This is a genomic window from Collinsella aerofaciens, from assembly GCF_039758815.1.
GTDB lineage: Bacteria > Actinomycetota > Coriobacteriia > Coriobacteriales > Coriobacteriaceae > Collinsella > Collinsella aerofaciens_BP.
Map to the genome: position 1 here is coordinate 1 of NZ_JBDMSK010000006.1, position 95,560 is coordinate 95,560.

The 95,560-nt window shown below is 60.6% G+C and carries 84 protein-coding genes, 5 tRNA genes and 1 pseudogene; 21 read left to right on the forward strand and 69 right to left on the reverse strand.

The features are described 5' to 3' along the window. Positions 1–871: 871 nt before the first annotated feature. Positions 872–1,870 (forward strand): hypothetical protein, encoded by a 999-nt coding sequence (locus ABHT90_RS04490; protein ID WP_346981761.1) that lies wholly within the window; start codon positions 872–874, stop codon positions 1,868–1,870. Positions 1,871–2,222: 352 nt separating this feature from the next. Here ABHT90_RS04490 and xdh read toward each other — a convergent pair whose 3' ends face one another. The 5 genes from xdh to ABHT90_RS04515 all read right to left on the reverse strand — a co-directional run bounded on the left by xdh (position 2,223) and on the right by ABHT90_RS04515 (position 11,598). After that, positions 2,223–5,000, reverse strand: a complete 2,778-nt coding sequence (gene xdh / locus ABHT90_RS04495) for a selenium-dependent xanthine dehydrogenase (protein WP_346981762.1) — start codon at positions 4,998–5,000, stop codon at positions 2,223–2,225. A 12-nt stretch (positions 5,001–5,012) separates the two neighbouring features. Continuing rightward, on the reverse strand, positions 5,013–5,492 hold the full coding sequence (locus tag ABHT90_RS04500) for a 4Fe-4S binding protein (RefSeq protein WP_117655021.1): 480 nt from the start codon (positions 5,490–5,492) through the stop codon (positions 5,013–5,015). Positions 5,493–5,503: 11 nt separating this feature from the next. Continuing rightward, positions 5,504–8,503 (reverse strand): putative selenate reductase subunit YgfK, encoded by a 3,000-nt coding sequence (gene ygfK / locus ABHT90_RS04505; protein WP_346981763.1) that lies wholly within the window; start codon positions 8,501–8,503, stop codon positions 5,504–5,506. 149 nt (positions 8,504–8,652) lie between these two features. Beyond that, positions 8,653–10,008 (reverse strand): putative aminohydrolase SsnA, encoded by a 1,356-nt coding sequence (gene ssnA / locus ABHT90_RS04510; protein ID WP_346981764.1) that lies wholly within the window; start codon positions 10,006–10,008, stop codon positions 8,653–8,655. 195 nt (positions 10,009–10,203) lie between these two features. Continuing rightward, a complete protein-coding gene (locus tag ABHT90_RS04515) occupies positions 10,204–11,598 on the reverse strand; it encodes a uracil-xanthine permease family protein (RefSeq protein WP_006235052.1) in 1,395 nt (464 codons plus the stop codon). A gap of 352 nt (positions 11,599–11,950) precedes the next feature. On the opposite strand from ABHT90_RS04515, the gene ABHT90_RS04520 reads away from it, so the two are divergent. Then, complete coding sequence (locus ABHT90_RS04520; RefSeq protein WP_346981765.1) at positions 11,951–12,607, forward strand: helix-turn-helix transcriptional regulator; 657 nt, start codon at positions 11,951–11,953, stop codon at positions 12,605–12,607. Positions 12,608–12,719: 112 nt separating this feature from the next. On the opposite strand, the gene ABHT90_RS04525 is transcribed toward ABHT90_RS04520, so the two are convergent. After that, positions 12,720–13,097 carry a RidA family protein gene (locus tag ABHT90_RS04525; RefSeq protein WP_035137477.1) on the reverse strand — a complete coding sequence of 126 codons (378 nt, stop codon included), beginning with the start codon at positions 13,095–13,097 and terminating at the stop codon, positions 12,720–12,722. Positions 13,098–13,397: 300 nt separating this feature from the next. Between ABHT90_RS04525 and ABHT90_RS04530 the strand changes: the two genes are divergently transcribed. After that, complete coding sequence (locus ABHT90_RS04530; protein ID WP_346981766.1) at positions 13,398–15,890, forward strand: U32 family peptidase; 2,493 nt, start codon at positions 13,398–13,400, stop codon at positions 15,888–15,890. A gap of 15 nt (positions 15,891–15,905) precedes the next feature. Then, positions 15,906–16,565: an RluA family pseudouridine synthase gene (locus ABHT90_RS04535; RefSeq protein WP_346981767.1), complete on the forward strand. Its 660-nt coding sequence runs from the start codon at positions 15,906–15,908 to the stop codon at positions 16,563–16,565. Positions 16,566–16,625: 60 nt separating this feature from the next. On the opposite strand, the gene ABHT90_RS04540 is transcribed toward ABHT90_RS04535, so the two are convergent. The 27 genes and pseudogenes from ABHT90_RS04540 to ABHT90_RS04670 all read right to left on the reverse strand — a co-directional run bounded on the left by ABHT90_RS04540 (position 16,626) and on the right by ABHT90_RS04670 (position 37,646). Next, entirely contained in the window at positions 16,626–17,372 is a 747-nt protein-coding gene (locus ABHT90_RS04540; RefSeq protein WP_196022160.1) for a DeoR/GlpR family DNA-binding transcription regulator, read from the reverse strand. Positions 17,373–17,375: 3 nt separating this feature from the next. Continuing rightward, positions 17,376–18,455: a Gfo/Idh/MocA family protein gene (locus tag ABHT90_RS04545; RefSeq protein ID WP_346981768.1), complete on the reverse strand. Its 1,080-nt coding sequence runs from the start codon at positions 18,453–18,455 to the stop codon at positions 17,376–17,378. 539 nt (positions 18,456–18,994) lie between these two features. After that, positions 18,995–19,300 (reverse strand): 50S ribosomal protein L24, encoded by a 306-nt coding sequence (rplX, locus tag ABHT90_RS04550; protein WP_006235043.1) that lies wholly within the window; start codon positions 19,298–19,300, stop codon positions 18,995–18,997. A gap of 13 nt (positions 19,301–19,313) precedes the next feature. Continuing rightward, complete coding sequence (rplN, locus tag ABHT90_RS04555; protein ID WP_006235041.1) at positions 19,314–19,682, reverse strand: 50S ribosomal protein L14; 369 nt, start codon at positions 19,680–19,682, stop codon at positions 19,314–19,316. 118 nt (positions 19,683–19,800) lie between these two features. Then, positions 19,801–20,061, reverse strand: a complete 261-nt coding sequence (gene rpsQ, locus ABHT90_RS04560; protein ID WP_006235040.1) for a 30S ribosomal protein S17 — start codon at positions 20,059–20,061, stop codon at positions 19,801–19,803. Positions 20,062–20,077: 16 nt separating this feature from the next. Then, complete coding sequence (gene rpmC, locus ABHT90_RS04565; protein ID WP_006235039.1) at positions 20,078–20,293, reverse strand: 50S ribosomal protein L29; 216 nt, start codon at positions 20,291–20,293, stop codon at positions 20,078–20,080. Between the two features lie 86 nt (positions 20,294–20,379). Next, positions 20,380–20,796 (reverse strand): annotated as a pseudogene (gene rplP / locus ABHT90_RS04570) (50S ribosomal protein L16); the annotation flags it as partial. Further along, positions 20,796–21,506 (reverse strand): 30S ribosomal protein S3, encoded by a 711-nt coding sequence (gene rpsC / locus ABHT90_RS04575; protein WP_006235037.1) that lies wholly within the window; start codon positions 21,504–21,506, stop codon positions 20,796–20,798. The gene rpsC and the pseudogene rplP, both read right to left, overlap by 1 nt. 6 nt (positions 21,507–21,512) lie before the next feature. Next, complete coding sequence (gene rplV, locus ABHT90_RS04580; protein ID WP_006235036.1) at positions 21,513–21,884, reverse strand: 50S ribosomal protein L22; 372 nt, start codon at positions 21,882–21,884, stop codon at positions 21,513–21,515. 14 nt (positions 21,885–21,898) lie between these two features. Further along, a complete protein-coding gene (rpsS, locus tag ABHT90_RS04585) occupies positions 21,899–22,159 on the reverse strand; it encodes a 30S ribosomal protein S19 (protein ID WP_006235035.1) in 261 nt (86 codons plus the stop codon). Positions 22,160–22,191: 32 nt separating this feature from the next. After that, positions 22,192–23,022, reverse strand: a complete 831-nt coding sequence (gene rplB / locus ABHT90_RS04590) for a 50S ribosomal protein L2 (RefSeq protein WP_022094198.1) — start codon at positions 23,020–23,022, stop codon at positions 22,192–22,194. 179 nt (positions 23,023–23,201) lie between these two features. Beyond that, positions 23,202–23,489, reverse strand: coding sequence for a 50S ribosomal protein L23 (gene rplW / locus ABHT90_RS04595; protein ID WP_022094197.1), 288 nt, complete (start codon positions 23,487–23,489; stop codon positions 23,202–23,204). Next, entirely contained in the window at positions 23,490–24,116 is a 627-nt protein-coding gene (gene rplD / locus ABHT90_RS04600; RefSeq protein ID WP_006235032.1) for a 50S ribosomal protein L4, read from the reverse strand. It abuts the gene before it with no gap. A gap of 46 nt (positions 24,117–24,162) precedes the next feature. Further along, the gene (gene rplC, locus ABHT90_RS04605) at positions 24,163–24,783 is read right to left on the reverse strand and encodes a 50S ribosomal protein L3 (protein WP_035137484.1); all 621 of its coding nucleotides are present in this window, start codon (positions 24,781–24,783) and stop codon (positions 24,163–24,165) included. A gap of 459 nt (positions 24,784–25,242) precedes the next feature. After that, positions 25,243–25,869 (reverse strand): histidine phosphatase family protein, encoded by a 627-nt coding sequence (locus ABHT90_RS04610; protein ID WP_346981769.1) that lies wholly within the window; start codon positions 25,867–25,869, stop codon positions 25,243–25,245. A 39-nt stretch (positions 25,870–25,908) separates the two neighbouring features. Beyond that, positions 25,909–27,063: a cation diffusion facilitator family transporter gene (locus tag ABHT90_RS04615; RefSeq protein ID WP_346981770.1), complete on the reverse strand. Its 1,155-nt coding sequence runs from the start codon at positions 27,061–27,063 to the stop codon at positions 25,909–25,911. A gap of 150 nt (positions 27,064–27,213) precedes the next feature. Further along, the gene (locus tag ABHT90_RS04620) at positions 27,214–28,428 is read right to left on the reverse strand and encodes a PTS sugar transporter subunit IIC (RefSeq protein ID WP_346981771.1); all 1,215 of its coding nucleotides are present in this window, start codon (positions 28,426–28,428) and stop codon (positions 27,214–27,216) included. 40 nt (positions 28,429–28,468) lie between these two features. After that, positions 28,469–30,193 (reverse strand): acetyl-CoA carboxylase, carboxyltransferase subunit beta, encoded by a 1,725-nt coding sequence (gene accD, locus ABHT90_RS04625; protein WP_346981772.1) that lies wholly within the window; start codon positions 30,191–30,193, stop codon positions 28,469–28,471. Beyond that, positions 30,180–31,523 (reverse strand): acetyl-CoA carboxylase biotin carboxylase subunit, encoded by a 1,344-nt coding sequence (locus ABHT90_RS04630; RefSeq protein WP_346981773.1) that lies wholly within the window; start codon positions 31,521–31,523, stop codon positions 30,180–30,182. The genes accD and ABHT90_RS04630 overlap by 14 nt, the downstream gene beginning before the upstream one ends. A 10-nt stretch (positions 31,524–31,533) precedes the next feature. Next, positions 31,534–31,956: a 3-hydroxyacyl-ACP dehydratase FabZ gene (gene fabZ, locus ABHT90_RS04635; RefSeq protein ID WP_346981774.1), complete on the reverse strand. Its 423-nt coding sequence runs from the start codon at positions 31,954–31,956 to the stop codon at positions 31,534–31,536. Positions 31,957–31,965: 9 nt separating this feature from the next. Beyond that, positions 31,966–32,442: an acetyl-CoA carboxylase biotin carboxyl carrier protein gene (gene accB, locus ABHT90_RS04640; protein ID WP_346981775.1), complete on the reverse strand. Its 477-nt coding sequence runs from the start codon at positions 32,440–32,442 to the stop codon at positions 31,966–31,968. Between the two features lie 3 nt (positions 32,443–32,445). Next, a complete protein-coding gene (gene fabF / locus ABHT90_RS04645; protein WP_195245970.1) occupies positions 32,446–33,693 on the reverse strand; it encodes a beta-ketoacyl-ACP synthase II in 1,248 nt (415 codons plus the stop codon). A gap of 39 nt (positions 33,694–33,732) precedes the next feature. Beyond that, positions 33,733–34,506, reverse strand: coding sequence for a 3-oxoacyl-[acyl-carrier-protein] reductase (gene fabG / locus ABHT90_RS04650; RefSeq protein WP_346981776.1), 774 nt, complete (start codon positions 34,504–34,506; stop codon positions 33,733–33,735). Positions 34,507–34,536: 30 nt separating this feature from the next. Then, a complete protein-coding gene (locus ABHT90_RS04655; RefSeq protein WP_195245968.1) occupies positions 34,537–35,463 on the reverse strand; it encodes an ACP S-malonyltransferase in 927 nt (308 codons plus the stop codon). After that, positions 35,451–36,395 (reverse strand): enoyl-[acyl-carrier-protein] reductase FabK, encoded by a 945-nt coding sequence (gene fabK / locus ABHT90_RS04660; protein WP_346981777.1) that lies wholly within the window; start codon positions 36,393–36,395, stop codon positions 35,451–35,453. The genes ABHT90_RS04655 and fabK overlap by 13 nt, the downstream gene beginning before the upstream one ends. A 2-nt stretch (positions 36,396–36,397) precedes the next feature. Further along, a complete protein-coding gene (locus ABHT90_RS04665) occupies positions 36,398–36,634 on the reverse strand; it encodes an acyl carrier protein (RefSeq protein WP_117639573.1) in 237 nt (78 codons plus the stop codon). A 52-nt stretch (positions 36,635–36,686) separates the two neighbouring features. Beyond that, positions 36,687–37,646 carry a 3-oxoacyl-ACP synthase III family protein gene (locus ABHT90_RS04670; protein ID WP_346981778.1) on the reverse strand — a complete coding sequence of 320 codons (960 nt, stop codon included), beginning with the start codon at positions 37,644–37,646 and terminating at the stop codon, positions 36,687–36,689. 176 nt (positions 37,647–37,822) lie between these two features. On the opposite strand from ABHT90_RS04670, the gene ABHT90_RS04675 reads away from it, so the two are divergent. Further along, positions 37,823–38,599 carry a biotin--[acetyl-CoA-carboxylase] ligase gene (locus tag ABHT90_RS04675; RefSeq protein ID WP_346981779.1) on the forward strand — a complete coding sequence of 259 codons (777 nt, stop codon included), beginning with the start codon at positions 37,823–37,825 and terminating at the stop codon, positions 38,597–38,599. A gap of 115 nt (positions 38,600–38,714) precedes the next feature. Here ABHT90_RS04675 and rpsJ read toward each other — a convergent pair whose 3' ends face one another. The 12 genes from rpsJ to ABHT90_RS04735 all read right to left on the reverse strand — a co-directional run bounded on the left by rpsJ (position 38,715) and on the right by ABHT90_RS04735 (position 56,338). After that, positions 38,715–39,023 carry a 30S ribosomal protein S10 gene (gene rpsJ, locus ABHT90_RS04680; protein WP_022094184.1) on the reverse strand — a complete coding sequence of 103 codons (309 nt, stop codon included), beginning with the start codon at positions 39,021–39,023 and terminating at the stop codon, positions 38,715–38,717. Between the two features lie 60 nt (positions 39,024–39,083). After that, on the reverse strand, positions 39,084–41,183 hold the full coding sequence (fusA, locus tag ABHT90_RS04685) for an elongation factor G (protein ID WP_316367013.1): 2,100 nt from the start codon (positions 41,181–41,183) through the stop codon (positions 39,084–39,086). A gap of 20 nt (positions 41,184–41,203) precedes the next feature. Then, positions 41,204–41,677 (reverse strand): 30S ribosomal protein S7, encoded by a 474-nt coding sequence (gene rpsG / locus ABHT90_RS04690; RefSeq protein WP_006235013.1) that lies wholly within the window; start codon positions 41,675–41,677, stop codon positions 41,204–41,206. Positions 41,678–41,750: 73 nt separating this feature from the next. Next, on the reverse strand, positions 41,751–42,128 hold the full coding sequence (gene rpsL, locus ABHT90_RS04695; protein ID WP_006235012.1) for a 30S ribosomal protein S12: 378 nt from the start codon (positions 42,126–42,128) through the stop codon (positions 41,751–41,753). A 336-nt stretch (positions 42,129–42,464) separates the two neighbouring features. After that, a complete protein-coding gene (locus ABHT90_RS04700) occupies positions 42,465–43,541 on the reverse strand; it encodes a DUF4179 domain-containing protein (RefSeq protein WP_346981780.1) in 1,077 nt (358 codons plus the stop codon). Next, positions 43,492–44,010, reverse strand: a complete 519-nt coding sequence (locus ABHT90_RS04705; RefSeq protein ID WP_192924365.1) for an RNA polymerase sigma factor — start codon at positions 44,008–44,010, stop codon at positions 43,492–43,494. Before ABHT90_RS04705 ends, ABHT90_RS04700 begins: the two co-directional genes overlap by 50 nt. 199 nt (positions 44,011–44,209) lie before the next feature. Then, entirely contained in the window at positions 44,210–48,688 is a 4,479-nt protein-coding gene (locus tag ABHT90_RS04710) for a DNA-directed RNA polymerase subunit beta' (protein WP_346981781.1), read from the reverse strand. A gap of 6 nt (positions 48,689–48,694) precedes the next feature. Then, positions 48,695–52,186 (reverse strand): DNA-directed RNA polymerase subunit beta, encoded by a 3,492-nt coding sequence (gene rpoB, locus ABHT90_RS04715; RefSeq protein ID WP_199410622.1) that lies wholly within the window; start codon positions 52,184–52,186, stop codon positions 48,695–48,697. A gap of 287 nt (positions 52,187–52,473) precedes the next feature. After that, positions 52,474–53,382: a UTP--glucose-1-phosphate uridylyltransferase gene (locus ABHT90_RS04720; protein WP_117637621.1), complete on the reverse strand. Its 909-nt coding sequence runs from the start codon at positions 53,380–53,382 to the stop codon at positions 52,474–52,476. A gap of 314 nt (positions 53,383–53,696) precedes the next feature. Continuing rightward, positions 53,697–54,074 carry a 50S ribosomal protein L7/L12 gene (gene rplL / locus ABHT90_RS04725; RefSeq protein ID WP_006235005.1) on the reverse strand — a complete coding sequence of 126 codons (378 nt, stop codon included), beginning with the start codon at positions 54,072–54,074 and terminating at the stop codon, positions 53,697–53,699. Positions 54,075–54,176: 102 nt separating this feature from the next. Then, positions 54,177–54,698 carry a 50S ribosomal protein L10 gene (rplJ, locus tag ABHT90_RS04730; protein WP_006235004.1) on the reverse strand — a complete coding sequence of 174 codons (522 nt, stop codon included), beginning with the start codon at positions 54,696–54,698 and terminating at the stop codon, positions 54,177–54,179. Positions 54,699–55,201: 503 nt separating this feature from the next. Continuing rightward, entirely contained in the window at positions 55,202–56,338 is a 1,137-nt protein-coding gene (locus tag ABHT90_RS04735; RefSeq protein ID WP_346981782.1) for a pyridoxal phosphate-dependent aminotransferase, read from the reverse strand. A 93-nt stretch (positions 56,339–56,431) separates the two neighbouring features. Between ABHT90_RS04735 and ABHT90_RS04740 the strand changes: the two genes are divergently transcribed. After that, positions 56,432–57,088 carry a hypothetical protein gene (locus ABHT90_RS04740; RefSeq protein ID WP_346981783.1) on the forward strand — a complete coding sequence of 219 codons (657 nt, stop codon included), beginning with the start codon at positions 56,432–56,434 and terminating at the stop codon, positions 57,086–57,088. 1 nt (position 57,089) lies between these two features. Here ABHT90_RS04740 and ABHT90_RS04745 read toward each other — a convergent pair whose 3' ends face one another. The 6 genes from ABHT90_RS04745 to ABHT90_RS04770 all read right to left on the reverse strand — a co-directional run bounded on the left by ABHT90_RS04745 (position 57,090) and on the right by ABHT90_RS04770 (position 65,852). Further along, on the reverse strand, positions 57,090–57,653 hold the full coding sequence (locus tag ABHT90_RS04745; RefSeq protein WP_346981784.1) for a uracil-DNA glycosylase family protein: 564 nt from the start codon (positions 57,651–57,653) through the stop codon (positions 57,090–57,092). A 3-nt stretch (positions 57,654–57,656) separates the two neighbouring features. Next, positions 57,657–59,033: an alpha-amylase family glycosyl hydrolase gene (locus ABHT90_RS04750; RefSeq protein ID WP_117745803.1), complete on the reverse strand. Its 1,377-nt coding sequence runs from the start codon at positions 59,031–59,033 to the stop codon at positions 57,657–57,659. 153 nt (positions 59,034–59,186) lie between these two features. After that, positions 59,187–60,383: an MFS transporter gene (locus ABHT90_RS04755; protein ID WP_346981785.1), complete on the reverse strand. Its 1,197-nt coding sequence runs from the start codon at positions 60,381–60,383 to the stop codon at positions 59,187–59,189. A gap of 120 nt (positions 60,384–60,503) precedes the next feature. Beyond that, positions 60,504–62,915: a ferrous iron transport protein B gene (gene feoB, locus ABHT90_RS04760; RefSeq protein WP_346981786.1), complete on the reverse strand. Its 2,412-nt coding sequence runs from the start codon at positions 62,913–62,915 to the stop codon at positions 60,504–60,506. Positions 62,916–63,502: 587 nt separating this feature from the next. After that, positions 63,503–64,966 (reverse strand): basic amino acid/polyamine antiporter, encoded by a 1,464-nt coding sequence (locus ABHT90_RS04765; protein WP_346981787.1) that lies wholly within the window; start codon positions 64,964–64,966, stop codon positions 63,503–63,505. Between the two features lie 109 nt (positions 64,967–65,075). Next, complete coding sequence (locus tag ABHT90_RS04770) at positions 65,076–65,852, reverse strand: dimethylarginine dimethylaminohydrolase family protein (protein WP_117583089.1); 777 nt, start codon at positions 65,850–65,852, stop codon at positions 65,076–65,078. A gap of 255 nt (positions 65,853–66,107) precedes the next feature. Between ABHT90_RS04770 and ABHT90_RS04775 the strand changes: the two genes are divergently transcribed. Beyond that, positions 66,108–66,758: a GntR family transcriptional regulator gene (locus ABHT90_RS04775; RefSeq protein ID WP_117775869.1), complete on the forward strand. Its 651-nt coding sequence runs from the start codon at positions 66,108–66,110 to the stop codon at positions 66,756–66,758. Between the two features lie 299 nt (positions 66,759–67,057). Here ABHT90_RS04775 and ABHT90_RS04780 read toward each other — a convergent pair whose 3' ends face one another. Continuing rightward, a complete protein-coding gene (locus ABHT90_RS04780; protein ID WP_346981788.1) occupies positions 67,058–67,957 on the reverse strand; it encodes an alpha/beta hydrolase in 900 nt (299 codons plus the stop codon). A 243-nt stretch (positions 67,958–68,200) separates the two neighbouring features. Between ABHT90_RS04780 and ABHT90_RS04785 the strand changes: the two genes are divergently transcribed. From ABHT90_RS04785 to ABHT90_RS04830, 10 genes are all read left to right on the forward strand, one after another. Continuing rightward, positions 68,201–68,764: a PTS sugar transporter subunit IIA gene (locus tag ABHT90_RS04785; protein ID WP_040359007.1), complete on the forward strand. Its 564-nt coding sequence runs from the start codon at positions 68,201–68,203 to the stop codon at positions 68,762–68,764. A gap of 181 nt (positions 68,765–68,945) precedes the next feature. Further along, positions 68,946–70,349 carry an asparagine--tRNA ligase gene (gene asnS, locus ABHT90_RS04790; RefSeq protein ID WP_346981789.1) on the forward strand — a complete coding sequence of 468 codons (1,404 nt, stop codon included), beginning with the start codon at positions 68,946–68,948 and terminating at the stop codon, positions 70,347–70,349. A 258-nt stretch (positions 70,350–70,607) separates the two neighbouring features. Then, positions 70,608–71,393: a hypothetical protein gene (locus ABHT90_RS04795; protein WP_196032551.1), complete on the forward strand. Its 786-nt coding sequence runs from the start codon at positions 70,608–70,610 to the stop codon at positions 71,391–71,393. Positions 71,394–71,553: 160 nt separating this feature from the next. After that, positions 71,554–72,534: an ABC transporter substrate-binding protein gene (locus ABHT90_RS04800; RefSeq protein WP_346981790.1), complete on the forward strand. Its 981-nt coding sequence runs from the start codon at positions 71,554–71,556 to the stop codon at positions 72,532–72,534. A 204-nt stretch (positions 72,535–72,738) separates the two neighbouring features. Then, positions 72,739–73,662, forward strand: coding sequence for an ABC transporter permease (locus ABHT90_RS04805; protein ID WP_346981791.1), 924 nt, complete (start codon positions 72,739–72,741; stop codon positions 73,660–73,662). Continuing rightward, entirely contained in the window at positions 73,655–74,449 is a 795-nt protein-coding gene (locus tag ABHT90_RS04810) for an ABC transporter ATP-binding protein (RefSeq protein ID WP_346981792.1), read from the forward strand. Before ABHT90_RS04805 ends, ABHT90_RS04810 begins: the two co-directional genes overlap by 8 nt. 157 nt (positions 74,450–74,606) lie before the next feature. Further along, a complete protein-coding gene (locus tag ABHT90_RS04815) occupies positions 74,607–76,634 on the forward strand; it encodes a bifunctional metallophosphatase/5'-nucleotidase (protein ID WP_346981793.1) in 2,028 nt (675 codons plus the stop codon). Between the two features lie 129 nt (positions 76,635–76,763). Next, positions 76,764–77,531 carry a mechanosensitive ion channel family protein gene (locus ABHT90_RS04820; RefSeq protein WP_195544454.1) on the forward strand — a complete coding sequence of 256 codons (768 nt, stop codon included), beginning with the start codon at positions 76,764–76,766 and terminating at the stop codon, positions 77,529–77,531. 94 nt (positions 77,532–77,625) lie between these two features. Continuing rightward, on the forward strand, positions 77,626–79,545 hold the full coding sequence (locus ABHT90_RS04825; RefSeq protein ID WP_346981794.1) for a BMP family ABC transporter substrate-binding protein: 1,920 nt from the start codon (positions 77,626–77,628) through the stop codon (positions 79,543–79,545). Continuing rightward, entirely contained in the window at positions 79,542–80,252 is a 711-nt protein-coding gene (locus ABHT90_RS04830) for a metallophosphoesterase family protein (protein WP_346981795.1), read from the forward strand. Before ABHT90_RS04825 ends, ABHT90_RS04830 begins: the two co-directional genes overlap by 4 nt. A 125-nt stretch (positions 80,253–80,377) precedes the next feature. Here the strand turns inward: ABHT90_RS04830 and rplA are convergent, their stop codons facing one another. From rplA to ABHT90_RS04885, 11 genes are all read right to left on the reverse strand, one after another. Next, positions 80,378–81,085, reverse strand: coding sequence for a 50S ribosomal protein L1 (rplA, locus tag ABHT90_RS04835; protein ID WP_022093892.1), 708 nt, complete (start codon positions 81,083–81,085; stop codon positions 80,378–80,380). Positions 81,086–81,202: 117 nt separating this feature from the next. Beyond that, positions 81,203–81,631: a 50S ribosomal protein L11 gene (rplK, locus tag ABHT90_RS04840; RefSeq protein WP_022093893.1), complete on the reverse strand. Its 429-nt coding sequence runs from the start codon at positions 81,629–81,631 to the stop codon at positions 81,203–81,205. 120 nt (positions 81,632–81,751) lie between these two features. Further along, positions 81,752–82,288: a transcription termination/antitermination protein NusG gene (nusG, locus tag ABHT90_RS04845; protein WP_006234984.1), complete on the reverse strand. Its 537-nt coding sequence runs from the start codon at positions 82,286–82,288 to the stop codon at positions 81,752–81,754. Positions 82,289–82,291: 3 nt separating this feature from the next. After that, positions 82,292–82,630 (reverse strand): preprotein translocase subunit SecE, encoded by a 339-nt coding sequence (secE, locus tag ABHT90_RS04850; protein ID WP_117635375.1) that lies wholly within the window; start codon positions 82,628–82,630, stop codon positions 82,292–82,294. 76 nt (positions 82,631–82,706) lie between these two features. Continuing rightward, positions 82,707–82,782: transfer RNA gene (locus tag ABHT90_RS04855), tRNA-Trp, on the reverse strand. 13 nt (positions 82,783–82,795) lie between these two features. Then, positions 82,796–82,945, reverse strand: coding sequence for a 50S ribosomal protein L33 (rpmG, locus tag ABHT90_RS04860; RefSeq protein WP_022093895.1), 150 nt, complete (start codon positions 82,943–82,945; stop codon positions 82,796–82,798). A gap of 279 nt (positions 82,946–83,224) precedes the next feature. Continuing rightward, on the reverse strand, positions 83,225–84,415 hold the full coding sequence (gene tuf, locus ABHT90_RS04865) for an elongation factor Tu (RefSeq protein ID WP_035137538.1): 1,191 nt from the start codon (positions 84,413–84,415) through the stop codon (positions 83,225–83,227). Between the two features lie 96 nt (positions 84,416–84,511). Continuing rightward, a tRNA-Met gene (locus ABHT90_RS04870) sits at positions 84,512–84,588 on the reverse strand. A gap of 3 nt (positions 84,589–84,591) precedes the next feature. Beyond that, a tRNA-Thr gene (locus tag ABHT90_RS04875) sits at positions 84,592–84,667 on the reverse strand. Between the two features lie 10 nt (positions 84,668–84,677). Beyond that, positions 84,678–84,759: transfer RNA gene (locus ABHT90_RS04880), tRNA-Tyr, on the reverse strand. Between the two features lie 733 nt (positions 84,760–85,492). Further along, positions 85,493–85,567: transfer RNA gene (locus tag ABHT90_RS04885), tRNA-Thr, on the reverse strand. 162 nt (positions 85,568–85,729) lie between these two features. On the opposite strand from ABHT90_RS04885, the gene ABHT90_RS04890 reads away from it, so the two are divergent. Next, the gene (locus ABHT90_RS04890) at positions 85,730–87,070 is read left to right on the forward strand and encodes a DNA-binding protein (protein ID WP_346981796.1); all 1,341 of its coding nucleotides are present in this window, start codon (positions 85,730–85,732) and stop codon (positions 87,068–87,070) included. A 27-nt stretch (positions 87,071–87,097) separates the two neighbouring features. Here the strand turns inward: ABHT90_RS04890 and ABHT90_RS04895 are convergent, their stop codons facing one another. The 6 genes from ABHT90_RS04895 to disA form a co-directional block, all read right to left on the reverse strand. Continuing rightward, positions 87,098–87,775 carry an NYN domain-containing protein gene (locus ABHT90_RS04895; RefSeq protein ID WP_006234978.1) on the reverse strand — a complete coding sequence of 226 codons (678 nt, stop codon included), beginning with the start codon at positions 87,773–87,775 and terminating at the stop codon, positions 87,098–87,100. 3 nt (positions 87,776–87,778) lie between these two features. After that, positions 87,779–88,693, reverse strand: a complete 915-nt coding sequence (gene rlmB / locus ABHT90_RS04900) for a 23S rRNA (guanosine(2251)-2'-O)-methyltransferase RlmB (protein ID WP_346981797.1) — start codon at positions 88,691–88,693, stop codon at positions 87,779–87,781. A gap of 186 nt (positions 88,694–88,879) precedes the next feature. After that, positions 88,880–90,346, reverse strand: a complete 1,467-nt coding sequence (cysS, locus tag ABHT90_RS04905; protein ID WP_117647641.1) for a cysteine--tRNA ligase — start codon at positions 90,344–90,346, stop codon at positions 88,880–88,882. Between the two features lie 3 nt (positions 90,347–90,349). After that, the gene (ispF, locus tag ABHT90_RS04910; RefSeq protein ID WP_161115121.1) at positions 90,350–90,844 is read right to left on the reverse strand and encodes a 2-C-methyl-D-erythritol 2,4-cyclodiphosphate synthase; all 495 of its coding nucleotides are present in this window, start codon (positions 90,842–90,844) and stop codon (positions 90,350–90,352) included. Beyond that, the gene (gene ispD, locus ABHT90_RS04915; RefSeq protein WP_138113141.1) at positions 90,834–91,562 is read right to left on the reverse strand and encodes a 2-C-methyl-D-erythritol 4-phosphate cytidylyltransferase; all 729 of its coding nucleotides are present in this window, start codon (positions 91,560–91,562) and stop codon (positions 90,834–90,836) included. Before ispD ends, ispF begins: the two co-directional genes overlap by 11 nt. Further along, positions 91,562–92,602: a DNA integrity scanning diadenylate cyclase DisA gene (gene disA / locus ABHT90_RS04920; protein ID WP_006234973.1), complete on the reverse strand. Its 1,041-nt coding sequence runs from the start codon at positions 92,600–92,602 to the stop codon at positions 91,562–91,564. Before disA ends, ispD begins: the two co-directional genes overlap by 1 nt. 374 nt (positions 92,603–92,976) lie before the next feature. Here disA and ABHT90_RS04925 point away from each other — a divergent pair, with 374 nt between their 5' ends. The 3 genes from ABHT90_RS04925 to ABHT90_RS04935 all read left to right on the forward strand — a co-directional run bounded on the left by ABHT90_RS04925 (position 92,977) and on the right by ABHT90_RS04935 (position 95,450). Next, positions 92,977–93,555, forward strand: coding sequence for a manganese efflux pump MntP (locus ABHT90_RS04925; protein ID WP_195503410.1), 579 nt, complete (start codon positions 92,977–92,979; stop codon positions 93,553–93,555). Positions 93,556–93,674: 119 nt separating this feature from the next. Continuing rightward, complete coding sequence (locus tag ABHT90_RS04930; protein WP_227790776.1) at positions 93,675–94,142, forward strand: helix-turn-helix domain-containing protein; 468 nt, start codon at positions 93,675–93,677, stop codon at positions 94,140–94,142. Positions 94,143–94,145: 3 nt separating this feature from the next. After that, positions 94,146–95,450, forward strand: a complete 1,305-nt coding sequence (locus ABHT90_RS04935) for a type II toxin-antitoxin system HipA family toxin (RefSeq protein WP_346981798.1) — start codon at positions 94,146–94,148, stop codon at positions 95,448–95,450. The last annotated feature ends 110 nt before the right edge of the window (positions 95,451–95,560 follow it).

A 95,560-nucleotide genomic window follows, 5' to 3' on the forward strand; every position in this document is an offset into this window, starting at 1 on the left:
CCGACGGGAAACGAAAAAGCCCGGTTTAAAACCGGGCTCGAACAAACACGCCTATTGACAATGGCTTTCTCATATTAGAGGGGTCGACGCCGTTAAGGCATTGACCCCTTAAACTGAGTAACGGCGCTGCCCAGCTCTTCACTACTTGGGCTGCCGTCGACTTTATTCTACCCACGGGTGCCAGGTTTAACAAATGGATTTTCGGTAACGAGGCCTCGGCAACCGCCGCCTTGATTGGCGACCCATGCTCTGCCACAGGCCGAGGGTTGTCGAAAAGTCGAACATTATAGCTACCCATAATATAGCCAGCTATAACGTCATTCGACGACCGGCGCAAACGCCCGCGCGGACACGAAATGCGCTGCGGTGCCATTGGGGATTATGGGATGCGCTTTCCGCTCGAGGCCTCAACCGGAAACGGCATCCCGGTCTGAAGGTCAAATCCGGGGAGCAGCTTCCGCCTGAAGACCGATTCGGAAAGGGTATCCCGTTCTGGAGCCAAAAACTGGGTCGTAGTTTCCGCCAAGCATGCCATCCGGAAAGCGTGTCCCGTTCTGAGCCTGAATTCTGGGATGAACTTTCCACTGAAGCATCTACTGGAAAATGCATCCCGTTCCGAGGCTTAATTCTGGGATGCACTTTCCGCGGAGAGACTACCGTTTTTCGAAAAAGTACACGTCCCTAAACTTACCAGGTCTTCATAACTTGTTGCCGTTCACGGTCGCCGATTATCGCCCACCGATTCAAACAAGAAATATGTCGCCAAAAGCAGGTCATCTACCTGCATGGTTAGATTTTGGTCAGCTTTTGGTCAGCTGAGCGGCAAGTTCCAGCTGATACGTTTTTGCTACCCAAAAGGAGGCGGTAGCTCATGACCCATTGCAATGACCAGCTCATCGACCAACTGCTCACTCAAGCCGAACAAGAGGGGCGCTGTCTGATTCCCCCGAGCACGGCGATCCGAAAAGCGCTCCTTCGGCGCACCGGCGGCACGGTTGTCTCGCCCATGCCGGGGTTGTTTGCGCGAAAAACGCGCTGGGATGAACTCAACCGAACGCAACGCCATTGCGAGATTATCCGCGCCCTTGCGATCATCCATCCCGATTGGACGTTCTGCTCGTTTTCGGCAGCTTGCCTGCTGGGGCTCGAGGTCTCGTGGCGACACCTGAACGTCGTGCATGTTTGCAGCTCGACAAAGCCGTCGGCTCGTCCGGGCGCACATATTCAGCGACACCAGATTGAGCCGGCCGGAGCAATACGCAGAGCCGGCGTATCGGTAACGCCGCCCATCCAAACGGCTACAGATTGCCTGCTGCAAACTGGCTTTGCAGACGGCATGCCCATTGCCGATTCGACGATCTCAAAGCTCGGCCTTGCGCCGGAACAGCTGATGGAGGCCGTTGAGCAACGAGCGACTGCCCGCAATGGTCGCGCGATTCGCACCGCCCTCACAACGCTTCGATATGCCGACGCCCGCGCCGAGAGCGGCGGGGAATCGGTCGCCCGAGCCGTCATGATCGAGACGGGCTTTGCGCCCGACTGGCTTCAATACGAGCTGACGGACCCCTTCGATTCGGCCAAGCCCATACGAACGGACTTTGCCTGGGAGCGCCAGGCGCGGGAACTCACGCTGGGCGAGCTCGACGGGCTCATCAAATATACCGACCAGACCATGCTGGCCGGACGCACCACCGCCGAGGCGCTCGTTGCCGAACGACAGCGCGAGGCGCACTTGTCGCTCTACGGTCACCCTCTGCTGCGCTTTACCATGAACGAGGTCCGCTCGGCAGGAATGCTCGCGAAAAAGCTGCAGACGGCAGGCATCCGGCAGACCGCGCTGCCGACATGGCTCAACGAGGTAGACCTGTAGGCGCTGCTGAGCTTATGCCCGTCTGCCTGCCAAACCGGGACACACTTTCCGGTTGGCAGCACCCGCGGAAACCATGTCCCAGATTGAATGCTCAAAATGGGATGCGCTTTCCCGACGAAGCTCCTTGCGGAAAGCGTGTCCCAGAATGAAGACTCAGAATGGGATGCAATTTCCGCTTGAAGGCCGATCCGGAAACTGCATCCCATTCTGGAGCCGAAATCTGGGACGCAGTTTCCGTATGCGGAGGTGCTTCAAACAAAAGGCCCCGGCTCGCGATGGAGCCGGGGCCAAAGGTGCAGCATATACAGTTGGTGTTGTGCGCGAACAGCCCATCAGCAATGCCGTCTGCGCCCTACCCACGGTGACGGGCGCGGCTGTACGGCGTATCCACCATGGGCAGATCCGGACGCAGCTTGCCGTCGAATGCGCGATAGGCGTTCTGCACGGCGGGCGCCGTGGGGATCGTTGCGATCTCGCCGATGCCCTTGCCGCCGTATGCCACGGGCAGCAGTTCGTCCTTCTCCACGTAGATGGCGTGGATATCCGGAATCTCGGGCGCGCGGAACAACCCGAGCGTGCCGTACCTTGCCTGGGGCACGCAGTCCTTGAGCGGCCAGTCCTCGGTAAGCGCATAGCCCATACCCATGAGCACGCCGCCTTCGATCTGACCCTGGATGGAGATGGGGTTGACCACCTTGCCGGAATCGTGCGCGGCATAGACCTCGCTCACGCGACCGTCATCATCCAGAATGACCACATGCGTGGCAAAGCCGTAGCAGATGTGGCTCTTGGGATTGGGAACGTCGGCGCCCAGTTTGTCGGTCGGCTCCAGGTACACATAGCTAAACTCACAGCCCTCGAGCGCCTTGATGGCGGCCGCGGGATCCTGAGGATGCATACCCTGGCCGGCGACGAGCTCCTGCGTGCGTAGCTGGTAGGCGCGACCGTCGTCGTACTCGATCTTGACGCCGTCGCCATGCGCGCTCACGGGAGTATCGGGTGCGGGCTTGCCGGCCTCGATGTCAAGCATGGCGTCGCGCAGCAGGAAGGCGGCGCCGCGCACGGCCTCGCCGGTCACGACCGTCTGACGTGAGCCAGACGTGGTACCGGAGTCGGGAGCGTTCTCGGTGGAGCACTCGCCGTTGGCAATGCAGCTCAGCGGCAGACCGCAGGCCTCGGCAACGTCCTGCAAAAAGACGGTGTTGCAGCCCTGGCCGATGTCGGACGTGGCGGCATAGACCACGGCCACGCCGTTCTCGACGCGAATCTTGCAGCGGCCGGCGTCGGGCAGGCCAACGCCCACGCCAGCGTTCTTCATAGCGCAGGCAATGCCGGCGTGGCCGGGATGCGCGTAGTAGGCATCCTTGACCTCGAGCAGTGTCTCCTTAAGCGCCGTGGAGCAGTCGGCAATCTGGCCGTTGGGCAAAACCTCGCCCGGCTCGATGGCGTTACGGTAGCGGATCTCCCACGGATCCAGGCCGACCTTCTCTGCCAGCAAGTCGATCAGACTCTCGAGCGCAAACTCGGACTGGCAAACGCCAAAGCCGCGGTACGCGCCGGCGGGCGGGTTGTTGGTGTAGTAGCCAAAACCGCGAATGTCGGTGTTCTGGTACTTGTAGGGGCCGACGGCATGCGTGCAGGCGCGCTCGAGCACCGGGCCGCACAGCGACGCGTAGGCGCCGGTATCAAAGTTGATCTCGCAATCCAGACCGGTAAAGTTGCCCTCGGCGTCGCAACCCAGTGTAAAGGTACCGTCCATGGCATGGCGCTTGGGATGGAACGCGAGTGACTCGGCACGCGTGAGCTTGCACTTCACAGGACGCTGGAACTTATAGGCGGCGAGCGCGGCCAGATGCTGAATGGACACGTCCTCCTTGCCGCCAAAGCCGCCACCCACGAGCATGGTCTCTACAACCACACGCTCGGGCTCGTTGTCCCAGCCAAACATGTGGGCGCACTCTTTGCGCGTATCGTAGGCACCCTGGTCGGTCGACTGCACCTTGACGCCGTTCTTGTACGGGAAGGCGACGGCGCACTCGGGCTCCAAGAAGGCATGCTCGGTAAAGGGCGTGGTAAAGCGCTGCGTCACGGTGAATGCGCTTTCGGCCAGCGCCTTGGCGGCGTCGCCGCGCGTCACATGACGGCTCTGGCACACGTTGTCCTTGAGCTCCACCGTGTTGCCAAAGGCAAAGAAGCTGTCGTGCAGACGCGGGGCGTCGGCGGCCCTGGCCTCGACAATGTTGCGCACGGGCTCCAGCGGCTCGTAGTCAATCTTTACGAGCTTCTTGGCCTTCTCGAGCGTCGCCTCGTCCTCGGCGACCACCAGCACGATGGCATCGCCCACGCAACGGGTGATATCGCCCTGGGCGATCATGACATCCCAGTCCTGGATAAGGTGGCCGACCTGGTTGACCGGCACGTCCTCGGCGCGCAGGATGCCCACCACGCCGGGCAGGGCCTCGGCCTTGGAGGTGTCGATGGAGAGCACGCGGGCGCGCGGATACTTGGAGCGCACGGCGCTGGCATAGGTCAGGCCCGGCTGATCAAGCTCGTCGATGTCGTCGGGATACTTGCCCTCACCGAGCACCTTCTTGCGCACGTCAATACGGAAGGCGCGCTTGCCCACGCCGTAGTCGTCGCCGCGCTCCAAGTCCTCGTCAATCTGCTTTTCGCCGCGGAGCACCGCAGCTGCCAGCGAAATGCCCTCGATAATCTTCTTGTAGCCGGTGCAGCGGCAGACGTTACCGCGAATGGCGTACTTGATCTGTTCCTCGGTGGGCTCGGGGTCCTCGGCGATGAGCGCTGCGCCCGCCATGACCATGCCGGGGATGCAAAAGCCGCACTGCACGGCGCCCACGGCGCCAAAGGCGTACACAAAGGCCTCGCGCACGTCCTGGGGCAGGCCCTCGACGGTCACGATGTTGCGGCCGGCGGCAAGCGCGGTGGTCAGTACGCACGCCTTGACGGCCGCACCGTCCACGTGGATGGTGCAGGTACCGCACGCGCCCTCGGAGCAGCCGTCCTTGGCGGAGTGAATGTGCAGGTCGTCGCGTAGGTAGCGCAGCAACGGCTTGTTCTGCGTCGTCGTGCGCTCCACGCCGTTAACGGTAAAAGTGAATTCCTGTGCCATGGTGATTCCCTTCTACACGCCGGCGGCGATGCCGGTGCGGTCGTGGATGGCGCCATGCGGGCAGACGACGGCGCACATGCCGCACGACAGGCAGTCCGCGCCGTCGATATGGGCGCAGTTGTCCTCGATGCGGATAGCGCCGGCAGGGCACTTTTTAGCGCACATGCCGCAACCGATGCAGCTCGTGTCGCAGATCTTGCGAGCAATGGCGCCCTTATCGGTGTTGTTGCAGCGCACTAGGATGTTCTGGTAGCCGGGAACGAAGGCAATCACGCGCTGCGGGCACGCCATGCCGCACAGGCCACAGCCCGTGCACTTTGAGCGGTCCACGCGGGCGATGCCATCGACCAGCGCAATGGCGCCGTGGGGGCAGGCCGTGACGCAGGCGCCACAGCCAATGCAGCCTTCGCTGCAGTGGGCGTCGCCGCCTGCGGAGGCGCAACCGCTTCCGCAGGCAACGTAGGCCACGTTATGTTGAATGGATTTGGCCATAAGAGACTCGCCTATTTCTTAAGAAGGTACGAATAGTTGTCGCGCACAGCCCTGATGGTCAGGCGGACGGCCTCGGGAAGACCGGTGTTGACGGCATCGACCGAGACGGTGCGGACCGTGCCGGCGACGCGAACCTTAAAGTGGTCCTCGTCCACGGCCAGGAAGCCCTCGTTCTCGGAGTTCTCCATGTCCTCCTCGCTCCAGAACAGGGTGAGCTTGTCCTTGTAGGGACGACCCTCCTGGTAGGGGCAGAACACGGCGCAGTTGCCGCACTCGTTGCACATGCCGTCGACATGGACGACCTGATGCTTGGCCAGGCCCGGCACTTTAATTGCCACGTTGGCGCGGTTGGGGCACACGTCGCAGCAGACCTCGCACACCGAGCCGCAGCCCAGGCAGCGAGTCTTGGTGCAGTTGCGCTTGTCGCGGCACAGCGACCCCTTGCGCTCGTAGCAGGTGTCCTCGCGGCCGGCCTGAGCATTCTGGTCGGCGTACTTGTTAAAGTCGACACCGGCAATGGCACGGGCGACCTCGGCGGCATCGGCGATAGCCTCGACCACGGTGGCCGGACCGCGACGGCAGTCACCTGCAGCCCAGACGCCCTCGACGCCGGTGGAGGTGGCGGCGAGGCGGCCGCGACGGTCGTGCTCGACGCCCGCGGCGTCGTACAGGCTGGCATCGATGCCCTCGCCCACGGCGCAGATCACCGTGGTGGCGGAAAGCTCGACGGTCTCGCCCGTGGCAACAGGGCTGCGACGGCCGCTTGCATCCGGCTCGCCGAGCTCCATGACGTCGCAGGTCAGCACGGCGCCGTTGAGTGCCTTGGGCGCCAGCAGCTCGCAGAACTCAACGCCGTCGGCAAGAGCAAGATCGAGCTCTTCCTCGTCGGCGGGCATCTGCTTCTTGGTGCGACGATACACCAGGCGCACGTTCTTCACGCCAGCCAGGCGCTTGGCCACGCGAGCCGCGTCCATGGCGGTGTTGCCGGCGCCAATGACCACGACGTCCTCGCCCAGCTCGAGCTTCTCGCCCTTCTTGGCGGCCTCGAGGAACTCAAGCACGTCGAGCTCGGCGCCCTCGCGCAAACCTGCAGAGCCGGGCATCCAGGCACCGGTAGCCACGACCACGTCAGTAAAGCCCTGGGCCTTGAGCTCGTCGATGGACTCCACGCGGGCGTTGAGCTGCACCTTGGCGCCAAAGGCCAGGCAGAGCTCGGCATCGTGGGAGATATCGTCGCTGGCGATACGGAACTCGGGGATCACGTGACGGACCACGCCGCCGAGCGAGTCGCGGGCCTCGAAGATGGTGACGGGCACGCCGGCGCGCGTCAGGAAGAATGCCGTCGCCAGGCCGGCCGGGCCGCCGCCGATAACGGCAACGTTGCGCTCGCCGTCGTTGGCGATGGCCTGGGCGCGCAGCTTGGGCAGCACGGCGGTCATGGCCTCGCGGGCGGCCTTGAGCTTGCTGGCGCGAATCTGGGCGCCCTCGGGCTCGTAAAATGCACGCTCGCAGGCACGGCCGCAGGGATGCGGGCAGATGGTGCCGGTAATGAACGGCAGGGCGTTGCGCTCGATGATAATGTTGAGCGCGTCCTCGTAGCGGCCCTCGTCAACAGCCGCCAGGTAGGCAGGAATGTCCTGCTGGATTGGGCAGCTCGTGCGGCACGGCGTGGTAAAGCAGTCGGAAAGCGGACTCTTGCCGGCAACCTTGCGGTCGGGCAGCGGACGCAGCGGCTTCTTGTAGAGCGGGTTGGTGAGCGAGTCGGCCTGGATCGCAGTCACGGCCTCGAGAGAGACGCCCGCGAACGGCTTGCCATCCAGGTCGGTAAACTCGCCGGCCATCTGGCTAAAGCGCTCGTAGCCACCGGGCTTGAGCACGTCGGTCGCCAGGGTAACGGGCCAAATGCCGGCGTCATACAAGGCGCGAATGTTGTAGACTGTGGCGCCGCCGGAGTAGCTGATGCGCAGCTTGCCATCGAACTGCTCGGTAATGCGACGGGCGGCCTCGATGGTCAGCGAGAACAGCGAACGGCCGGACATGTACATCTCGGTGGAAGGCAGCTCGTTCCTCGTCACGTCGACGGGGAAGGTGTTGGTCAGCTTGACGCCAAACTCCAGGCCGCGCTCGGCGCACAGGGCAATCAGGCGCTCGAACATGGGCACGGCATCGGCCCACTGCAGGTCCTCGCGGAAGTGCGTATCGTCGAAGACGATGTAGTCAAAGCCCAGCTCGTTGAGGCGCTGACGTGCAAACTCATAGCCCAGCAGCGTGGGGTTGCACTTGATGTAGGTATTGAGGCCCTTCTCGGTGATCAGATAGGTCGCGATGCGCTCGATCTCGGCCGGCGGGCAGCCGTGCAGGGTGGACTCCGTGATGGAGTTGGACACGCGCGCCGGGATGGATTCGACAAATGCGGCGTCGACATGCTCAAACTTGTCCAGGTTAGCGAGCGCCCACGTACGGCACTCGTTCCAAACCTCGGAGCCGCTGGCGTCTTTCATGCCCTCGATGTAGGCGTCGACCTTGGGGCTCTTGATGCCTTCCAGGTCATAACCCACGGACATGTTGAAGACAAAGCCGTCCGGGCTGCCCAGACCGTACTCGCGGGCAATCAGGTGGCAGGCGAACCATGCCTTCACGTACTCGGCAAAGGCCTGCGGAACCTCGAGCTCGGTCGACCACTCGCAGTTGTAGCACTCGTCCTGCGCCACAATGCAGGGTTTGTTCACACACTTGGAGAGCTCCTCGCCATCCATAACCTGAACGGTCTTGAGCTCAAAGAAGCGGGAGCCGGCCACGTAGGATGCCACGATGTTCTGGGCCAGCTGCGTATTGGGACCGGCGGCCGGGCCAAACGGAGTCTCGATGCGCTCGTCAAAAATGGGAAGCGCGCCCTCCTGGTTGGTCGCGACCATCTTGCGCACGCCAAAGACGGCGCCCTGGGTCTTGTGCTCCTCGATGATCCAGTTCATCAGCTGCGAAAACGGGATCGGCCTCATGATGTCGCTCATAGTGAGCTCCTCTCTGTAACGCCCGGCGAGACCGCGCGGCGGGCGCAAATACGGTGTAGCGCTAGCACAGCGCCGGCGACCCCGCGGAGGTCGCCTATACGCGCGCCGGATGCGGCGAAACATCCGACGCGCGTGAATCTACTTGTGAATTAGTAGGTGCGATCGTTGAGCGTGCTCCAGAGCTTCTTGGACTCAGCCATGGTCCACGCGTTGATCTTGTCCTCATCAATGCCAACGAACTCGCGATCCTTGTACAGGACGCGGCCGTTGATGATGGTGGTGCGGCAGTTTTTACCCATCATGCCAAAGAGCATGTGGCCGTCGATGTTCTCCTCGCTCAGCGGCGTAAAGGGCTTGTAGTCCATGACGATGACGTCGGCGGCAGCGCCGGCCTCGAGCACGCCGAGCTTGCGATCGAAGTACTTGCTCGCCATCTTGGCGTTGTTCTCGAACAGCATGGTCATGGCCTCGCACCAGCCCACGTTGGGCATGGCGGCGTTGTGGCGCTGAATGATCAGGAAGACCTTAAGGCTCTCGAGCATATCGTGGGTGTAGGCATCGGTGCCCATGCACACGGGAATACCGCGGCGGAAGAACTCGAGCACGGGGGCGCAGCCCACGGCGTTGCCCATATTGGATTCGGGGTTGTTGACGAGCCAGGTGCCGGACTCCTTGACGATATCCATCTCGGCAGGCGTCACGTGGATGCAGTGGCCCAGCATGGTGTCGGGACCCAGCAGGTTGTGCTGCAGCAGGCGCTCGACGGGGCTGATGCCGCCGCGGTTGAGGCGGGAATCCCACACGTCGTTCATGCCCTCGCACACATGGATGTGGAAGCCGGTCAGGCCGTTGTTGGCCTCGGCCATCTTATCCATGGTCTCGTCCGAAAGCGTAAAGGTGGCATGTCCGCCAAACATGGCGGCGATCATATGGTTGTCGTTATCGCGACGCTCCTTGGCGGCCCACTGGGCAAATTCGGCGTTCTCGGCAATGGCCTGGTTGCATTTTTCCTGGCCGCGGCGATCGGAGACCTCGTAGCACAGGCACGAACGCATGCCCAGCTCCTGAGCTGCATCCTTAATGGTAAAGAGGCTTCCCGGGATCTCGCAGAAGCTCGCGTGGTGGTCGAAGATCGTGGTGACACCATCGCGAATGGAGTCCAGAATCGTGGCATAGGCGCTTGCCTTGGTGCCGTCGAGCGTCAGATTGTCGTCGATCTTCCACCACTGCTGCTCAAGATTCTCCAGGAAGTTGGTGGGGTTGCAGCCCTTAATGGCAAGGCCGCGGGCCAGACCCGAGTAGATGTGGGTGTGGCAGTTGATGAGTCCGGGCATGATGAGGTTGCCCTGGGCATCGACGTACTCGGCATCCGGGTACTTGGCCTTGAGCTCGCACTCGGGACCTACTTCGACGATCGTATCTCCGTCAATGGCGACCGCACCGTTTGGAATGAACGGGGCCTGAGCATTGCGGGTAAAGACGGAACCGTTAGCGACCAGAAGCATAAATGCTCCCTTCAACATCAGGGGCGGGGTTTGACACCTCTGACATGGCGGAGTGCGAAGCGCCGGCCTACACCGGAAACGGGCCCTCTCCCGTCAACGCTTCACCAAAGGGACAAACCCTTTGAAGTGCGGCTTGGCGCCGCATGACGTCGGCGGACGAGGCGATGCGCCCGCCGACGAATAGCACCGAATTGGTTACTTCTTGCTCTCGGGCAAGACCAGATCCACGGCAGCGTCCTTGGCAGCATCGATGTGCTGAGCCACGACCGGCGTCTGCGGAAGAATCAGGTTAAGGACAATGGCCATGATGGCGGTGGGGGTTACGGCATTGGAGCCGATGACGGTGGGCACCCAGGTGGGCATACCCTCGCCGGCAAGGCAACCGCTGGCCATCCAGATACCCAGGCCAAAGACGACGGAGGTACCGACGATGGTGGTAGTGCGCTGCGTGAGGCCCTCGCGGGTGAACATGCGCACGCCGTTCATGGTGATGGTGCCAAAGACGCCGACGGTCGCGCCGCCGATGACGGGCTGCGGGATAGCGGAAAGGACGGCAGAGAGCTGCGGGAACAGGCCGGCGATGGCAAAGACGGCCGCGATGATCACAAAGACCCACTTGTTGACGACCTTGTTGGAGCAGATGATGCCCACGTTCTGGCCAAGGGCGCTGGTGGGAAGACCGCCCAGCAGGCCGCCGACCATAGAGGTGAGGCCCTGGGACACGATAGCGCCGGAGAGCTCGCGCTCGGTGGGCATACGGTCGATGGAGCCCAGGCAGGCGGCAGAGACGTCGCCGATAACCTGGATGGCAACCATGGGGAACACGACGGCGAGGGTAATGCAGACCTCGGGATCAAACTCGAGCGCATAGGGCATGAGCTTGGGAAGGGCGAAGACCTGGGCGGTGGCGACGCTGGAGAAGTCGATCATGCCAAAGGGAATGGAGACGATCATACCAACGATCATGCCAAAGAACACTGATCCCAGCTTGAGCGTGCCCTTGCCAAAGTTGGCGAGCGCAAAGACCACGGCGAAGGTGATTAGAGCGACGCACCACGCCTGCGGGGTGCCCCACAGCGGCGTACCCATACCGCCGGCCATGTACTTGACGGCCGTGGGATAGAGAGAGACGCCAATGGAGAAGATGACCGTACCGGTCACGACGGGCGGGAACAGCCACTTGATCTTGCTGTAGGCCAGACCAAAGAGGACCGCGACGGCACCGCCGACAATCTCGCCGCCCAGCAGCGCGCCAAAGCTAAAACCCGAGGCACCCATGGCCTGCAGGGCCGGCAGGAACGCGAACGAAACGCCCATGACGATGGGCAGGCCGCCGCCGATACGACGGAAGGGAGCGAAGGCCTGAAGGGCCGTATCGATCGCCGAAAGAATGAGCGCGACCTGGATGATGTCGGTGCTCTGCTGGCTATTAAAGCCGTAGACGCCGGCCATGATGACCGCCGGGGTAATGATGCCGGCAAACGATGCCAGTACGTGCTGAAGGGCACACGGGATCATTTCCTTAACGGGAGGCATGCCTTCGCGAGTGAACAGGGCTTCAGTGCCGTTCGTAACCGTCTCCTGGGTCATTTGACCACCAATCCTCGAAGTAGTTGTTTTCGCATCTAACGCTCTATTGTGACGCAGTGCGGGGTTGAGGTTGTGCCTTCATTGCATATCGTATTAAAGATGATTCTCATTCTCAATAATAATTTTTTGTTATCAGACTATTCTTCAGCTGAAATAACGCATTTCCGCAGGTCAGGAAAGTGTCTGGTCAAAATACCATCTAACTTTTCTTTTGGTCAACCGTTTACCGCTAAATTCCTACCGTTCGTCTGCATTACGCAATGTACCTGCGGATATACGAGATGATGGGCAGCGTGTTACCATGAGAAAAAATTGTTATGAACATTTCCGATTTCACCCAAAGGAGTTGCCCGTGAACGAGACCGTACGTCGCTTTTTACCGATGGTCGATTTTCTGGAGCAGATACTCGGCAAAAACAGCGAAATCGTGCTGCACGATTTCTCGGATCCCGACCACGCCATCGTTGATATTCGCAACGGCATCGTGAGCGGCCGCAAGGTCGGCGGTCCCGCCACCGATCTGGCACTCAAGATCATGCACGACGCCAAGTATCGCGACCTGCCGTTTATTACGGGCTACGAGGGGCGCGGTGCCGGCGGCAAGACGTTGGAGTCAGCGACGTACTTTATCCGCGAGAATGACGAGATCGTCGGTATGCTCTGCGTCAACACCGACCTCTCGACCGTGCGCTCCATCAACGCCATGGCGCAGCAGCTCATGGCGTGCTTCGACGCGGCGCCGACGCGCACGGAGCCCGCCCCTATCGAGGTCGAAAGCCTTTCGGAGTCCACACAGGAGCTCATCGACCGCAGCATTGCCGAGTTGCTGAGCACGCGCGGGCTGGATGTGGCGTCGCTTGGTCAGAGCGACCGCGTGGACGTCATTCGCCACCTCAACGGCAACGGGGTGTTCATGCTCAAGGGCGCCGTGGCCTGCGCCGCCACCGCGCTGGGTATCTCGGAGCCCAGCGTCTACCGCTACCTGCAAAAAGTTCGCAAGGAGGGCTAACGGGCAACATGAAGCGCGGCTCCACAAGCGATCCGTCACTTGACAAAAGACCCTGCAGCTCGCACGCGCTGCAGGGTCTTTTTGCATGTCATGTTTAGTTGTGGCCAACGCCTTAGAGAGCGGCAACGACCTCGATCTCGACCAGACCGCCAGCCGGAAGGGCGGCAACCTGGAAGGCGCTGCGCGCGGGGAACGGGGCCTCGAACTTGGAGGCGTAGATCTCGTTCACGGCGGCGAAGTCGGCGATATCGGCCAGGTAGACCGTGGTCTTGACGACATCGGCAAAGGTAGCGCCGGCAGCGGTCAGCAGGGCCTCGACGTTGGCGAGGGACTGCTTAGCCTGGGCCTCGACGCCCTCGGGCATCTTGCCGGTTGCGGGGTCGATGCCCAGCTGGCCGGACAGGAACACCATGTTGCCGGTCTGGATACCAGGGGAATACGGGCCGATGGCTGCGGGTGCGTTATCGGAAGACACGACGGTCTTGCTCATGTTTATCTCCTTACGATCAGTTGAGAAAGCGTGAGCGCGGCGTTCACACCGGGAGGCACAGTTCGGTCTGAACACCGCGCTTGATTGGGATGGTACTCAAGGTTTCTGTTTGATGCAAGAATATTATCAGCTTGCGAGAATATTTTATCGCCCAACGGTCTCCCCGAACCGCTGAACGGTTCTCATGTGGAGCAGCCAGTCCAAGCTGCTGAAGACTTTATCCCGCTTGGAGCACGGGCATCGCCTGCCGCAACGGCGCCACTATACTTTTGATTATCTGAGCATTTTGAAAGGCAGGATATGACCGCAACCGCCAGTCGAACCACCAACCGCAGACCCGAGCTTTTGGCGCCCGCCGGAGGGCCCGAGCCCTTTGCCGCCGCACTCGCCGCCGGGGCAGACGCCATCTACTGCGGCATGGGCAGCTTCAACGCCCGCCGCAAGGCCACCAACTTTACCGACGAGGCCTTTGAGCAAGCCTGCCGCGCCGCGCATCTAGCCGGGTCGCGCGTCTACGTCACGGTAAACATCGTCATCAAACAGTCCGAGATGGGCGATGCGCTGCAACTCATCCATCGCTGCTCCACGCTGGGCGCCGACGCCTTCATTATCCAGGACTGGGGCCTGTTCTTTGAGGTCAAGCGCACCATGCCCGGCATCGAGACACATATCTCGACCCAGGCGAACATCCACGACGACCGCGGAACCCTTTGGTGCCGTGAGCAGGGCGCCGACCGCGTGACTCTCTCGCGCGAGCTCTCCATCGACGAGATCGCCGCCATTCACAACGCCGCGCCCGATGTGGACCTCGAGGTCTTTAGCCACGGTGCCATCTGCTTTTGCTACTCGGGCCTGTGCCTGCTTTCGAGCTTTGCCATGGCGGGCCGCTCGGCCAACCGCGGCATGTGCGCCCAGCCCTGCCGCCTGCCCTACGAGCTGATCGACGAGAACGGCCGCTCGCTCTCCCCTGCCGGTCGCGAGCGCGCGCTGTGCCCGCGCGACACCAACACGTCGCAGCTTGTTCGCCGTCTGTATGACGCCGGCGCCGCATCGCTCAAGCTCGAGGGCCGCATGAAGGCCCCCGATTACGTGTATTCCATCGTCGATGTGTATCGTCACCAGATTGATGACATGCTGGCCGGGGTCGCCGTAGATAAGGACGAGGTAGCCGCCCGCCAGCGCCAGCTCAAGCGCTGCTTCAACCGCGACTTTACGCACGCCTATCAGGACGGCACCTCGGGCGACGAGATGATGAGCTATGAGCGTTCCAACAACCGCGGCCAGATCGTAGGCACGGTACTGGGCAGCCGTCTGGCCAACCGCGATGTGCGCGGCCTCAAGCCCGACGACCGCCGTCGGCGCGCCGCCATCGCCCGCATTGAGTTGTTTGAGCCCGTGGGCAAGGGCGACCTGCTGGAGCTTCGCCACGATAACGAGTTTGACCAGTTCCTGACCACCATTGCCGCCGATGATGCCGCCGCCGGTGACATCATTGAGTGCCGCGTGCCCCGCAGCATGCCCGAGGGCTGCCGCGTCCGCGTGATTCGCAGTCAGCGCGCCATCGACGCCGCTGGCGCCGCGCTCAAGCGCGATGTGCTGCGCCGCCGAGCTGTTGACGTGTCCGTCGTGGCGCGCCTGGGCGAGCCGTTTACTGTCACACTCACCTGCTGTGACAACCCCGCGCTCACCGCCACCGCCACGGGCTTCACCGTCGAGGCCGCCAAGACCCGCGCCGTCGAGGCATCCGATCTGGTTGAGCACGTCGGGCGCATGGGCTCCTCTCCCTTTGAGGCCGCAAGCTTTGACGTTTCGCTCGACGCCGGCTGCGGTATGGGCTTTTCCGTCGTGCACAAGGTGCGCGCCGCCGCTTGTAAGGCGCTGGAAGAGGCCATTCTGGCACCGTACGAGGAGCGCGAGAAAACGCTCGAGTTGCCGGTGCTCGACAAATGTACGCGACCCATGCCCGAGCACTACCGCGACGAGCCGCAGATCTGCGCCACCGTCAACACGCTCGAAGCCGCCGAGGCAGCTCGTGCCGAGGGCGCCACGCGCATCTATATGACCACCGATGCGCTCGAGGCCGCCGGTGTCTCCCCCGCCGATGCATTTGAGCAGGGCATCGTACCCGTACTCGACGAGGTCTGCCGCGCCGTTGACCACGTACGCGTCGATCCCTGGATCAATGCCGGAGCCACCGTCGCCGTCGGCAATATCTCCGAGCTCGCCGTAGCCGCGCATGCCGGCGCCACGGCCGAGATTCGCTCTTGCCTGCCGGTGCACAACACGCCCTGCATGGAGGCGCTTGCCGGGCGCGGAGCCGGTGCGTTTTGGCTCTCGCCCGAGATCACACTCGACGAGATTGTCTCGCTCGGAGCCGCCGCGCCCGCGGCTCTGGGCATCACCGTCTTTGGCCGCCCGCGCGTCATGACAAGCGAGCATTGCATTCTGCAGGTTGCCAACGGCTGCATCCACGATTGTGCCAACTGCCGCCTGCGTGCCCGCAAGCTCTCGCTCAAGAATATCGACGGAAAGGTCATGCCCGTCCGCACCGACATCCACGGCCGCTCTCGCTTGTACGACGCCTACCCCATCGACCTCACACCGCAGGTTCCTCAGCTGCTCAATGCCGGCGTGCGTCGTCTCATGGTTGACGGAACCCTGCTCGAGGCCGATGAGATTGGCCGTGCCGTCGCTCGCGTCCGTCGCGCCGTCGAGGCGGCTCAAGCCGGCCGCAAGCCCGCCGCCCGCCTACGCGGGGCGACCTCGGGCTGCATGTTTGTGGGAATCAGCTAACCGAAAGGCTTACACGTGAACGAAGAACCTCAAGTCCTCTACTGCGACGCTTGGCTCATGGCCATCGACAAGCCCGCCGGCATGATCGTCCACGGCGACGGCACCGGCGAGCGCACGCTTACCGACTACGCCAGCGACCTGCTGCTGGCCATGGGCGACGGCTTTGCCGCGACTGACATGCAGCCGCTCAACCGTCTGGACCGCAACACCACCGGCGTGGTGCTGTTTTCGCTCGACAAACAGACGCAGCCCGCTTTTGACCAGATGGTGATCGACCACGCCTTCGAAAAGCACTACCTGGCGCTCGCCGAGGGCAAGATCGACTGGAACGAGAAGCTCATCGACATGCCCATCGCCCGCGATCGCCACGATAGCCGCAAGATGCGTGTCGGCGCCAGCGGAAAGCCCTCTCAGACGCGCGTCAAGGTACTCAAGCGTCTTAAGAGTCGCCGTGGCCTGCCCACGCGCTCGTATATCGATGTCGAGTTGCTCACCGGCCGCAAGCACCAAATCCGCGTGCATCTGGCGAGCGAGCGTCATCCCCTGGTTGGCGACGACCTGTACGGAACGCCGCGCCCCTGTGGCCTGATGCTCCACGCCCACAGCGTGTCCTTTACGCATCCCGTAACCGGCGAGCACATCCACATCGAAGCCCCCTGCCCCTGGGAGCCCTAAACCACCAAAATGGGGACAGGCACCTTCGCGGTGGTTTTGGCCTTAGCCCGTCCCCTGCTGCTAGACCGTGATGACGTTGTCCATTGCCCGGTACTTGGCGGGGACCTCGCCTGCGGTAATAATCGTTGCGTCGCGGAAGTCCGCGAACTTGACGGGCGCCACCATGCCAAATTTACTGGCGTCCGAGATTACGAAGCGTTTGGCGGTATGGCGCATCGAGATACGCTTGACCTGTGCTTCCTCGATATCCGGTGTGGTGAGACCTTGCTCGGCCGCGATGCCGTTGGATCCCCAAAAGCCGCAGTTGAAGTTATAGCGGTCCAGGGTTGCCAAGGCATCGGGGCCAACGAGCGCCTCGGTCTCGGGTTTGAGCTCGCCGCCCAGCACCACGGTACGCATGCCGCGCAAAGCAAGGTGCTGAGCATGGAGCACGGAATCGGTCACATAGGTGACGCCGTCGAGACGCGGAAGATGCTCGATGAGCTTGAGGGTCGTTGAGCCCGAATCGATATACACAAAGCTATCGGGCTCCACCAGGGCCGCGGCACGAGCACAGATGCGCTCCTTGTCATCGTTATGGAGATCACTGCGTTCGCTGATCGTCAAGTCGCGCGTCACGTGCGCGCGCTCCAGACTCGTCGCACCTCCGTGCACCTTGGCGATACGGTGCGCGCGGTCGAGCGTTTGCAAGTCACGGCGAATGGTGGACGGTGTCACGCCCAGGGCCTCGGCAAGTTCCGGCACGGTAACCGAGCCGGCCTGCTGCACCATCGACACGATCGCATTGAGCCTATCTTCCGCAAGCATCGCTTACTCCTCCTCGGGGTAGACGACTCCCCAATCGGCGCGGAGCTTGGTCATGAGCTCCATCACATCAGAAGCATAATCCAGAAGCTCACGCTTGGAATCGTCGCCGGCGACAGCCTGCTCCAGGTCGGCCATCTCGTAGCACAGAGCGTATGCCTCGGTGCCAGCGTGGACCTCCTCACGGTGACCGTCTGCAGTCCACACGATGGTCGCGTGATCGGCACGCGGATAATCGTTGACCTCGATATAGCACTTGTCGAAGCTAATGACCGAACGCTTGGGCTGCTTGGAGTGGAGCGTAAGGCTCACCACGCCCAGCTGCTGTTCGGCATTACGGCAGACGATGCCGCCCGCAACGTCAACACCGGTCTCGCAGGTGTTGCCCAGCGAAACGACCTCAGCGGGCTGGCTTGCCATAAAGAGACGCATGACGGACAGGGCATACACGCCAATATCGAGCATGGCACCGCCAGCAAGGTTGCGGTTGTAGAAGCGATTGGTCAGATCGCCGTACTCCTTATAGCTACCAAAGTTGAGCTGAGCAAGGTTCATACGGCCAAAGTCGCCCGCATCCATGCGACGGCGCAGCTCCTGATACAGCGGCATGTGGAGCACCGTGGTGGCATCCATAAGAACCACGTTGTGCTCGTCGGCGATGGCACGGGCCTCGTCAAGCTCGGCGGAATTGAGGGTAATGGCCTTCTCGCAGAGCACGTGCTTGCCGGCGGCCAGCGCAGCACGCAGATAGGTGATATGCGTGTTGTGCGGCGTGGTGATATAGACGGCGTCGATGTCCGGATCGGCGTAGAGGTCCTCGACCGTCTCGTACACCTTCTCGACGCCATACTGCTCGGCAAAAGCCTGAGCCTTGGTGAGCGTGCGGTTGGCAACGCCCGTAAGCTTGCGGCCGGCCAGGGCAAGGGACTGAGCCATCTGGTTCGCGATAACACCGCACCCGATCACTGCCCAACGAAGCTCGGGAGCCGTAAAGATGTCGTTTGGGAACGGCTGATTCTGGACCGAGGCAAACGCCGCCTTTGCGGCTGCCTCGGCGTCGAGCGGAGCCTGTTTGGAATCTGCCATGATGTGCCTCCTGAGTCATCGGAAGTCCTTCATTTCTAACAACCCTATAGTCGCACAATTGCGCGCGTATCTGCTCGTGTTTGCGTATTTATTTGCTTATCGGTCATTATTTAGCCATAGTTGGCAGATGCTTGCGCAGTTATGCGCATTGTCGCGCAAAACTATGCGCATGAATGCGCATGCGACGATCCTTGTGAAGCATAAAGAGGCGGAACACCAAAGCCCTAAAGAACAGAGTAGGCCGTGATACTCCACCCCTCTGAGGGCATCAGACATCAAAGGACCGTCCCAAACTGCCGGCAAAAAGGGAACGTCCCTATGTGCCGGCACCTAGAGACAGTCCCTATGTGCCGCTTTCGTTGAAGCCTATCCCAGATGACCAGATAAACAAATCTAAAGACAGTCCCCATCGACTGGTCGTTTAAGAACGTCCCCAACGACTACTCATTTAAGTCTGTCCCCAATGAGTAGGGATAGAAAAAGGCCCGGGTGCCGTGGGGCATCCGGGCCTTTGCTAGCAACTTGATGTTGCGGGCAGCTTAGAACTTGTGGCCGCACTTCTTGCAGACGCGCAGCTTGTTCTTGCCGTCCTTCTCGTGACCGACGCGGGTAACCTTACCGCACTCGGGGCAAACGAGATTGACGTTGGAGGCGTCGATGGGAGCCTCCTGCGAAACGATGCCGCCCTGTTGGTTGGCAGCGTTGGGCTTGACGGCCTTCTTGACGACCGAAACGCCCTCGACAACGACCTTGTTCTCGGCGGGGAGAGCACGCAGGACAACGCCCTGCTTGCCGCGATCCTTACCAGAGAGAACCTGGACCTTATCGCCCTTCTTGATATACATATATCTCCCCTAACTACAGGGTCTCGGGAGCGAGCGAGACGATCTTCATGTACTTCTTGTCACGAAGCTCGCGAGCGACGGGCCCGAAGATACGGGTGCCGACGGGCGAACCATCGTTGTTGATGACAACGCAGGCGTTCTCATCAAAGCGAATGTAGGAGCCATCCTTGCGGCGGATCTCCTTAACGGTGCGAACGACGACGCAACGGACAACGTCCTTCTTCTTGACGTTGGCGCCAGGGGTAGCCTCCTGGACAGCACCGATGAACACATCGCCGATGCCTGCATAACGACGCTTGGAACCGCCAAGCACCTTGATGCAGCGAATCTTGCGAGCGCCGGAGTTGTCGGCGACGTTCAGCATGGTTTGCATCTGAATCATGGTAGATGTTCCTCCGAACTAAGAACCGAAGAGAGGTGCGCAGCCTTTATACGGCCCGTGGTATGCAAGCCAGGCATACGCACATCTTCGGAAACGTACAAGTCGTAAGAGCGACTGCTTATTTAGCGCGCTCGACGACCTCGATGAGGCGCCAACGCTTCATCTTGGACATAGGACGGGTCTCCATAACGCGGACGGTATCGCCCACGCCAGCCGTGCACTCCTCGTCGTGAGCGTGCAGCTTCTTGGAGCTGGTCATCATCTTGCCGTACTTGGGGTGACGCTTGCGCTCGGTGATGGTGACAACAATGGTCTTGGCACCGGAGACGGAGGTAACGACACCCGTACGGACCTTACGCGAGTTACGCGAATCAGTCATGTTCTCTCCTTAGGTCCTACTCGGCGACAGCGGACTTCTCCGCTGCGATCTCGCGGGCGCGCTGCTCCGTGAGGACGCGAGCGATGTCCTTCTTCACGGTGTTGACGCGAGCGGTGTTGTCCAGCTGGCTGGTGGCCATCTGGAAACGAAGGTTAAAGAGCTCGGCGCGCATTTCCTTCAGCTTCTCAACGAGCTGAGCGTCCGAGAGCTCACGAATCTCTGCGGGCTTCATTAGTTCTCCTCCTTGGCGGCGGCGGCGTCCTCAGCAGCCCACTTGGCCTCGAGAGCGGCCTCCTCAGCCATCTCCTTCTCGATGCGCTGCTCAGCGTTCTTGGCAGCAACAATCTTGGTCTTGATGGGAAGCTTGTGCTGTGCAAGACGCAGAGCCTCGCGAGCGACCTCCTCGGGCACGCCCTTGACCTCGAACATGATGCGGCCGGGCTTGACGACGGCCACCCACTCCTCGGGGTTACCCTTACCAGAACCCATGCGAGTCTCGGCAGGCTTCTTGGTGATGGGCTTATCGGGGAAGATCGTGATGTAGACACGACCGCCACGCTTCATGTAGCGGGTCATGGCAATACGAGCGGCCTCGATCTGACGGTTGGTGATCCAATGGGCCTCGAGAGCCTGGATACCAAACTCGCCGAAATGCAGCTCGGTATTACCCTTGGCCTGGCCCTTCATGGAGCCACGCTGCACCTTGCGGTGAAGAATACGCTTAGGGGCAAGCACTACTGACCCCTCCTCTCGGAGTTACGACGACGAGGACGGGAAGAGCCCTCGAGTGCAGGGTTGGGAACAGGCTGGCCCGGGAGCTTCTCGCCCAGGTAGATCCAGACCTTCACGCCGCAAGCGCCCATGGTGGTGCTGGCGACAGCCGTGCCGTAGTCGATCTTGGCACGGAGGGTGTGCAGAGGCACGCGACCCTCGCGGTACCACTCACGACGGCCCATCTCGGCGCCGCCGAGACGACCGGAGCACTGGATACGGATGCCCTTAGCGCCGGCCTTGCGGGCGGACTGGACAGCCTTGCGCATAGCGCGACGGAAGGCAACGCGGCCCTCGAGCTGCTCGGCGATAGACTGAGCAACGAGGTTGGCGTCGAGCTCGGGGCGCTTGATCTCGACAACGTCGACGGAGAGCTGGCCCTTGGAGACGCCAGCGACCTTCTCGAGCTCGGTGCGGAGGGTATCGATCTCGGCACCCTTCTTACCGATGACAACGCCGGGGCGAGCGGTGAGGATGATGACCTTCACCTTGTCGCCAGCGCGCTCGATCTCGACGCGGGAGACAGCTGCGCGGGAAAGACGCTTCTCGAGGTACTTGCGGATCTCGAGATCGTTACCGAGGGTCTTAGCGTAATCCTTCTCTGCGAACCAGCGGGAGCGCCAGTTCTCGGTAATGCCAAGACGGAAGCCGGTGGGGTAGACTTTCTGACCCATACAGCTTTACGCCTCCTTTCGAGGAGCAACGACGACGGTGATGTGGGAAGTACGCTTCAGAATGCGAGAAGCGGAACCCTTGGCGCGGGGACGGATGCGCTTAAGCGTCGGACCCTCGTCAACATAGGCAGCGGCGACAACCAGGTTGTCGGCACGCAGACCGTTGTTGTTCTCGGCGTTCGCAACGGCGGAACGGAGAACCTTCTCGACATCCACGGCGACGGCGCGGTCGCAGAAGTGGAGGATGTCGAAGGCCTGAGCGACAGGCTTGCGGCGGATCAGATCGACCACCAGGCGGGCCTTGCTGGGGGAAACACGCACGTACTTAGCGACGGCGCGAACCTCGGTGGCCTCAGTTTCAATAGACTTAGTTGCCATTTACGGTTAACCCCCTATTTGGCCTTGTGGCCACGGAACGTACGAGTCGGCGCGAACTCGCCGAGCTTGTGACCAACCATGGACTCGGTAACATACACGGGCACATGCTTGCGGCCGTCGTGGACGGCGATGGTGTGACCAACCATCTCGGGGAAGATGGTGGACGCGCGGGACCAGGTCTTCACGACGTCCTTCTTGCCAGCCTCGTTCATCGCGGTGATACGCGAGAGAAGGCGAGTCTCCACGAACGGGCCCTTTTTGAGACTTCTGCTCATAAGTGCTTTCTCCTAAAACTCGGTATCCGAAATTACTTCTTACGGCGACGAATGATGTGCTGGTTCGAGACCTTCTTCTTCTTGCGCGTACGAAGGCCCTTCGTCGGCTTACCCCAGGGGGTAACGGAGGGACGACCAGAGGTGTGGTTCTTGCCCTCGCCACCGCCGTGCGGGTGGTCGACAGGGTTCATGACGGTACCGCGGACGGTCGGGCGCACGTTCATGTGACGCTTACGGCCGGCCTTGCCGATGACGATGTTGGAGTGATCGGCGTTGCCGACCTCACCGACGGTGGCGCGGCAGGTAACGAGGATGCGGCGCATCTCGGAGGAAGGCATACGGACGATAGCGTACTTGCCCTCCTTACCCATCAGCTGGCAGGAGTTACCGGCGGAACGGGCGATAGCAGCGCCCTTGCCCGGCTGGAACTCGACGGCGTGGATGAGCGTACCGACGGGGATGTCGGCGAGGGGCAGAGCGTTGCCCGGCTTGATGTCGGCGTCAGAACCGGACATGATGGTCTGACCGACCTCGAGGCCCTTGGGGGCCAGGATGTAGCGCTTCTCACCGTCAGCGTAGTGCAGCAGAGCGATGCGAGCGGAACGGTTCGGATCGTACTCGATCGTGGCAACCTTGGCGGGCACGCCGTCCTTGTTGCGCTTGAAGTCGATCACGCGGTAACGACGCTTCACGCCGCCGCCCTGGTGGCGGGTGGTGATGCGGCCGTTGTTGTTACGACCGGCCTTCTTGGGCAGGGGCTCGAGAAGAGACTTCTCGGGCTTGGTGCAGGTGATCTCGGAGAAGTCGGAGATCGTCTGCCAACGCCTACCAGCGGAGGTCGGCTTAAGGTGCTTTACAGCCATTACAATCCCTTTCAATAGGAATCCGTTAGCCATCGCAGACAGGGATTCGAGGTTCTGCCTCGGGTGCGATGACACCGGACGTATACACGGTTCCGGGCGTGTCCATTTTATACGCCCAAAACCTTGAGCTCTCGCCTCCCCTTTTTGGGAGGCATGAGCTCACTCAACAGCAGCGAGTCTTAGGCCTGGTTGCCAAAGACCTCGATGGTGTCGCCCTCGGCCAGCGTGACGATGGCCTTCTTCCAAGAACGGGTCTTGCCGGCGACATAGCGCACACGCTTGGTCTTGGGCTTGACCGTCAGGGTGTTCACGCGAACGACCTTGACGCCGAAGATCTCCTCGACAGCGTCCTTGATCTGATACTTGTTAGCATCCTTGGCGACCTCGAACGTGTACTTGTTCAGCTCCATGCCGGAGAAGGAACGCTCGGACACGATCGGACGGATGATGATCTCGTGGGCGGTCATTTATGCAAGCACCTCCCCGAAGTGAGCGGCGATGTCGGCGGGCATCAGCACGGCGTTGTTGTTGACGAGATCGTAGGTGTTGGCCTCGTCAGCGGTGATGATGAACGTCTTGGGAATGTTGCGGAACGACAGGTAGGCGTTGACGTCCTCATCGCGAACGATGATGGTCAGACGCTTGCCCTCAAGGCCGAGAGCCTTGAGCATGGCGACGGCAGCCTTGGTGGAAGGCTTCTCGAAGCCGTAGTCGTCGACGAGCACGAGCTCGCCATCGGCCAGCTTGGCGGACAGCGCGGAGCGCATAGCCAGCTTGACCTCCTTGTTGTTCATACGCTTAGCGTAGGAACGGGGCTTGGGGGCGAAGACAACGCCACCGTGACGCCACTGGGCAGCACGAATGGAACCCTGACGGGCACGGCCGGTGCCCTTCTGACGCCAAGGCTTCTTGCCGCCACCGGAAACCTCAGAGCGGCCCTTAGCGGACTGGGTGCCCTGACGCCAAGAGGCCATCTGGCACTTGACGATGTGGTGCATAACGTGGATGTTCGGCTCGATGCCGTACACCTCAGCGGCGAGCTCGGCCTCGGCGACCTTCTTGCCCTCGCTGTTCTTTACTTCAAACTTTGCCATTTAAGTGTTCTCCTTGGTATGACGCTGGGCTAAATGGGCTGGGCCCTTAGGCCATACGGATGGCGACGAGACCATTCTTGGCACCCGGGACAGCGCCCTTGACCAAGATGAGGTTCTGCTCGGCATCGATGCGGACAACGGAAAGGTTCTTGACGGTAACGCGCTCGTTACCCATGTGACCGGCCATCTTGACGCCCTTGAGGACGCGCGCAGGATAGGCGCACTGACCGATAGAACCGGGGTGACGCTGGAAGTGAGAACCATGCGTCATAGGACCGCGGCGCTGACCCCAGCGCTTGATGCGACCCTGGAAGCCCTTACCCTTGGAGGTACCGATGACGTCGACCTTCTCGACATCAGCGAAATCAGCGACGGTGACGACCTCGCCGACCTTGTGCTCCTCGCCGTTCTCGACGCGGACCTCACGAAGGAAGCGGACAGGCTCGACGCCAGCCTTGGCGAAGTGACCAGCCATGGGCTTGTTCACGTTCTTGGCCTTGATGTCGCCGAAACCGATCTGGACGGCGTCATAGCCGTCGGTTGCCTGAGTTTTAACCTGCGAGACAGCGCAGGGGCCAGCCTGGATGACCGTGACGGGAACGACGTTGTCGTCCTCGTCCCAAACCTGGGTCATGCCAATCTTGCGGCCGAGAATCATGCTGATCAAGATATGATCCCAACTCTCGCGTGGTCTTGGGACAATGCGTACACCACCGAGCGTACGCCCCTAGAGGACCACTACTTACACGACGTGCTCCCCAGCCTTGTATTTCGCCCGGACTACCTGACAACCCTATTAAGCAGGCATTTTGTCCAGCCAGAATACTCCCCTGGTTTCACACAGCTGTTTAGTATACACGGCTGCGGGCGTATCCATCGAGATTCATATTTCACTCACATTGTTTACGCAGGTAAAGTGCGTGGCACGTTCCCAGTGTGCGGCGGAGGGGGCGGGCCTGAGACATATTAAGGTTGCTGCTCTACAGTCCTGCTCACGACGGAGAGCACATTAAGTGCTCTCCTGTTCGTGCGGAACTCGCGACAACCTTAATATGTCTCAGGCCCGCCCCCTCCGCCGCACACTGGGAACGCCACGTTGATGTCTGCTTAACTCTGCTCGCTCAGACTAATGACTTTGTTGGGGGTCCACTATTTGCTGGAGGGTGAACTTACATTGATGAGGCTCGCCTTCTGCTTGTGGCTTTGCCTCATCGAAATCGAAAATCATGATGGCGCAGTTGGGGAGTTTTGCTGGGAGCTCGAAGCCCTCTGGGGCTGCAGCCTTGATGAATTGGCGGCTGGCGCTGCCGTGGCTTACTGCTAGGAGGGTTTCGATATCCTCGGCGCCCATGATATTGGTGAAGGTGTCTACCATGCGCTCCTGCAGGGCATGGCTTCCTTCTCCGCCAAATGGAATCAGGTCCTCGACGGGGTCCCAGACGTCGGTGGGCAGGGCGTCGTGGGGGCCTTCTTCGAAGGTGCCGTAGCTGCGCTCGATGATGCCTTCGCAGGGCTCGACTGCTGCATCCGGACCGAGGAGTTCGCATGCGACGAGACTTGCCGTGTCCATGGCTCGGCCTAAGGGTGATGAGACCACTTTGTCGGGGACGACGCCGTGGGCTTTGAGCCATGCGGCTGCCATCCCGGCTTGCTGACGGCCTAAGTCGGTGAGCGGTGAATCGCAGCGGCCCTGGACCAGCTTTTTGACGTTGAACTCCGTCTGACCGTGGCGGAGTAGATACAGCTTCTTCATGCTCTCCCCTTCTGCATAACCTGCTTTGCCGGCATAGCCTTACTCGTGGGTATGCCCTACGTAGTCTTCGTCGATCGTAATCTTGGCAATCGACTTGGGATATTCCGATTCGACCCGTTGTGTCAGCGCGTGCTTTACGTCTTCGGCACTCATCTGCAGATCCGAGGGACGCACGCAGTCAAAGATCACGTTGGTGTGCGTAGGACCCGGCACGCAGCGCAGGTCATGAATCGAGAGGCGGCTATCGATCTGTTGGGCCATGGCGTTAATGCGTAAACGCATGCTCGCCACCTTGGGATCGTCGGTCACGATGGGGTCGTAATGGAGCGTGACAATCATGCCGTCTTCGTCCCTAAACGCCTGCTCGATGTTATCGAGCGTGTCGTGACTTTCCAGCGGGCTGGCCTCGGCTGCCATCTCGGCGTGAGCGCTTGCGAACTTCCTGCCCGGGCCGTAGTCGTGAACCATCAGATCGTGAACGCCCAAAACGCCGGGGTAGCTCATGATCTTGCTGCGGATATGCTCGACGAGCTTAGGATCGGGCGTCTGGCCCAAAAGCGGGCTCACCGTATCTTGGATAAGCTCAAAGCCGCTCCAGCCAATATAGGCGCCAACGGCAAGGCCGACCCACGCGTCAAGATTGATGTGCGTCACCTGCGAAACAATTGCGCACGCCAGCACGGCGCCCGTGGCAAGGACATCGTTCTTGGAATCTTGCGCGGTCGCATGCAGCGTCTCGGACTCAATGCGATCGCCGAGCTTTTGGTTGAGGGCCGCCATCCAGAGCTTTACGACCATCGAAAGCACTAGAACTGCCACCAGGGCAAGCGAGAACTCGACAGGTTCGGGGTGGATGACGCGCTCAACCGAGGACTTCACCAGCTCAACGCCAATCAGCAGCACGAGCGCCGCCACGACCAATCCCGAGAGATACTCGTAGCGACCGTGGCCGTAAGGATGCTCGGGGTCGGCCGGCTTGCTCGCCAGCTTAAAGCCCAGCACGCTCACGATATTCGAACTGGCATCGGACAGGTTGTTCATGGCATCCGCCACAATCGAAACCGATCCCGAAACCACACCGATTGCGCCCTTCGCAGCACAAAGTGCCACATTGGCGACAATACACACCATGCCCGCTAACGTGCCCACACGCGCACGATCGCCCTGTGCGCGCTTAACAATCCACTCGACCATCTGCATCCGCCCCCACGGTACTACTTATATATCTATTGCTCAAACGGATTGTAGTGTAGCCACTTTATCCCCCAGATACAAAAAGGCCGCAGCCCACACGGGCCACGGCCTTGGAATGTAGCAAAGGAATAGTGCTTGTGTCGCACAGGTTTAAGCGCTTACTTCAGCAGCGCTCGCCACTGTTTCGGGCGAATCGGCTCCGTCCCCCGTCGCCTGCCCCTTCGCCGGAACCACGCCAAAGCAGTAGCTCAGCACCGCAGACGCCGCAAATGCTGTGCCGCCGGCAACGCAGCACCACAGCAGGTTCGAGATGCCGCCCGTGGCAAAGCCAATGACCATGAGGACATTCGTCATGCCGATGGTATAGGCCGTAACGTGGCCCACGGCCGCAACAAGGCCTCCGACGGCACCGCCAATGGCCATGCACGTCAGGCACCTGCCATATTTAAAGCCGCAACCGTACAGCGCCGGCTCGCTTACGCCGCCAAGAACACCCGAGATTGAATAGCCCAGCATGAGCGCCTTCTCGTCCTTATCCGCAACGCGAAGCGACGCGCCAAAAGGCATGCCCCAAACGGCAAACGTTGCCATCGTCGCGGCGATCAGGATGCACGAATCCGTTCCCACGCTCATAAACTGCGCGTAGGCGAGCGATAGGACGACGTTGCTGACGCCCGCGATCTTAAGGAACTCCCAGCCCGCGGCAAGCCCCATGAGCGTGAGCAACGACACGATGCCACCGGAATTGCCAAGCATAAACATAAGCTGGCCCAACAGCATGCCCAGATAGCTGCCCGCCGGTGCCGTAACACACAGCGAAACCGGAACCATGACAAGCATGGTCGCAAACGGAACGAACGAAAACGCCACGGCCTTAGGGATAACGCGCCGAAAGAAACACTCCACTCGCCATAGCACGGGCACCGAGATGAGAACCGGAATATCAGTCGTCGTGTAATCGTTGACCGGCGCGGGAAGCAGACCATACACGGAAGTCATCGATGCCCCCGTCGTCGATGCGGCATCGACGAGCTTAAGCAGATCGGGCGCAATCAATACGCCGCCCAGCATCATGCCCAGCTGCTCCGAGCAACCGAGCTGGCGGGCGGCCGCCCAACCAAGATAAATGGGCAAAAAGTAGTAACCGGCGTTATAGAGCCAACTGTAGAACAGGCGATAGATTTCGGAATCGGCAGACCATAGGCCCAGCATGCCTTCGCCCATAATGACGGCGACGGTGCGGAACAACGCCGCGCAGACAATAAACGGCAACGCCGACATCATGCTTTTGGACAGATAGTCCACCACGGCCATGGCGTTTGATGAGACCGTCGTTGTAAACGAGGTGTTAGAAACTTGTGACACAGGAACCCTTTCCCAATGTGACATGCGGACTGTCCCTTTGTCACATCGTGCGATACTGACCGATTGCGCGGTACTTTTCGTAGCGGAGGTTTGTGAGGGTCGCGTCGTCGAGCCGCCCAAGCGTATCGAAGGCATCAAATGCCGAGGACATGACGGCACCGGCGATCTCCCCATGCGACAGGCCCTTATCGTCAACAATGCCGTCGATGATGCCGAGCGCCAGCAGATCGGGGGCCGCGAGCTTAAGCGCCTCGGCGGCCTCATTCGCGCGCTCGGTATCCTTCCACAGGATCGACGCACAGGCCTCGGGGCTCACGACCGAATAGGCCGAGCTCGAGAGCATCAGGATGCGGTCGGCCACGGATAGCGCCAGCGCGCCACCAGAGCCGCCCTCGCCTGTCACCACCGAGACAATCGGCGTCTTAAGGCCGCTCATCTCCATGAGATTCTGGGCAATCGCCTCGCCCTGGCCGCGCTCCTCGGCACCGATGCCGCAAAACGCGCCCGAAGTATCGACCAGGCACAGAACCGGTCGACCAAACTTTTCGGCCTGGTGCATAAGGCGACGCGCTTTGCGGTAGCCCTCGGGATGTGCCATACCAAAGTTGCGACGCATGCGCTCTTTGGTCGTGGTGCCGCGCTCGATGGCGATGACCGTTACGGGGCGTCCGTCCTTCCAGCCGATGCCGCCCACCACGGCAGCATCGTCGCCAAAGTAACGGTCGCCGTGCAGCTCCACAAATCCATCCAAGCCCAGTGAGATCATCTCACCCGCCGTGGCGCGATCTGCCGAGCGGGTCTGCTTGACAATCTCGAGTGCGGTTTTTGGCGCCGCTGAGCGCTTAAACAGGTGTCCCAGCTTTTTGCCGCGGCGACCCGTATGCACGATCTCATGCGGTGCCCCCAGGCCGGGCGCATGCCCTTCGTGCAGTGCCAGCAGCTCGCCTACCGTGAGCGCAATCTCGCCACGAGGAACAACGGCATCGCAAAAGCCGTGCTCCAGCAAAAACTCGGAGCGCTGGAATCCCTTGGGCAGACGCTTGTGCATGTTCTGCTCGATCACGCGCGGGCCGGCAAATGCCGTCAGGGCATCGGGCTCGGCCAGGATAATGTCGCCCTCCATGGCGAAGCTCGCGGTTACACCTCCGGTCGTAGGGTCGGTGAGCACCGTGATATACAGACCGCCCGTCTCGCTGTGGCGCCTAACCGCCGCAGAAATCTTGGCCATCTGCATAAGCGAGGTCACGCCCTCTTGCATGCGCGCACCGCCCGAAACGGTAAAGCCGACAACTGGCAATCCCAGCTCGGTCGCACGCTCAAATGCGCGACAGATCTTCTCGCCCACCACTGAGCCCATCGAGCCCATCATAAAGTTGGCGTCCATAAAGAAGAGCGCCGTATCGCAACCGCAGATTTTGCCCCTGCCGCACACAACGGCATCGCGCTCGCCCGAACGCTCGCTCACGCTCTTGAGCTTGTCGGCATAGCCGGGAAACGAGAGGAAGTCCTCCGACGCCAGATTGGCATCCCATTCCTCAAACGTGCCCTCGTCGACCGTCATGCGCATGCGCGCGCGACCGCTCACGCGAAAGTGTTTGCCGCAACGAGGACAGACCTCGAGGTTGTCGTGTAGGCGCGCCTCATCGATCACACGGCGGCACTCCGGGCATTTGATAAACACGTGGCGCGCGGGAAACTCGGCGCACGACTCGGTCATCGGCCCCTCGAGGACGTTGACCGTCTTCGCTTTTCTATTCACCAGCATAGAGATGCCCCATCAGATCGGTGTGATACATGCCCGACAAGAACTCATCGTTTGCCAGCACGTCGAGCTGAAGCTCGCTGTTCTCGCTCACGCCCTCAATCACGAGCTCGCCCAGGGCCGAGCGCATCTTGCGAATGGCGCCGTCGCGCGTGGGCGCACACACGATGAGCTTGCCGAGCATGGAGTCGTAGTACGGAGGAACGTTCGCACCGGTAAACATGGCGGAATCCCAGCGCACGCGCGGACCACCCGGCACACGCAACGCGGTGACCGTTCCGCATGACGGCAGAAAGTCCGGCGTTTCGGCATTGATGCGGCACTCCATGGCGTGGTTGCGGACCGGAACGTCCTCCTGCTCAAAGGGCAGAGACTGGCCGGCTGCCACGCGCAGCTGCCACTTGACCAAGTCGGTATCGGTCACAAACTCCGTAACCGGATGCTCCACCTGCAAGCGCGTGTTCATTTCCATAAAGTAGAAATCGCCGTCGTCCGAATACAGGAACTCGATGGTACCGGCTCCTTCGTAGCCGACGGCACGAGCCAGGTCACGCGCTGCCTTGTGCATGCGAGCACGAATGTCGTCGTGTCCGTCGAGGCACGGCGCGGGGCTCTCCTCGATCAGCTTTTGGTTGCGGCGCTGCACCGAGCACTCGCGCTCGCCGAGCGAAAACACATGGCCCTGCTTATCGGCCATAATCTGCACCTCGACGTGGTGCGCCGGCGCGACGAACTTCTCCATGTAGCACTCGCCGTCGCCAAAAACGGCCTCGCCCTCGGCACGCGCCTCGATGAACGCCTTTGCCGCATCTTCCACGCGCTCGACCTTACGAATGCCGCGACCGCCACCGCCTGCACGCGCCTTAATAAGCACGGGGCAGCCGATGCGCTCGGCCTCGGCCGTTGCCTCCTCGGGGCTTTTGAGCAAATCGCAGCCCGGTACGATGGGCACGCCCGCCGCGGCAGCCGTTCGACGTGCGGCGTCCTTGTCGCCCATGTTGTCGATCACCTCGGCCGAAGGACCGACAAACGCCAGGCCATACTTGTCGCAGTCGCGCACAAAGCTCGCCTTCTCGGAGAAAAAGCCATAGCCGGGATGAATTGCCTTAGCTCCCGACTTTACGGCACAGGTGAGCACGGCATCGTCGTTGAGGTAGCTCTCGGCAAGACGCGGGCCGCCGATGCAATACGCCTCGTCGGCAAGCTGCACGTGCAGTGCGTCCGCATCGGCCGTGGAATAAACGGCGACGGTCTTGATGCCCATATCGCGGCACGCGCGGATAACACGGACCGCGACTTCGCCGCGGTTGGCGATGAGCACTTTGTCGAACATGAAGCCTTCCTTAACTTTCGTGCATGAGTGCAAAAGACATATCGGCGCGGCAGCAAACCTCACCGTTGACGCTCGCAGTACCCGTCGCAAAGCGGAACGGCCCGCGCGCACGCGTGATGGAGCACACCAGATCCACCGTGTCTCCCGGGCGCACCGGACGCTTAAAGCGCACCTTGTCCAGACTCGTGTAGAACGGCGTCGCTCCGCGCGCCTCCTCATCGCCCATCAGCAGCACGCAGCAGTTCTGGGCGAGCATCTCGCATTGGATCACGCCGGGGACCACCGGGTTTCCCGGAAAATGCCCCTGCAAAAAGTACTCGTCGCCCGTAATCGTGATCTTGCCGTGGGCATCGTCGCCCACCAGCTCGGCTTTGTCGAGCAAAAGCATCGGCTCTCGATGCGGCAACAGCTTCTTGAGCTCTTCTTTGTTCATGGATATCACCTATCCGATCCTCATGAGGCAGCTGCCAAACTCTACGAGGTCGCCGTCGGCCACGCAGATCTCGAACACCTCGCCATCCGCCTCTGCCGTCACCTCGTTGAGAACCTTCATGGCCTCGATGATGCAGAGCGTCTCCCCGGCCTTGACCTTGGAGCCCACGTGCACAAACGGCTCGTCGCCCGGCGCCGGGGCAGCATAGAAAACGCCGACCATGGGAGCGGTCACCTCGGTGCCCTTGGGCTCCGGTGCGGCGGCAGGCGCCTGCGCGGCGGGCTCCGGTGCGGCGGCAGGCATGGCGACAGGAGCCACCGCCGGAGCAGTCACGGCACCCGGCATAGGCATGGGCACGGCAACCGGCTGCGCGGCGCTCGCGCGCTCGAGTTCGACCGCGGTGCCATCGGGCTCCTCAACGCGTACGCGCGTGAGGCCGCGGTCCTCCATCACATCGGCTATCTCGGCAAGTCTTTTGGAATCCATGCTCTAGCTCCTCGTATATCTACGCAGCGCGATGGCGGCGTTGTGCCCGCCAAAGCCCAGGTTGGTCGAAAGCGCCCAGGTAAGGTCGGCGCGAACCGCGCGATTGGGCGTGTAGTCAAGATCGCAGGCGGGATCGGGCGTGTGGTAGTTAATGGTCGGGGGCACCACGCCCTGCTCGAGCGCCATGGCACAGGCCATGACCTCGATGGCACCCGTGGCGCCGATCATATGGCCGGTCATCGACTTGGTCGACGAGACGTGCGCGGCGCGCGCTGCATCCTCGCCGAGCGCTCGCTTGATGCCCGCCGTCTCGGACGAATCGTTGAGCTTGGTCGAGGTGCCGTGGGCGTTGATGTAGAGGCCCTCGGAAGGCTTAACGTCGCCCTCGGCCACTGCCAGCGATATCGCACGGGCGATACCTGCCGCATCCGGGTCGGGACTCGTGATGTGGTAGGCGTCATCGGTGTTGCCGTAGCCCACGACCTCGGCGTAAATGTGCGCACCGCGGGCCCGTGCATGTTCCATGCTCTCGAGTACCAGCACGCAGGCGCCCTCGCCCATCACAAAGCCGTCGCGGTCTGCATCGAACGGGCGGCAGGCCGTCGCGGGATCGGGGTTGGTGGTCAATGCACGGCAGGACGTAAAGCCCGCAACGGCATCGGGGATAATGGCGGCCTCGGCGCCGCCCGCGAGGATCGCGTCGGCATAGCCGTGCTTGATGGCGCGGAACGCCTCGCCCACCGCATGGGCAGAAGTCGCGCAAGCGGTCACCACGGGCAGGGTCGGGCCCTTTGCCTTATGGCGAATCGCAATGTTGCCCGAAGCCATGTTGGGAATCATCATCGCAATCATGTAGGGCGATGCGCGACGAGGCCCGCGATCGGCAATCGTGTGGACGTTGTCGACAAGCGTCTGCATGCCGCCCACGCCCGAGCCAACATAGACACCCAGGCGATCGCGATCGACCGCGCCCTCAACATCGAGGCCCGCATCGTGCATGGCCTCATCCGACGCCGCCATCGCAAACTGTACACAGGGGTCGAGATGCTTGGCGTCGTGCTTGCCAAAGTACTCGTTGCCGTCAAAGCCCTTGACCTCGGCCGCCACTTTAACGGCGAACGCATCGGTATCGAAGTGCGTGATCGGGCCGATACCGCACGTGCCGGCGCACATGGCCGCCCAGGTGGCAAGCGCGGTATTGCCGAGCGGCGATACGGCACCGATGCCGGTGATTGCAACTCTCTGTTCCATCATGGTCTCCTCATCCAAGCCGTTGTTCGGCCCTGGTTTCTACATCGCCATTCCGCCGTCGACGCGCACGACCTCGCCCGTAATGCAAGCGGCCGCATCGCTCGCCAAAAAGCGCACCACGCCGGCCACTTCCTCGGGGCGCGCCATGCGCTTAAGGGGAATCTGCTCCTCGGTTGCCGCACGCACCTTCTCCGAGAGCTTTGCCGTCATATCTGTCTCGACAAACCCGGGGGCGACCGCGTTCACTCGTACGCCGCGGGGCGCAAGCTCGCGCGCTACCGCCTTGGTCAGGCCGATAACGCCCGCCTTGGAGGCAGCATAGTTGGCCTGCCCGGCATTGCCCATCAGGCCCACAACCGAGCTCATGTTGACGACGCAACCGCCGCGCTGGCGCATAAAGGTCTTGGTGAGCGCGCGCGTCGTATTGAACGTGCCCTTGAGATTGACATCGAGCACGCGGTCGAAGGCATCGTCGCCCATACGCATGAGCAGGCCGTCGCGCGTGATGCCGGCGTTGTTGACGAGCACCCAAATGGAGCCAAAGTCATTGAGAACCGTCTCCACGCATGTGTTGACGGCATCGGGGTCGGCCACGTCACATTGATATGCGCGCGCCGTGGCGCCTGACGCCTCGCAGGCTTCACACGTCTCGCGCGCCGCGTCGACGCTACCGGCATAAACGACGGCGATATCGTAGCCATCCTTCGCCAGGCCCACGGCACAAGCGCGACCGATGCCGCGCGAGCCGCCCGTGATCAGCGCCACACGACGTGAATCGTCGCGCTCGAGCGCGCCGTTGTTCAAATTGCCCATGTCGTTCCTTTCGGGTTACAGCCCTGTGGGCTATGCGAGCTCGTCGGCAATAGCTGCGACCTGTTCGGCCGTTTCGCACGAATACACGTGAACGTCGCTCAGCGTACGCTTGACCAGGCCCGACAGCGTTTTGCCAGGGCCGACCTCAATAAACGTGTCGATGCCCTGATCCTGCAGAGTGTGCAGCGTGTCGACCCAGCGCACGGCATGGCTCACCTGGTTGGCCAGCACGTCCGATACTGCTCGCGGGTCCGCCGGATAGGGCGCCGCCGTCATGTTTGCCATGACCGGAATCAGCAGCGGAGACGGCGCGTGGCCGGCTTGGATATACGTTGCCAGCCCCTCAGTCGCCTCGGCCATATAGGGGCTATGGAATGCACCCGACACCGCGACCTTCATGGCGCGGCCGCCAGCCTCTTTTACCAGGACGTCGAGGGTCTGCAACTCATCGGGCGCTCCGGCCACAACCGTCTGCTGCGGGCTGTTGTAGTTGACCGGCCAGCAGTCCTCGCCGGCCTGTTTTGCCAGGTCCTCGACTTGCGCCGCATCGAGCTTGATGACGGCGCGCATGCCGCCCGGATGGCGCTCGGCAGCCGCGGCCATCAATGCCGCGCGCTCACACACGAGCTCAAAACCCGCTCGCGTATCGAATGCCCCCGCAAAGGTGAGCGCGGCGACCTCGCCCAGCGAAAATCCCGCACAGGCGGCAGGCGCCACGCCGCGCTCACGCAGGGCGACAGCCGCTGCCAGGTCATGAACGAACACGCACGGCTGCGTGTTCTCGGTCTGCGAGAGCTCCTCCTTGGAGGCGTTCCGGCACTGCTCGCTGGTTCCCGGACGCACCTCGTCGGCAATGGCGAACACCTCGGCAGCCGCCGGCGATGCCTCGATCAGGTCGACGCCCATCGCGGGGTGTTGGGCACCCTGGCCGGCGAACAAAAACGCTACGCTACCCATGTGGACGCACCCTTCAGAACGCGCTCGGCACCATCGACCAGGTCGTCAACGATTTCACGTGCGCTCTGGCGTTCGTTGACCATGCCGGCAATCTGTCCACACAAATACGAACCCTCTTCGTAATTACCGTCCTTTGCGGCTTTACGAAGCGCGCCTGTGCCCATGGCCCCAAGCTCCTCGGCACTTGCGCCCGCCGCCTCGCTTTTGGCGTAGGCATTGGTGAAGGGGCTCTTGAGCGCACGCACCGGATGCCCCGTCGAACGGCCAGTCGCGCGCGTCGAGGTGTCTCCTGCCTTGAGCACCAGCTCTTTGTACTGTTCGGATACGGTGCACTCGTTTGCGACCAGAAAGCGCGTTCCCACCTGGACGCCAGCGGCGCCAAGCATAAAGGCCGCTGCCACGCCGCGACCATCGGCGATACCGCCAGCTGCCACAACGGGGACATCGACCGCGTCGACAACCTGCGGAACGAGCGCCATCGTCGATGTCTCGCCAATATGTCCACCCGATTCGGTGCCTTCGGCAACCACGGCGGTGGCCCCACGACGCGCCACGAGACGCGCCAGCGCCACCGAGGCAACGACCGGGATGACCTTGATGCCGGCGTCGTTCCACGCCTTCATGTACTTGGTGGGATTGCCGGCACCCGTCACGACGACCGGCACCTGCTCGTCAATCACAACCTGCGCGACCTGGTCGGCAAACGGGCTCATAAGCATGACGTTCACACCAAAGGGCTTATCCGTCTTGGTGCGCAGCTCGTGAATCTGATCGCGCAGCCAGTTGGAGTCGGCATTCATGGCCGCGATGATTCCCAACCCGCCGGCCTCGGACACGGCCGATGCCAGCGAGGCATCGGCAATCCAGGCCATGCCGCCCTGGAACACGGGCTTTTCGATGCCGAGCAGCTCGCAGAGAGGAGTCTTGAGCATCTCTACTTCTCCAATGCCGCCTCGACCGTATCGGCGAACTCGCCGACCGTCTTGGGGTTCTCCTCGGTATCGAGCTCGATGCCAAACTCGTCCTCGACGGCGACGAGGATCTCGACGGTGCCCAGGCTGTCGAGGCCAATCTCCTCGAGCGTGGACTCGGGCTTCATCTCGACGTCGTCAAGGCCAGCGGTCTCGCGGATAACGTCGCAAACGCGCTCGAAGGTCTTCTGATCTGCCATGGTAGTTCTCCTTTGTTTGTGCCCTAGGGGCGTTTTTATTTCCTATGTGCGACTACTTCCAGCGAAGTAAATAGCCACCTATATCCAAACCGGCGCCAAATCCAACGAGGGCGATGGTGTCGCCCGCAGTCAGTGCGTCGGTACGTGCCAGCCGGTCAAGCGCAAAGGGAATGCAGGCGCTCGAAATGTTGCCGGTCTCGCGCAGCGTTCGAACCACGCGCTCGTCTGGCACGCCGAGGCGCTTGACCGCCTGACTCAGGATTCGTTCGTTAGCCTGATGGAATACAAAATGATCGATGTCTTCGACCGAAATGCCCGCATCGATCGCAAGCTTATGGACCGTGTCGCAGATGGCGCTGACGCCGAACTTGAACACGCGGCGGCCTTTCATGGACAGCACGCTCTCACTATCTGCGGAGTCCTTAAACGGCGAGGTGCCGATCAGACCGGGAACGCGCAACGTCTCGACGTCGGGCGCCGTCGAAAGCTCGACGGCAAGGGGGCTGTCTCCCCCAGCTTCTATCACTGCAGCACCCGCGCCGTCACCAAAGAGCACGCACGTGGCGCGATCTGTCCAGTCAAGCGCGCGCGTCATCTGCTCGGCAGCAACGACAAGCACATGCTTGGCTCGTCCTCGGGCGATATAGCCCTCGGCGACATCGAGCGCAAATACGAAGCCGGCGCAGGCCGCCGAGACATCGAAGGCAGGGCACGTCGCGCCCAGACGCTCGGCAACGGCACATGCCTCGGCGGGAACGAGATGGTCACCCGTTGTCGTCGAGCAGACGATCAGATCCAGCTGGCTCGCGTCGATTCCGGACACCTGGAGTGCCCGCTCGCTCGCCGCTACGGCAAGGTCGTCAAGTGACTCGGTGGAGCAGACGTGGCGGCCCTTGATACCTGTGCGGGTAAAAATCCACTCATCCGAGGTATCGAGGAACTCAGACAGCTCGTCATTGGAAACACTGCGCTTAGGAAGCGCCGAGCCTGTTCCAAGAATCGTGAAACCCATCACTAACCTCCTTTGAGTTGTTGACGTGTTTACATCGACCAAGAGAGGATAACGCATTTCAGTCGTTGTTGACGTGTTAACATTAAATTGTTCAAATGCGACAAAGGCTTCACATTGTGTCTATCTCTCGACACCATTACGCGATTGCCTTATTACCTTAGGAGGTAGCAGCTGTTATGGATTCTCGTTTAACGGTGGTCAACGTAACCGGATCGACCAACGATGACCTGCTCGAAGCAGGAAAACAGGGAGCGCCGCACGGCACAGGACTTGCCGCCCGGGCTCAGACAGCAGGACGCGGCCGGCGCGGCCACAAGTGGGATTCAACCGCCGGCAACCTATTGCTTTCGATTGTTCTGCGCCCATGCGTTAATCCTGCAAAGTACTCTGGTCTTGCCGCCGTCAGCGGCCTAGCGGTGCTCGAGGCGCTCGAAATGCAGGGCCTTGCAAACGAGATTGACCTCAAATGGCCCAACGATCTGGTCGCGCGAGGGCGCAAGCTCGGCGGCATTCTGGTCGAGGCCGCACGCGATAACGACGGCAAACCTTTCGCCGTCTGCGGCATTGGCGTCAATGTGAACTATGTGCCCTCGGAGGTTCCCGATGGCGGCCTGCCGGCAATCGGTCTCTCGGATCTCAACGAGAACGTTCCCGCCGTCGATGTGTTACTCAAGGAGGTCTATCACACCGTCGTAAACGCTGTGAACGCGTGGGCAGAGCGTCTCCACGCCATGGAAGATAACGCCGGACCACTCGCGCCCGTCCACGGCGAATATGTCGTTCACCTCAATTGGATTGGGGAGCACATTATCGCCCGTTCCCCTGCCGGTGACGAGCTGGCACGCGGCATCTTTAAAACCGTCGATGCCTTTGGTCGCGCGTGTATCGAAACGGAAGGCGGCGTGCGATCCTTCCATTTTGAGGAGGCATCGCTGCGCCCCTTGAGCGAATAGGGCGCCGCAGCCACCTACTCGGCAGCAATACCCGGCAGTCCAAACCATCATTCAAAACAAAAGAGCCCCGCTACCGTAATGGTAGCGGGGCTCTGTAAGCTATGAGCGATATCGCTTAGAGCTTGATGTCGATGTCGACGCCAGCGGGAAGGTCGAGACGCATGAGCGAATCAACGGTGCCCGAGGTGGGGTCGAGGATGTCGATGAGGCGCTTGTGGGTGCGCATCTCGAACTGCTCACGGGAGTCCTTGTTCACGTGCGGCGAGCGGATAACCGTGTACAGGTTGCGCTCGGTGGGCAGGGGGACAGGACCGGAAACGCGAGCGCCGGTCTTCTGAGCGGTCTCAACGATGAGCTTCGCGGACTGATCGACGACCTCGTGATCATAGCCCTTGAGGCGAATGCGGATCTTCTGGGTAGCCAACTTAAACCTCCAAAGAGTGCGAGAGATGTTCTCGCGGATTACGTAACAGGGAGCTCGAACTTAGGCGTTCTTGCTCATGACCTCGTCCACGATGGACTTGGGCGCCGGCTCATAAGAGTCGAACTGCATCGTGTAGGATGCACGGCCCTGGGTCTGGGAGCGAAGGTCGGTAGCGTAACCGAACATCTCGCCCAGCGGCACCTTGGCACGGATGAGCTTGCTGTTCTTGCGATCCTCCATGCCCTCGATCTTGCCGCGGCGACCGGAGAGGTTGCCCATAACGTCGCCCATGTACTGCTCGGGGGTCTCGACCTCGACAGCCATGATCGGCTCGAGCAGCTGCGGATCGGACTTCTTGAGGGCGTCCTTGATAGCCATGGAACCGGCGATCTTGAAGGCGGCCTCGGAGGAGTCGACCTCGTGGTAAGAACCGTCGAACAGGGTGACCTTAACGTCGAGGACCGGGAAGCCGGCGATAACACCGGTGTTCAGGGCCTCCTGGATGCCCTTGTCGATGGACGGGATGTACTCCTTGGGCACGACGCCGCCGACGATAGCGTTGACGAACTCGTAGCCGAAGCCCTCCTCCATCTTCTCGAGCTTGATGACGGCGTGGCCGTACTGACCGCGACCGCCGGACTGACGGACGAACTTGCCCTCAGCCTTCTCGACGTCGTGACCAGCGGTCTCGCGGTAGGCAACCTGGGGCTTACCAACGTTAGCGTCAACCTTGAACTCGCGGAGCAGACGGTCGACGATGATCTCGAGGTGCAGCTCGCCCATGCCGGCGATGATGGTCTGGCCGGTCTCGTGGTTGGTGGACACCTGGAAGGTCGGGTCCTCCTCGGCGAGCTTGGTCAGAGCCAGGGACATCTTGTCCTGCTCGGCCTTGGTCTTGGGCTCGATGGCAACGTCGATAACGGGCTTGGCGAACTCGATCTTCTCGAGGACGATCTCCTTGCCCTCGGCGCACAGGGTGTCACCGGTGGTGGAGTTCTTGAAGCCGACGCAAGCGACGATGTCGCCGGCAGCGGCGTCGTCACGGTCGATACGCTCGGCGGCGTTCATCTCGAGGATGCGGCCGAGGCGCTCACGCTGACCGTTGGAAGCGTTGACCACGTAGGAGCCGGACTCGGCGCGACCGGAGTAAACGCGGACGTAGGTGAGCTTACCGACGAACGGGTCGGTCATGATCTTGAAGACCAGGCCGGAGAAGGGCTCGTCGAAGGAAGGATGACGCTGGATCTCCTCGCCGGTGTCCGGATCGGTACCGGTGACGGCCTCGACGTCGAGCGGGCTGGGCAGGTAGTCGACGACAGCGTCGAGCAGCTCCTGAACGCCCTTGTTCTTGTAGGCGGAGCCCACGAAGACGAGGTTGAGCTCGTTGGCCAGAACGCCCTTGCGCAGAGCAGCCTTGAGCTCCTCGACGGTGAAGTCCTCCTCCATGAGGATCTTCTCCATGAGCTCGTCGTCAAAGCTGGCAGCAGCGTCAAGGAGCTCCTCGCGCTTGGTGGCAGCGATGTCAGCAAACTCAGCCGGGATCTCGTCCATCGGCTCGGGGTAGGTCATGCCCTTGTCGTCGGCCTTGAAGTCCCATGCAGTCATGGTGACCAGGTCGATGACGCCCCAGAAGTTGTCCTCGGCACCCATCGGGACCTGAGCGGCCACGGCGTTAGCGTCGAGACGATCCTTCATGGTCTCGATAGCGTTGAAGAAGTCAGCGCCCACGCGGTCATACTTGTTGATGAAGGCGATGCGGGGGACGTTGAAGGTAGAAGCCTGACGCCAAACGGTCTCAGACTGGGGCTGAACGCCGGCAACGGCGTCGAAGACGGCGACAGCGCCATCGAGGACGCGCAGGCAGCGCTCGACCTCGGCGGTGAAGTCAACGTGGCCCGGGGTGTCGATGATCTGGATGCGGTAGTCGGTACCGTCCTTCTTCCAGAAGCACGTGGTAGCAGCGGAGGTAATGGTTACGCCGCGCTCCTGCTCCTGAACCATCCAGTCCATGGTGGCAGCGCCCTCATGGACCTCACCGATCTTGTGGGTCTTACCGGTGTAGTAAAGAATACGCTCGGTCGTGGTGGTCTTACCGGCATCGATGTGGGCCATGATGCCGATGTTACGGGTATCGGAAAGCTTGTACTTAGGCTTAGCCATGTTAGTTCCTTACCTTAAACTTACCAACGATAGTGAGAGAACGCGCGGTTGGCCTCGGCCATCTTGAAGACGTCCTCACGCTTCTTGACGGAAGCGCCCAGGCCGTTGGAAGCGTCGAGGATCTCGTTGGCGAGACGCTCGGCCATGGTCTTCTCCTTGCGAGCGCGGGAGAAGTTGACGATCCAGCGGATACCCAGAGCGGTGGAACGACGGGAGTTGACCTCCATCGGGACCTGATAGGTAGCGCCACCGACACGCTTGGGCTTAACCTCGAGCGTGGGCTTGACGTTGTCCATAGCCTTCTTGAAGGTAGCGAGAGCGTCGCCACCCTCGGACTTCTCGGCAACGATCTCGAAAGCGGTGTAAACGATGCGCTCAGCGGTGGCCTTCTTGCCGTCAAGAAGGACCTTGTTGATGAGCTGAGTCACCAGGCGGTTGTTGTAAACGGCGTCAGGCTGAACCTCACGACGATTAGCTGCTGCACGACGCGGCATGTGAAATCTCCTTAAGTGTCTACCGTGCGGCGCTTAGGCGGCACACGGCGAAAGTATCAAAACGTTATCTGGCTTATTTAGCCTTAGGGCGCTTAGCACCGTACTTGGAACGGGCCTGCATACGGTTCTGGACCGGAGCAGCGTCGTAGGCGCCACGGATGACGTGATAACGGACACCAGGGAGGTCACGGACACGACCGCCGCGGACGAGCACGATAGAGTGCTCCTGCAGGTTGTGGCCCTCACCCGGGATGTAAGCAGTAACTTCGATGCCGTTGACGAGGCGAACACGGGCAACCTTACGAAGAGCCGAGTTCGGCTTCTTGGGGCTCGTGGTGAAGACGCGGGTGCACACGCCGCGCTTCTGGGAGTTGTGCTGCAGAGCAGCGTTCTTGGACTTCTTGGGCACGGAACGACGGCCCTGGCGAACCAGCTGGTTAATAGTAGGCAAAGCGTACTCCTTCTCGAATGATTCCAGCTTTCTGTAAAGTGCAACGGCTTGAATCGAGGGGTCAGCATCCCCCTACGAAACACGCAGTTCGATAGGATACGTGGCGTTAGCTGTGCCGTCAACAGACCACGCCGCCGGGCGTATCCTAAAATAAGCATATTTCCGCAAAGCCTACACAAATGGAATCCCCTCCTGTGCGCGGTGGTGGATCCCCGGCCCGGGCGGCCTATCAAGATTTTGCCGCATACTTCCGAAATTCAGACGAATACCGCTCGCTTTAACCGCCCATTTACCGCAAAAGAGGCCGCTTCCCCTAGTAGGAAGCGGCCCCAAATCTTACGAATAGACGATGGCAAAGGGTACTTCTGTTTCGGTCTCTCCTGCTGATGTGTATCTCGTGCCCTCAAGGGTTACTGAGACCACTTGGTCGACATCAATCAACTTCGTTGGCACCCAGATGTTCTCTCCGCTATTGCGCGTATAAGAAAAATATAAGTTGAACGCCCCTGCGTCGTCATCTTCGATAATCTGCTCCGATCCATCCTTGTAGGTAACCGTTAACTTCTTCGTGACTGCGTCAATGCCCAAATCATCGATGTGTGTCTGGATAGAAAACGGGCTGATCTCGAGAGGCGAGTCATCGGAGCGGAGTTCCTTTGTATCGACGTACGCTCCAACGCTAAACTCGGGCGTCGATGCCTCGAACGGCTTCGCATCCTCGCCTTCGCCCTCGGTCCACGAGATATTCCAGGTGACCGCATGCTGAAAACCTCGCTCGCGATCCATAGAGGCAAAGTACATCGTGCCATTAATGACAGTATCGCTTGATGTGTCCTTATCAATGGTGCAGCGTGTGTCAGCCCATTCCTCGCCGAAGTTCATGTCGGGCGTGCCGATGCCTCGTTCTTCTTCACCATAGAGAACAAGTTCGCCAGTCTCTGCTGCCGGCTTGTAGTAGTTAACACCATTTGGATTGGATAGCGTAAACGTCACAGCACCGCAGCCGTTTTGGTCGATTGCCATCTCATGGATATCGAGCGTATAGCCGTTGCCCTCGACGGACAGATTAACCTCCTGGACTGCACCCTCCAGGCTTTGGGGCGCGATGCCATCACCAAACTCTCTGGTGTAGGTATATTTAGTCCCCGATGAGCCGCCGTTTGTCCAGGTAATGGAATCCCCGTTGCCGTGGTTTCCCCAGGCTGAGGCAAAATAGCTGGAATTGATAACGGCGTAGGCGACCCCTCCGGTCGCCAACACTCCGACAAGACACCCGATAACCGCAACATAGAGGGGCTTAGCATGACCCCTTTTGCGAAGCGGCTCGCCTTCAGCTGCATTAAGAACGCGATCGGCAAGATCGCTATCGGCTTGGATGGACTCGAAGGCCTGCTTGATTTGATTGGATTTCACGGTCGCCCTCCTCTAGGATGAATTTGAGCTTCGATCGACCGCGAGCTAAACGCGTTCGAACGGTCGCGGCTGGCACATGCAGTAACTCGGCAATCTCTGAGGTCGAAAAGCCCAGATAGTAATAGAGCACGATGGGGACGCGGAATCGCTCCGGAAGTCGCATAACGTCTGACAGGACCGCCTTGGTCTCATCCTGCGCCGCCGAAAGCGAATCGGCCAAGTTCTCAATATCCTCCACGCGCCTCCATGGCTTTCGAAAGAGCGATTTACATTCATTGATCGTGACCCGGATAAGCCAGCGGCGAAGATGCTCCCAACTCTCAAAATGTCCATCGCTTTTAAGCAGCTTAAGAAAGACATCCTGGGCAACATCGTCGGCGTCGGCACAATCGCGCAGGTACGTCAATGCGATCCGAAACACGACATCCCGGTGATCTTCGACCGCCTGTCTAAATGCCTGTTCTTCCATAATCACCTCCCGGTGACGTTAATGATTCTTGATGAGGCCCTCACCATAGATACGCTTTGACCGAACGGAATGTTTCAAATTCAAGCAGGAAAAACCTACCAAAAAAACCTGTCCCTTATTGGCAGGTTTTTTCAACAAAAAAGACCCGCTCCCCTGTTGAGAAGCGGGTCTTTGGAAGGACGGTTAACGTTCTAGGAAATTACTCCTCGTCGTTGTCCTTGGCCTCTTCGGCGTCGTCGGTGTCCACGAGCTGGTTGAGCAGCTCGTCGAGGGAAGCCATGTCCTCGTTGATCGCGCCGTTGGCGGGAGCCTTCTTGTCGTCGATCGGGGCGCCCAGGAGCTCCTCGTCGGCGTCGGCGTGATGCGTCGGCGCAGCGGAGGTGCCCAGCAGGATGTCGTCCGGACCGTCGGGGCTAAAGACCATCTGCAGCAGCTGCGAGAGGTCTTCCTCGTCGGCAACGTCGTCGTTGTTCTCGAGGATGTAGAGCAGGTCGTGGGCCTCCAGACCGTCACGGAGCTCCTCGATCGCCTTGGCACCGATGCCATCGATGCGCAGCAGATCCTCCTCGGACTTGCCGACCAGGTCGCCGACCGTCTCGATGCCGACCTCGCTGAACTTGTTGGTCCAGCGCTGCGACACGCCCAGGTCGTCGAACAGGTACAGGCGAGCCTTCTCGGCGGAGATGGTGTGGCCGTTGCGGGTGAACGAACCGTCAGCACCACCGAACTCGTCGTAGCCGGCCCAGTCGAGCTGCTGCGGGAGCTGCTCGTCCAGGTCCTTGAGCTCCACAGGAGCCCACTCGGGCAGCGACTTGGCGTTGGGCGAAGCCGGGCCGTCGATGTCCACGTAGCCGTCGGCCGTACGATACGTCAGCTTGGCGTTAGCGTACGGCTTGAGGCCGGTACCAGCCGGGATCTTCTTACCGACGATGACGTTGGACTTAAGGTCGAGCAGGTGGTCGACCTTGCCCTCAATGGCAGCCTCGGTAAGGACGCCGGCAGTACGGATGAACGAAGCGCTCGACAGCCAGGAGTCGATGTTGGACGCGACCTTGAGCGTACCCAGGATGACGGGCTCGGCCACGGGAGCCTGACCGCCCAGACGGGCAACGCGCTCGACCTCGTCGGCGAACTCGTAGCGGTCGACGTACTGACCAAGCAGGTACTTGGAGTCGCCGGGGTTGGTGATCTGAACGCGACGCAGCATCTGACGTGCGAGCACCTCGATGTGCTTGTCGTTCAGGTCGACGCCCTGGCTGGTGTAGACGTCCTTGACGCTCTCGACGAAGGTGTGCATCGTCGACTCGATGTCGGTCAGCTTGCGCAGGTTGCGGAAGTTGACGAAGCCCTTGGTGATCTGGTCGCCGGCGCGAACCTCGCAGCCGTCCTCGATCTCGGGCATGAAGCGCACCGAAGCGGGAACGCGACGCTCGTCGAGGACACGGGTGTGATCCTCGGAGTCGGTGAGCGTCAGCACGTACTCGGACTTCTCGGGCTTAATCGAGAGGTGACCGGAGTACGGAGCCAGCTCGGCCTCGCGACCCAGAATCTTCTCGTTGACGTTGCCGACGATATCGAACATACGGCTGACCGTAGGCAGACCCTGCGTAATATCGTCGACGCCAGCGACGCCGCCGGAGTGAATGGTACGCATCGTAAGCTGCGTACCGGGCTCGCCGATGGACTGGGCGGCAATAATGCCGACGGCAGTACCGATGGCGACCGGACGACGGGTGGAAAGATCCCAGCCGTAGCACTTCTGGCACACGCCGTACTTGGAGCGGCAGGTGAGCAGCGCGCGAAGCTTGACCTTCTTGAGGCCCGCATCGACCATCTTCTGGATGTCGGCGACCTTCTCGATGTAGCCGTCCTGCTCAAAGAGCACGGTGCCATCGGGAGCCATGACGTCCTCAATGAAGCAACGGCCGACGAGGTCGGTGTTGAGGTCGGTGGTGCCGGGGATGATGAGGTTGTAGGTGACGCCCTCGTGCGTACCGCAGTCCTCCTCGCGGACGATGACATCCTGGGCCACGTCGACCAGACGACGGGTCAGGTAACCAGAGTCCGAGGTGTGGGATGCGGTATCGACCAGGCCCTTACGGGCGCCGTAGGTCGAAATGAAGTACTCGAGCGGCAGCAGGCCCTCGCGGAAGTTCGCCTTAATGGGAAGGTCGATCGTCTCGCCGGACATGTCCGCCATCAGGCCACGCATGCCGCCGAGCTGACGCAGCTGGGTCTTAGAACCACGGGCGCCGGAGTCGGCCATCATGTAGAGCGGGTTCTCCTCGTCGAACATGTCGAGCATGAGCGCTGCAACCTTATCGGTACAAGCGGTCCACTCGTTAACGACTTCGATGTGGCGCTCCGTCTCGTTGATGAAGCCCTCCTCGAAGTACTCGTTGATCTGGTCGACGTTGGCCTGGGCACGGTCGAGCAGCTCCTGCTTCTCGGCAGGGATGAGAGCGTCCCACACCGAGATGGTGAGGCCGGCGCGGGTAGCGTAGTGGAAGCCGGAGTACTTGATGGCGTCGAGGATCGGGCCGACCTTGGCCTCGGGGTAACGATCGCAGCAGTCCGCAACCAGCTTGGCCACGTCGCCCTTGACCATCTTGTAGTTCATGAACTCATAGTCTTCGGGCAGGCACTGGCGGTTGAAGATGATGCGGCCGATAGAGGTCTCGAAGCGCGCGGTCTTGTTGCCGGTGACGTCGTAGTCGACAAACTCGTTCTTGCCGTTCTTGACGCGGAAGATACGGGTGCCGTCCTCGTTGATGACGTTGGCATCGGCAGCGGACACGCGGACCTGGATCTTGGCCTGCATGTCGACCTCGGAGCGGCAGTCATAGGCGTGCAGCGCGTCGTCGAAGCTCGAGAACACGTGGTTCTCGCCCGGCAGACCCTCGCGAACCTGGGTGAGGTAGTACACACCGATGATCATGTCCTGCGAAGGGATGTTGACCGGCTTGCCGGATGCCGGCGAGCGCAGGTTGTTCGCAGAGAGCATGAGCACGCGGGCCTCGGCCTGAGCCTGGCTGGACAGCGGCACGTGGACAGACATCTGGTCGCCGTCGAAGTCGGCGTTGAAGGGCGAGCAGACCAGCGGGTGCAGGTGGATAGCCTTGCCCTCGACCAGCACCGGCTCAAAGGCCTGGATGGACAGACGGTGCAGGGTCGGTGCACGGTTGAGCAGCACGACGCGGCCGTCGATGACCTCTTCGAGGATATCCCACACAAAGGTGGCACCGCGGTCGATAGCGCGCTTGGCGCCCTTGATGTTCTCGACCTTGCCAAGCTCGACCAGGCGCTTCATGACGAAGGGCTTGAAGAGCTCCAGCGCCATGGTCTTGGGCAGACCGCACTGGTGCAGCAGCAGCTTGGGGTCGGTAACGATAACCGAACGGCCGGAGTAGTCGACACGCTTGCCCAGCAGGTTCTGACGGAAGCGACCCTGCTTGCCCTTGAGGGCCTCGGCGAGCGACTTGAGCGGGCGACCGCCACGGCCAGAGACCGGGCGACCACGACGTCCGTTGTCGAACAGGGCGTCCACGGACTCCTGGAGCATGCGCTTCTCGTTGTTCACGATGATCGCAGGGGCGTCCAGGTCGAGCAGGCGCTTGAGTCGGTTGTTACGGTTGATCACGCGACGATACAGGTCGTTGAGGTCGGACGCGGCAAAGCGGCCGCCGTCGAGCTGGACCATCGGGCGCAGATCGGGCGGAATGACCGGGATGACGTCCAGGATCATGTTCGCGGGGCTGTTGCCGCCCTTCAGGAAGGCGTCAACGACCTCGAGGCGCTTAACGGCCTTCTCGCGCTTCTGCTTCTGGGAGTCCTCGTCGGCGATGATGGCCTTGAGCTTCTCGGCCTCGGAGGGGAGGTCGATGGCAGCGAGCAGGTCGCGGACGGCCTCGGCACCCATGCCACCCTTGAAGTACATGGAGTAGTAGCGGGTCATCTCGCGGAACAGCGGCTCATCGGAAATGAGGTCGCGCTCGCTGAGCTTCATGAAGGCGTTGAAGGCGTCCGTGCGGAGTTGCTTCTCGTCCTTGCACTCTTCCTCGATGTCGACGATGCCAGAGGCGATCTCCTCGGGGGTCAGCGGCTCCTCGTCGGAGAACTCGTCGAAGTTCTCGGGGTTGCCCTGCTCCTTGAGGGACTCGATCTGGCGGGCGCACTCGGCATCGATCTCTTCCAGATCGGCGGCGAGCTCCTCGCGCAGGTCGTCAGCGTCGGCCTCGCGAGCCTCGTAGTCGACCTCGGTGATGATGTAGCTGGCAAAGTACAGAACCTTCTCGAGGTCCTTGGACTTGATGTCGAGCATACGGCTCATCGGGAAGCTCGTGGGGCTCTTGAAGTACCAGATGTGGGACACGGGAGCGGCGAGCTCGATGTGGCCCATGCGGTCGCGACGCACCTTGGCCGAGGTGACCTCGACGCCGCAGCGCTCGCAGACGATGCCCTTAAAGCGGATGCCCTTGTACTTGCCGCAGGAGCACTCCCAGTCCTTGGCGGGACCGAAGATCTTCTCGCAGAACAGGCCGTCCTTCTCGGGCTTGAGGGTACGGTAATTGATGGTCTCCGGCTTCTTGACCTCACCGTGCGACCAGGAACGGATCTGGTCGGCGGAGGCAAGGGAGATCTTTACCGAGTCAAAATCAGTAGCTTCGAAATCTGCCACAGTCAACTACTCCTTATCAGTGGTCGTGGCGGCGACAGCCTCGGGTGCCTCGGCGGTCTCGGCATCCTCGGCCTCGACGTCGGCGTCAACGCCGGCGAGCGCTGCCAGGTCGTCGAGAGCGGAGGTCTCCTCGGCGGTCACAGGGGCGGAGGCGTCCTCGTCGGCATCGTGCATGGGCTCGATGTCCAGTGCGAGGGAGCGAATCTCCTTGACGAGAACCTTGAAGGACTCGGGGATACCCGGGACAGGAACGTTCTCGCCCTTGACGATGGACTCGTAGGTCTTGACGCGGCCCACGGTATCGTCGGACTTGACGGTCAGGATCTCCTGCAGGACGTTGGAAGCACCGTAAGCGTACAGTGCCCAAACTTCCATCTCGCCGAAGCGCTGGCCGCCGAACTGAGCCTTGCCGCCCAGAGGCTGCTGGGTAACCAGGCTGTAAGGGCCGGTCGAACGGGCGTGGATCTTGTCGTCGACCATGTGGCCGAGCTTGAGGATGTAGGACGTACCCACGGTAATGGGCTCGCGGAACTCCTCGCCGGTGCGGCCGTCGAACAGGCGGGTCTTGCCGCGCTCGTCAAGCTGGGTGACGAACTCGGGGCGCATGTGATCGCCAAACGCAGCGGTGGCCTTGTTGAGCATGTTCTTGTTGGCACGACGGATGACCTCGGCGATCTCGTCCTCCTTGGCGCCGTCGAAGACGGGCGTCGCGGTGAAGAACGGACCGGGGACGTACTTGTCGGAGTCGGCCTGCTCGGTATCCCAACCGCAGGCAGCAGCCCAGCCAAGGTGGCACTCGAGCAGCTGGCCGACGTTCATACGCGAAGGAACGCCCAGCGGGTTGAGGATAACGTCGATCGGGGTACCGTCAGCCATGTAGGGCATGTCCTCGACCGGCAGAACGTTACAGATAACACCCTTGTTGCCGTGGCGGCCGGCGATCTTATCGCCCTGCTGGATCTTACGACGCTGGGCGACGTAGACGCGCACCTGCTCGTTGACACCGGGGGCCAGATCATCGCCGTTCTCGCGGCTAAAGCGGACAACGTCGATGACGCGGCCGTAAGCGCCATGAGGCATCTTAAGGGAGGTGTCGCGGACGTCGTGGGCCTTTGCACCGAAGATGGCGCGCAGCAGGCGCTCCTCGGCGGTCAGAGCACTCTCGCCCTTAGGCGTGACCTTGCCGACCAGGATGTCGCCAGGGCCGACCTCGGCGCCGATGCGGATGATGCCGTCCTCGTCGAGGTTGGCAAGCATGTCCTCAGAGAGGTTCGGAATCTCGCGGGTGATCTCCTCGGGGCCGAGCTTGGTGTCGCGGGCGTCGATCTCGTGACGGGTGATATTGATGGTCGTCAGCAGGTCCTCGGCCACCAGGCGCTCGGACACGACGATACCGTCCTCGTAGTTGAAGCCTTCCCACGGCATGTATGCCACGGTGAGGTTCTGGCCCAGTGCGAGCTCGCCGTGATCGGTCGAAGGACCGTCGGCCAGAGGCTCGCCCTGCTCAACGGTGTCACCGACGCGCACGAGCGGACGGTGGTTGATGCAGGTGGACTGGTTGGAGCGCTGGTACTTGGCCAGGTGATACTCGTCCATGCCGCCGGCATGCTTGACGATGATCTTGGCGGCGTCGGCAAAGATGACCTCGCCGGCGTTCTTGGCCAGGGTGACCTCGCCGGAGTCCAGGGCGGCGCGACGCTCCATGCCGGTACCGACATAGGGAGCGGCGGGGTGAACCAGCGGCACGGCCTGGCGCTGCATGTTAGCGCCCATCAGCGTACGCTTGGCGTCGTCGTGCTCGAGGAACGGGATCAGCGTGGCTGCGACGGAGAGCATCTGACGCGGCGAGACGTCCATGTAGTCGACGTCCTCGACAGGCACGTCGGCGGGAGCGCCGAAGGAGCCGTCGAAGTCGCGGGTACGGGCGATCACGGTGTGCGGGCGGACAAGCTTGCCCTCGGCATCGGTCGTGATGAACTCGTTGGTCTTGGGATCGAGCGGCGTGTTGGCCGGCGCGATGACGTGCTTCTCTTCCTCGTCAGCGGTCATCCAGTCGATCTGGTCGGTGGCAACGCCGTTCTCGACGCGGCGGAACGGAGCCTCGATGAAGCCGTACTCGTTGACGCGGGCGTAGAGGGCGAGCGAGCCGATCAGGCCGATGTTGGGGCCTTCGGGGGTCTCGATCGGGCACATGCGGCTGTAGTGCGAGTTGTGAACGTCGCGGACGGCCGTCGGCACGTTGGTGCGGCGGCTGGAGCCGGACTTGTGGCCGGCAAGACCGCCAGGGCCGAGTGCGGACAGACGGCGCTTGTGGGTCAGACCGGTCAGGGGGTTCGCCTGGTCCATGAACTGCGAGAGCTGCGAGGAACCGAAGAACTCCTTGATGGAGGCCACGATCGGGCGGATGTTGATGAGCGACTGCGGGGTGATCTCGTCGATGTCCTGGGAGCTCATGCGCTCACGGACGACGCGCTCCATACGGCTCATGCCGATACGGAACTGGTTGGCGACGAGCTCGCCGACGGTACGGATGCGGCGGTTGCCAAAGTGGTCGATGTCGTCGACCTTGAAGCCCTGCTCGCCGGCAGCGAGGGACAGGAGGTAGCGCAGCGTCGCGACGATATCCTCGTCGGTGAGCACCGTGACCTCTTCCTCGGTGGTGAGGTTGAGCTTCTTGTTGACCTTGTAACGACCGACGCGGGCCAGGTCGTAGCGCTGCGGGTTGAAGAGCAGACCCTCGAGCAGGCTGCGGGAAGCGTCCACGGTGGGAGGCTCGCCCGGGCGCAGGCGACGGTAGATCTCGATAAGGGCATCCTCGCGGGTGAGGGCGGTGTCGCGCTCCAGGGTGCGCTTGATCACATCGGAGTTGCCGAGCAGCTCGATGATGTCGTCGTTGGTGACGGCAATGCCAAGGGCGCGCAGGAACATCGTGGCGCTCTGCTTGCGCTTACGGTCGATGGAGACCATGAGCTGGTCGCGCTTGTCGACCTCAAACTCAAGCCAGGCACCGCGGGACGGGATGATCTGGGCCTTGTAGATCTGCTTGCCCGAATCCATCTCGGAGCTGTAGTACACACCCGGGGAACGGACGAGCTGCGAGACGACGATACGCTCGGTACCGTTGATGATGAAGGTGCCCTGATCGGTCATCATAGGGAAGTCGCCCATAAAGACGAGCTGCTCCTTGATCTCGCCGGTCTCCTTGTTGGTGAGACGGACGTCGGTCAGAAGCGGGGCCTGATAGGTCATGTCCTTCTCGCGGCACTCCTCGACGGTGTGCGCGGGGTCGCCGAACTGATGCTCGCCGAAGGTAACCTCGAGAACATGGTTCTGGCTCTGGATGGGGCTGGATTCCTTGAACGCCTCACGAAGGCCCTCGTCCTTAAAACGCTCAAAGGATTCCCTTTGAACAGAGATAAGGTTGGGGAGCTCCATGGCCTCCGGGATTTTCCCGAAGCTGACGCGCTTGCGCTCAGTGGCAGTGTATGCGTAGGTCACCAGGTTTTTCCTCCTTCACGGAAATGCTCGGTGGGTTGGCGAGGCATAGCTTCGCCAGTTATCGCAACCTAATAGTTTATCAGGTACCGACCGTTGGGCAAGAAAAGCCTTGACGCGATTGAGTTTTTGGAGTAGCAAAGTTTTTCGACAGAAAACACGCAGGTAGATAGTGGTATACCGAACATCTGTTCATATATTTTCTGTGAACAGAGAGCCGGCAATCGCAGCTCTTATAAAAAACGGGCGCGAACCGAGGTCCGCGCCCGTAAATGTCGATGTCCGAAGGCTTACTTGCGCATCAAGCCGCCGCGCTCGTCGATGGCGTCCCAGAAGGCGCTTGCAAAGCGAGGATCGCTTGCAGCCATGAGAGCGTTGGTGGCCATCCAGCCAGAGGGAGTGCCGGTGTCGTAGCCCGACAGCGGGTCGATGACGACCGCGTACATGGCCTCGCGATCGAGCGAACGGGCCATTGCGTCGGTGAGCTGGATCTCGCCGCCCTTGCCGGCCTGCTGATCTGCCAGCAGGTCCATGACCAGCGGGCTCAGCAGATAGCGGCCGACGATGTACAGGTTGGACGGAGCAGCCTCGGGAGCGGGCTTCTCGACCAGACCGCCGATGCGCCAGACAGCGCCCGGCTCGGCATCGGCAACGCCCTCGGCGCCCTCGAGCGAACCGACGCGCTCGCCGGCGATAACGCCGTAGCGGCTGACTTCCTCGGGCGAGCAAGCAGCGACGGCGATAACCGAAGCGCCACCGTGCTCCTTGGAAACGGCGAGCATCTTGTCGCAGATGTCGCGGTTAGGCACAACGTAGTCGCCCAGAAGAACCAGGAAGTTCTCCCCTGCCACGGCGTCGGCAGCAGAGCGAATAGCATGGCCGAGGCCCTTGGGCTCGTACTGATAGCGGAAGTCGACCGGCATACCGCCAGCGTGGGCGACGGCATCGGCATAGGCGTTCTTGCCGCGCTCGCGCAGCAGGTTCTCGAGCGAGCGATCGGGCTGGAAGTAGTTCAGTAGCTCGGGCTTACCGGGAGAAGTAACGATGATGGCGTCGTCGACTTCCTCGGGGTCGAGCGCCTCCTCGACGACGTACTGAATGACGGGCTTGTCGAGCACCGGCAGCATCTCTTTGGGCGTGCACTTGGTGCCAGGCAGAAAACGCGTGCCAAGACCGGCGGCGGGGATGATTGCCTTCATGTTATTCAAAGATCCTTTCGCAGGCGCAAAAGCGCCCCATGCGTGCGGCACACAGCCGCAGACCAAATTGCGATACCTAAGCATCTTACCGCTGGAACTATATGTCGCTACAAGGCAGAGACAATTCTTCAGCAGGTCAACGCAAATTATTGCTCGAATGGTGCAATTTTATTGCCCAACGGCAGGGTGCCCGATACGACGCAAATCACAGAACATGGCAGTTTGAGCTACCGATGTCGAGGGACCGAAAAACAAAAAAGACGGGGCTCGCAATGCGAACCCCGTCTGCAAAGAAATCTGGCGAGAAAGCCTGATTACTTGAGGGTGACAGCAGCGCCAGCAGCCTCGAGCTTCTCCTTGGCAGCCTCGGCGTCCTCCTTCTTGGCACCCTCGAGAACAGCCTTGGGAGCGCCCTCGACGACCTCCTTGGCCTCCTTCAGGCCAAGGTTGGTGAGCTCACGGACGGCCTTGATGACCTGGATCTTGTTGTCGCCGAAGCCCTCGAGCACGACGTCAAACTCGGTCTTCTCCTCGGCCTCAGCAGCGCCAGCAGCGGGAGCGGCGACAACAGCGGCAGGAGCAGCGGCGGAAACGCCGAAGGTGTCCTCGATAGCCTTGACGAGCTCGGAAGCCTCGAGAAGGGTCATTTCCTTAAGAGCATCGATGATCTCATCGGTGGTAAGCTTAGCCATTTCTAAGTCCTTTCGGTTTCCGTGCGGATGTACGGAGATCAGTTAAAACACGGCGCGAATGCGCCAGGGGTGCGGCGTTGCCGCCGCGGGTGAAAACAGCGACTAGGCTGCCTTCTGCTCGGAGACCTGCTGGATCGAACGAGCGAGACCAGAGGAAACGCCGTTGACGCAGACAGCGATGTCGCGAGCGAAACCGGAGATGAGACCGGCGATCTGGCCGAGAAGCTGATCCTTGGTGGGCAGCTCGGCGATAGCCTTAACATCATCAGCGGAAACGGCCTTGCCGTCGGAGATACCGCCCTTGATCTCAAGGACGCCCTTGGACTTAGCGGAGAAGTCCTTAAGGGCCTTAGCGGCCTCGACCGGCTCGGACTCGTAGAACACATAAGCGACGGGGCCGGCGAGAATCTCGTCGAGCTCGGGCTGCTCCTGGTTCTTGAGAGCGATCTTGACCAGGTTGTTCTTGTAGACCTTCATCTCGGCGCCGCACTCGCGAAGCTGATGACGCAGCTCCTGAGCCTGCTTAACCGTCAGACCGTTGTAGTTGACGACGAACAGACCGGCGTTCTCGGCGATACGGGACTCGATCTCTGCAACCTTGTCGATTTTGTACTGCTGGGGCATGAATTACACCTCCTCGAATTCTTTCCGGGCACGGTCCGCCACAAGGACGTGACGGGGGCATGTCCAAAAAGAAAGCCCCCGCGCTGCATGAGCGACGGGGGCGAGAAGACATATCTACTCGACCACCTCGGCTGGCGGGATGTCCCATTAAGCTCGCGGGTAAGACCCGTTTGCGCCGGCTGTCTCTGGCAGCGGATTCGTGCGTGAACCGAAAGTATTATGGCGGGGACCCCGGCGTCGGTCAACGGGCACGAGGATTCGTACACAAACCCTGCATACGCTCCGGTCCGAGGGGCCGGGTTGAGATTTTCGCTCGGTCAAGTCCTGGCTCGCACGAAGGCCACATTAAGTGGCCTTCGGCTCGTGCGGAATCTACGAAAATCTCAACCCGGCCCCTCGGACCGGAGCTGCGGTAACTTTGCTGCGAATCCTCGTGCCCGTTGAGCGACGCGCCCCACTCACAATCCTTAAGTCGGTGGGCTGATGCGTTGCGTCCCTGAGGGCTACAGGGTTGAAACGAAGGTGGACAGGCGGCGGAGGCCTTCGTCTAGGTCTTTGTCGGAGACGCAGTAGCTGAGGCGGACGTGGCCTTCGGTTCCGAAGCAGTCTCCCGGGACTAGGGCTACGTTTGCCTCTTTGATGGCTTTGATGCAGAAGTCTTCGCTTGTTAGGCCGAATTGTTTGATGCTGGGGAAGGCGTAGAAGGCGCCTGCCGGTTCCACTACGTCGAGGCCCATGGCGTCTAAGGCTGCGAGTACGCGCTCGCGGCGGACTCGGTAGACTTTGAGCATGGGGGCTGGGTCGACGGTGAGGGCTCGGGCTGCGGCGTCCATCTCGAAGGAGACGGCGCTCGATACTAGGTATTGGTGAGCTTTTGCGATCTCGGCGATGACGGGGGCTGCGGCTGCGAGCCAGCCCAAGCGCCAGCCGGTCATGGCCCAGGGCTTGGAGAAACTCTCGATGATGACCGTCTGCTCGCGCAGTTCCGGGTGGCGTTGGGTAAAGCGCTCGTAGCCGTCCACGTAGACCAAGCGGTTGTAGACGTCGTCGCAGACTACGTAGATGCCCGCCTGCTCTGCCACGCGCGCCACGGCATCGAGCGATGCCGCGTTGAGAATGCAGCCCGTAGGATTGTTGGGCGAGCAGATGACGATGGCCTTGGTCGCCGGGGTCACACAGGCGCGAAGCGCTTCCTCGTCGATCTGGAATTGCGCGGGCTCCGTATTCAAAAAGACCGCCTTGGCGTGGTTGGCCACGACGATGCTCTCGTACAGGCCAAAAGCCGGCGTGGGGATAATGACCTCGTCGCTGGGGTTGAGCATAGCCATAAACGTAGCCGATAGCGCCTCGGTCGCGCCGTCCGTGAGGATTGCTTCGTCGGCCGAAAACGTAAGGCCCGCGTCGCCCATATAGGCAGACAGAGCCTCGCGCAGGGCAGGGCGACCGTTGTTGGGCGGATAGTGCGTGTCGCCGCGATCGAGCGATGCGGTCACCTCGGCGCTAATCACATCGGGCGTGGGGAAATCGGGCTCGCCAAGCGCAAGCGCAATGCATCCCGGATGCTGCGCGGCAAGCGCGTTGATTCGGCGGATGCCGGAGGGCTTGAGCGTGGCAAGCGAGGTGTTCATGGGCAGGCGCATGGCATTCCTTTCGTAAGTGTTGCACTAGGATAGCGCGCCGTCCGGCTGGCAGACGGTGTAACCTAAACGGAAATGAACCGGAAAGGAGGCGGCATGGAGACGACCGCGCGTGGCAATGAGCCCAAAACGCTGCAGAACATTGCGTATATCAGTATTCCCGACAGCGCTGATCTTGAGTTTTTGCTTTGGGACTTTCAGGATGCCATCGCGGCGTATGCCCGGCTTTCCGGCACCGCACTCCCCCGCCCGGTCGATCTGGGGACGGATGACGCCAGCAGCGTTGCGGACGGCATCGTATTCGCAGTTGAAGATGCGCTCGATGGCGAGGCGATGGCCGTCGTTGAACAGACGCTTGATTGCCTTGGGGGTGCGGAAACGCGCGTCTATGTCGCTGTTCAAGCTGCCTACGGAAGCGCTGAACAGGCGCACGTTGTAGTTGGCCGCCTGCGTGAAGCATGTGAGCATCGAGGGCTGTCGTGGTGTGGCGGCATCACCGTCTGCACCGGCGCCGGCATCGCAGCGCTTCGCCGATCCCCGCGCATGGGCCTCTTGCGCCGGCCGTTTTCCGAAGCCATGGACAAGCTGGTAGGCGCCGTGCGCATGGGCTGCTCCATTGAGCATGCGCAGCGACTCGGCGGCGGCAATGCCGATGACGTCGACGCCGATGGCATGGTTTATGCCGAACCCGCGCTGCCCGCACCAATTTGGCGTATCGCTATGAAATATCTCGGCAGCCGCTCATACATCTAAATTAAGAGGCTGCCCAGTCAATGGCATCGTGCCAGCGCTCGACAAGCCGATCCAGACGCCATGCCGCGTTGGCGGGACTTGTCGACGGCAAGACGATAGCCGGCAGCCCCGTCCGCTCTTGCAGATAGCGCTTGTAGAGCCGCCCGGCCGTGCCGCCGTTGCAAATAACGACCTCGATAGGCGCAGCATCGGTGATGTGCTCAATATGTGCCGGCACGATGTTTTTGATGCTGGCGTCGCTTGAGCCCTTGATGTCGCAACTCTCGATTACGTCCCACAGGGCCACGCCGCCGTTCAGCAGCATGGCCCGCTTGGCGGCAATGGAGGCATCGAGCGTCGCGGGCTCACCGCTTGCCAAAGGATCGCCCTCGTTGGGCGGCACAGGCATACCGAGGCACGTGGCCATCACACGCCAAAAGCGATTCTGAGGGTTGCCGTAATAAAAGGCATTAGCGCGCGACAGCACCGAGGGAAACGATCCGAGCACCAAAACGCGCGAGTGCTGGTCGAACACGGGCTCAAACCCATGCTCAATATGTTGATAGCCCTCGTCAGACGCTGCCATGGCCTAGGCCCTCAACAGATAGCGCACCTCGTAGGGCGCAAGCTCAAGGGAGCCCGCCAGCTCGACCGTGGGCACGCCGTCGGCAAGCAAATCGACAAAGGAGCCGTTGAGCTCGCCGGCGCCAAAGGTGTAAGGCTCGTCCACGGCGTTCACCGCCACGAGCACCGTCGCGTCGTCGCAGGCGCGCTCGAACAGCAGCTGCTTGTTCTGGATCACCACATTGCGATAGGCACCGTAGTTGAGAGCACGGGCCGCCGCGTCGTTTGCCGAGCGCAGGTGCGCCAGCTGCGTGATGAAGGCCGTCAGCTCGTTGGGCGCAGGCTCATCGAGCGCAGGGCGCAGCGCCCAGTCGCCATCGGGGCCGCCCTTTTCACCAGCAATTCCCCACTCGCTGCCATAGTAGACGCACGGAATGCCCGGCATGCCAAAGAGCATGCCATAGGCGGGACGCAGGCACGACTTGTCGGTGAGGATGCTTGCCAGGCGCGGCACGTCGTGGTTGTCGACAAACGACAGCAGGTGTTTGCCGCGGTAGATGCACCAGGGGTCGCCGCCAAACTGGCGATGCAGCGAATGGGCGATCTCGAACATGTTGACCGAGTTAAAGCTGGAGTACAGGCCCTTGTAGCACTCGTAGTTGGTGCAGGAGTCGAGCATCTCGTCGTTGACGATTTGGTTGTAGTCGCCGTGGAGCGTCTCGCCAATCAGCACAAAGTCGGGCTTGAGCTCACGGGTAAAAGCGTGCAGGCGGCGCATGAAGTCGCGGTCGAGCATATAGGCAACGTCCAAGCGCAGGCCGTCGACGCCAAAGACCTCGGCCCAGCGACGCACGGACTCAAGCAGGTAATTGACCACGGCGGGGTTTTGCAGGTTGAGCTTCACAAGCTCAAAATGGCCCTCCCAGCCCTCATACCAAAAGCCGTCGCCGTAGCACGAGTCACCGTCAAAGCTGATGTGGAACCAATCCTTGTACGGCGAATCCCACTTGCGCTCCTGCACATCGCGGAAGGCCCAAAAACCGCGGCCGACGTGGTTGAAGACGGCATCGAGCACCACGCGGATACCGTGGGCATGCAGTGTGTCGCACACGGCGGCAAAGTCGACATCCCCACCCAGGCGGCGGTCGATATGGCGCAGGCTGCGCGTATCGTAGCCGTGGCTATCGGACTCGAGCGGCGGGTTGATGAGCACAGTGCCAACGCCGAGTTCCTGCAGGTAGTCGGCCCATTTGGCAATCTTCATGATGGGCGCATCGGGGCTAGCTGTGGCATCGGCGGCCTGGGCGAGCTCATCCTCGGCAACAGGGGCGGCGTTTTCGCGCGGAGCTCCACAAAAGCCCAGCGGATAGATCTGATAGAACGTCGTCTCGTATGCCCACATAGCAACCTCCCGGTAAGCTCAACACAACGACATCCATTGTATGCCCAGCGTGCACCCCCTTCCCCAAAATAAGTTGCGGTGAAATACGGACTGTTTGCCAGGTTTATTGGGCTAAACAATCCGTATTTCACCGCAACTGATGAGGGGATATGGTTAGGCGACGGGCTTGGCGCGGCGGATGGCCGGAAACAGCACGGTGATGGCGAGGATGACGCCCACGACGGCAATCGCCCCGCCCACAAAGCCGATCCAGGCGATACCGGGACCCGAAACCACGGCTCCGCCGATCGCGGTACCCGTGCCGATACCGAGGTTGAACAGGCCCGAGAAGATCGACATGGCGACGGCCGACGAATCTGCCGGCGTGTGCTTGATGAGCTCGGCCTGAAACGCCACGTTAAAGGCCGTGGCGCAGCAACCCCACAGTGCGCAGACGGCAAGCACTGTCACGAGCGACGATGCGGCCGGCCCCATGAGCAGCAGGGCCACCGGCACGCCGGAGAGCGTGATAGCCAAGAACGGGAAGCGATGCCCATCGAACAGGCGGCCAAACAGCCAGCTTCCGAGCAGACCAGAGCAGCCAAACGCCGTCAGCGTCATGGTAATGGCGCCCGCATCGACGTGCGCGACCTGCGCCAGGAAGGGCTCGATATAGCTGTAGCTTGCGTAATAGCCGGTCGCCATGAAGACCGTGACTGCGTAGAGCGCGATGAGGAGCGGGTTCTTGAGCAGCTCGGGCAGCTGTTTGACGGTAAAGCGCTCACCCGCCGGCATGGCTGGGAACACCGCTGCCTGGTAGGCGACCGCGATGGCTGAGAGGCCCCCGACCACGGCAAACGTCATGCGCCAGCCCACGGCCAAGCCAATGGCGCGACCGAGCGGCAGGCCAAAGATCTGCGCGATGGACGAGCCCGTAGCGATCATGCTGATGGCGAGCGCGCCGTGGAGAGTGTCGACCAGGCGCGAGGCCATAATCGAGGCGACTGACCAGAACACGGCATGTGCGCAAGCGACCACCAGGCGCGCGCAGACCAGGATGGGATAGGTCGGCGCCACAGCGGACAGGAACTGACCGAGCGAGAACACGGCCAGCACGCCCAGCAGCATCCGCTTGAACTCAAAGCGCGAGGCGAACACCATGAGCGGCAGCGACAGCAGCATGACGCCCCAGGCATAGACCGAGATCATGATGCCCGCCTGGGCCTCGGTGAGCGAGAACGACGCGGCGATATCAGTCAAAAGGCCGATGGGCATAAACTCCGACGTGTTGAACACGAACGCACAGCAGGTGAGCCCGACGAGTGGGAGCCACTGCTTGAGCGTGATGCCGTCTTGCCTTGTCTGAGTCATATATAACGTCTCCAATCGTTTTGAGCGGAGGCGATTATATAGCAACGGCCCCGCATCCGTCAGTACAGATGCGGGGCCGAAAACAATTCGATACACAGAGGTTGCGCCGTCAATTCATAACTAAGCCAACCCCAGCAATATGCCCGCCGAATGCACGACAAACGCCACGATCCAGGCAACGGCGACCTGAAACGCGAATACGGCCACGGCATAGCGCGCGCCCAACTCGCTCTTGACGGCGCCGATTGCCGCCACACAAGGCGGGTACAGCAACGTAAAGACCAAGAACACGTAGGCGGTAAACGGCGAAAACATGGTCGACAGCGCCGCGGGCGACGTTGCGCCCAAAAGCACCGTGAGCGTCGAGATGACGCTCTCCTTGGCAATAAGTCCGGTGACGAGCGCCGTGGATGCACGCCAGTCGCCAAAGCCGAGCGGCGCCAGCACCGGCGCAATGATGCTACCCAGACCGGCAAGTAGACTCTGCGACTGATCGGCGACCACATTAAAGCGGATATCGAACGTCTGGAGAAACCAAATGACCACCGTAGCGGCAAAGATAATGGTGAAGGCCTTGGTGATGAAGTCCTTGGCCTTATCCCATGCCAGCATCACCGTCGTCTTGACGCTCGGCAGGCGGTAATTGGGAAGCTCCATGATAAACGGCACCGGGTCACCCTTAAATGCCGTGCGATTGAGCACCAAAGCCGCGATGCAACCGACCGCGATGCCAATCAGATAGAGCGAGACCATGGCGGGGACCGTCGCCTGCGGGAAAAACGCCCCACACAGCAGACCGTAGACCGGCAACTTGGCCGAACAGCTCATGAACGGCGTGAGCATGACCGTCATCTTGCGGTCGTGCTCGGATGGGAGCGTACGGGTCGACATGATAGCCGGCACGGTGCAGCCAAAACCGACGAGCATAGGCACGAAGCTGCGGCCCGACAGGCCAAAGCGACGCAGCACTTTATCCATGACAAAGGCCACGCGCGCCATGTAGCCCGAGTCTTCCAGAATGGAGAGGAACAAGAAGAGCACGACGATAATCGGCAGGAAGGTCAGCACGCTGCCCACGCCCGTAAGCACGCCGTCGACAGCCAGCGAGCGCACCACGTCGTTGGTGCCGAACGCCTTGAGGCCCGCATCGGCCGAGGCGATGATGGCAGCGATGCCGTCCTCCATAAGTCCCTGCAACGCCGCGCCGATCACGCCAAACGTCAGCCAAAAGACGAGGCCCATGATCACCAGAAACGCCGGAATGGCTGTGTAACGACCTGTCAGGATGCGGTCAATCTTGACGGAGCGCACGTGCTCGCGGCTCTCGTGCGGCTTGACGACGCAACGCCCGCACACGTCGCCGATAAAGCTAAAACGCATATCGGCCAGCGCAGATAGGCGGTCGGTGCCGGCCTCGCCCTCCATCTGGGTGATGATGTGCTCGATAGCGTCGAGCTCATTGCGATCCAGGTGAAGCGCCTCGGTTACCAGCTCATCGCCCTCGACCAGCTTGGTCGCCGCAAAGCGCACCGGGATGTGCGCCGTCACGGCATGGTCCTCGATCAGGTTAGCAATACCGTGGATGCAGCGATGCAGCGCACCGCCGTCCGGACCGTCGGGCGCGCAAAAGTCCAGGCGACCAGGGCGCTCGCGGAACCGCGCCACGTGCAGGGCGTGGTCCACCAGCTCGCCGATGCCCTCGTTGCGGGCAGCGCTAATGGGAACAACGGGCACGCCCAACAGGCTCTCGAGCAGGTTGACGTCCACGGCGCCGCCGTTGGCGGTCACCTCGTCCATCATGTTGAGCGCGATGACCATGGGGCGGTCGAGCTCCATAAGCTGTAGCGTCAGGTACAGGTTGCGTTCGATATTGGTGGCGTCGATGATGTCGATGATGGCGTCGGGGTTTTCGTCAAGGATGAATTGACGGCTCACGATCTCTTCGCCCGTGTACGGCGACAGCGAATAGATGCCAGGCAGGTCGGTAACGCTTGCCTCGGGATGGTTACGGATGGTGCCATCTTTGCGGTCGACCGTCACGCCGGGAAAGTTACCGACGTGCTGGTTGGAGCCCGTCAGCTGGTTGAATAACGTGGTCTTGCCGCAGTTTTGGTTGCCGGCGAGGGCAAAGTGCAGCGGCGCGCCCTCGGGCACGGCCGTCTTTGCCGCACGGGGCGAATACGTCCCCTCGCCCAGGGCCGGATGCTCCGTCGTGCCGATTGCGGCGTTAGCGCGCGGACCCGTATCGGTGTCGTGAATACCCACGAGCTCGATGCGAGCGGCATCGTCCTTGCGCAGTGTCAACTCGTAGCCACGCAGGCGGATCTCGAGCGGATCGCCCATGGGGGCGTACTTCATCATGGTGACTTCGGTGCCCGGCGTTAGACCCATGTCCAAAATATGCTGTCGGAGTGCCTGATCGTCCGATGCCACCGATGCGACAACGGCGTCCTTTCCAATCTCGAGTGTATCGAGCTTCACGTCCGTGTTCCTCCCCCGGCGCCCGCAGGGCGTTGTATTTATGTTCACCATGGCTAACCGTTTGCCATGGCTAACCAATTTTAAACTTATTATGATAGCGTGAACACACAACGACGTTCAATCGACAGATCGGTGCAAGGGGAATTCTGGGCCATTGCTTCCCAGACGGGCCTGTTGCGGAAACCGAATCCCACTCCGGAACACCTAAACGGGACGGGCTTTCCGGTTGAGGCATCTAGCGGAAACTACAGCCCGGAATCGGCGCTCAGACTGGGATGCGATTTCCCAATGGGGCCCTCGGGGAAACTACAGCCCGGAATCTGCTCTCGAAACGGGACGCGGTTTCCCCGAGGACCGAAACAGCCGCCCGCCCCTCGACAAAATGATCCGTTCCCTCCGTCGCATGCGGAACATCCAAGGAGTGTCCCAGGGTGCCGGCACAATAGGAACGTCCCCAGCTGCCGGCGGCATTTCGCCGCAACAGCAAAAGCCCGCGCTGGCAACAAATGTCACCTGCGCGGGTTTGGTGGGCGCTCACAAAGGCACGTTACAGAGGCCCACGTCAGTTATGGATTACCGAACGGCACCGGCACGCGATGCCTCCGTCGGCTTACCAAGCGATGAAGCTTGCCGCAGTCTTAGACTATCGGCGCAATGCCGGCAAAGTGCAGATACAGCGAAATGATTGCCACGACAATGACCACCGCTGCGATCAGCTTGTCGTGCAGATGCGGAAGCACCGGTTTACCGCGGCCTCGCTCGCCCAGTATATAAACGGGAATGGCCGGAGCAAAAAGAATCGTCGTGATCATAACGCCCTGAAGACCCGTCGACCACACTAGGAACAATGTGTAGATGAAGCCGAGCGTACCGAAGAAGCGGGCTTTGCCGACGCTGGGCGCATGCGGCCCGTCCAGATGCTCGTTCTTCCAGCCAATCACCATGTAATAGGCAGCCGAGCAGACATACGGAACCAGAATCGTGTTGACTGCGCAGCTATAGAAGAACTGGTAGGTGCTCGCCGCCACATACGACACGATCAAGAAGAGCTGCGTGATGCCGGAGCTCACGAGAACCGTTACCACCGGGGCGTCGTGCTTGTTCGTCTTGGCAAACGCCAGAGGGAAGGATCCCTGGCGCGCCGCCTCGAACGGCGTCTCGGACGCAATGATGACATAGCCCAGCAGCGCGCCGACCAACGAAAGGATAACGCCAAGGTTTACGATGGCAGCACCAACCGGACCGATTGCGCACTCGAGAATTCCCGCCATGGAGGGCGTTGCAAGCTGTGCCATCTCCTCGCGCGGCATAATGCCGAGCGACAGCATCGAGATGATCAGATACAGCGTGAATACAGCCGCAAATCCGAGCGCCGTCGAGCGGCCGACGTCACGCACGTACTTTGCACGGCCCGAGATAACGACAGCGCCCTCGATGCCCGTGAAGACCCAGACAAGGGCGATCATGGTCGAGACAACCTGCTCGCCAAAGCCAGGACCAGCCGGCTCTCCCCAGAAGTTGTCCATAAAGATATCGACGTTGAACTTACCCAGGAGCACGATACTCAGCACAAAGAGCCCCAGCGGCACCAGCTTCGCCAACGTGACGATCGTGTTAATGCCCGCAGCCTCCTTAACGCCACGAAGCACAAGGGTGGTAAGGAACCACAAAAACACGCTGGCGCAGACGATAGAAAGCAGGTTGTTACCCGCGCCAAACGCAGGGAAGAAATAGCCCAGCGCGCTAAACAGCAAGAGCGCAAAGCTCACGTTGGAAAGACATGCGCTGATCCAGTAGCCCCAAGCGGAGTTGAATCCAATGTAATCGCCAAAACCGGCCGCAGCGTATGCATAGATGCCGCCGGTCAGGTCGGGACGGGCCTGAGACAAACCGTTGAACACCATCATCAGCGCAAAGACGCCAATAAAGCATATTCCCCACGAGACGATAACCGCACCGGTATTTGCCCCACCTGCTGCCATATCGCCGGCAAGCGAAAAGATGCCGCCACAAATACTGGCGGTAATGACCATCATGGTCAGACGAAAGAGATCGAGGCCATTAGGGTCGATAATCTCTTCATTTTGAGCTTTAGAGGCCATTGTATGTGCACCCCCTTCATCATGTGATCGAACGAAAGATGGCCCGGACGTCCCGAATCGGGTGCCGGGCCATCGGTCAAGCGATCATCAGACTGTTACAGCTACCGCGTTAGAAGCGCAGCGACAGGCAAGAAAGGCCGCCGTCGACCTTGCGATACTCGGAGGTGTCAACGACGAGTGTCTTGTAGCCCAGATCCTGCACGGCCTTGAGCACAGTCGGATAGCCCTCGGCAACGATGACCGTACCGTTGACCCAGATGCAGTTGGCGCCGTACGCCTCGTCCTCGGGCACGACGATCTTGTTGTACTGGGCAAAGTCGGGCTTATCGATGAACTCACCAGAGACGAGCATGTTGTTGTCCTCGATGTAGTTGACGCCCGTCTTGAGGTGCAGGACCTCCTCCAGCGGAACCTCAGAACCCTCGAGGCCCCAGCCCTCGAGAATCTCACAGAACTGGCGGATGCCCTCTTCGTTGGTACGAGCGGAGCGACCGACGTAGAAATGGTCACCGACCATCATGACGTCGCCGCCGTCGAGCGTGCCCGGAGAAACGATGTGCTTGACATGCTCGTCGTCAAAGAAGCGACGGACGGCCGGCTCGATCTCGTCCTTCTCGCCGTTGCGGCTATCGGCACCGGGGTTGGTAATGATGGCGCCGCAGCGAGTGATGACGGCCGGATCTTCGACGAAGCAGCTGTCGGGATACTGCTCGAGTGCCGGCAGCACCGACACGTCAACGCCGCACTGCTCGAGCGCATGCTCGTAATCGTAGTGCTCCTCGATGGCGCGCTCGTAGATGGGCTGGCCAAGCTCGGGGGCACTCGTGATGCCATTGCTCAGGGACTTGCCGGGGCGGCGGATGATGACGTGGCTGAACTTGGTCATGATGATCCTCCTTGGATCTCTTAGCAGAGAGCGGGACTTCTTCGCGCCCGCCTTCCTTTCGATGGCTTTATCTTAGGGCGGTTTTCCTGTTTTGTATATTGTATACAATCCTGAACGGTAGGTTTTCTTCGGTAAGCGTATTCTTACGTATCGGCGCAAAGTAGCATGATTTAGCTGGTCGTTCTATAATTCAACTGAGCTATTCAAGTGAAACGTATTTGCTTTTAGAAATATACCGTTAAGGAACATAGGCTCATGGAAACGCTCAGAAGGCCCCTGAAAGACCACGTATACGACTACATTTCGAGCCGTATTGACGCCGGCGAGCTTTCGGCCGGCGACCGGCTGAGCGAGCAAGCGATCTGCGACGCCATGGGCGTGTCGCGCACGCCGGTCCGCGAAGCGCTCATCCAGCTCGCAAGCGACGGTTATCTGGACAATCTCCCCCGCCGCGGATTCCGCGTCCGTGGGTTCGATCAGCAAAACGCCGTTGAAGTCTTTGAGATTATGGGGCCGCTCGACGGGCAGGCCGCATATCTCGCCTGTCCGAACCTAACCGACGATGACATTACGCAGCTTAAATTTCTCGTCGGCTCCATGGACCTCGCGATCCAAGGCGGTCTCATCCGAAAGTACGACGACATTCAGCGAGACTTTCATCTAACGTACTTCAACCGCTGCGGCAACGACCGTCTGCGCGATATGATCTCGCAGCTCGAGCGCTGCTTTATCAAGCGCGATTACGAGACTGTCGACCAGGAGACGGCGTGCAAACTGCTCAATAAAGCCAACAACGAACATGCTCATATTCTTGAGTTGTTCGAAGCACGAGATGCGACGGGCGTGCGCGACTACGTTCGCGATGTCCATTGGAACACAGAAAACGCCCAGTTCACCGTCTGGTAGGAAACGATGCCCTTGCGGAAAGCGTGTCCCGTTATTCCCGCTCGAAACGGGTCGCAATTTCCCAACGGGGCCCCTCGAGGAAACTGCGACCCAGAATTTGAGCTCGAAACGGGATGTGGTTTCCAAATCGAGGCCCTATGGGAAACCGTGTCCCACCTTGAAGGGGAAACTGGGACGCAGTTTCCGGGCGGGGCATCAAAAACGAAGTTGCGGTGGAATAGTTCCTGGATGGGCTGGTTGATGCCCCAGATAGGAACTATTTCACCGCAAGTTATTGAAGGGCTTGGATGCCGGGACTCTTACAGATGGCGCCCCAGGAAGCGGAAGGCTAGGCGGATCCAGGGACGGACCGCCACCTGCTTGTCCTCGTTGTCGACCGCGGTGTTGGCGTTGCCGAGCGAAAGGCCGTGACCACCCTGGTCGAAGACGTGCATCTCGCATGCAACGCCCTCCTCGGCCATGCGCTGCGCAAACGGGTAGACCTGCGCGATCGGCGCCGTCTTGTCGTCGGACACGCCCCACACAAAGGTCGGTGGCATCTGACGCGAAACATGCGTGGTGGGGCAGATGTCGGCCAGATGCTCGTCAGTTGCCTCGCCGCCCGTCACCATCGACAGGTAGTCGTTGAGCAAATCGCGCCCCGTCTTGCCGCCCGTCTTGGGCACACGCAAGTCAATGCGCGGATCGCGCGTCTGCATGTCGCGCACATAGGCAAAGTCGAGCAATGGATAGCCCAGCACCACGGCATCGGGACGAATGTCGTCCGGACGCGCCCCGGCAAGTGCCGCAAAGGGGCCGGTCTTCCACTGTGTTGCCAGCGAGGCGCAAATCATGCCGCCAGCAGAAAAGCCCACGACGCACACGCGCTTAGGATCGACATGCCACTCGTCGGCGTTGGCGCGCACCGTGGCGACCATCTTGGCAAGATCTGCCTGGGGGTGCGGAAAGCTCACGTCACCCGTAGAACTCGTGACATAGTTGAGCACAAAGGCCTGGTAACCGTGATCCAAAAACGCAAACGCCACAGGATCCTGCTCATGCGGAGCGATATGCGTAAACGCACCTCCGCCACAGATAATCACCGCGGGGCGGCGGCCATTCGGTTTATCGGGCAACGGCTCGGCACCCAAATACGTAAACGTCGCCGGATAATCCTCGGTCGGCTCCTCGCTCCACAGCGCATGGTTCTCGACAATCATATGTGCTCCCTTCGCGCAAATTATGCGCCCTTGTTTTTCGCCTTCAAGCGTACCCCACTTGAACCCGTGGCGCAGAAACACTCCGGCAATAAGTTTCCCTTCAACTGATATATCACATAATCCCAGTTCAGAGGTATCGTTGAGCAGCGTAGAATAGGGGCGTTGACCAAGCCGCGAAACACATGTGAAACGTTTCCGGCAAACCAAACGCGCGATATGCGCCTATTTAAGTTGGAGGCAACTATGGGTCTGCTCGATTCGCTTAAGTCCACCTTCACCTCGACCGGCGAGGCGTCCGTTCCGCCCGCAGCAAGCTTCGCTACCCGCGAAGGCGTCATCTATGCCCCCGTCAACGGCGTGCTCGTCAACCTGAACGAGGTTCCCGACGAGACGATCGCCTCGGGCATGCTTGGCCAGGGCTATGGCATCGAGCCCATTACCGGCACCATCTATGCGCCCGCCAACGGCCGCATCGGCGCCACCACTGTCACCAACCACTCCATTGGCATGATCACCGAGGACGGTCTTCGCGTGTTCATCCATGTCGGCCTGGGCACCGTGGAAATGAACGGCAAGGGTTTTGCCCGCTTTGTCGAGATGGGCGATGTGGTCAAGGCAGGCCAGCCGCTCATCAGCTTCGACCGCGAGGCCATTAAGGCCGCTGGTCACGAGGACATCGTGACCGTCATCGTCTCCGAGCTCGATCGTCTTAAGAGCATCGACCATGTCGGCGAGTCCGGAACGCTTATCGGCGGCAACCCGCTCGTCAAGCTTGGCGACCCGCTGCTGGTAGCCAAGACCAAGTAGCCAGGCCCCGCGCCACACAGCCAAAAGGCACCTCGTCAAGCGCCCGCGACCATTTGGCCGCGGGCGCTTTTCGTTTGAAAAACCATCCCGCCAATGCCTTATCTGTATAGCCCAAATGAGCCGAGCTGCTAGAATATCGAACTGTATGGATAACTATCATTCAACCGTTATGGGAGGATACGTGAACCGCACCAAAATCGCGCAGCTCTATGCCGATGCCGAGTCGCTCGGCGGCCAGACCGTCACCGTCGCCGGCTGGGTCAAGTCCGTCCGCGACATGAAGAACTTTGGCTTTGTTACGCTCAACGACGGCAGCTGCTTCCGCGACCTGCAGGTCGTCATGAACCGCGAGGCACTCGACAACTACGACGAGATCGCCCATCAAAACGTCTCGGCCGCACTCATTTGCACCGGCACCGTCAAGCTGACCCCCGATGCGCCCCAGCCTTTCGAGCTTTCTGCCACTTCCATCGAGGTCGAGGGCACGAGCGCCCCGGATTACCCGCTGCAGAAGAAGCGCGCAACCGTCGAGTTCCTGCGCACCAAGCAGCACCTGCGCCCGCGCACCAACCTGTTCCGCGCCGTATTCCGCATCCGCTCTGTCGCGGCTGCCGCCATCCACCGCTTCTTCCAGGAGCAGGGTTTTGTCTACGTCAACACCCCCATCATCACCACGAGTGACTGCGAAGGCGCCGGCGAGATGTTCCGCGTGACCACGCTCGACCCCAAAAATCCGCCCCTCACCGAGTCCGGCGAGGTCGACTGGAGCCAGGACTTCTTTGGCAAGCATGCAAGCCTCACCGTGTCCGGCCAGCTCAATGCCGAGAACTTTGCCATGGCCTTTGGCGACGTGTACACCTTTGGCCCCACCTTCCGCGCCGAAAACTCCAACACCACGCGCCACGCCGCCGAGTTTTGGATGATCGAACCTGAGATGGCCTTTGCCGACCTTAACGACTACATGGATAACGCCGAGGCCATGCTCAAGTACGTCCTTAAGGACGTTATGGCCGCCTGCCCCGACGAGCTCAATATGCTCAACAAGTTTGTGGACAAGGGTCTGCTCGAGCGCCTGGACCATGTCGCCAACTCCGACTTTGCCCGCGTTACCTACACCGAGGCCGTCGAAATCCTGGAGCAGGCCGTCGCCGCCGGTCACAAGTTTGACTATCCCGTGAGCTGGGGCATCGACCTGCAAACCGAGCACGAGCGTTTCCTGACCGAGGAACACTTTAAGCGACCGACTTTTGTGACCGACTACCCGGCCGAGATCAAGGCCTTCTACATGCGCATGAACGACGACGGCAAGACCGTCGCCGCCGCCGACTGCCTGGTTCCCGGTATCGGCGAGATTATCGGCGGCTCCCAGCGCGAGGAGCGCCTGGATCTGCTCGAGGCCCGCATCAAGGACCTGGGCATGAATCCCGAGCAGTACAAGTACTACCTTGACCTGCGCCGCTACGGTTCCTGCAAGCACGCCGGCTATGGTCTGGGCTTCGAGCGCTTGGTCATGTATCTGACCGGCGTGGGCAACATCCGCGACGTCCTGCCGCACCCGCGCACCGTGGGCAACGCCGACTTCTAATTGTCGAACGCTAGCTCGCGTCGCCACACGCCAACGCTCATCGTACAAGCGTCTCTCGACATCGGTCGAGAGACGCTTTTTTCAACAGCATCCGTCAAGCTTTTGGCAAGTTTTTGGTCAGTTGACCAGGCCTGTTGAAAACTCGACCCGCCGTTTGCCGACGACTACCGACCGCCCAGAGCGCCCTACGCCCCTGGGAAAACCCCGCGTCCTAGGCTCCATACCGTCGCCACCCAAAACGGAAAGGACGTGGGCACCATGACCGAAGCCGCTGTTGAAACCTACGACACCACGACTAGAGGCGCCGCCTCGATGGCAGCCTATCGCGCCGTTCGCATCCTGCAACTATTAAGCGAAAACACCGGCGAGGACAAGGCCATGCTTTCCGATGAGTTGATCCGGCGCCTCGCCCATCCCGACGACCCCGCCCGCATGCCCATCTCGGCGGCGCGGCGCAGCATCTACACCGCCATCTCCGCGCTTCGCCATGCCGGATACGAAATTGAGTACAAACGCGGCGTGGGCTACAAACTTCTTACCCGCCCGCTCACCGATGAAGAGATCATCCGGCTCCACGGTATGGTCATGCGCAACCGCTCCACGCCTATCGCTATCCGCAAGAGCATGGCGCAGCACTTAGTTGCCATGGCGAGCGCCGACGTTCGCGGCTACCTCGATACACCCGAACCCGCTCCAAGCGCAGGCAGCAAGGCTACCAAGGCAACACGCACGCCCATCAAGCGCATCGACACGTGCGAGCTCGTCGAGCAGGCCATCGACCACGGAACCACGGTGAGTTTTGATATTTCGAGCGTCACGACACGTGGCGAAACCGAAGCAGCACGGATGACACTCCGTCCCTTTGCCATCAGGCAGCGCGATGGCATCTCGTATCTGCTGGGAACGGTCTACGACGCCCGAGGCGCCGATGACACGTTGCGTACTGTAGAGATTGGCCGAATGAGAAACGTCAGCACGCGCCTGCTCGACGGCAAGAAGCTCTTCGCCGCCTTGGACGAGGACGACGCCTCCTCCGCCGCATAAGACCCTCCGCCGCCCATTCGACTACCCGTACCGCCCATCCGATTCTGTATTAAAAAACCCGCCAGGCTGTTGTAAAAATGGACATCAGCGCTACTATAGTTCCACTTGAACTTTGTCCCAGTGCAGTGTTTCCAGCCATTTTTATACTGGGGGTAATGATATGAAGGACATCACCATCAGCCGCAGGAGCCTTCTGGTCTCCGCCGGCCTGCTCGCGCTCGCCCCGCTCGCCGGATGCGGCGGCAACTCTGGTTCCGGCTCCGCTGCCGCCGGTTCCGACTACACCATCGGCGTTCTGCAGCTCACCGAGCACTCCGCGCTCGATGCCGCCAACGCCGGCTTCGTCAAGGCCATCAAGAAGAGCGGCCTTAAGGTCAAGATCGACCAGAAGAACGCCCAGAACGACCAGTCCACGTGTAAGTCCATTGCCGACAAGTTTGTGGGCGACAACGTCAACCTGATTTATGCCATCGCCACGCCCGCCGCGCAGGCTGCCGCCGGCGCCACGGCCGATATCCCCATCGTGGGCTGCGCCATCACCGACTACGCCGCCTCCGGCCTGGTCCAGGACAACGACAAGCCCGGCACCAACGTCACGGGCGCTTCCGACCTCACCCCGGTCGCCGAGCAGCTCGAGATGATGCAGAAGGTCCTGCCCGACGTTAAAAAGGTCGGCCTGCTCTACTGCACCGCCGAGTCCAACTCCGACGTCCAGATCAAGGCCGCCAAGAAGGAGCTCGACAAGCTGGGCCTCGAGTACACTGACTTCACCGTCTCGAGCTCCAACGAGATTCAGTCCGTCGTCGAGTCTGCCGTGGGCAAGGTCGACGCGCTGTACTCCCCCACCGACAACACCATCGCCGCGGGTGCCTCGCAGGTCGGCCAGATCTGCAAGGAGAACAAGCTTCCCTTCGTGACCGGCGAGGAGGGTATGTGCATGGCCGGCGGCCTGTTCACCCTCTCCATCAATTACGAGGACCTAGGCTATGCCGCGGGCGAGATGGCCGTCAAGATCCTGAAGGGCGAGGCCAAGCCCGAGGACATGCCTATCAAGCACCTCTCGAGCAAGGACCTGGTCGTCGTCAAGAACGACGAGATGGCCGAGGCTCTGGGCATCGATCTTTCCGCTCTGGACGAGTAACGCCATGCGCGGTAGCGCGTCTAGGGCACGCACTCGTGCCGTTGCCGTGTTATTCAATATGTGAGCCACAGGGGCGAACGCCAAAGACCGGCGTTCGCCCTGCTTGTTACGGATGAGACAAAACATCCGGCCGCAGCTCTTTTATGCATTGTTACCGCTATCATGGTGACTCACGTGTCCACCCTATCCTAGGAGGTATAAAGCATGCTTATTGCATTGCAGGGCGCCGTTTCGCAGGGCGTCCTCTGGGGCATTATGGTGCTTGGCGTGTTTATCACGTTCCGCCTGCTCGACATCCCCGATATGACCTGCGACGGCAGCTTTGCCCTCGGCGGCTGCGTCTGCGCCGTGCTCATCGTCAATAATAATGTCGACCCGCTGCTCGCTGTTTTGGCCGGCATGTGTGCCGGTGCCATCGCGGGCGCCATCACGGGCATTTTGACCACCGTCTTTGAGATTCCCGCGATCCTCGCCGGAATCCTCACCCAGATCAGCCTGTGGTCCATCAACCTGCGCATCATGGGCAAATCCAATACGCCCATCCTTGCCAAGGGCACCATCTTCTCGTCTGTCAGCAACATGACGGGCCTGCCGCAGTCCACTGTCGCCATCATCCTGGGCATCTTGCTCGCTGTGGCTATCGTTGCCATCCTGTATTGGTTCTTTGGCACCGAGATCGGCTCGGCGCTGCGCGCCACCGGCAACAACGAGTACATGATCCGCGCCCTGGGCGTCAACACCAACTCCACCAAGATGATCGCCCTCGTGCTCTCCAACGCCCTCATCGGCCTTTCGGGCGCGCTCATCTGCCAGAGCCAGAAGTACGCCGACATTGGTATGGGCACCGGTGCCATCGTTATCGGTCTTGCTGCCATTGTTATCGGCGAGGTGCTCGGCCGCCTGCTGCCCGGCGGTCTCACTCAGTTTAGTGTCCGTCTTGCCTCCGCCATCTTTGGCTCCGTGGTGTACTTCCTTATCCGCGCCATCGTGCTGCAGTTGGGCATGGACGCCAACGACATGAAGCTGCTCTCCGCCGTAATCGTCGCCGTGGCCCTGTGCGTGCCCGTGGTTTGGGAGCGCTATAAGCTCCGCAGCTCCTACACGAAGGGGGATGAAGTAGATGCTTAAGCTCTCACACGTCAAGAAGACCTTTAACAAGGGCACCGTCACCGAGAAGCGCGCTCTTACCGGCGTCGACCTTACCCTCAATGATGGCGACTTTGTAACCGTGATCGGCGGTAACGGCGCCGGCAAGTCCACGCTGCTCAACATGATCGCCGGCGTATATCCGCTCGATTCGGGCGTTATCGAGCTCGACTGCACCGACATCTCGCGTCTGAGCGAGTCGCAGCGCGCCAAGTACCTGGGCCGCGTGTTCCAGGACCCCATGCGCGGCACCGCTGCCGACATGCAGATCGCCGAGAACCTGGCCCTCGCCAAGCGTCGCGGCCAGCGTCGCGGCCTTTCGTGGGGCGTCACCAAGGCCGAGAAAGATGGGTACGTTGAGCTGCTCAAGCGCCTGGACCTTGGTCTGGACACGCGTCTCAACGCCAAGGTCGGCCTGCTCTCGGGCGGCCAGCGCCAGGCACTCACCCTGCTGATGGCCACGCTCACCAGGCCGCGCCTGCTACTGCTCGACGAGCACACCGCGGCCCTCGACCCCAAGACGGCCTCTAAGGTGCTCAACCTGACCGAGGAGATCGTCGACGAGAACCGCCTGACCACGCTCATGGTCACGCACAACATGAGCGACGCCATCCGTCTGGGCAACCGTCTGATCATGATGCACGAAGGCCACGTGATCTACGACGTGGCGGGCGATGAGAAGAAGTCGCTCACCGTAGCCGACCTGCTGCAGAAGTTCGAGGAGGTCTCGGGCGGCGAGCTCGCCAACGACCGCATGCTGCTAAGCTAAACCTACCAAAAAGGGACAGGTTTATTTTGGCAGGTTTTATCTGCGCAAACGTCAAAACCGCCGCAAAGGGACAGACGTCCTTGCGGCGGTTTTCGCATATTATGTCGATAATCCGATATTCAACCAGACATTCTGGCTAAGGACTAAGGAAACTGCCATGAAAAGACTCCCCCGCTTTGCGTTAGCCGCCGCGTTGTTTGCCGGCGCGCTCGCAGGCATCCCAAGCCTCGCTTTCGCGGGGAACCTGCCCGCCGCTATTGACGGCTCCGTGGCCGTCATGCACACCAACGACATCCACGGCAGCTACAAGTACAGCTACAACGAAAGCAAGGGCACCGGCACTGTGGGCTTTGACGGACTGGCGGTTCTCTATAGCGCCCAGGGCAACGCCCCCGATCTTTTGCTCGATGCGGGCGACACCTTCCACGGACAGTCCTTCGCCACCATGAGCGAGGGCAAGAGCATCGCCGAGCTCATGGACACCTTCTATGCAGACGGCTACGACGCGACCACGCCGGGCAACCACGACTGGAGCTACGGCGCGGACAAGCTCCGCACCATGACCGGCCACAGCCCCACCGGCACGCCCTTCGCCATGCTCTGCGCGAACGCGAAGTCTACGAGCGGCGTATGGAGCTCGAGCATCACGAAGACGCTCGATCGCACCTGGGAGGATAGCGAGGATCAATCCACATTCGACTACAAAATCAAGGTCGGCGTCGTGGGTGCCATGGATGAGTCGCTGGAATCCTCGCTGCGCGCGGACCTGGTCGCGGGTACGTCGTTCTCGAGTGCCGCGAACGCCATCAATGCCGAGGCAGAGCAGCTGCGCAAGGAGGGCTGCGATGTTGTTGTGTGCATCGCGCACACGCTCGACGCCAAGACCTTTGCCACGCGACTCCGTGGCGTCGATGCCCTTATCGCAGGCCACGAGCACATCAACCTTAACGAGAAGGTGACGGGAGCCGACGGCAAGACAATCCACGTTGTCGAGGCGGGCAGTGCCTTTGCCGAGGTAGGACTGCTTTCCATTCCGTACAAATACGACACGAATGGCACCGAGACGACCGACGATGACACGGTCACGGTCCCTGCAGACGGCAGCAACGAGAAGCTCTACACCGCCAAGGACGTAAACGCTCTTTTGACCGACCCCAACAAGGGCTCCGCCTATCAGAGCATCCTTGATGAGGTCCACAACAACAAGATCAAGCCGCTCGACGATGCCTTTAGCGCCGCATCGAGCGAGGTGCTCGGCACGAGCTCTACCAACTATTTCTACGGCGAGGACGCCGCAGGCACGCATGGCTGGGAAATGGTGCGCACCACCGATTTCCGCCCCAGCAAGGAGGGCGACACCACCAAGGCCCAGACCATCGGCCACGTGATTTGCGGCTCCTATCTTGCCCTGACGGGCGCGGACCTCGCTATCGAAAACGCTGGCGGCATCCGCGGCGGCATCGCGGCGGGCAACGTGACCGCCGGCAACGTCATCGCCATCTCGCCCTACGGCAACACCGTGGAGACCTGGACCATGACCGGCGCGGACTTCCTCGCAGCGCTCGAGCACTCGCTACAAATCAGCGACGATTGCAACGACAGCTACGAGCTTCAGCAGGCTTATGTGGCGGCCGGTCACACCGAGCAGGAGGCGCAAGACAAGTACAAGTGGCGCGATGACTCTGGCAGCGTTCTCTCCTTTGGCGGCATCAACGTGACGATTGATTGGACGCAGCCCGAAGGCAAGCACATTGTGAGTGCCACACTCACCAAAGATGGCAGCACGCTCGACCCCGCCAAGACCTATACCGTCGCCACCAACAACTACATCATCACCAACACGACCGACTTCCCCACCTTCGCAAACGCCACCAAGCACACCGAGTGGGGTACCTGCGAGTCAGCGCTAAGGGCGCTGATCGGGCAGAACAGCTGGGAGAGCAAGATGGCCTCGCTCGCGGGCACCATCAGCTTTGGCTCCGCTGCCGTGGACCCCACGCCCACACCGGCCCCGACGCCTAAGCCCTCACCTAAGACGGACACGACGACCACGAAGGTCATCACCAAGAAGACGACCGGTAAGCTCGCTGCAACGGGAGACCGCGCGCTGGCAGTAGTTGGCGCGTGCCTTATCGGCGGCATCATCGTCATCATCCTCGGCATTATCTGGAAGCGTCGACGCTAAGCTACACCGCCGGGCCTTGCAGCCCCGCCGCGTAAACCTTATATCGAGCACAGAAGCCCGTCCGAATTTGATCGGACGGGCTTCTTGGTGGGTATCATGGTTGGACGAGCATTAGGAGGTTTTCCCTACATGGAATTGTTTGAGCCGATTCTTCATTTCTTTGAGCAACGGTGGGTCCACAACATCATCTGGGCCGTCATCTTGGCGATAGGCACCGCCGTCGCCGCCAAGGTCGTATCCAAGACCCTGAACCATCTGCTTAACCGAGACGATAACCCACTTCCGGCATCGAGTATCTTCATCAACATCGCACGCGCCGTCATCTGGATGATCGGCGGCAGCTTTATCCTCGACAACTGCTTTGGCATTAACGCAAACGCGCTCGTCGCCGCTCTTGGCGTCGGCGGCATCGCCATCTCGCTCGGCTTTCAGGACACGCTGTCAAACCTTATTGGCGGCATGCAGGTGACCTTTATGGGCATCATCAAACCCGGCGACAATATCGAGGTCGGCGGCGTATCCGGCGTGGTCCAAGACATCACTTGGCGCCATACAACGATTGAGGATGCCTGTGGACAGACCATCATTGTGCCCAACTCCAACATCTCCAAGAACACGCTCGTGCACCTCATGCCCTTTGGGCGTGTGGCTGTGCCCGTTGCCGTAAAGGACACGTCCAAGTGGGCCTCGCTCGACGCACTGGCAGACGAGCTGACCAGCGCCACCAAGGCCGCCGTGCTTCCCATCTCGGGCTTTGACAAGGAGCCCTACGTACTCTTTAGCGAAATCGGCGACTTTGGCATCAAAGGAAAGATCATCTTTATCGTCAGCGACGACAGCACTACTTTCACGGCAGCCGACGCCTGCATCCGCGCCATCGCCCCCATCATCGCCTAAAACCACCGCAAAGGGGACAGGCACCTTTGTGGTGGTTTCGCATCGTGGTACCATGGTTCATATCGTTGTTTAAACGACTAAGGGAGTAGACACCATGGAAGAGTCCTATCGTCAAGCGCGCAAGCGCGGCGAACAGGGACGCCGTCGCGCCATCAGCCAAAGCGAGCATCCATATCTTACGGACCTCGACAGCTTGGTCGCCCAGCTTCCCTGCGGGCAGCGCGAGAACATCGGCCTGCGGGACATTCCGCTCGAAATGGTCGTCGGCACGGTTACCAAAGGTCGCCAGTCCGCCTTTTCGTGTAACTTTATGCCGCTGCTCCCCTGGAATACCGAATTCGCCCGCAAATGGTCCAACCTCTACGATATCCAAATCTCCGAGGGCTACCGCGACCCCATCATCGTCACCGAGTTCATGCACCGCTTTTACGTCCAAGAGGGCAACAAGCGTGTCAGCGTCCTCAAATTCCTTGACGCTCCGACGGTTTCGGCCAAGGTGACGCGTCTGTACCCCGGTAAGTGGGATTCCGTCGAGAGCCGCCTGTACGGTGAGTTTTGCGCCTTTTGGTACGTATGCCCCCTGTACGAGATTGAGTTTTCGCGCGAGGGCAGCTACGAGATGCTTGCCAAAATGCTCGGCCAAGATCTTGTCGAAAAATGGCCTCAAAAGAAGGTCGACTACCTACGTCACACCTTCCTGCTCTTTAAGCGCGCCTATCTTCGCGCGGGCGGCGACCACTTGGACATTACGCCTGCCGATGCCATGCTCGTCTACCTCAACGTCTACAACCAGGACCGTCTGCTGGATACGCCGACGGATATCGTCGTCAACCGTCTGTGCAAGATTTGGCGCGAGCTTGTCATTGCCGGCAAAAGCGACGAGGACAAAGTCGATCTTGTCGAAGCGCCGCAGCCCAACGAGAAAGAGGGCGCACCGACAAAAGCTACCTCGGGCGTGCTCAACTTCTTTATGAGCAAGACCGTCTACTCCACTGCCAATCCCATGCGAATCGCCTTTATCCACGAGTTTCCCTGTGCCACGTCGAGCTGGGACAGCCTACACGACCAGGGCCGCCGGTATCTTGATGAGCACTTTGGCGGCATCGTGCGCACCGAGGCGTTCGAGGACTGCCACGATTCGGACGTGTTCTACGCCGCCGTCGAGACAGCCGTAAAGCACGGGGCGAACGTCATCTTCTCGACCTCACACCGGCTCATGGAATACACGCTCAGGGCGTCAGTCGAGTATCCCCAGGTGCGGTTCCTTAACTGCTCAATCGGCCTTCCCCACCAAAGCGTCCGCTCGTACTTTGGAAAGATGTACGAGGCCAAGTTCCTACTGGGCGCCCTTGCCGCCAGCATGGCCGACAACCACCGTATTGGCTACCATGCGTCGGTCTTCGCATCCGGAGCGCTCAGCGAGATCAATGCCTTTGCCATCGGTGCCTCGCTGCTCGACCCCCGCGCGCAAATTATCCTCACCTGGGGCGATGTGCCCGCCGGCGGTCTTGCCGAGGCAATGTGCCGCGAAGGCGTGAGCGTCATGACCGGCGCCGACATGTCAAAGTCGCTCGAAGACCCCACGGCCTACGGACTTCACCGCCTGGTCGATGGGAAGGTCGTTGGCATCGCCATGCCGGTATGGAACTGGGGTCGATACTACGAGCTTATCGTGCGAAGCCTGCTGCATGGCACCTGGGATGAGACCAGTGACGACAGCCAGGTTCGCGCCGTCAACTACTGGTATGGCATGAGCTCGGGTGTTATCGACATTCGCTACGCTCCGGGCCTGCCCTATCAGACGCGCAAGCTCGTTCAGCTGCTCCGCAACGGCATTGTCGAGGGCTCCATCAACCCCTTTGGCGGCGAGCTCCACAGCCAGAACGGCGTGGTACAGATCGAAGGCTTCCCTCCGCTGCCGAGCACGCAGATTGTCGAGATGAATTGGCTGGCGGATAACGTGGTAGGCACCATTCCGCAGCTCGACGATGAGCCGAAAGTCCCTGCCCTATGAAAATCCTTGCCATAGCCGATACCGAAGAACGATGCCTTTGGGAGTGCTTTCGCAAGGAACGCTTTGAGGGTGTCGACCTGATTTTGTCCGCCGGCGATCTGGACCCGGACTATCTTGAGTTTTTGGTCACAGTCATCAACAAGCCGCTCATCTACGTGCGCGGCAATCACGATGATCGCTACGCACGTCATGCACCGGGCGGATGTATCTGCGTGGAAGACAGCGTGTACACGTACCGAGGGATTCGCATTGCGGGCCTTGGCGGGTCCATGCGTTATCGCGACGGCGCCAACATGTACACCGAACGCGAGATGTCCAAGCGCATGCGTAAGCTGTCGCGTAAGGTTAGGATGGTCGGCGGGTGCGACATTCTGCTTACCCATGCGCCCGCCGCCGGTATGGGTGATCTGGACGATCTACCGCATCGAGGGTTTGAGTGCTTTAACACGGCGCTTGAGTCCTGGGGGGCCGGCTACATGGTGCATGGGCATGTACACCAAAGCTACGGTTACGATTTTCAGCGCGAGCGGCAGCATGTGTGTGGAACGACGATCATCAACGCCTGCGGCTATACGCAGTTTGAGCTCGACCAGACGCGCTACCCCATCCGTGGCTGGCAGGCAGCCTGGCTCAATTCGCAAACCATGCACCGCGAGCTCAAACGCCACGATGCCATCGAGTCCTCAACCGCCAGAACCCCCTGGTAACCACCACAAAGGCGACTGTCTACTTCGTGTTGGTTTTAACCCGAGATAGCAAGAAACCCGGTCCTGCACAAGGCAGAACCGGGTTTCTTTAGCAATGCTTGCTTTGCTCAGGCAGTAACTAGCAGTTACTCAGCCAGGAAGTCACGCTGGACAGCGGGATCGACCTTGACGCCAGGGCCCATGGTGGAAGATACGGAGATGGACTTGACGTACTTGCCCTTAGCAGAAGAGGGCTTGACGCGCAGAATCTCGGTGTACAGGGCAGCGTAGTTCTCGACGAGCTGCTGCTCAGAGAAGGACTTCTTGCCCAGGGGCACGTGGCAGATGCCGTAGCGGTCGGCGCGGTACTCAACGCGGCCAGCCTTGAGCTCGGAGACCATCTTGGCGACGTCCATGGTCACGGTGCCGAGCTTGGGGTTCGGCATGAGGCCACGGGGACCAAGGATCTTACCGATGCGGCCAACCTTGGCCATCATGTTCGGCGTAGCGATAGCGGCGTCGAAGTTGATCTCGCCCTTCTGAATCTGGGCGACGAGCTCGTCGGAACCGATGATGTCGGCGCCGGCAGCCTCAGCCTCGCGGGCCTTCTCGCCCTCGGCGAAGACGGCAACACGAACGGTCTTGCCGGTGCCGTGGGGCAGGGAGATGGAACCACGGATGTTCTGGTCAGCCTTACGAGTATCGATGCCCAGACGGAAGTGGGCCTCGACGGTCTCGTCGAACTTGGCGGTGTCGAGCTCCTTAATGAGCTTGGCAGCCTGAAGGGGGGTGTAGAGCGTGGCGCGGTCGATCTTCTCGGCAGCGGCGTTATAGCTCTTACCATGCTTAGCCATGTGCATTACCTCCTGTGGTTAAACGGGCGTGAGCCCTCCCACATCGTATCGTGTGCCCTATTGCACACATTTAACGGGCGCCCCGGTCGGAGCACCCGTCGTTACCATAAGAAATCGCTACTCAGCGATGGTGACGCCCATGGAACGGGCGGTACCGGCGATGATCTTCTTGGCGGCGTCAATGTCGTTAGCATTGAGGTCCGGCATCTTGATCTCGGCGATCTTGGTGAGCTGCTCCTGGGAGAGCTGACCAACCTTGTCGGCCTGGGGCTTAGCGGAACCAGACTTGAGGTTCAGCTCCTTCTTGATGAGGTGAGCCGCCGGCGGGGTCTTGGTGATGAAGGAGAAGGACTTATCCTCGTAGACAGAGATCTCAACGGGGATGATGTCGCCCTTCTTGTCCTGCGTCTCGGCGTTAAAGGCCTGGCAGAACTGCATGATGTTCACGCCAGCAGCGCCCAGGGCGGGGCCGACGGGAGGAGCGGGGTTAGCTGCACCAGCAGGAATCTGGAGCTTAATGACGTTGGCAACCTTCTTCTCAGCCATGGTCATTCCTTTCGAATCACGAGTGTGAAGTACTTGCTATATCGTAAGCACGCACGTGTTAGAAGCACTCCTGAGATGAGCAGTCACAGAAGAAGCACGCTCGCGCGAACGGACGAAAACTTAAGCGATGACAGCGACCTGGTTAAAGTCGAGCTCGACCGGCGTCTCGCGGCCAAAGATCATCAGCGTGACCTTGAGCTTGCCAGCCTCGGTGTTAACCTCGGAGACCTTGCCATCAAAGTCGGTAAGCGGGCCATCGGTGACGCGGACGGACGTGCCGACCTGAATATCAACCGAGGTGCGCTTGGGCGAATCGCCCTTACCGGGACGACGAGTCATCTTATTGTACTCATCGCGGGAAAGCGGTGCGGGCTTACCGTTGCCGCCTAGGAAACCGGTGACGCCGGGCGTGTTACGAACACACGTCCAAGCATCGTCATCCATCTCCATGCGGACCAGGACATAACCCGGGAAGATCTTGGAATCCTTGGTCTCGCGCTTGCCACCCTCTTTGATCTCGGTGACGCGCTCCATAGGAATCTCGATATCAAAGATACGGTCCTGCATGCCCATGGTCTCGATACGATGCTCGAGATCGGACTTTACGCGGTTCTCGTATCCGGAGTAAGTGTGAACGACGTACCAACGCTTAGACATGGTTTAGCCCCTCAATCCAGAGAACAGAGCAAGAGCCTCGCCAAAGCCAGCATCGAGCAGAGCGATGACGACGCCGACGACGACCAGAGAAGCGCAAACGACGACCGAGTAGTTCACGAGCTCCTTCTTATCGGGCCACGTGACACGCTTCATCTCGGACTTGACCGAAGCGAAATACTTCTTGGTGCGGGCGAAGAAACCAGGCTTCTCGTTCTTCTTGGACTTCGCAGCCTTCTCGTTCTTCTTGGCAACGGCCTTCTTGGCCTCAACCTTGGAGTTGGCGGCAGCGTTGTTGGCAGGTGCCGGCTGCTGAGCCTTCTTCTTGTTCTTCTTGTTGGCCATTTGGGTTACCTCCGCGCAATGCGCTTATACATGAGTAAACCGTAAGCCCCCAAGTGGGAGCTTACGGAATAATGACTGGCACGCCAGGAAGGACTCGAACCCTCAACACTCGGTTTTGGAGACCGATGCTCTACCAATTGAACTACTGGCGTATGTGACTAGAGACTAGCGAGTCTCTTTGTGCAGCGTGTGGTGACGGCACCAGGGGCAATACTTCTTGATCTCCATACGATCAGGCATGGTCGACTTGTTCTTGGTGGTCGTATAGTTGCGGCGCTTGCACTCAGTGCACGCAAGAGTAACTAGAGTACGCATGTATCCTGAACCTTTCATTTCCGCCCCGTACGGGCACGAGTTGTTACTTTATCAGCTCCACGTAAGTGCTGTCAATGAAAACCTCGAGTCAATTGGTTCTCGGTGGATCCATTCATATTTGGAACACATCAATGAAGCCATCGAGAGCTAATCGACGGTGCATCTAGGACCATTATCGATCCTCTCGACACCAGCAACGGCTCAATATCCATTGCAGAAAAGAACCCGGCACCCATATAAGTGCCGGGTTCTCTAAGTCAGCTATATCAAAGAGCTAATTTACTCAATGATCGTGGAGACGATGCCCGAACCGACGGTGTGGCCACCCTCGCGGATAGCGAAGCGCAGGCCCTCCTCCATGGCGATCGGGTGGATGAGGTCGCCCTCGATGGTGATGTGGTCACCAGGCATAGCCATCTCGGTGCCCTCGGGGAGCTTGACCGTACCGGTAACGTCGGTGGTACGGAAGTAGAACTGAGGACGATAACCATCGAAGAACGGGGTGTGACGGCCGCCCTCCTCCTTGGTCAGAACGTAGATCTCGCCGGTGAACTTGGTGTGCGGGGTAACCGAACCGGGCTTGCAGAGAACCTGGCCGCGCTCGATGTCCTCGCGCTTGATGCCGCGGAGCAGCAGACCGACGTTGTCGCCAGCCTCGCAGAAGTCCATGGACTTACGGAACATCTCGATACCGGTAACGACGGTGTTCTGGGTATCCTTGATGCCGACGATCTCGACGGGCTCGTTGAGCTTGAGCTCACCGCGCTCGACACGGCCAGTAGCAACGGTACCACGGCCGGAGATGGTCATAACGTCCTCAACGGCCATCAGGAACGGGAGGTCGTTGTTACGAGCAGGCGTCGGGATGTACTCGTCGACGGCCTTCATGAGCTCGCGAATGGCGTCCATCCACTTGGCGTCGCCCTCGAGAGCGCCCAGAGCGGAGCCACGGATGACGGGGATGTCGTCGCCGGGGAAATCGTACTCGGAGAGGAGCTCACGGGTCTCCATCTCGACGAGGTCGATGAGCTCGTCATCGTCGACCATGTCGCACTTGTTCAGGAAGACGACGATGTAGGGAACGCCGACCTGACGGGCGAGCAGGATGTGCTCGCGGGTCTGAGCCATGGGGCCGTCGGTAGCGGCGATGACCAGGATAGCGCCGTCCATCTGAGCAGCGCCGGAGATCATGTTCTTGACGTAGTCAGCGTGGCCCGGGCAGTCAACGTGAGCGTAGTGACGGGCAGCAGTCTCGTACTCGACGTGGGAGACGGAGATCGTAATGCCGCGCTCGCGCTCCTCGGGAGCCTTGTCGATGTTCTCGAACGCAGTGAAGTCAGCCTTGCAGCCCTCGGTCTCGGAGAGAACCTTGGTGATGGCGGCGGTCAGCGTGGTCTTGCCGTGGTCGACGTGACCAATGGTGCCGATGTTAACATGCGGCTTAGTGCGCTCAAACTTCTCTTTGGCCATAAAGCCCTCCTCTAAACAGGTCGTCCCCGGACGGGACTTTGCCTTTATACCATAGTGGCCTCTCAACATACTATTGAGAAGCCACCGTGTTACCTATGGTAGCGGTGACTGGATTCGAACCAGTGACGCCACGGGTATGAACCGTGTGCTCTAACCAACTGAGCTACACCGCCGGATGGAGCCTGCAACCAGACTTGAACTGGTGACCTCTTCGTTACCAACGAAGTGCTCTACCGACTGAGCTATACAGGCACTTGACGGGTGGGAGCTATAGGATTCGAACCTATGTAGGCAGAGCCAACGGGTTTACAGCCCGTCCCCATTAACCACTCGGGCAAACTCCCAATCGTTCAAGTATCCGCAGGTTCTTTGGTCTTTTGGACCGCCGCCCCCGCGAACGAAAAAGATAATACGATGCAACCTTGTGGGCTGTCAACGAAAACCTCTAGATACACGGCCCCGGGCGTATCTATATAGCCGTGACCTGCGGTTTTATTGAGTTTGGATATGAAGGACGGTGGTCTTGGATACTGAGGTGACGTTTCCCGAGGTAACACTTTGCTGTAGTGGAGTACACCTTTAGTATCGAACTTCGATACCAGCTTATTTGCACCTATATATAGGTCGAGATCGGGGCTTCCCAGACAGAAGATTGCTCTTCCCAGGCAAAATCGAGCGTGGATTTTCTTCCGTTTGAAATCGAGCGTGGATAATCTTCCACTTTGCCGTGCCATCGAATCCAAAGTGGCAGATTATCCACGCTCATTCACTAAGCGGAAGATTTTCCACCCTCGTGCGTCCGAATATCCTCGCTCGACCAGGATGACTGGGACCGGTCCGACCTTTGTCTCGATCTGTAACATTTAGAGAGCACTTTCTCCCCTATCTTTTACAGGTCGAGATATTACGCAGAGACCTCCGCTTACGTCTCATTCTGTAACAGTAAGAACGGTTTTCAGCTTCTTCGTGTTACAAATCGAGACAAACCGGAAGCTTGGTTGGCGCCAAACACGCTGACTTATCGACATAAATAGAAACGGGCCCTGTCCCACAAGGGAACAGAACCCGAAACTCTCATGGAGCCAGTGACAGGAATCGAACCTGCAACCCACTGATTACAAATCAGTTGCGCTACCGTTGCGCCACACTGGCACACTTGGCGCTTTCGCGCGAAGCCTGTTAAGAATAAAGGAATTGCGGACGAGGCGCAACAGGCCCTTCACCCGACCACATCTCAAAACTATTCGCCAGAACGAATAGTTTTAATTACAATTGCTATATATAAAACTATTCGTTCTAACGAAGGGTTTCGCGATGCTTACTACCAAGGAAGCCGCCGAGCTGCTCGGCATCACTCCGCGCAGGGTGCAGGAGCTCATAAAAAACGGAGCACTTGAAGCCCGCAAGGCTTCTGGTGTATGGCTCATCGACAAAGACAGCGTCGATACGCGACTCCGCTCTGTGACCAAAACGGGGGGACGTCCCCGCCGCGGCCACGGTAAGAGCGAGATCGCGTTCACCCTCATGAATCGCACGCACGAAGTCGCTCAGCTGGTCTACAGCACATCGCGAAAAGACTTTACCCACATCGGCGCCGACGTCGATCGTGCCCACGCCCCTATTGGGGTATTTGGCCCTAATAGCCCCATATCGCTCGACTCCTTCCGCATCTGGTGGCGCGGTCGCGGTATCCCGCTCGCACGCATTGGGCTAGCCTCCCTGCTTGCAGAAGCCGCAGTCGATGTTCCCGATGAACTCGTCCAGCGAAATCTCGGCCTCTCCCTATCCGACCAGTATTGGATTAGACCCCAAGGTTCCGGTCTCGCGTGGGAAGATATTAACTTCTTCAATAACGCCTTTGATGACGTCTCGCTGTCCATTGCGCCCTTTGCCCCAGAGGGAAAAGCGGCAGCCGCAAAGCCCGATAACACCTCGGACGGCAATCTTCAAAAGTACTGGACGTGCGAGGGCGAGCGTCGAATTCTGCATAAGGCAGGAGCGCACCTGAACCAGGAACCTTATAACGAGCTGGTGGCGACCGCGCTCCACCGTCGCATCCTAAACGCCTGCGATTATGTACCTTACTCGCTCGAGGGCACGGGCACTTCTGCCCTGAGCATATGCGATGTCTTCTTAACTGATGAAGAAGAGTATGTCCCTGCGTTCTATGTAAACCAGCACGCAAACGCAGATGAACGGCTAACCGACTACGAGCGATACGTAGCAAACTGCGAGGAACTCGGGGTGACAGGCGTTAAGGATGCCCTTGACCGCATGATCGTATGTGACGACATCATCGCCAACTATGACCGTCATTGGCGTAACTTTGGCCTTGTGCGAAACGTCAACACGCTAACCTGCAGACCAGCCCCCATCTTCGATTCGGGCTCATCGCTCTGGTGCAACATATCTCTAGAGGAGCTTAGGGCAGGAGAGCACAGTTTTGCCAGCGCGCAGTTCCATTCAAGTCCCGCGAAACAAATGTTGCTTGTTGAGGATATGAACTGGTTTGACGGGGACAAACTCGAAGGTTTTGTCGACGAGGCAATCGAGATTCTGTCTAAAAACGATGCCCTAGCAGCGAGACTGCCTTATCTAAAAGAGGCGCTAACGTGGCGCCTCGAAAGAATGATCGACATTGCTGAATGGAGTTAGCGAGACAGCATCGCCCCGCCAACTTCCCTACCTCCCACGAAGGGCCTTGAGCTTGGCCAGGGCATCGGGGCTCAGGCGACTGCCCAGGGTCATCTTAATCTGCGGAGCTTCCTCTGCCTCGTGAACGTCGTTATCGATCTGTTTGATCTCGTCCACCAGCATGCGGCTCGAGATACGCGTGACACCCTTGCCCATGACGACGGCCTGGATCGTGCCGTCGCTCGATACCACGGAGCACGCGCGGCCTTCCTCGCGCGCCTCGATGCAGAGCTTCTGCACCACGGTATCGGCAGAGACGCCCGTCGGCGAAAACTCGATGCGCACGCCGCGGGCCGGCAGGTTGGGGCGCTCGCTGGAGATATTGCCCGCGCCGTCGAACACGATCACGGCCTCGTAGCGGCCCTGGGCAAACGCGGCGACGTCGTTGATGAGTGCAGTTCGCGCCATATCGTGGACGTCGCTGGAATACGGATCGTCGGAATGGTCGTAGACGAGCTTTTCGTAGCGCGGCGTGCAGTGAATCACGTTGTAACCGTCGACCACCAGCAGCTCGGGCTTATTGGAGTGCACCGTCGAGACCGGATCGGCGATGGCCTGCGCAAACGCATTGCCGCCCACGCCATAGGTCGCGGCCGAAACAATCGGCTTGGCCGAGCCCTCGCCAAAGCGCTTGGCCTTGGACTTGGCGCGGTTCTTCTTGGACATGCGCTACTCCTCCCCCATGAGCTCGCCGGCATTGCGGCGCAGCCACTCAAAGCACAGCGCGGTGGTCGCCTGGGCAACGTTGAGACTCTCGGTCATTCCGCGCTGGGGAAGCTTAGTCAAAAAGTCGCATTTCTCGAGCACAAGACGCGAGATGCCATCGCCCTCGGAACCCATGACGAGCGCAACGCGGCCCTCGAAGGGGGCGTCCCAGCAACTGCCTTCGGCGTGCTCGGAGGCGCCGCCCACCCAAAAGCCGGCGGCCTTGAGGTCATCGAGCGCACGGGCGATATTGGGAACCTGCGCGATGGGCAGGTGCATGACGGCGCCGGCAGAAGTCTTGTAGCTGCCGACGGTCACACCGGCGGCGCGCTTGTTGGCAATGATGACGCCCGCCGCGCCCACGACCTCGGCGGAGCGCACGATGGCGCCAAAGTTGCCGTCGTCGGTCACATGGTCGAGCACGACGACGAGCGCCGGACCGTCGCCCGCGCGGTCGAGAATATCGGCGACATCGGCATAGGGGAAGTTGCCCACCTCGAGCGCAATGCCCTGGTGAGCGCCATGGCTCGACAGCGCATCGAGCTGCGCGCGCGGCACATACTTAATGCGGACGCCTGCAGCGTTGAGGTCGTCGACCAGGCGCGACAAGGCGGCATCGCGCTCCCCGCCCTCAGCGATGAGCGCGCACTTGACGGGAAAGCCGGTACGCAGCGCCTCGGCGGCAGCACGGCGACCTTCGATAAACTCGCCCTTGGGAACCTGGACGTTATCGCGGCTACGCTCGCGCTGCGGGCGAGCAGCCTGTGAGCGCTCGCGCTGGCCCTTGGGAGCGGCAGCGCGGTCGTTGCGGCGAATCGGACGCGAGCCAGAAGCAGCCTGCTTGCCTCCACGCGATGCACGCTTGCGATTGTCGGCCATAAAACGGCCTCCTTTAAATACTTTTCAAACAGGACAAAAGAAGCGACCGCTTAAGGCGAATAGCTCAAGCGGTCGGTACGGGTTTTCCAAGTGCCCGAGATTGCCGTGAAAGAGGAGCGACGCGTACTTGAGTACGCGAGCGACGGTTTGAACGGCAAGGTCGGGTGCTTGGGAAACCCGCGGGGATTAGAGAGATTTGATACGAGTGCCCGCGGCCGTATCCTCAATGGTGAGGCCCAGGTCCTTGAGCTGGTCGCGGATGGCGTCGGCCAGATCCCAGTTCTTGGCGGCACGGGCCTCGGCGCGGGCCTCGAGAATCTTGGCAGCAGCCTCGTCCACGTCGTCGCCCGTATAGGCAACCAGACCGGCGGCAACGCCCAGCAGACCCAGCGGCAGCTCGACCTTGGGCTCGGGAAGCTCAACGCCAAACGTATCGAGCAGCTCGGCCAGCGTATCGGCGGCAGCCAGGACTGCGGCCTTGTCGGCAGCATCGCCCGCCTGCTCCAGGTACTGGTTGCACTCGGTCACAAAGCCAAAGACAGCACCCATGGCACCGGCGGTGTTAAAGTCGTCGTCCATGCACTCCTTAAAGGTGGCACGGGTCTCGGCGGCCTTGGCGGCAAACGCCTCGGATGCTGCCTCATCGGCATCGGCCGTCGCATGGTTCGCGGCCCAGCGCAGGTTCTCGACCGTACCGGCGATACGCGTGAGCGAGTTCTCGGCACCCTCCAGGCGCTCCCAAGAAAAGTCGAGCGGCGAGCGATAGCTCGTCTGCAGCATCAGCAGGCGCAGGGCGGCGGCGGAGTGCTGCTCGAGGACCTCGGCCAGCGTAAAGAAGTTGCCGAGCGACTTGGACATCTTCTCGCCGTCTACCAGCAGCATGCCCGTGTGCATCCAGGTGTTGGAGAAGCCCTGGTGCCAGGCGCAGGTGGCCTGAGCGCACTCGTTCTCGTGATGCGGGAAGGCAAGGTCGGAGCCGCCGCCGTGGATGTCGATCGGAGTGCCCAGGTAGCGATGCACCATGGCGGCGCACTCGGTGTGCCAACCGGGACGGCCCTCGCCCCAGGGGCTCGGCCAGCTGGGCTCGCCGGGCTTGGCGGCCTTCCACAGGGCAAAGTCGAGCGGGTCGTTCTTGTCCTCGTTCTCCTCGATGCGCGCGCCAACCATAAGGTCGTCGATGTTGCGGCCCGAGACCTGACCATAGTTGGGATCGCTGCGCACGGCAAAGTACACGTCGCCGTTATCGGCGGCGTAGGCGTGGCCCTGCTCGATGAGCGTCTTGATCATGGCGATCATGGGGCCGATCTCCTTGGTGGCGCGAGGACGCACATCGGGATCGAGCACGTTGGCGGCGCGCATAACGCCGATAAACTTGTCAGAGAACTCCGTCGCAACCTCGGCGGCGGTACGGCCCTGCTCGTTGGCGCGCTTGATGATCTTGTCATCGACATCGGTGAGGTTCTGGGCAAACGTGACCTCGTAGCCGCTCGCGATGAGCCAGCGACGAATCACGTCAAAGCTGATGAACGTGCGGGCATTGCCGATGTGGATGTTGTCGTAGACCGTGGGGCCGCACACGTACATGCGGACCTTGCCGGACTCGATGGGCTGGAACTCTTCCTTTTTATGGGTAGCGCTGTTATAGATACGCATTCGTTACTCCTTAACGGTTTTCTGTAGCAGGCAGACGGCCCAGGCGCCGATTCCCTCGCCCTGGCCTTCCCAACCGAGCTTTTCGGTCGTAGTGGCGGCGACGCCCACGTTTTCGACGTCAACGCCCAGGGCATGGGCAAGGTTGGCGCGCATGGCATCGCGGTGCGGGGTGATCTTGGGTTGTTGACAGGCAATGGTGCAATCGGCATCGACAAACTCGAAGCCCAGCTCGCGCGCATAGCCCATCACGCGAGCGAGCAGCACCATCGAATCAGCACCCTCATAGGCGGGGTCGGTATCGGGGAATAGCTTGCCGATGTCTCCCCCGCGGCAGGCGCCCAGAATGGCGTCGGCCAAGGCGTGCGCGAGCACATCGGCATCCGAGTGGCCCAGCAGGCCGCGCTCGTAGGGAATGTCGACACCGCCGATGATACATCGACGCCCCTCCACCAGACGGTGGACGTCGTAGCCATGGCCAATGCGCAGGTTACTGAACATGGGGAAGGTCCTCTCCCTCGGCCATGCGGCCAAGCAGAATCGCGGTTACGGGACGCAGGTCCTCGGGCACCGTCACCTTAAGGTTATCGCGCGGGCTCTGGACGCAGCGGACGCGCCCACCCATGCGCTCGACCAGCGACGAATCATCGGTGCCGATAAAGCCCTCGGCAATGGCTGCAGCATGGGCGCGCTTCATAGCATCGACGCTAAAGATCTGCGGCGTCTGCGCTGCCCAGTAGAGCTCACGCGGCGGCGTCTCGACGATATTGTCGCCATCGACGATCTTGAGCGTGTCGATCGCGGGCTGGCCGCACACGACACCGTCGAGCGAGCGGTCGCTCACGAGCACGTCGATAGCGTGGTCGATGGCCTCGGTCGTAATGAGCGGACGGGCGCCGTCGTGGATAGCGACATATTCGAAACCCGCCGGCACCGCGTGCACGCCGGCGCGGGTGGAATCCTGACGAGTATCGCCGGCATCGGCAAAGCTGATGGGCGTGTCATAGTCAAACGGGTCGATAGCCAAGCGGCGCATCTCGGCACGGCGCTCGGCAGGGCAAACCACGACGATATGGCCGACCTTGTCGCTACGATCGAACGCGCGGATGGACCAGCTCATGAGCGGACGGCCCGCCACGTTAACGAGCTGCTTGCCGCCGGGATTTCCAAAGCGCTGGCCGCTGCCGCCGGCAACGACCACGGCGCATACGGGCGCCATTATGCGTTCCCCTGTTTGGTGCCCTTCATGCGGTACAGCGAGTCCGCAAGAATGGCAGGGTTGTTGACGCCAAAGTCGCCCAAGCGCTCCGGATCCTCGCTGATGTCATCCATGAGCTCCTGCAGCGAGCCGTACTCGTCGACGATCTTCTCGGCCACGCCGTCGCGCACGACGGACACGCGCGAAAGCGTGCGCAGGCCCAGCGGCGTCATGACGGAGTCCTCGTCCAAGTCGTCATAGCCCAGAACTGCCGCCACGTGCTGCGGGTCGGACAGGTCCTTAGGCGTCATACGGGCAAGCTCAGCGCGAATCTTCTCGGCGTTGGCCTCAGAGGAATCGCTTGCGTAGTCGCGGATCATCAAGTCGTATTCGGTATCCATGCTGGAGCCCGCGAGCTGCTCGAGCTGCATCTGCACGAGCTTGCCCTGGTTACCCAGCTTGACGATGCAATCCTTAAGCTCGGTCTTTGCCTGTTGCATGATCTCGAAACTCGAGAAGATGCCGGTGATGTCGGCGAGCGTGACGTAGTCGTCGAGCTCAAGGGCCGTCAGGCGCAGCAGGGAGCGATCGAGCGACTGACGGGTAGTCTGGAGCGTGGCGACGAGCTGGTTGACCGAGCTCATGATGGTGGTGACGGGCTGGATCTCGTAGCTCTTGCCGTGGACGTACACGTTGACGACGGCACGACGAGCCGAAACCGAGATCACGATGGCGTCGGTGAGCACCGACATGCGAGCGGCAGTACGGTGACGCATGCCCGTCTCACTCGTGGCGAGCGAGGGATCGGGATTGAGGTGGAAGTTGGCACGCAGGATCTGGGTGAGGTCGCCATCGATAACGATGGCACCGTCCATCTTGGAGAGCTCGAACAGGCGGTTCGAGGTAAACGAAATGTTGAGCGGGAAGCCGTCGTTACCGGCGGCGAGCACGTTTTCGGTGTCGCCGACGCAGATAAGGGCGCCCAGGTGACCGGCAATGATCATGTCGAGGGCGGTGCGGATCGGCTGACCGGGGGCAGTCAGGCGGATGGCCTGTTCCATACGCTTTTGCAGCTCGTTCTTATCCAAGGCATCGCTCCCATCGTATACGCTCCATAAACGTCAATAAGTTTCTCACGGTTTGCCCCTGTGACGCCCGCAAAATCCGATGCTTACAGAATGAGCGAACACAGCTGAGAGCCCCAATCCAAATGAGCTGCTTATGTGGTAGCATCGGGATTCGCATAAATGAGGGAGTAGTCGCGTGATCGGGTTCGCCTCCGGTGGCGCGGCAAGTCAACACACTGGCCGATGCGGCCTGGCTTGCCTTAATGAACGAGACTCGTGGCTGTGCGCGCAACGCGTACGCCACGAGTCTTTTTTGTTACTCCCCCAAGAGGTACACGCGGGCCCGCCCGCAGAGAGGGAGCCAGACTATGGGACTCGCAGAGCTCGTGTTGCTCGCCGTTGGCCTTTCGATGGACGCCTTTGCCGTATCCATCTGCAAGGGCCTTGGCATGAAGAAGATCAACCTTAAGGTCGCCGTAGTGCTCGGCCTGTTCTTTGGCGGCTTCCAGGCAGGCATGCCCGTGATCGGATGGGCGCTTGGCAGTCAATTCATGAGCATCATCGGCCCCATCGACCACTGGATCGCCTTTATCCTTTTGGCCTTCATCGGCAGCAAAATGCTGTGGGAAGCCTTTACCGAAGACGAGGATGAAGACGACGGCAAGGATGCCGAGAAGATTGAACTGGGCGAGTACCTGATCCTCGCCATCGCCACCTCAATCGACGCCCTGGCCGTGGGCATCTCGTTTGCCGCGCTCTCGGTTGACATCGTGCCCGCTGTATCGCTTATCGGCGTCACAACGTTTATCTTCTCCGTCGCCGGCGTAGCGATCGGCCACACCTTTGGCGCGCGCTACGAAAAACCCGCCACCATCGTGGGTGGCGTCGTGCTCATCCTTATCGGCCTCAAGATCCTGCTGGAACACTTGGGTTTTTTAGTGCTGTAAAACACCCTTCAAAACTAAACGTCCGTATGAGGTCTCATGCAGAGTTTTGCATGAGCCTTTTCATGCAGACTTTTGCATGTCATACTAGGATGCAAAAGTCTGCACGTTAGGAGATTGCCATGGATACCCTTCCCATCACCACGCCGCGCCAAGCCGGCATCTACGTGCGTCAGGCGCGCGAGGCGCAGGGGATCACCCGTGCCGCCCTCGCTAAAAAAGCCGGTGTTTCGGAACGCCTGCTCGCATCGCTCGAGCTGGGAGATGCCACGGGCATTCGGCTCGACAAGCTGCTGGCAGTTTTCGGTGCTCTTGGACTGGCGCTCGCCGCTCAAGGGGATATAGGCGAAACGAAAAATGAGCAACCAGTCGACGCCCCGCATGCTGATCAACCTTGCAGCACCTCCAGACGCCATCACGCCCAACGTCTTCATCATCGCAACCGTCGCAGCACAACCATTCCGGCTCTTGCAGATGCCCCCTTTACATCCGCACTCTACGACGAGGTCTTCGCCGATTTCGCCATGTCCAATCTCGGAGTCTCGATTGCCACAAACGCATCTAGCCAAGCCATGCCCGAAGGGAAATAGCCAATGGCCAGAACATCACTTCGGACCATTATTTGCGGCGTGCCTGCTGGAACGCTCACGCAAGATGAGAACGGTCTTATCAGCTTTACCTACGATCATGACTATGACGGGCCAGCCCTATCGACCAACATACCCGTATCGAATCGCACATACGGACAACAGGTCATGAATCCGTACCTGTTTGGCCTTCTACCCGACAGCGAGGACCAACGAAAAGCGATTGCCGCCGAATTCGACGTTAGGCCCAACAATCCCGTTGCGTTGCTCAGCCATATCGGACTCGACTGTCCGGGCGGCGTGCAGTTTTGTGCCGAAGAAGATACCGACGCCGTCCTGCATCGCGCTGGCGAATACCGCCCTATAGACAACCACGAAATTGCTCTTCGTCTCAAGTCGATCAGAGATGACCGCGATGCATCGTGGATGGGTCTAGATGAAAGTTGGTCACTTGGAGGCAACCAGGGCAAGTTCGCGCTCGCGTTCATAAACGGCCGCTGGTGCGAATGCATGGGCTCCTCGCCCACGACGCATATTTTCAAAAATGGCGTCATCGGATTTAAACTTGAGGCTCTCAATGAGTTTGTCTGCATGAAAAGCGCCCAGCGCGCCGGTATCGCAACGGCAAACGTCGAATATCGTATGTTTGAGGACGAACCTGCCCTCATTGTTGAGCGCTATGACCGCGTGAAAGTCGAAGACGGAATGATCAGGCGCCTACATCAAGAAGACCTCTGTCAGGCACTTGGGGTGATGCCCGCCCAAAAGTACACAGCAGACGGCGGCCCGACCACCCGCGACATTCAAGAGCTCCTCGTAAATACGAGCCACCATCAACTTAACCTGTATCTGTTTACGCAGATACTGTTCTTCAACGCCATTATCGGCGCACCGGATGCGCACGCGAAAAACTATTCCCTGCTCCTTGGAAACGACGGCGCAGCCATGATGGCTCGAATGTACGATGTCGCGTCGGGTTTGGCGTATGAGCGCATGCGCCGCCGGGCGCGCCTCGCCATGAGCGTTGGCGGCGAAAATCGTGTGGGGCGAATCGGTCCAGGCGCTATCCGCCGATACCACGGTATGGGCGATCCCGCGCTGGAGACGGCGCTTACCGATGCCGGGCTATCCGAGAAGTTTTGCTTTGCGACCATGATGGACCTCGCCTACGAGGTACCCATTTGCATGGAAGAGGTCATGGACGAATACGCCGACCTGCCCGGCATGGCGGACCTGCGCGAGCATATGCTCGGCCCCGTCCGCGAAAACTGCCAGCGCACCCTCGACCTCATCAGGGCAGAAATGGACTAGGTGACCGTAATTTCGCAATTATCAAACAAAAGAGGGGGTGTTCCTATAGTTTTGTCAACTGGGAAATGCTGCCCGCGCGACTGAATCGCGGCATGCTGACGCCAGGCCAT

Coding starts and splice junctions, on each gene's coding strand:
- ABHT90_RS04800 (WP_346981790.1), top strand. CDS start 71,554: ATGAAGGACATCACCATCAGCCGCAGGAGCCTTCTGGTCTCCGCCGGC.
- rlmB (WP_346981797.1), bottom strand. CDS start 88,693: ATGGCCGACAATCGCAAGCGTGCATCGCGTGGAGGCAAGCAGGCTGCT.
- ABHT90_RS04770 (WP_117583089.1), bottom strand. CDS start 65,852: ATGACCAAGTTCAGCCACGTCATCATCCGCCGCCCCGGCAAGTCCCTG.
- ABHT90_RS04895 (WP_006234978.1), bottom strand. CDS start 87,775: ATGTCCAAGAAGAACCGCGCCAAGTCCAAGGCCAAGCGCTTTGGCGAG.
- ABHT90_RS04545 (WP_346981768.1), bottom strand. CDS start 18,455: ATGGCAGATTCCAAACAGGCTCCGCTCGACGCCGAGGCAGCCGCAAAG.
- ispF (WP_161115121.1), bottom strand. CDS start 90,844: ATGTTCAGTAACCTGCGCATTGGCCATGGCTACGACGTCCACCGTCTG.
- fusA (WP_316367013.1), bottom strand. CDS start 41,183: ATGGCTAAGCCTAAGTACAAGCTTTCCGATACCCGTAACATCGGCATC.
- ABHT90_RS04530 (WP_346981766.1), top strand. CDS start 13,398: ATGACCGCAACCGCCAGTCGAACCACCAACCGCAGACCCGAGCTTTTG.
- fabF (WP_195245970.1), bottom strand. CDS start 33,693: ATGGAACAGAGAGTTGCAATCACCGGCATCGGTGCCGTATCGCCGCTC.
- ABHT90_RS04665 (WP_117639573.1), bottom strand. CDS start 36,634: ATGGCAGATCAGAAGACCTTCGAGCGCGTTTGCGACGTTATCCGCGAG.
- ABHT90_RS04740 (WP_346981783.1), top strand. CDS start 56,432: ATGGAGACGACCGCGCGTGGCAATGAGCCCAAAACGCTGCAGAACATT.
- ABHT90_RS04720 (WP_117637621.1), bottom strand. CDS start 53,382: ATGAAGGCAATCATCCCCGCCGCCGGTCTTGGCACGCGTTTTCTGCCT.
- ygfK (WP_346981763.1), bottom strand. CDS start 8,503: ATGAGCGACATCATGAGGCCGATCCCGTTTTCGCAGCTGATGAACTGG.
- accB (WP_346981775.1), bottom strand. CDS start 32,442: ATGGATTCCAAAAGACTTGCCGAGATAGCCGATGTGATGGAGGACCGC.
- ABHT90_RS04490 (WP_346981761.1), top strand. CDS start 872: ATGACCCATTGCAATGACCAGCTCATCGACCAACTGCTCACTCAAGCC.
- ABHT90_RS04825 (WP_346981794.1), top strand. CDS start 77,626: ATGGAAGAGTCCTATCGTCAAGCGCGCAAGCGCGGCGAACAGGGACGC.
- rpsQ (WP_006235040.1), bottom strand. CDS start 20,061: ATGACTGATTCGCGTAACTCGCGTAAGGTCCGTACGGGTGTCGTTACC.
- ABHT90_RS04795 (WP_196032551.1), top strand. CDS start 70,608: ATGACCGAAGCCGCTGTTGAAACCTACGACACCACGACTAGAGGCGCC.
- rplX (WP_006235043.1), bottom strand. CDS start 19,300: ATGTATATCAAGAAGGGCGATAAGGTCCAGGTTCTCTCTGGTAAGGAT.
- ABHT90_RS04655 (WP_195245968.1), bottom strand. CDS start 35,463: ATGGGTAGCGTAGCGTTTTTGTTCGCCGGCCAGGGTGCCCAACACCCC.
- rpmC (WP_006235039.1), bottom strand. CDS start 20,293: ATGAAGCCCGCAGAGATTCGTGAGCTCTCGGACGCTCAGCTCGTTGAG.
- ABHT90_RS04775 (WP_117775869.1), top strand. CDS start 66,108: ATGGAAACGCTCAGAAGGCCCCTGAAAGACCACGTATACGACTACATT.
- cysS (WP_117647641.1), bottom strand. CDS start 90,346: ATGCGTATCTATAACAGCGCTACCCATAAAAAGGAAGAGTTCCAGCCC.
- ABHT90_RS04820 (WP_195544454.1), top strand. CDS start 76,764: ATGGAATTGTTTGAGCCGATTCTTCATTTCTTTGAGCAACGGTGGGTC.
- ABHT90_RS04630 (WP_346981773.1), bottom strand. CDS start 31,523: ATGTTCGACAAAGTGCTCATCGCCAACCGCGGCGAAGTCGCGGTCCGT.
- rplN (WP_006235041.1), bottom strand. CDS start 19,682: ATGATTCAGATGCAAACCATGCTGAACGTCGCCGACAACTCCGGCGCT.
- ABHT90_RS04500 (WP_117655021.1), bottom strand. CDS start 5,492: ATGGCCAAATCCATTCAACATAACGTGGCCTACGTTGCCTGCGGAAGC.
- ABHT90_RS04765 (WP_346981787.1), bottom strand. CDS start 64,966: ATGGCCTCTAAAGCTCAAAATGAAGAGATTATCGACCCTAATGGCCTC.
- ABHT90_RS04525 (WP_035137477.1), bottom strand. CDS start 13,097: ATGAGCAAGACCGTCGTGTCTTCCGATAACGCACCCGCAGCCATCGGC.
- ispD (WP_138113141.1), bottom strand. CDS start 91,562: ATGGCGCCCGTATGCGCCGTGGTCGTTGCCGGCGGCAGCGGCCAGCGC.
- rplL (WP_006235005.1), bottom strand. CDS start 54,074: ATGGCTAAGCTTACCACCGATGAGATCATCGATGCTCTTAAGGAAATG.
- rplB (WP_022094198.1), bottom strand. CDS start 23,022: ATGGCTGTAAAGCACCTTAAGCCGACCTCCGCTGGTAGGCGTTGGCAG.
- ABHT90_RS04930 (WP_227790776.1), top strand. CDS start 93,675: ATGGATACCCTTCCCATCACCACGCCGCGCCAAGCCGGCATCTACGTG.
- ABHT90_RS04810 (WP_346981792.1), top strand. CDS start 73,655: ATGCTTAAGCTCTCACACGTCAAGAAGACCTTTAACAAGGGCACCGTC.
- nusG (WP_006234984.1), bottom strand. CDS start 82,288: ATGTCTAAGCGTTGGTACGTCGTTCACACTTACTCCGGATACGAGAAC.
- fabZ (WP_346981774.1), bottom strand. CDS start 31,956: ATGAACAAAGAAGAGCTCAAGAAGCTGTTGCCGCATCGAGAGCCGATG.
- rplW (WP_022094197.1), bottom strand. CDS start 23,489: ATGACCGCCCACGAGATCATCATCCGTCCGATCGTGTCCGAGCGTTCC.
- ABHT90_RS04540 (WP_196022160.1), bottom strand. CDS start 17,372: ATGCTTGCGGAAGATAGGCTCAATGCGATCGTGTCGATGGTGCAGCAG.
- ABHT90_RS04705 (WP_192924365.1), bottom strand. CDS start 44,010: ATGGAAGAACAGGCATTTAGACAGGCGGTCGAAGATCACCGGGATGTC.
- ABHT90_RS04670 (WP_346981778.1), bottom strand. CDS start 37,646: ATGGGTTTCACGATTCTTGGAACAGGCTCGGCGCTTCCTAAGCGCAGT.
- ABHT90_RS04780 (WP_346981788.1), bottom strand. CDS start 67,957: ATGATTGTCGAGAACCATGCGCTGTGGAGCGAGGAGCCGACCGAGGAT.
- ABHT90_RS04830 (WP_346981795.1), top strand. CDS start 79,542: ATGAAAATCCTTGCCATAGCCGATACCGAAGAACGATGCCTTTGGGAG.
- rpsS (WP_006235035.1), bottom strand. CDS start 22,159: ATGAGCAGAAGTCTCAAAAAGGGCCCGTTCGTGGAGACTCGCCTTCTC.
- secE (WP_117635375.1), bottom strand. CDS start 82,630: ATGGCCAACAAGAAGAACAAGAAGAAGGCTCAGCAGCCGGCACCTGCC.
- tuf (WP_035137538.1), bottom strand. CDS start 84,415: ATGGCCAAAGAGAAGTTTGAGCGCACTAAGCCGCATGTTAACATCGGC.
- rplJ (WP_006235004.1), bottom strand. CDS start 54,698: ATGCCCCAGCAGTACAAAATCGACAAGGTTGCAGAGATCGAGTCCCGT.
- ABHT90_RS04925 (WP_195503410.1), top strand. CDS start 92,977: ATGGGACTCGCAGAGCTCGTGTTGCTCGCCGTTGGCCTTTCGATGGAC.
- rpsC (WP_006235037.1), bottom strand. CDS start 21,506: ATGGGTCAGAAAGTCTACCCCACCGGCTTCCGTCTTGGCATTACCGAG.
- xdh (WP_346981762.1), bottom strand. CDS start 5,000: ATGGCACAGGAATTCACTTTTACCGTTAACGGCGTGGAGCGCACGACG.
- rplD (WP_006235032.1), bottom strand. CDS start 24,116: ATGGCAAAGTTTGAAGTAAAGAACAGCGAGGGCAAGAAGGTCGCCGAG.
- ABHT90_RS04890 (WP_346981796.1), top strand. CDS start 85,730: ATGCTTACTACCAAGGAAGCCGCCGAGCTGCTCGGCATCACTCCGCGC.
- ABHT90_RS04815 (WP_346981793.1), top strand. CDS start 74,607: ATGAAAAGACTCCCCCGCTTTGCGTTAGCCGCCGCGTTGTTTGCCGGC.
- ABHT90_RS04745 (WP_346981784.1), bottom strand. CDS start 57,653: ATGGCAGCGTCTGACGAGGGCTATCAACATATTGAGCATGGGTTTGAG.
- ABHT90_RS04675 (WP_346981779.1), top strand. CDS start 37,823: ATGGATTCTCGTTTAACGGTGGTCAACGTAACCGGATCGACCAACGAT.
- ABHT90_RS04515 (WP_006235052.1), bottom strand. CDS start 11,598: ATGACCCAGGAGACGGTTACGAACGGCACTGAAGCCCTGTTCACTCGC.
- ABHT90_RS04750 (WP_117745803.1), bottom strand. CDS start 59,033: ATGTGGGCATACGAGACGACGTTCTATCAGATCTATCCGCTGGGCTTT.
- ABHT90_RS04735 (WP_346981782.1), bottom strand. CDS start 56,338: ATGCGCCTGCCCATGAACACCTCGCTTGCCACGCTCAAGCCCTCCGGC.
- rplV (WP_006235036.1), bottom strand. CDS start 21,884: ATGGCAACTAAGTCTATTGAAACTGAGGCCACCGAGGTTCGCGCCGTC.
- ABHT90_RS04615 (WP_346981770.1), bottom strand. CDS start 27,063: ATGGTCGAGTGGATTGTTAAGCGCGCACAGGGCGATCGTGCGCGTGTG.
- ABHT90_RS04755 (WP_346981785.1), bottom strand. CDS start 60,383: ATGACTCAGACAAGGCAAGACGGCATCACGCTCAAGCAGTGGCTCCCA.
- disA (WP_006234973.1), bottom strand. CDS start 92,602: ATGGAACAGGCCATCCGCCTGACTGCCCCCGGTCAGCCGATCCGCACC.
- fabG (WP_346981776.1), bottom strand. CDS start 34,506: ATGGGCAATTTGAACAACGGCGCGCTCGAGCGCGACGATTCACGTCGT.
- accD (WP_346981772.1), bottom strand. CDS start 30,193: ATGCTGGTGAATAGAAAAGCGAAGACGGTCAACGTCCTCGAGGGGCCG.
- fabK (WP_346981777.1), bottom strand. CDS start 36,395: ATGCTCAAGACTCCTCTCTGCGAGCTGCTCGGCATCGAAAAGCCCGTG.
- rplK (WP_022093893.1), bottom strand. CDS start 81,631: ATGGCTGAGAAGAAGGTTGCCAACGTCATTAAGCTCCAGATTCCTGCT.
- rpsG (WP_006235013.1), bottom strand. CDS start 41,677: ATGCCGCGTCGTGCAGCAGCTAATCGTCGTGAGGTTCAGCCTGACGCC.
- ABHT90_RS04935 (WP_346981798.1), top strand. CDS start 94,146: ATGGCCAGAACATCACTTCGGACCATTATTTGCGGCGTGCCTGCTGGA.
- ABHT90_RS04805 (WP_346981791.1), top strand. CDS start 72,739: ATGCTTATTGCATTGCAGGGCGCCGTTTCGCAGGGCGTCCTCTGGGGC.
- feoB (WP_346981786.1), bottom strand. CDS start 62,915: ATGGTGAACATAAATACAACGCCCTGCGGGCGCCGGGGGAGGAACACG.
- rplA (WP_022093892.1), bottom strand. CDS start 81,085: ATGGCTAAGCATGGTAAGAGCTATAACGCCGCTGCCGAGAAGATCGAC.
- ABHT90_RS04610 (WP_346981769.1), bottom strand. CDS start 25,869: ATGAAGAAGCTGTATCTACTCCGCCACGGTCAGACGGAGTTCAACGTC.
- ssnA (WP_346981764.1), bottom strand. CDS start 10,008: ATGCTTCTGGTCGCTAACGGTTCCGTCTTTACCCGCAATGCTCAGGCC.
- rpmG (WP_022093895.1), bottom strand. CDS start 82,945: ATGCGTACTCTAGTTACTCTTGCGTGCACTGAGTGCAAGCGCCGCAAC.
- ABHT90_RS04785 (WP_040359007.1), top strand. CDS start 68,201: ATGGGTCTGCTCGATTCGCTTAAGTCCACCTTCACCTCGACCGGCGAG.